Genomic DNA, 115,343 nt, shown 5'->3' with positions numbered 1-115,343 from the left:
CTGGGAGAGGTCGACGCGAGAAGCGCGTCGGGTGAGGGCAAAGGTGTTCGCTGCGCGCCTCGCCCTCACCCAACCCCTCTCCCGGAGGGAGAGGGGCTTCAGAACAGAGCTCGCGTCAGGCGATATCCGGCAATCCGCCGATCACCTTCTCCAGCGTGATCGGGTACTCGCGCACCCGGACGCCGGTCGCGTTGTGGATCGCGTTGGCGATCGCCGCGGGCACACCGCACAAACCGAGCTCACCCACGCCCTTCGCCTTCATCGGCGAGCTGTCGGCATCGGCTTCGTCGAGAAACACCACCTCCTGCACCGGGATGTCCGCGTGCACCGGCACTTCGTAACCGGCGAGGTCGTGATTGACGAAAAAGCCCATGGTCGTATCGACGGCCAGTTCCTCGCTCAGCGCGGCACCCACGCCCATCGTCATCGCGCCGATCATCTGGCTGCGTGCCTGCTTCGGATTGAGGATGCGGCCGGCCGCCGCGACCGACAGCATGCGGCGCACGCGCGTCTCGCCCGTGTGCATGTCGACACCGACTTCAGCGAAGTGCGCGGCGAAAGTGCTGAGCACCTTCTGCTTGTCGAGATCGCCGAATTCGATCGCGTCTTCGACGACGATCTGCCCGTCGCCTGCGGCATCGGCGAGTGAGACCGACTTGCCGCCGGCGCTGACCTTGCCGTCGACGAATTCCGCCGTTGCGGGATCGAGCTCGAGCTTGGTCGCCACGACCTCACGCAGCTTCATGCAGGCCGCATAGACGCCAGCGGTCGCGCTGTTCGCGCCCCACTGGCCACCGGAACCGGCGGACGCGGGGAAGTCGGAATCGCCCAGCTTCACGTCGATCGATTCGATCGGCAGGCCCAGCGTTTCGGCTGCGGTCTGCGCAATGATCGTATAGCTGCCGGTGCCGATGTCGGTCATGTCGGTTTCGACGGTGACGCGGCCATCGCCATCGAGGCGCACGCGGGCGCCGGACTTCATCACCGGCGCGTTGCGGAAGCCCGCGGCCACGCCCATGCCGATCAGCCAGCGGCCGTCACGCACGCTGCCGTGCGCCTTGCGAGCATCCCAGCCGAACTTCTCCGCGCCCTGGCGCAGGCACTCGACCAGCTGACGCTGCGAGAAAGGGCGCTCGGGCTTTTCCGGATCGACCTGGGTGTCGTTGCGAATGCGGAACTCGACCGGATCCATGCCGAGCTTGTCGGCGATTTCGTCGATCGCGATTTCCAGCGCCATCATGCCCGGCGTCTCGCCCGGCGCGCGCATCGCATTGCCTTCCGGCAGATCGAGCGTCGCGAGACGCATCTTGCTCATGCGGTGCTCGCCGGCGTAAAGCAGACGCGTCTGCTGCACGGCGACCTCGGGGCCGCCGCCTTCCAGATCGCCAGACCAGCTTTCGTGGCCCATCGCGGTGATGCGGCCGTCCTTGTTTGCGCCGATGCGGATGCGCTGCAGCGTGGCGGGGCGGTGCGTCGTGTTGTTGGCGATCAGTGGGCGATGCAGCGCGACCTTGACTGCACGCTTGGCGGCCTTCGCGCCCAGCGCGGCGAGTACGGCATCGGCGCGCACGAAGAGCTTGCCGCCGAAGCCGCCGCCGATGTACGGCGACACCAGACGCACCTTGTCCGGTGCAATGCCGAGCGTGCGGGCCACATCGCCCTTGCCCCAGGCGATCATCTGGTTCGATGTCCAGATCGTGACCTTGTCGCCGTCCCACTCAGCGAGCGAGGCCATCGGCTCCATCATTGCGTGCGACTGGTCGGGCGTGGTGTAGGTCTCGTCCAGCGTGACTTCGGCCGATGCGAATGCGGCATCGAAATCGCCGACCGCGGTATCCGCCGGCGTGTCGCCGCCCTGCGGTTTCACCGCGTTGTCCTTTTCGGCTTCCAGCGAAAAACGGCCGCGACCGCGCGTATAGACCACATGCACCAGCGACGCAGCCGCGCGTGCCTGCTCAAAGGTGTCTGCGACCACGAGTGCGATCGCCTGGTGGTAGTGCTGGATCTCCGGCCCGCCGAGCAGCTTCGCGGTGTTCATGCGGCCCTGGCCCAGCTTGCCGGCGTTCTGCGCGGTGACGACCGCGAGCACGCCAGGCGCGCGTTCGGCAGCGCTGGTGTCGATCGAGGCGATGCGCCCCTTCGCGATGCCGGCGCCGATGACGTGGCCATAGGCCGCGCGTTCGGTGACGTCATGCCATTCGTAGGCGTAATGCGCGGTGCCGGTGACCTTGTGCGGGCCGTCGATGCGGTCGAGCGGCTGGCCGACGACGCGCATCGCATCGATCGGGTTCTGGCCTGCGGGTGTGTCGAACTTCATGACGTGGCCTCCTGGGCTTCGGCCAGGGCCGCAGCGATGGTGCGCTCGGCGAGGATCAGCTTGAACCGGTTGTCTTCGGTCGGCGCGGCGCCTTCGAACAGACGCGCCGCGACGGCCTTGGCACCGCGCGGCAGTTCTGCATCGGCCGCATCGCTGCGCCAGGGTTTGTGCGCGACACCGCCGACGACCACGCGTCCGCTGCCGTCGCGCTGCACGATGGCGGCGACCGACACCAGCGCGAACGCATACGACGCGCGATCGCGGACCTTGCGATAGATCTGGCGACCGCCGACCGGCGGCGGCAGCACGACGGCCGTGATCAGCTCGCCGGCTTCGAGCACCGTTTCGCGCTGCGGCGTATTGCCCGGCGCGAGATAGAAATCATCCAGCGGGATGCGACGCGTCTGGCCGTCGGCCTTGACGGTTTCGACGACCGCGTCGAGCGCACGCATCGCCACCGCCATGTCGCTGGGGTGCGTGGCGATGCAGTCCTTGCTGCCACCGATCACCGCGAGTTGGCGGCTGTAGCCTTCGATCGCGCCGCAGCCGCTGCCCGGCAGGCGCTTGTTGCAGGCCTGATCGGTGTCGTAGAAGTAGGGGCAGCGCGTGCGCTGCAGCAGGTTGCCGGCGGTCGTCGCGCGATTGCGCAGCTGGCCAGACGCCCCGGCGAGCAGGGCGCGCGACAGCAGCGGGTAATCCTTGCGCACGCGACGATCCGCGGCGAGATCTGTGTTGCGCACGCCGGCGCCGATGCGCAGGCCACCGTCGTCACTCTTCTCGATCGTATCGAGCGAAAGACCGTTGACGTCGACCAGACGGGCCGGCGTTTCGATCTCGAGCTTCATCAGATCGAGCAGATTGGTGCCGCCGCCGATGAACTTCGTGCCGGGATTGCGCGCAGCCGCCGTGGCCGCAGCCGCGGGCGACGCCGCACGTTCGAACTCGAATGCCTTCATGCGCGTGCTCCCGCAGTACCGGCCACATCTTCAATCGCATCGAGAATGTTGGCGTAAGCGCCGCAGCGACAGAGATTGCCGCTCATGCGTTCGCGGATTTCGCTGCCGCTGATGGCCGGACGCGCGGTGAGATCGGTGGTGACGTGACTCGGAATGCCGTCGCGGATCTCGCCCAGCACCGCGACCGCGGAACAGATCTGACCGGGCGTGCAGTAGCCGCACTGGAAACCGTCGTGCTTCACGAACGCAGCCTGCATCGGATGGAGCTTCTCGGGCGTGCCGAGACCTTCGATCGTCGTGACCTTCGCGCCGGCATTCATCACCGCCAGGCTCAGGCAGGTGTTGATGCGGCGGCCGTCGACGATCGCCGTGCATGCCCCGCACTGGCCGTGATCGCAGCCCTTTTTGGTGCCGGTGAGGTGCAGTTCCTCGCGCAGGAAATCGAGCAGCGTGGTGCGGGTGTCGACCTCGCGCTCGACGGTTTCGCCGTTGACTTCCAGCGAAACTCGCTGACGCACGGGCGGCCGCAAGGGCGTGGGCGTGGTCGCGGCATTGGCGGCCTGCGTGACGGCGGGCATGGCGACTGCGCCGGCCGACGCGGCGCCGGCCTTTAACAGTTCCCGGCGGGTGAGGGGAGACATGGGCATTCCTCTGGCTGGCTCGGATGGCTGGCTGGATGTGGGCACGCGGACGTGCGCGGGTTGAGCATGCGGGGCCGCATGTTGTGGTGCGGTCAATGAATGCGGGTGTCGTCCACCGTTGCGGGCGATCAGCGGGCGCCGCGCCACTGCTGCAGCTGTGTGGCGATGCTCAGGGCGATCGCCTCCGGTCCGCGGCCACAGTGCGGAATGCCGACCGGCGAGCGCAGACGTCCGGACAACGCCTCCCGTTCGGCAGGACGCAGCAGCTTGAACAGGTCATCGCGGCGACGCTGCGGGCCCAGCAGGCCGATGAAGGGAATTCGCGATCCGGCGAGCGCAGCCAGCGCATCGCGATCCGATTCGAAGCCGTGGTGCATGACGAGCGCGACGTCCGCATGCGGATGTGCGGCAACGGCGGCTTCGGGATGCAGGTCGAGCAGATCCGTATGCGGGGCCGCGGCATCTCGCCAGCGCGCACGGCGCTCGGCGACGATCACGCGCCAGCCCAGCGACCGCAGCATCGGGATCAGCGTCGGCGTTTCCGGGCCGGCGCCGAGGATCAGCGCCTCCGGGGCGCGTTGCAGGGTGAGCGTCCAGTCGCTCGATGTGGTCTGCGGCGCTTCGCCGACCGGCAAGGTCCAGGACCACGCGCGGCCATCGAGACGGCAGGCGATGCGGCCTGTGCGTTCGAGGGTGATCGCCAGTGCCTGGCCACCGGCGCGCCAGGCCGCGATCGCATCCGCGACCTGTGGCATCGCGGCCAGCGGCAGCAACGCCAGCACCTGCCGGCCCCGGCAGCCGACCGCGCTGCCCGAGAACAGCGCGTCGTCGTCGGTGGTATCGATGTCCAGCCATTCAAGGCGGCCGGCATCGCCCGCCACCCGGGCCACGCGTTCGATCTCCGGTTCCAGGCAGCCACCGCTGATCCAGCCGACATGCGGCCCATCGCCGAACAATGCGAGCGCGCCGATCGAGGCATAGGTGGAGCCTTCGGTCTCGACGACGAGCGCGAGCACCGGCGCGCGGCCCGCGGACAGCGCGTCGGACGCGGCCTGCAGGACCGCGCCGGGATTGCCTTCCGCAAAGCCTGGCGCCGGGATGTGCCGCTTCCCGGAACAGGCAGCGACGGCGGACGGGGCAGCAGACATCAGGCGGTGTCGCGCGCGGTGGCGCTGTGTGCGACGGGCAGGGACGTGGCTGGCGTGGGGCTGGCCATTGGAGATTCCGGACGGTTCGATGGAAAGAGTGTGTGGTGGATCGTGAGCGTCGCGTGCATTGGATGGAGGGGGGCTCGACATCGACGAGCGTCGCGCCCTGCACGCGGCCAGATCGCAGACACCGCACCCTTCTCTCACTGGGAGCGGGAACGGAGTGCGGGCTGCTCTCCGAGGAACACGCAGCGCATCCGACGTACTCGGCACAGCGCCGTGCATGCACGCCAAACCCATTCCCGGCATCCTTGCAGGATCGCCTGCGTCTCTCATGCGGGCCGACACGACCACCACCGCTTTCCAGGAGTCGCCGATGTCCTTCGCCCCGCGTCGCCACATGACGCTGTCCCGCCTCGTGCTGTCCCTGTCGCTCGCCCTCGGCGTCGCGTCGCCCGTCATCGCGCAGGACACGCCTGCACCGGTGCTCGCGCCGCCGGCGAATGCCGCCGAGACCGCGCTGCGCGATCTCTACACGCGCGAGTGGGAATGGCGCCAGGCGGAATTCGTGCGCGAGAAGGTCGACGGGCGCTGGCAGGGCAGTGACCGGCTACCGTCGGTGACGCCCGACGCATGGGCGCGCCGTGCGGATTACTGGAAGGCAGCGCTCGATGCGCTCGACGCGATTCCGCTCGACCAGCTGGGCCGCGAAGAACGCATCAATGCTGCCGTCTTCCGCACCTCGATCGAAGCCAGCGAAGCGAGTGCACGCTGGCGTACCTACGAGGCACCGTTCAACAGCGACAGCTTCTTCTGGGGCGGCATCAATCCGCGCCAGCCGTTCCAGACCGAGGCCGACTGGCGTCGGTTCATCGGTCGCCTGTCCGACGTGCCGCGCTATTTCGACGAGCAGATCGCGAACATGGAGACCGGTCTGGCGCGTGGCTGGAGCGTGCCGCGTGCGACGCTCGAAGGGCGCGACAAGACGCTCGATTCCTATGTCCTGACGGGCGAGACGAATCCGCTACTGGTCACCTTCGATCGCATTCCCAACACGATTCCCGAGCCCGTGCGCACCCAGCTGCGCGAGGAGGGCCGGCGCGTCGTGCTGGAGCAGACGATTCCCGCGTACGCGAAGCTGCTGACCTTCATCCGCGGCGAGTATCTGCCGCGCACGCGCACGACGATCGCCGCCAGCGATCTGCCCGATGGCCGCGCGTTCTATCAGACCCAGATCCGCGAGTACGTCACCCGCGACATGACCGCGCGCGAGATCCACGACTTCGGCCTCGCCGAGGTCGAACGCATCACTGCGGAGATGCGCGAGGTCATGGGCCGCGCCGGCTTCGAAGGCGACCTGCCGGCCTTCATCGAGTACCTGCGCACCGATCCGAAGTTCTACGCGAAGACGCCGCGCGAGCTGCTGGGCGAGGCCTCGCTGATCGCCAAGAAGATCGACGGCCAGCTGCAGTACTTGGTCGGCACGCTGCCGCGCTACCGCTTCACGATCCTGCCGGTCGCCGACGACATCGCGCCGATCTACACCTCGGGCCGCGGCGGACTGGAGGCCTGCTTCTTCAACACCTACGACCTGCCGTCGCGTCCGCTGTACAACCTGCCGGCGCTGGTGCTGCACGAGTGCGCGCCCGGGCACAGCTTCCAGGCCGCGCTCGCCCTCGAAGCGCCGGCACGTCCGGATTTCCGCCAGCAGACCTACTTCTCCGGCTACGGCGAAGGCTGGGGTCTGTACACCGAATGGCTCGGCACGCGAATGGGCATCTACGAGACGCCGTACGAGGAATTCGGCCGGCTGACGTTCGAGATGTGGCGCGCGGCGCGCCTGGTCATCGACACCGGTCTGCACGAGTACGGCTGGACGCGGGACCAGGCGATCGATTACCTCGCCAGCCACACCGCGCTTGCGCGCCACGATGTGGTAACCGAGATCGATCGTTACATCTCCTGGCCGGGCCAGGCGCTGTCGTACTACATCGGCTACAAGACGATCCTCGATCTGCGCGCAGAAGCCGAGCGCGAACTCGGCCCGGCCTTCGACCAGCGGCCCTTCCACGACACCATCCTCAATCTGGGCTCGGTGCCGTTGCCGGTGCTGGAAGAGGAAGTGCGGCGCTTCATCGCCGAGCAGAAGGCGGCGGGCAGGGCAGCGAACTGACGGTCTGCAGGTCTCGGGACTGGACCGCGTCGATTCCCGCGACACGCGAAGTGCGTTGCGTCCGCAACACACTGTGCATCGTCGTAAAGTGCCGGCGCGACAGGACGTTGCGCTAAGCGCGTAGAGCTCACGCCTCGCGCAGTTTCTTTTCCATGCGTGCGTGGTCGCGGCGGTAACGCTGCGCCGCGCGGGTCTTCTGGGTGTCGGTCAGCAGCTTGCCCGACACCTGGAAGAACTTGCGCTCTTCCTCGCGCAGATGGTGGTGCACCTTCTCCGACAGCTGCTTCGCCTTCGCCATCCAGGCCGCACCTGCATGGTCGTTCGTCTGCAGATCCTCGACCAGTTCGTCCATCTGGTGATGCTCGTGCAGTGCATGGCGCGAGGCGTCGAGGCCGGCGTCGTGCATCAGGATCGGTGCGTAGAGAAAGCGCTCTTCGGCGGCGGCATGGGCCGCCAGCTCGATACGCAGATCGGTGAACAGTTCGATGCGGCGCTCGCTGTGCGCGGACGCGCGCAGCAGCTTGCGGCACAGCGAGCGCTGGCGTTCGTGGCTCTCACGCAGGGCGTCGTAGATGGTCTCGGGCATGGCGGGCTCCATGGTGGGCTGGCTGGCTGTGAGCACGGTATGCACGGGCGGGTGGAGCCGGCGTTGACGCGCCGTTCCACCCATGCGCTTGAGCGCGCCCGCGGCAGCGCCGAGAATCGAGGCATCGGTCGCACAGATGCGACACAAGGAACGCCCCATGCAGAACCTCCGCGTATCCACCGTCCAGGGCGCCACCGTGTGGCACGACCCCGCGGCCAACCGTGACTACTACGGGGATCTGATCGCGCCGCTGCACGGCCTGACCGATCTTGTCGTGCTGCCCGAGACCTTCACCAGCGGCTTCAGTAACGACGCGATCGACCGCGCCGAAGACATGGACGGCCCGACCGTCGCGTGGATCCGCGAGCAGGCGGTCGCGCTCGATGCGGCAGTGACCGGCAGCGTGCAGCTGCGCGATGGCGACGGCGTCTACAACCGCATGCTGTGGGCGACGCCCGACGGCGCGCTGACGCACTACGACAAACGCCATCTGTTCCGTTACGCGAACGAACACAAGCGCTACGCCGCCGGTCGCGATCGGTTGACCGTTGAATGGAAAGGCTGGCGGATCAATCCGCAGGTCTGCTACGACCTGCGCTTCCCGGTGTTCTGCCGCAACCGCTTCGACGTCGAGCGCCCGGACGGACTGGATTTCGACCTGCAGCTGTTCGTCGCCAACTGGCCCGCCGCGCGCGCCTATGCATGGAAGACCCTGCTGCGCGCGCGGGCGATCGAGAACCTCTGCTACGTGGTCGGCGTCAATCGCGTCGGCACGGACGGCAATGGCTTGGCGTATTCCGGTGACAGCGTGGTGTTGGACATGCTGGGCCAGCCGTTGAGCGAATCGACGGACATGGAAGTGGTGTCGACGACGACCTTGTCGGCGGCGCAGTTGCAGGCGCATCGGGAGCACTTCCCGGCGATGCTGGATGCGGACAGGTTCGAGATTCTTTGAGGTCGCGCGTCTCGCGCCGCTGGTGCTTATCGATCACGGATTACTCAAGCCCGTTGCCCCGGCAAAGGCCGGGGCCCAGCGACTTCGCGCGTGCAGCTACGAATCTTTGAGCCCGTCATCCCAGCGCACGCTGGGATCCATTTTGATTTTCGGGGCGCAACGTGCCGATCACGGAAGTTGCCCGTGTCCCACATCGAAAGTCACTGGGCCCCGGCCTACGCCGGAGCGACGGTCGAACTGATCAAACGCCAGCGAACGGCGCAAAAATCAAAATGGCTCCCAGCTTTCGCTGGGACGACGATGCTGTTTCTGACAGCTGATCGCGCGCTTCAGAGTCTCTCGACACGAAGCCGGATCAAAGTCCGAACCTTACCGCTGGCCCTTCACCTTCCCCATCGCATGCGCACCGCGCAGCAGCATGCGGATCATGTGCGACAGCTCGTCCACCAGCGCTTCGTCGCGCTCGGGCGGGGAATCCAGCGCCGTGCCACCCATCGCGAACACCAGGCGGGTGATCGCCCGCGCCACCAGGCCCGGTTCGTGGAACACGATGCCCTGGGCGGCGGCGATGCGCACCAGATCCGCGCGCAGTTCGACTTCGAAGAATTGCAGCTGGCGGTCGACGGCGCGCTTGAAGGCGTCCGAACCAACGGTGCCTTCGCGCAGCAGCACGTGCAGCAGCTTGTCGTCGGCGCGCAGGCGCTCCATGAAGGCTTCGAGCGAGCCGCGCACGATGCTGCGGCCAGCGACGGCGCGCTTGCGGGCGTCGCCGACGATGTTGCGCAGGGATTCGCCGGCCAGCTCGATCAGGGCGACCGCCAGTTCGTCCATGTCATGGAACTGGCGATAGAAGCTGTTCGGCGCGATGCCGGCTTCCCGGGCCACTTCGCGCAGGCTCAGGGTCGAGACGCTGCGGTGCGCGCCGGTCAGGCGCAGAGCGGCGGCGATCAGATCCTCGCGGACGATCACCGGTTTGCGTCCGGCCTGGCTGTCCGGGGGACTCTGGCCGGGGTCGCCGCTGTCTGATGCGAGGGTGCGGGCGGTCACGGTAGGCCGTCGGAAGACTGGGCGGTCAGCATAGCAGCGTCCATTAATGTACAAGTGTATACACGGCTGTGCGGATGGGTGTACATTGCCTCTCATGTCGACCGTCCAACCCATGAAGCCGTCCCGCCGCAGCCGCTTTCGCAGGCTCGCCACGCCGTTCGTCGTGCCGCCCGTGTTCGATTTCTGGGCGCAGCGCCTGCATCCGACCTGGAGCTGGGAGCGTCCGCTGGCCCGCGTGGTCGCGCATGCGCCGGCTGCGTCGAATGCGGTCACTCTGACGCTGAAGCCGAATCGTCACTGGGCGGGCGCGCAGGCCGGTCAGCACGTGAATCTGACGGCCGATATCGACGGCGTGCGGATCACCCGCAGCTACAGCCTCGATGCGCCGGTCGCCGCCGATGGCCGCATCACGGTCACGGTGAAGGGTGTCGACGAAGGCCGCATGAGCCGGCATCTGCTGGCCGCTGCGCGCCGCGGTGACGTGTTCGATATCGGGCCTGCGTTCGGTGATCTGGTGCTGCCGGCCAAGGTCGATGGCAGCTGGCTGTTCCTGGCCGCCGGCAGCGGTGTGACGCCGCTGATGGCGCTGGTCCGTCAGCTGGCCGGGCAGGGTATGCCGGTGCCGCTGACGCTGGTCTACTGGGCGCGCACGCGCGCCGAACTGTGTTTCGTCGACGAGCTGCGCGCACTCGCTGCGCGCCACGCCGGTTTCGATGTGCGTTTCGTACTGACGCGCGAAGCCGCTACCGCGGACGACGAAGCCGCCGGTCGTATCGACGCCGGACTGCTCGACACACTGGTGCCCGACCTCGCCAGGCGCCAAGTGTTCGCCTGCGGCCCGGGCGGCTTCGTCACCACGGCCACCGAACTCGCAGAAGACCGCGTGCCGTTGCTGCGCACCGAAGCTTTTACCCCGCCGCCGCGTCCGCAGACCGACGACAGCGGCATGGTCGAAGTGCGTCTGGCGCGCAGCGGTCGTGTGCTGCAGCTGCCGCGCGGTGTGCCGCTGCTGCAGGCGCTGGAAGCCGAAGGCCTGAAGCCGAAGGCCGGTTGTCGCATGGGCATCTGCAATACCTGCGCCTGCGGCAAGGCGTCCGGTGCCACGCGCGATCTGCGCACCGGCGCTGCGAACACCGAGGCGACGGCCGCGCTGAAGCTGTGCATCAGCAGCGCCGTGTCCGATCTCGTGCTCGATCTCTGAAACACGCCGCGTCGAAACGTTCCGCTCTGCTTTGAAAGATCCTGCTTTGAATTCCGGAGTCGTCATGTCCAAGCTCACTGCCACGCGCCGCCTCTCCACGCAGGAACTCGATGCCTTCGGCGCCGAGCTCGACGCGTTGCACACGCGCACGATGGCCCAGGTCGGCAAGGTCGACGCCGCCTACATCCGCCGCGTCGTGCGCTGGGTGCGCTATTGCGCGGTGCTCGGTCGCGGTCTGCTGTTCGTCGGTGCGATCGGCGGCGCGTTCGTGCCGTGGCTGCTGTGGCCGGCGTGTATCGCTGGTGTCGTGTTCCTGGCGCTGGCCAAGATCCTCGAGAACATGGAAGTCGGCCACAACGTCATGCACGGCCAGTACGACTGGATGCACGATCCCGAACTCGACAGCAAGAAGTACGAGTGGGACATCATGGCGACCGGCGACAACTGGCGTCATTCGCACAACTTCCGCCACCACACCTACACCAACGTCCGCGGCATGGACGACGACATCGGCTACGGCCTGCTGCGCATCTTTCCCGAACAGCGCTGGCGCCCGTTTTACCTGATGCAGCCGGTGATTGCGGTCGTGTTCGCGCTGTACTTCCAGTGGGGCGTCGCGATCCAGGAACTCAAGCTCGGCCGCTTCTTCGCCGGCAAGATGCCCAAGGGCAAGCTGGCGCGCGATTTCGCGCCGGTCGGTCGCAAGATGGGGCGTCAGCTGGTGAAGGACTATGTGATCTTCCCGCTGCTGGCCGGTCCGTTCTTCCTGCCGGTGCTGCTGGGCAACCTGGTCGCCAACGGTATCCGCAACGTGTGGACCTACGTCGTGATCTTCTGCGGGCACTTCACTGCCGATGTCGAAACCTTCCCGAAGGAGAGCATCCGCAACGAGTCGCGTGGTCACTGGTACATGCGCCAGCTGCGCGGGTCGTCGAACATCGGCGGCGGCAAGGTCATGAACCTGCTGACCGGTAACCTGAGCCACCAGATCGAGCACCACTTCTTCCCCGATGTGCCGGCGCATCGCTACGCCACGCTCGCAGTCGAAGTGCGCGAGATCTGCCAGCGTTACGGCCAGCCGTACAACACCGGCTCCCTGCCGCGCCAGTTCGGTGAAGTGTCCTGGCGCATCCTGCGGCATGCGTTCCCGAGTCGTCCGCGTCGCGCGGCAGGCTCGCGCAAGCTGCAGACCGCCTGAGCGAGCGGCGCTTACGCGCTGCACGTGAGGCACCCGAAACGCGTCCGCTCCGGCGGGCGCGTTTTCGTATGTGCGGCTCGGGATTCATGCGGATCCGCGGCGCCTGCCGCGGCGATGGAAATAGACCTGCTCGGCGGCGCGACGCAGCAGCGGTGAATGCAGCAGCAGATTCACCGGCCAGTCCAGCTGCAGATGATCGAAAGCCCAGCGCAGGCAGCGCTTCGCGCGGAAGCGTGGCGAGGCGGTGTCAGCGATCCGCTCTGGTGAGATATCGGCGCCGAGCCGGTGCTGCGCGATCGCGCGGCCGATCGCCTCGCCATGCGCCCACGCCGAATGGATGCCGCCGGCGGTCAGCGGCGACACGATGCCGGCGGCATCACCGGTCAGGATCACGCCGGGTGCGGCGAGGCGTTCGACCGGTCCGCCGCAGGGAATCAGGCCGGCGCGCGTTGAATCAGGCTGCAGGGTCGACGGCAGTCCCAGGCGTGTGCCAACGCGTGTGCGGAAGCTGCCGATATCCGGCACGCCGTGGCGATCCGCGCGATGCCGGAACGCGAGTCCGAGCTGCACGCCGGTCGGCGACTGCGCGGCCCAGCCGATGTAACCGGGCGCGAGCGCGCGGTCGATGAAGCAGTGCAGGGCGTCGGGTTCCGCCAACGTGGCGCCGTGGAATTCGTGTTCGACGCCGTAGAGAAATGCGTCGACCAGACCCAGACCGGCGCGCTGGGCGACGCGTGACTTCGCGCCGTCGGCGCCGATCAGCCAGCGCGTGCTGCCGAGCCCTGCGATCTGCCAGCCATCGCCATCGCGCTGCGCATCGGAGAACGACTGCATCAGCCGCAGATCGACGCCGGCCTTGCGCATCTCGTCAGCAAGCCAGCGCAGCACGTTCGGCGTGTCGGTGGTCAGGAACGCGTAGTCGTCGGCCTGCAGCTGCAGGCTGTCGAGGCTCGGGGCGTACAGCCGCACGCGCGGCACCTTGCGACAGAGCGCCGGCGGCATGCGCCCGAGCCGCGTCTGCGAGAACGCTTCGGCGACGATGATGCCGGTCGTATGCAGGCGGATGCCGGGATCGTGCTTGCGTTCGAGCACGCAGACCCGCAGGCCCGCTTCGCGCGCGGCGAGCGCACACGCGGCGCCGGCGAAACTCGCGCCCACCACGACGACATCGAAATCGAATTGCGCGTATCCATCCAAACCGGCGGTCTCCATCCACGGGGGAGACACGAGTCTCGATCGCGCGGATGGAGCGCCGATGGCGTCGCGGTGAAGCGGCTATGAAGTCTCAGCCGCTGCGCGGCGGCAGGATCTGTTGCGTGGCCTGGCACAGCACGAACACCTTGCCGTCTTCGCCGCGCGCTTCGGCTGCGAGATGCAGCACGTTGCGCGTGCGCGCGACGAGGCGCGCCTCGCAGATGATGTGCGTGGTCTCCGGCGTGACCGGTCGCAGATACTGCGCATTGAGCGTCGCGGTGACGCTCGGTGGCGCGATCAGATACGAGAGCGGCCCCAGTGTGTTGTCGAGCGCGGCGACGATGAAACCGCCCTGCATGTTGCCCATCGGATTGCGATAGCGCGGCAGCACCGGAAAGCGCAGCGACATGCGCACGCCGTCTTCGTACTCGAGAAACTCGCCTTCCATGTCGAGCAGGCACGGTGGCGGCAGCAGGGCGTGCATCGCCGCCGGCGCGTTCGCGCGGATCAGATCGTTGATGGCGTCGCCGGTGATGGTCATGGGCGGACTCTTCGGAAGAAACGTCGAGTCTAGCGAGCGACGCGCACCGGAAAGCAGAGGTCACAAACGAACACGGGGCCCGAAGGCCCCGTGCGTCAACACATCACGATGTGCGTGCGATCAGCGACCGCCGCCACCGCCACTGCGCGGGCCGCGATTGCCGCCGCCCGGCGGACGTCCGCCCGGACCACGATTGCCACCGCCGGGACCACCGGGGCCACGTGCGCCGGGGCCACCCGGACCCTTCGAGCCGCGGTTGCCGCCGCCCGGACGCGGACCGCGCGGGCCGGCGTTCGGATTGAAGCCACCCGGATTGGCATGATCGGACGGGAAGCTCGGCGCGCTGTCGGGGTGACCGTACGGCGCACGCGGGCGACCCGGACCACCACCGCCACCGGCCGGACGCGAGGCCCACGGACCCTGTCCGCCACCACCACCACCGCCGCCCGGACCACGCGGACCGCCGCCGCCCGCACCGCGCGGACCCTGTCCTGCGCCGCCGGGGCCACCGGGACCGCGCTTCTTCGCGCCACCGGGGCCGCCTGCGCCGCCGCCGTAGGGCTTCTTCGGGCCGCGGCCGTCGGCATTGCGGTGACCGGTCGGGCCGGTCTCCACGCCGTCCGGCACGTACCAGGTACGGAACGCGGCGGGATTGCCCTCGGGCAGGGCACGCGCACCCTTGTCGGCGCGCTGCTTGAACGGCTTCTGCGACTGCTTGGCTGCGGCGTCGCCGCTGACCGTCAGGCCGCCGTGCGGCTTGCGCGGACCGCCACGGCCACGGCCGCGGTCTTCGCGCACGTGGTCGAAGCGACGCAACTCGCGACCTTCATCCGCGCCACTGTTCTGGCCGTTGACGTAGGCCTTGCCGGCGCCGCCCTTGCCCAGATGCACGGTCGACTTGGCGGCCTTGCGCTGGCCGATGACCGGCTGCAGCGTCAACGCCGGCGGCGGACCTTCCTCGAGCTTGAGTTCCTTGCGCAGCGATTCGACCTGCACATCCGCCAGTTCCTGCGACTGGCCGCGCAGCAGCGGCTGCGGCAGCGTGACCTGGCCGTAGCGCACGCGCTTGAGGCGGCTGACCTGGCAGCCCTGCGATTCCCACAGGCGGCGCACCTCGCGGTTGCGGCCTTCCTTGAGCAGCACCTGGAACCAGTCGTGCGAATCGGTGCCGCCGATGCGTTCGATCTCGTCGAACTTCGCCGGACCGTCTTCCAGCGCGACGCCGCGCTTGAGGCGATCGACGAGCTTGTCGGACACCGTCTCTTCGCCCTCCGGCGCGCGCACGCGGCACACGTACTCGCGCTCGACTTCGTACGACGGATGCATCATCGCGTTCGCGAGTTCGCCGTCGGTGGTCAGCAGCAGCAGGCCGGTGGTGTTGATGTCGAGGCGGCCGATCGCGATCCAGCGCGCCCCCTTGAGCGCGGGCAAAGCCTCGAAGATCGTCGGACGGCCTTCAGGATCTTCGCGCGTGGTGACTTCGCCTTCGGGCTTGTTGTAGATCAGCACGCGCGCCGGTTCGGTCAGCGCACTGGCGACGAACACCTTGCCGTCGAGCTCGATGCGGTCGCTGCCCTTGATCGACATGCCGGTCTGGGCGACTTCACCGTTGACCTTGACCAGGCCGTCGGCGATGCGCTGTTCGAGCGCGCGGCGCGAGCCGAGGCCGGCCTGGGCCAGCACCTTGTGCAGGCGCTCTTCGAGCTTAGGCGCGGCATCCGCGGCCGGGGCTTCGCCGCGCTTGAGCGACAGCGGGGAACGGGCGGGTTTGTCGGTATTGCGTTGTTGCGTCATGAATGGCTCCGGTCGCTGTCGCCGTCTGCGGCGAGGGCGTCTTGTGCGTTGGGTGTTGCGGTGTCGTCGTCGGACGGAATGTCCGACGGGGTCTGGGTGTCGTCATCGGATGCGTCGCCGGCGCTGTCGCCGTCGTTGTCTCCGGGTGCTGCTCCGGCGTCCTGCACGTCGTGCGGAACGTCGTCGTCGGCGGAGGCGATGTCGCTGCCTTCGTCCGCGTCGTCTGTACTGTCGTCTGCGTCGTCGGTATCGGGATCGGCGTCGTCAGCCGCGGTGTCGTCGTTGGCGGACGCGATGCCGCCGACCGAGCGGTCCGAAGCGTCGGTGCCGGCGAAGCGCATCTGCGGATCGAGCTCGGCGAAATCCTTGAGTTCCGACAGCGGCGGCAGGTCGTCGAGACGACGCAAGCCGAAGTAATCGAGAAAACCCTTCGTTGTACCGAGCAGTTCCGGGCGGCCCGGCATGTCGCGGTGGCCGACGACGCGGATCCACTCGCGCTCTTCGAGCGCCTTGATGATGTTGCTGTTGGTCGCCACACCGCGCACCTGCTCGATCTCGCCGCGGGTGATCGGCTGGCGATAGGCGATCAGTGCCAGGGTTTCCAGCGTGGCGCGCGTGTACTTGGTCTGGCGCTCGGTCCACAGCCGGGACACCCAGCCGTGCACGTCGCCGCGCACCTGGTAGCGCCAGCCCGAAGCCAGCTCCACGAGTTCCACACCGCGATCGGCGCAGGCGGCCTGCAGATCGACGAGCGCCTGCTTGAGGCTGCCCTCGGGCGCGGGTTCGTCGAGCGTGAACAGCGTTTCCAGCTGCGCCACGGTCAGCGGCTGCGACGAGGCGAGCAGGGCCGCTTCGACGATGCGATTGATGACGGTCTGTTCCATCGGGACTGTTCGGAGATCCGGTCGGTGGTCAGGACTGGGCGGGTTCGGGAACGTCATCGTCGAACTCGCTGGAGAAGGTCGTCGGCGGCGCGGCGCCGTCGGCATCGGCGAGCGACTTGATGTAGATCGGCGCCAGCGGCGCCTCCTGCACGATGTCGAGCAGGCGTTCCTTGGTGAGCTCGAGGATCGACAGGAACGTCACCACGACGCCCAGGCGGCCCTCCTCGGGTTCGAACAGCGACTCGAAGCGGTGGAAATGACCGCCGGTGAGCCGGGTCAGCACTTCGCCCATGCGCTGGCGCACGCTCAGGGCATCGCGACGGATCGCATGACCGGTGAACAGCTCGGCGCGCTTGAGCACGTCGTGCAGCGCCAGCAGCATCTCGCGCAGATCGACCGGCGGCGGATCGCGGTTGATCGTGCGCTCCGGCAATGTGGCTTGCGCCGGCGCGGTGTCGCGATCCTGGCGCGGCAGCCGGTCGATGTCTTCGGCCGCCTGCTTGAAACGTTCGTACTCCTGCAGCCGTCGTACCAGCTCCGCGCGCGGGTCGCCTTCGTCGAGTTCGTCGGCCGGCGGGCGCGGCAGCAGCATCCGCGATTTGATCTCGGCCAGGATCGCGGCCATCACCAGATATTCGGCGGCGAGTTCGAACCGCAGCTCCTGCATCACGCCGATGTAGGCGACGTACTGCTTGGTGATGTCGGCGACCGGGATGTCGAGGATGTCGAGGTTCTGGCGGCGGATCAGGTAGAGCAACAGGTCGAGCGGGCCCTCGAACGCGTCGAGGATGACTTCCAGCGCATCCGGCGGGATGTACAGATCCTGCGGGATCTGCAGCACCGGCTGGCCGTGCACCAGCGCCAGCGGGAATTCCTGCTGTTGCGGCTGGACGGCATGGGCGGACGCCTTGGCGTCGGATGCAGGCTGTGTCATTCGATAGGCAACAGCGGCGGGGCGCTCGGGCGCGGAGAATGGATCACGGGCAGTGGATCGCTGGCAGGGCGGGGCGACGGCTCGGCGGGCCGCTCGAAAGCGGATCCGGTCGGTTGCGCGGCTCGGGCCGGCGCGGGGACAACGGTGCTGCGGAACATCTTCGTCTGGGTCGGTCGTCGCCAAGCGCGAAGCGCGTCTGCATGCGGGGCAGGCGCGGAGATCGGAAGGGCGTTGGACCGGGCCGGTGGGGCGACCGCGTGCGGCAGCGTCTGAAGACGTGACGGGCGGCGAACTGGCCGGATGCTGGTGCACAGAGTACGCGGTGCCTGCCGGACCTGTCCAGCGGGTGCGCTCGCTACACTTCGCGCCTCACGAACGGACGGGAATTGCCATGTGGTACGCGATCGAAGGCTATGACGGCGAAGACGTGCTCGCCCGCCGCGGCGAGGCACGCCCGGCGCACCTCGCGCGTCTGGTCGCGCTGCGCGATGCGGGACGGTTGCTGCTGGCTGGTCCGTGCCCGGCGATCGATGCCGAAGATCCAGGTCCGGCGGGCTTCAGCGGCAGCATCGTCATCGCCGAATTCGACTCGCTGGCGGATGCGCGCGCGTGGGCGGATGCCGATCCGTATGTGGATGCCGGCGTCTACGTGCGCGTCGAGGTTCGGCCGTTCCGCCAGGTACTGCCGTGAGCGCGATCGCACGATCGGCGAAATAGGCCGCAGATCGCTGCATTTATAGTGCAGTGCAGCATCGATGTTTCGTTACATCTGGTTTACATGACGTTGTGGAAACGCTTACAGTCCGGCCCATCGCGAGAGCGGGAGGGTGCGGTTTGAGCGTGACGATCAAGGATGTGGCCAAGGCGGCCAGTGTGTCGGTGGCGACGGTGTCGCGCGCCCTCAACGGCCACCAGAACGTCGCCGAAGCGGTGCGCGAGCGTGTCCTCGCCGTCGCCGCCGAACTGCGTTACAGCCCGCACCACGCCGCGCGCAGCCTCAGCAGCCGGCGCACCCAGACCGTCGGGGTGGTGCTGCCCGACATCCACGGCGAGTTCTTCTCCGAACTGATGCGCGGCATCGACCAGGTGGCGCGCACCCGCGGTCAGCACCTGCTGGTGTCGAGCTATCACGGCAATCCCGAAGAGCAGGGCGCGGCGCTGCGTGCGATGCGCGGCCGCGTCGACGGTCTGCTGCTGATGTCGCCCTACGTGCATGACGTCGATTTCCTCGAGCGCAACGTCGACGCCAGCCTGCCGATGGTGCTGATCAACGCCGCGCAGGGCCGGCCGCAGCTGTCGGTCGGCATTGACAACTACGGCGGTGCGCGCGCGATGGTCGCGCATCTGGTCGACGCGGGTTACACGCGTATCGCCTTCATCGACGGACCCGAAGACAACGACGACGCACGCGAACGCAAACGCGGCTATCGCGATGCCTTGGCCGCAGCGGGCGAGACGTATACCCCGTGGGAACTGCCGGGCCAGTTCGACGAAGACTCCGGACATCGTGCGGGGCAGGCCCTGCTCGCATTGGAGTCGCGTCCCGATGCGGTGTTCGCTGCGAACGACATGATGGCGATCGGCTGTCTGTATGCACTCGGCCGCGGCGGCGTACGCACGCCTGCGGACATCGCGGTGGTGGGTTTCGACGATATTCCGCTTGCACGCTACGTTCACCCATCGCTAACGACGATGCGCGTCGACATCGCTGAACTGGGCGCGCGCGCATTGAAGGCGCTGCTGGAGATCGAGGGTGCAGGGGAGACGGAGACCGCGGTACACACCGCGCTGCTCGAACCCGCTCTCGTGATCCGTGATTCGAGTGGCACTGCCACTGCCTCATCGTCCAGTGGAGAGCCGTCGAACCGGTCATGACCGGTCGACGTCGGCGCCTTGGGAGGGGTTGCATGACATCAAGTCCGATACCGACGCATCACCGTGTGTGCAGGGGCACACGCGTGACGTCGCATGTTGGCGAATGTGTCGTGGGTCTTTCCGACGGACGTTCGAGGTGACACCGCCGCTTCGCGGCACACAGGGCGGCGGGAATGCCGTCCGTACAAACATCCCCTGAAGATAGAGACCGACGACATGACACACAGTGACACCTGGCCGCGCGCCTTCTCGCGCTCACTTCTGAGTATCGCGCTGGGCGGTTGCCTGGCGATGGCGGCGCCTGCGCTGCTGGCCCAGTCCACTGCAGCGACGATCCGCGGCCAGGTGATGGTCGACTCCACGCCCGCCACCGATGCACGCGTCACCGCGGTCAACACCGCGACGGGCCTCACGCGCAGCGTGCAGGTGAGCGGCAACGGCAACTACAACGTCGTTGGTCTGCCGCCGGGCACCTATCGCCTGCAGGTCGAAGCGAACGGGCAGAGCACCTCGCAGAACGTCACGGTGGCCGTAGGCCAGACCGCGACGTTGAACCTCGGCGTCGGCGGCGTCGCCGAAACCGCGACGACCGGTGAGACGCAGGATCTCGACACGGTGTCGGTCACGGCGGCGGCCGTGGTGGAGACCAAGACGTCGGAAGTCGCGACCTACGTGTCGCAGAAGCAGATCGATTCGCTGCCGCAGAATTCGCGCAACTTTCTGTCCTTCGCCGACATCGTGCCCGGCGTGACAGTGACCAACTCGCCGACCGGCGCGTCGATCCGCAGCGGCGCGCAGGTGTCGAACGCGGTCAACGTCTTCATCGACGGCGTCGGCCAGAAGGACTACGTGCTCAAGGGCGGCATCTCGGGCCAGGATTCCACGCCCGGCAACCCGTTCCCGCAGCTCGGCATCGCCGAATACAAGGTCGTCAGCTCGAACTACAAGGCGGAATACGACCAGCTGTCGAGCGCCGGCATCAGCGCGGTGACCAAGTCGGGTACCAACGAATTCGAAGGCCAGTTCTTCTGGGACAACACGGCGCAGGATTTCCGCGCCAAGACGGCGGACGAGAATTTCCGTGGCCGCGACAAGGTCCGTTCGGGCACCGAGCATTACGGCGTTGCCATCGGCGGCCCGATCCTGATGGACCGCCTGCACTACTTCGTGACCTACGAGGCGAAGGAGATCGATCGCGTCGCGTCGATCACGCCCGGTCGCAACCTCTCGATCGACTCGCTGCCGTCGCCGTACCGCGAGGAAGCGCTCGCCACCACGGGTTCGCCTTTCAAGGAAGACCTGTTTTTCGGCAAGTTGAGCTGGACGCCTGGTGACGCGCACCTCTTCGAGTTCACCGCGAAGTACCGCGAAGAGGACGATATCGTCGGCGTCGACGGCATCAACACCTTCCAGTACGGCACCTCGCGCGCGGGTGAGGAAACCCGTCTCGATCTGCGTTACCAGTACAGCGCGGAGAACTGGCTCAACGATGCGCACATCACATATGAGGACGCGACCTTCGGGCCGCAGCCGCTGACGATCGCGCCGGGCCGTCGTCTGTTGATTCCGGCCGAAGGGCAGGAGAACGTCAACAATCCGAACATGAGCGCCATCCTCAATATCGGCGGTGGTCCCGACCAGCAGGAGAAGGGCCAGAAGGGTCTGGGCTTCCAGAACGATTTCACCTGGTTCGGTTTCGAAGGCCACACCATCAAGGCCGGCGTCAAGTACAAGCAGGTCGATATCAGCGCGCTGCAGCGCAGCCCGCCCAATGCGCAGTACGCGTTCGATCTGACCCGGAACACCGATGTCCCGTACGAGGTGCAGTTCACTGCCTCCGGTCTGGGCTCCGCGCAGGCGGTACTGTCTGAGAACAAGCAGCTGGGCTTTTATATCCAGGACGACTGGGAAGCCACTGATCGGCTGACCGTGAACCTGGGTGTGCGTTGGGATTACGAAACGACGCCCAGCTACGAGGATCACGTGACGCCGCAGGCCGTACTCGACGCGCTGGCCGCGTCGCCCGGCCTCAATGCGCCCGGCGTGGATTACGACTACCGCCAGTTCGTCAGCACCGGCAACGAGCGCAGCGCGACAAAGGGCAATTTCCAGCCGCGCGTCGGCTTCTCCTACGACTTCAGCGGCGACGAGTCCTTCGTGCTGTTCGGCGGCGCAGGGCGTTCGTACAACCGCAACCAGTTCGATTATCTGGCGCGCGAGCAGTACGGCCTGGCGTTCCAGCGCTACACCTACCAGTTCGACCAGCCCGGTCACGAATGCGGCACATCGTCACCGCAGAGCTGCCTGCCTTGGGACCCAAGCTATTTCGACCAGGCGACGCTGGACCAGCTGGCCGCGGCCGCGCCGAACGTCGGCAGCGAAGTGTTCCTGATCGACAACGATCTGAAGACGCCGTACTCCGACCAGTTCAGTCTCGGCGTGCGCAACGTGTTCGAGATGGGCGGCCAGTCGTGGAACTCCTCGGCGACGCTGCTGCACGTGCTGAGCCATGACGGCATCCTGTTCACAGCAGGCAACCGGCGTGACGACGGCTCGTTCTACGAGCCCGGCCGCACCTTCGGTGGCATCCCGCCGGCGAACCTGCCGGGCTTCGGTCGCATGTTCATTGGCCGCAACGCCGTGGAAACCCGTCTGAACTCGGTGCTGCTGTCGCTCGACAAGCCGTTCACCAACGACTCGGGCTGGGGCACGACCATCGCCTACACCTATAGCGATGCGGTGGAGAACCGCAACAACAGCGACACGTTCTCGTTCGATTACCGCGATCTGGACGATGTCGCGTTCACGCGCGCCATCGGCATTCCGCGCCACCGCCTCGTCACGACCGGCATCTACGACATCGGTTGGGGCATGACCCTATCGGGCAAGTTCGAGATTTCGTCGCCGGCAGCGCGTGAATCGCAGAACTGTATCGCCATCGATACGTTCAACTGCTTCTTCGACTCGTATTACCCGGAGACGAGCGTCGGCTTCAAGCAGTTCGACGTCGCGCTGCAGAAAGAATGGGACACCGGCACCGACATCAAGCTGCGCGTTCGCGCGGACGTGCTCAATGTCTTCAACTGGTACAACTGGACCGATTACATCGATTTCCGCGGTGATGGTCGCGATCCGAGCGTGCCGGGCAGCGTCGCTAGGCCGAACGAAGACTTCGGTCGTCGCAATCCGGACAGCTTCGCGACGGCGTTCCCGCCGCGCACGTTCAAGCTGACCTTCGGTATCAACTGGTAAAAAACCCGCTGCCGGTCCCCTTCGGGCGACCGGCAGTTTTATACTGGCCCCTGTAAACGATTTCAGCGCGAGGTTTCCTTCACGATGCAATCCCGTCTCCGTGCGTTCCAACTCCTGATTCTCGTCGCGCTTGCCGCGTTGTTCCTGGCCGGCTGCGGCAAGCAAGCACCTGCCGAACCCGATGTGCCGCCACCGAAACCGGGGCCCATCGAGCAGGTGCCGGAGGTGGCTGCGCCCGTGGAAGAAGTGAAGGGACCGCCCGAACTGCCGCCGCTGTTCTCAGACATCGAGCGCCGCACGTTCCAGTATTTCTGGGACACGACCAACGAAGTGAACGGCCTGACGCCGGACCGCTTCCCGTCGCGTCCGTTCTCGAGCGTCGCCGCGGTGGGTTACGCATTGACCGCGTATCCGATCGGCATCGAGCGTGGTTGGGTGAGCCGCACGCAGGCCGTGGATCGGACGCTGACGACGCTGAAGTTCCTCAGCAGCGTGAAGATGGGCCCGCAGGCCACCGGCACCGCCGGCCATCAGGGTTTCTTCTATCACTTCATCGACATGCAGGACGGCCACCGCTTCGAGCCGTGGGTCGAACTGTCGAGCGTCGACACCGGCCTGCTGATGATGGGCATCCTGTTCGCGCAGTCGTACTACGACCGCGACGATCCGCGCGAGGCGGACATCCGCAAGCTCGCCGACCAGCTCTATCGCAATGTGCGCTGGCCGTTCCTGCAGCAGCGCAAGCCGCTGATCTCGATGGGCTGGTATCCCGAGAGCGGCTTCATCGAGCACGATTGGACCGGTTACGACGAGGCGATGCTGGTCTATATCCTCGCGCTCGGTTCGCCGACGCATCCGGTCGGCCCCGAAGCCTGGGAAGTCTGGACGCGTACCTACGACAAGCTGTGGGGCGTATTCCGCGGCCAGGAATACCTGAGCTTCGCGCCGCACTTCGGCCACCAGTACACGCACGTGTGGGTCGATTTCCGCGGCATCCGTGACGACTACATGCAGCGCCGCGGTATCGATTACTTCGAGAACAGCCGCCGTGCGACGTATGCGCAGCGCCAGTACGCGATCGACAATCCGATGGGCTGGAAGGACTACGGCGAGAACGTCTGGGGTCTGACCGCCAGTGACGGTCCGCAGCGTACCGACCAGGATTTCAACGGCGAGCAGCGCGAGTTCCGTCACTACAGCGCACGTGGCGCAGGTCTGGACGTCGCGTTCGACGACGGCACGATCGCGCCGACGGCGGCGGTCGCTTCGATCGCGTTCGCGCCCGAGATCGTGATTCCGGCGACCGAGGAGATGCACCGTCGTTACGGCGACTATCTGTACTCGAGCTACGGCTTCCTCGATTCGTTCAATCCGAGCTTCACCTACGAAGGCGTGCCGCTGAAGACCGGTCGCATCGTGCCGGGCAAGGGCTGGGTGGCGAGCGATTACATCGCGATCGACCAGGGCCCGATCCTGGCGATGATCGCGAACTACCGGAACGACTTCGTCTGGAACGTGATGAAGAAGAACCCCTACATCCGTGCCGGTCTGGAACGCGCGGGCTTCACCGGCGGCTGGCTGGCCGGCGAAGACGAGCCCAAGGATTCCGGTCCGCCGGATGCCGACGCGGCGATGGCGCGTTCGATGGGCATTGCCGAGTCGCGCGCTGCAAACCAGACGTCCAACCGCGATGGCCGCACGCCGGCACCGGCGCCGTCGCGCGCGTCCGATCCGGTTCCGGCGGAGTAAGACTTTGCGCGCATTCCGACGCGATCCCGGCGCACGCCGCATCTCCGCGGCGGCGCGTCTCGTCTGTTTGTTGCTCGCGCTCGTGCTGCTCGCAGCCTGCGCGCGGCGCGACGAGCAGACCGTCGTCCGTTTCTGGGCGATGGGCCGCGAGGCCGAGGTCGTGTCGGAACTGGTGCGTGATTTCGAACGCGAACATCCGGACATCCGGGTCGAGATCCAGCAGATTCCGTGGACCTCCGCACACGAAAAACTGTTGACCGCATTCGCTGCCGACGCCTTGCCCGACATCTGTCAGCTCGGCAACACCTGGGTGCCGGAGTTCGCGGTACTCGGTGCGCTGGAACCGTTGCAGTCGCGTGTCGATGCGTCCGATGTCATCGAAGAATCCGACTACTTTCCCGGCATCTGGCGCACCAACGTCGTCGACGAGACGCTGCTCGGCGTGCCGTGGTACGTCGACACGCGCCTGATCTTCTATCGCAAGGACATCCTCGCTGCAGCCGGCGTCGACACCCTGCCGCGCACGTGGCAGGAGTGGGAAACCGCGATGGCGGCAGTCAAGGCGCATGTCGGCCCGGATCGTTACGCAGTGATGCTGCCGCTCAACGAGTTCGAGCAGCTGCTGTCGTTCGGCCTGCAGCAGAGCGATCCGCTGCTGCGCGACGACGACAGCCGCGGCAATTTCACCAGCCCCGGGTTCACCCGCGCGCTGGGTTTCTACACCAACATGTTCGAGAAGGGCTGGGCGCCGCGGATGTCTGAGACTCAGATCTCCAACGTCTGGGACGAATTCGGCCGCGGCTTCTTCTCGTTCTACGTCTCCGGCCCCTGGAACATCCGCGAATTCCGCAACCGTCTGCCGACCGAACTGCAGGACCAGTGGGGCACCGCGCCCTTGCCAGGTCCCGACGGTCCGGGTGCAGGCATCGCCGGTGGCACGTCGCTGGTGATGTTCCGCGATTCGCCGAACAAAGAAGCGAGCTGGCAGTTGATGGAATTCCTGTCGCGCCCGGAGATCCAGCAGCGCTTCCACGCGATGATCGGCAACCTGCCGCCGCGCCGCAGCACCTGGGAATTCCCGCAGCTGCGCGAAGATCCGTACGCACAGGCGTTCCGCGATCAGCTCGAACGCGTCGAGCCGACGCCGAAGGTGCTGGAGTGGGAGCGGATCGTGCAGGAAATGCGTCTGATGAGCGAACGCGTGGTGCGCGGCGGCATGGCGCAGGACGAAGCGCTGCAGGCGCTCGATGCGCGCGTGGACACGCTGCTCGAGAAGCGCCGCTGGGTGCGTGAGCGCGAGGCGGAAGAAGGCAAGGCTGTCGGTGCGCTCGGCGCGTCGCCCACCATCGACCAAGGTGCCGCCCATGCGCGCTAGTACCGCAGGCTGGATTTTCGCCGGGCCGGCGCTGATCGTGCTCGGCATCTTCTTCGGCATTCCGGTCGCCTCCGCGCTGCTGTTGAGCCTGACCGACTTCGATCTGTACGCGTTGTCGGATATGTCGAACCTGCGCTTCGTCGCGCTCGGCAATTATTTCGATCTTCTGCAGACGCCGTTATTCTGGAAGTCGCTCGGCAATACCGCGTACTTCGTCGTGATCGGCGTGCCACTGTCGATCGGCGTCTCGCTCGGTGCCGCGCTGCTGCTCAACGCGAAAGTCGCACGCTTCAAGGGTCTGTTCCGTACCGCGCTGTTCGCGCCGGTGGTGACGACGCTGGTCGCGGTGGCGGTGATCTGGCGCTATCTGTTCCATACCAGCTACGGCCTGGTGAACTGGGCGCTGGGCCATATCGGCATCGCGCCGGTCGACTGGCTGGGCGATCCCGCGTGGGCGATGCCGACGATCATCCTGTTCGCCGTGTGGAAGAACTTCGGCTACAACATGGTGATCTTCATCGCCGGTCTGGCCGCGATTCCCGAAGACCTGTATGAGGCCGCGCGCATCGACGGCGCCTCGCGATGGAAGCAGTTCGTGCACGTCACGCTGCCGATGCTCGGGCCGGTTCTGCTGGTGGTCGCGGTGATCACCGTGTCCGGCTACTTCCAGCTGTTCGCCGAGCCCTACGTGATGACGCGCGGCGATCCGCTGCAGAGCACGGTCAGCGTGCTGTACTTCATGTACGAGGAAGGCTTCATGTGGTGGAACCTCGGCCGCGCATCGGCGGTGGCGTTCCTGCTGTTCCTGATCATCCTCGGCGTCACCACATTGCTGCTGCGCTTCGGGCGCAAGCGGGAGCTGGTATGAGCCGGATCGCGGCGTATCACGAAGTCGGCGCGACGCGCTGGTCGGCCTGGGCGGTCAACGGCGCGCTGGTCGCGCTGGCGGTCGTCGCGCTGGCGCCACTGCTGTGGATGCTGTCGGTGTCGTTCATGCCGACCGGCGAGGCGAGCGGTTTTCCGCCGCCGCTGCTGCCGTCGGCGATCACCTTCGACAACTACCACGAGCTGTTCGCACGCGCCGGCATGGGGCGTTACTTCGCCAACAGCCTGATGATCTCGGCGGCGATCACGGTCGGCGCGCTGCTGATCAACACCATGGCCGGTTACGCCTTCGCCAAGCTGCGCTTCAAGGGCCGCGAGCGCCTGTTCCAGATCCTGCTCGCGGCGCTGGTGATTCCCGCGCAGGTGGCGATGCTGCCGCTGTTTCTGATGATGAAGGGCATGGGCCTGGTCAACAGTTTCGGCGCGGTCATCATTCCGGGCCTGGCGACGGTGTTCGGGATTTTTCTGGTGCGCCAGTACGCGCGCTCGATTCCCGACGAACTGCTCGAGGCCGCGCGCATCGACGGCGCCGGGGAGATGCGGATCTTCTTCCAGATCGTGTTGCCGATGCTCAAGCCGGTGCTGGTGACGCTGACCATCTTCACCTTCATGGCCGCATGGAACGACTTCATGTGGCCGCTGATCGTGCTGACCGACCAGACCAATTACACGTTGCCGGTGGCGCTGGCCGCGTTGTCGCGCGAGCACATCCAGGACGTCGAGATGATGATGGCCGGCGCCGTCGTCACCGTGATTCCGGTGCTGCTGCTGTTCCTCGCGCTGCAGCGCTACTACATCCAGGGCCTGCTGCTCGGAAGCGTGAAAGGGTAAGGGCGAGCGCTTGCGCGGCACTGCCGCGCGCTCGACCGAACGCCCGGCCAGGGATGGCCGGGCAGGGCGTTCCGGGGTCAGACATGTGGCGCCATGGATGGCAGCAGAAGTGTCTCGACCGAGTGCTTTCGAGCCGAAGTCGACGCGAGAATCCGATCTGAATTCGTACCCGTCCGAACCACGGAGCCACCGCACCGCATGAAGACCCTCGACACCCGCGCCACGCGCGCGCCTGCCGACACCGACATGACGCTGGCTGACGTCGCCGTCGCGTCGTCCAACCGTTTCCGCATCGCACGCGTCGCCGGCATCGTCGCGCTGACCACCGCGCTCGCGGCCTGCAACGTTTCTCCCACGCCGACCGGCGACGCCGCCGCGCCTGCAGCGGGCGAGGGCATCCGCATCCTCGACGACTTCGATGATCCGTCGACGTGGACCGTCGTGACCTCGAACCAGGTCACCGGCACGCTGCGCCAGGTCGATGTCGAAGGCGGCAAGGCGTTGTGTCTGGACTACGACTACAACGGCGTGTCCGGCCATGTCGGCATCCAGCGCGATCTGGAGATGACCTACCCGGAGAACTACCGCTTCGCGTTCCGCATGCGCGGCGAATCACCGGCCAACGATCTGCAGTTCAAGGTCATCGATGCCAGCGGCGACAACGTGTGGTGGGTCAACCGGCCGAAGTACGACTTTCCGACCGACTGGACCGACGTCCGCTACCGCAAGCGCCATATCGACAAGGCCTGGGGTCCGGAAGAGGACAAGACCCTGCGCGCGACCGAGAAACTCGAGTTCACGATCTACAACAACGCCGGTGGCAAGGGCACGGTCTGTTTCGACCAGCTCACGTTCGAAACGCTGCCGCCCGACGACACGTCGCCGCTGACCGCCAGCGCCGCGTCGACGACGACACCCGAGGGCGTGGGCAACCTCGTCGACGGCAACGCCGAGAGCGCGTGGATCACCGCGGCGGCGCCGCAGAACGTGGTGCTCGATCTCGGCAAGGTGCGCGAGTTCGGTGGCCTGCGCCTGCAGTGGCAGCCCGGTCGTCATGCGTCGAGCTACGCCGTGTCGCTGTCCGCCGATGGCGAGCAGTGGACACCGGTGCGTGAAGTGACCGAAGGCAATGGCGACGTCGACTGGCTGGCGCTGCCGGAAGCCGAGGCGCGCTACATCGGCCTCGATCTGCGCGCAGGACCGGCCGACGGTTTCGCGCTGGCGGAGATCGCCGTGCAACCGCTGGGGATGTCCGAGCATCCCAACGACGTGCTCGAAGCGGTCGCCAAGGACCGGCCCAAGGGCCAGTTTCCGCGCGGTTTCAGCGGCGAGCAGACCTACTGGACGATCCTCGGCATCGACGGTGGCCTGCAGCAGGGCCTGATCGGCGAAGACGGTGCGATCGAAGTCGCCGCCGGCGGGTTCTCGATCGAACCCTTCGTGCGCGTCGGCGACACGCTGGTGACCTGGGCCGACGCGAAAATCGTGCAGACCTTGCAGGATGATTACCTGCCGATCCCGAGCGTCGACTGGACCCACGATGCGCTGGGCCTGCGCGTGACCGGCTTCGCCCGCGGCACGCCGGAGGATTCGCAGCTGGTCGCGCGTTACCGGCTCAGCAATCCGGGCGGCGAAGCGCGCGATTACCAGCTCGCGCTCGCGGTGCGGCCGATGCAGGTCAATCCGCCGACCCAGTTCCTCAACATCACCGGCGGTGTCAGTCCGCTGCGACAGCTCGCCGTGAGCACCGATGGCGTGCGCGTCGACGGCACGCCGCGCGTGTTCGCGCGCCAGCCGGCGCAGGCCGCGTTCGCGACTACGTTCGATGCCGGCATGGACGTCGAGCATCTGGCGACCGGCGCCTGGCCAACGACCACCGAAGTCGAAGATCCGCAGGCCATGGCCTCCGGCGCACTGGTCTACACCGTGCGTCTGGCGCCGGGCGAATCGCGCGAGTTCGATCTGCTGATTCCGATGACCGGCGAGATGGCAAGCGCCCCGGCGAACTGGAACGCGCAGTCGATGCAGGACGCGATGGCGCGCGAGTGGCACGGCAAGCTCGATGAAGTCGGCTTCGACGTGCCGGCAGCGGGCAAGGATCTGGCCGACACGCTGCGCACGTCGCTGGCGCACATGCTGATCTCGCGCATCGGGCCGCGTCTGCAGCCGGGCACGCGCTCGTACGCGCGCAGCTGGATCCGCGACGGCGCGATGATCTCCGAAGGCCTGCTGCGCATGGGCCGTCCGGAAGTGGTCAAGGACTACGTCGAGTTCTATGCGCCGTACCAGTTCGACAACGGCAAGGTGCCGTGCTGCGTCGACGATCGCGGCAGCGATCCGGTGCCCGAGAACGACAGCCACGGCGAGCTGATTTTCAACATCGCCGAGTACTGGCGCTACACCGGCGACGACGCCTTCCTGCAGAAAATGTGGCCGCACGTGCTGGGCGCGTACACCTACATGGAAGAACTGCGCGCCAGCGAGCGCACCGAGGAGAACCGCAAACTCAACGCGGCCTTCTACGGGATGATGCCGGCCTCGATCAGCCACGAAGGCTATTCGGCCAAGCCGATGCATTCGTACTGGGACAACTTCTGGGCGCTGCGCGGCTACAAGGACGCGGTGGAGATCGCCGAGGCGCTGGGCAAGCCCGACGACGCCAAGCGCATGGCCGTCGCGCGCGACGAGTTCCGCGTCGATCTGGACGCCTCGCTGCGCAAGGCCGCCGAGCAGCACGGCATCGACTTCCTGCCTGGCGCCGCCGAGCTCGGTGATTTCGACGCGACCTCGACGACGATCGCGCTCGCGCCCGGTGGCGAGCAGGGCCGTCTGCCCGAGCCGCTGCTGACCAACACCTTCGAGCGCTACTGGACGCAGTTCTCCGGCCGTCGCGACGGCACGCTGGAATGGAAGAACTACACGCCCTACGAATGGCGTAATGTCGCCGCGTTCGTGCGCCTGGGCTGGCGCGAGCGTGCAACCGAAGTGCGCGAGTGGTTCTTCGGCCATCGCGCGCCCCAGCCGTGGAACCAGTGGGGCGAAGTGGTGACGCCGACGCCGCGCGTGCCGTTCTTCCTCGGCGACCTGCCGCATGCCTGGGTCGGTTCGGATTTCGTGCGCTCCGCACTGGACATGTTCGCCTACGTGCGCGAGGTCGATGACAGCCTCGTGCTCGCCGCCGGCGTGCCCGCCGACTGGTTGAACGAAGGCGTGGCGCTGCGCGGTATGCGCACGCCGCAGGGCACGGTGGGCTACTCGCTGCGCCGCGAAGGTGATGCGCTGCTGCTCGACATCGCCGCCGACAGCGGTCTGCCGGAAGGCGGACTGGTGCTGCAGTGGCCCTACGAGAGCGTGCCGGGCGCGACGACGATCGACGGCCAGGCGGCGCAGTGGGACGGCAACGAACTGCGCATCACGCGCGCCGGCGCGAAGGTGCGGATCGCCGGCGCGGGCTGAGACATGACACCCCGTGGACGCGCCCGAGAACGCGCGTCCGCGGGTCACTGATCTGCAGGCGCGGCCCATGGCCGCGACGGGTCGTCCACGCGAGACCTGTCGCGCGCATGGGCCGCGCCTGCACCACATTCGAGGGGAGGGGAGTTCGATGAAGACCCAGACGTCGACGCGCACGCTGGTGTGCGCGTTGCTGGTGGCCGCGTCCGCGCCCGCGTTCGCGCAGGACGCGACGGACGCGCAGCCGTGGATGGACGCCGGCAAGTCGCCGGACGCGCGCGCCGCACTACTCGTTGCGGCGATGACGCAGGACGAGAAATTCGCGCTGATCCGCAGCCGTTTCGCGATCGGCGAGAAGAAGCCTGACGAGGCGCTCACCGCCGCCGGTTACGTGGCGCCGATTCCGCGCCTGGGTGTTCCGGCGCAGGGTCTGGTGGATGCCGGCCTCGGCGTGACCAATCCCGGCGGCGCGCGCGCAGGCGATCACGCGACGGCGATGCCCTCGGGCCCGATGACCGCGTCGACCTGGAGCCGCGACATCGCCTTCAAGGGCGGCGAGACCATGGGCCGTGAGGCCTGGCGGCAGGGCTTCAACGTCCTGCTGGCCGGCAGCGTCAATCTGCAGCGCGATCCGCGCAACGGCCGCAACTTCGAATACGCCGGTGAGGATCCGTTGCTCGCCGGCACCCTGGTCGGCGAGTCGATCCGCGGCGTGCAGTCGCAGCACGTGCTGTCGACGATGAAGCACTACGCGCTCAACGACATGGAGACCGCGCGCAATTTCCACAGCGCGGAGATCGGCGACCGGGCGATGCACGAATCCGACCTGCTCGCGTTCTACGTCGCGATCGAGATCGGCCAGCCCGGCTCGGTGATGTGCAGCTACAACCGCATCAACGGCACTTACGGCTGCGAGCACGACGAACTGCTCAACAACGTGCTCAAGCGCGACTGGCGCTACCCCGGCTACGTGATGTCGGACTGGGGCGGTGTGCACAGCGCATCGAAGGCCGCGAACGCCGGTCTCGACCAGCAGTCGGCGGGCGAGGTGTTCGACAAGGCCGTGTATTTCGACGTGCCCCTGCGCATGGCGGTCGGCGCCGGCGTGGTGCCGCAGGCGCGGCTCGACGACATGGTCCACCGCATCCTGCGCAGCTTCATCGCCGTCGGTGCGTTCGAACACCCGCCGCACCGCCAGCCGGTCGACGACGCGCTCGATGCAATCGGCTTCGATGTGGCGCAGCGCACGGCCGAAGCCGGTGCGGTGCTGTTGCGCAACGAGAACGGCGTACTGCCGCTCGCACCCGGCGTGCGCCGCATCGCGGTGATCGGCGGACACGCCGATAAGGGCGTGATCGCCGGCGGCGGTTCGTCGATGGTCGGCTGGACGTCGCGCGGCACCAGCGCCGTCAACGGACTGGCGCCGACGACCTGGCCGGGTCCGGTGATGTTCCAGCCCTCGTCGCCGCTGCTCGCGCTGCGCGACGCGCTGCCGGATGCGCGCATCGACTACGCCGACGGTCGCGATCGCGCAGCAGCCGCACGGCTCGCACGCGAGGCCGATGTCGCCATCGTGTTCGCCACCCAGTGGGCCGCCGAATCGGTCGACCTGCCGGACATGCGCCTGCCCGATGACCAGGACGCATTGATCGCCGCCGTCGCCGCGGCCAACCCGCGCAGCGTGGTCGTGCTGCAGACCAACGGGCCGGTCGAACTGCCGTGGCTCGATGCGGTACCCGGCGTGCTGCAGGCCTGGTATCCCGGCATCCGCGGCGGCGAAGCCATCGCGCGTCTGCTGACCGGCGCGGCGAATCCGTCCGGACATCTGCCGGTGACCTGGCCGGTCGATGTCTCGCAGCTGCCACGGCCCACGATTCCCGGGCTCGGCTTCAAGCCTGCGGACAAACCCGAGGACACGATCGATTACGACATCGAAGGCGCCAACGTCGGCTACCGCTGGTTCGCGGCCAAGGGACTGACGCCGCGCTACGCGTTCGGCCACGGTCTGTCGTACACGACGTTCGCGACATCGGGCCTGCAGCTGCGCGCGGACGGGGCGCGCATCCTCGCGCGCTTCAGCGTGCGCAACACAGGCGAACGTGCAGGCGCCGCGGTGCCGCAGCTCTACGTGCATCTGCCGCAGGGCCATGCCACGCCGCTGCGTCTGGCCGGCTGGGACCGCGTCGAACTGCAGCCGGGCGAAACACGCGAGGTCGAAGTCGAGCTGGCGCCGCGACTGTTCGCGGACTACCACCCCGACGACCGCAGCTGGCGGATCGACGCCGGCGACTACACTGTGGTACTCGGACAGTCGGCCACCGATGCAGGTGAGCGCGCCGCACTGACGCTGCCGGCGCGTCGTCTGGACTGACGATGGGCGAAGCGCGCTGGCTTACCAGCGCGCTTCGAGGCTCCGGAACGGCTTCGACAGGCGCACGCCGCGCGCGTCGTAATCGTCCACCGCGCGGCCATCGACCCGCACCGACGTGGGCCGCGTGCGGTTCGGCCAGATCACCTGCACCGGCACCGTGTCCTGCAGGCCATCGCCGAGCGTGATGTCGAGCTGCTCGCCGGACTGTTTCGCCGCCATCGTCAGCGGCCCGAACGCGGTCGGCAGCGCACGCACCGACAGGCCGTCGCCATCGAGCCAGGCCGTGGGCGCACCCGGCAACAGCTGCAGGCCGTCGTCGCCCTCGTGCAGCAGCATGCCGACGAGCGTGCGTGCGTATTCGGCGCCGATCCACGTATGCGGCATGTCGCCGATGTAGCCGGGATAGCGCGGCCGCGAATGCACGACCTCGGGCCACATCTGCCACGCGTGCGGACGGCGGTCGGCGAGCAGGCCCTGCAGCACGGTCTGCGCATCGGCCGGCCGGTCGAGATGCACGAAGGTCAGCACGTTGCGCACTTCGTACGGCGTGTAGGCCCACAGCGCATCCGGGCCGCTGCGCTCGCCGAACTGTTTGGCGAGATAGCGGTCGAAGGTGGTGCGCAGTTCGCGCTCGGGCAGCACGTGGCGCGCGCCGGTGGGATCGAGCGCGATCGATACGCTGGTCGGATCGCTGTCGCCGAGATCCGCCGACGACGGAATGAAGTCGATGCCTTTCCACGCGATCGTCGCGCGCAGCGAGGCGGCGACCGAGTCCGACAGCAGACGCCCCTGTTCGCGCGCCCAGCCTGCGGTCTCCGCGTCGCCGAGCGCATCGGCGAGCCAGGCGCCGTCATGCCAGCCCTTGATGCCGTAGAAGTCGTCCCAGTAGCTGTGGGTCGGCGTGGAATAGCCTTCGTGGCTGATCGACGGCGCGAGGATGCCGTGGAAACGTTCCGGCGCCGGATGCGTGCCCATGTAGCCGGCGACGAGCGTGCGTTCCCGCAGTTCCTGCAGGAAGCGCATCGCGGCGGTCACCGCCGGCAGGTACTCGCGCACCGTGTCGGGGCCGCCGTCGAGTCGCGCGACATCAGCGACGAGCTGGATGTACTGGCCCTGGCTGTCGTATTCGACGTCCGACCCGAAGCCGCGATTGATGCTGCCGTCCTCGTTGAGGATCGGCGAGATCATGCCGTTCGGATTGAGCGCGTGGTCGGTGTACCAGCGCAGGTAATCGCGCGCGATCTGCGGCTGGCCCATGCGCAGCAGCACCGCGGCCGTCGCCGCGCCATCGCGCAGGAACGAGCGGTTGTAATTGCGCGGGCCGGGCTGCATCGCCGGGCCGGTCTGGTTGATCAGCATGTACGCGCCCTGCGCGCGCAGCATGTCGACGAGGTCCTGGTCGGGCAGGCGAATGTCGAAGGTGTCGAAGCGGTCGGTCCAGCCGGCGGCGATGCGCGCGGCGTTCGCATCGAAAGCCTCCGAGGGCGTTGCGGCATCGCCGGTGAGCGCGGCGAGATCGAGCGCCGGGGGTTCGGTCAGTTCGCCCTTTGCAGGATCGAGCGCGGTCGTGCCCAGCGGCAGCGCGATGACGATGTCCTGCGTGGCGCCCGGTGCGATCCGCACCGGATATGTGAGCATGCCGGCGGCGAGTCCGGCGGCGTCCGACGCTTCACGCGCAGCGGGCGGCGTGCCGCGCGCGGCATCGGCGGTGATCTCGGTTTCGCCGTGCGCCCCGAACGGCGCGGCGCCGGCAGCGCCGACCGGCGTCATCGAGGTCAGCAGGGTGCGACCGTCGACGCGCACGCGCGTGTGGCCTGCGACTTCGTCGATCGCGAGCTGCCGGATCGGCGACCAGCCGCCGTGCTGCCACGGCGGATTCACCTGCAGCGGGCGCACCAGCAGCGACAGCGCGCCGTCGATCGACCGGCGTCCGCGGTTGTGCAGGCGGTAGCGCATCAGCGTCACCGGCTGTCCGTTCTGTTCGAGTGCGAAGGCCTCGTTGCGGATCGTCAGATCGCGCTGGCCCTGCCACTCGACCGACGGCATCGGCATCCAGCGCTCGCGCAGGGCGTGGCGGCGCTGCGGATCGTTGTCGGCGACACGCGCCTTGCCGTCACTGCCGCGCCAGACGGCCTGCAGCATCGGGCCGCCCTTGAAGGGTTCGAGGTTGCCGTAGGCGTCGAGCAGCGATTTCTGCCGGCCGGCGGGAATGCCCAGTGCCGTCCAGTAGACCTGCTGCTGGTGCAGCGACGACGGAAACAGCGCGCCATGCGTACGCGAGGCTGCGATCTCGTAACGCCGGGTCGGCGTCAGCAGTTGCTTGGGGCCGAGCAGGCGCAGACGGGCGATCGCGGGCGGACGGCCGTCGACCTCGCCGACGACGAGGCGCAGGGCGGTCGGCGACAGCGGGACGTCGCCTGCGAGCCACGAGCGCGTGCCGTCGTGGCCGGGATCTTCGGCCAGCGCGCGCCACTGGCCATCGGCATCGCGCGCTTCGAGCGTCGCGCCGTTGCGCGGACCGCTCCACCAGACTTCGAGGCCGGCGATCTGGTCTGCACGAGGCAGTGCGAGATCGAGTTGCCGCGTGCCGGGCCTGGGGCCTGCAGCGTCGACGACGCCCGGCTTTGCGTCCGCGGCGAACAGCGTGGCGCCGTCGACGCCGGCTGCCAGGCCGTCGAGCTGCGGTGCCGCATCGCCCGCGATCGGCTCGAACTCGAAGATCGACGTCGCCCAGTCGGACGACTTCGACGGGCTGGCGATGCGCACGTAGCGCGCACTGCGCGCGGGAAACACGATGAGGTCGGTGTCGCCGCGCGAATCGGTGCTGGTGTAGGCGATGTCCCACTGTGTGCCGTCGAGCGAGGTTTCGAGCGTCCAGCGCACCGGGAATCCGCTGTCCCAGAGAATCGCGACGCCACCGACGTCGGACGGTCTTCCCAGATCCACCTGGAACCAGTGGCCGGGCAGGAAGGAACCGCCCCAGCGCGTCCTGGGATCGCCGTCGATGGCGTGCTGCGGTGCCAAGGCGTCGACCTGCGTCGACGAGGCCGAGGCGGTCCATGCGCTGCGGGGCGGCAGGGATGTCGCGGCGGCTGCAGTCGATGCCGAGACGAGCAGGGCGCCGAGCAGGATCGACGCGACATGCCGGCGATGCCGGGCTTGGCCGACGCGCGCTTCAGGACACCCGGATCTGATTGCCATGCATGCGTGGTCCGCGACTGGAAAGCGGACGCTACCACTCGCTGGAAGCGGTTACATGCTGCGTTGCGGTGTGGGTTTGACGCGGTCCTATCAGCACTGGCGGCGACAGGCGGGGAAGGCCGAAGTCGTCAGCCCATCGCTGGCCCGAAACGTCGTTCGACAGACGAATGGTTGGACATCCAACGCGTTGAGGCGTGATCAAGAAGACACGCGATCCATGGTCAGAGTCCGACTGTCTGAGCTGTCGTGACTGCAGCCGGAGTGACTGGATGACCAGCCATTCGGCTGTCGAGAAGCGCCTCCGGCGTGCGCCGGGATGACGCGCGATGCAGTTCCGCTCGAACCCGCCAGTCCTGAGGGGCGCTGAGGACCGCGTCTCCCTCAGCCCCGAACGTCCCGCACGATCTGCGCCGCACGAGACGCGGTCTCGCGGACGCGGGCGTAGTCGCCGACTTCCAGCCAGCCCTTGTCGAGCATCCACGAGCCGCCGATGCACAGCACGTTCGGCTGCGACAGGAACTCGGCGGCGTTGGATTCGGAGATGCCGCCGGTCGGGCAGAAGCGCATGTCGTGCAGCGGACCGGCGAGGCCCTTGAGCATCGCGAGACCGCCGACGGCGCTGGCCGGGAACAGCTTGCAGTTGCGGAAGCCGCGCTCGCGCAGCGCCATGAACTCGGTCGGCGTCGCGGCGCCGGGCACCACCGGAATGTCGGCTTCGGCCAGTGCATCGGCGAGCGCCGGCGGCGTGCCGGGCGTGACCAGGAAGTCCGCGCCGGCGTCGATCGACGCGCGGATGTTGTCGGCGTTGAGGATCGTGCCGGCGCCGATGACGATGTCCGGGCGCTCGCGCTTGAGCATCGCCAGCGCGTCGATCGCGACCGGCGTGCGCAGCGTGAGTTCAAGCGTGTTCAAGCCGCCTTCGAGCAGCGAATCGGCGATCGCACGCGCTTCGTCGAGCGTGTGCACGGTGATCACCGGCAACACGCCGGCCTTGCGCAGGAAATCGGCGGCGCGCTGCTGGCGCTCGGACATGGTGGAAACGTTGGGCATCGTGTCAGGCGTCCTTGGAATCGTGTGGCGCATCGAGCGCTGCTTCGTCAGCGCCCAGGTCGTATTCGGCATCGTAGTGCCACGCGCTGCCGTCGGTGGTGGCCGGGCCGCAGGAGATCGACAGCGCGCCCTGATCGGCGGGCGACACGTTCGCGCGATTGAAGCCGAACAGGTTGCGGCCGTGGTCGGTGGGCGCGGGTGCGGTATCCGGCGCGGCGGTGCGGCGCTGCCATTCGGCCGGATCGACCAGCGCTTCGAGCGTGCCGGCCTCGCCGTCGAGACGGATGATGTCGCCTTCGCGCACGAACGCGAGCGGCCCGCCGCGTGCGGCCTCGGGGGTCATGTGGATCGCGGCCGGAATCTTGCCCGACGCGCCCGACAGACGACCGTCGGTGATCAGCGCGACGCGCCGGCCCTGGTTCTGGAGCATGCCCAGCAGCGGTGCCAGCGAATGCAGTTCCGGCATGCCGTTGGCCTTCGGCCCCTGATAGCGCACGACGGCGACGAAATCGCGCGGCAGCGCACCGGCGGCGTGCAGGCGGTTGAGGGCCTGCGGCGCATCGACGACGACGGCCGGCGCTTCGATGGTGCGGAACTCCGGCTTCACCGCCGACAGCTTGATCAGCGAACGGCCGAGGTTGCCGCGCAGCAGACGCAGGCCGCCGTGCGCTTCGAACGGTGCCGACACCGGACGCAGCACGCCGTCGTCACCGCTGACCGCCGGGCCGGGTTCGTAGCGGATGCGGTCGCCTTCGAGCTTGGGCTCTTCGCCGTAGCGCGCCATGCCGCCGTCGACGATCGTCGGCAGATCGCCGTGCATCAGGCCGGCGTCGAGCAGTTCCCGGAACACGTAGGCGTTGCCGCCGGCTGCGTGATAGCGGTTCACGTCGGCTTCGCCGTTCGGATACACGCGCGCCAGCAGCGGCACGGCCTGCGAGAGCTGGTCCATGTCGTCCCAGGTCAGCACGATGCCGGCCGCGCGCGCGACCGCGATCCAGTGGATGGTGTGGTTGGTCGAGCCGCCGGTGGCCATCAGCATCGCGACCGCGTTGACGATCGCGCGTTCGTCGATCAGCTGGCCCAAGGGGCGGTAGTCGTCGCCGAGTGCGGTGATCGACAGCGCGCGTTCGACCGCTTCGCGGGTAAAGGCTTCGCGCAGCGGCGTGCCCGGATTGATGAATGCCGCGCTCGGCAGCTGCACGCCCATGGCCTCGAGCAGCGTCTGGTTGGAATTCGCGGTGCCGTAGAAGGTGCAGGTGCCGGGGCCGTGATAGGAATCGGATTCGACCTGCAGCAGTTCCTCGCGCGTGGCCTCGCCGGCGGCGAAGCGCTCGCGCACTTCGGCCTTGGTCTTGTTCGGTACGCCCGGTGTCATCGGGCCGCCGGGAATGAAGATCGCCGGCAGATGGCCGTAGGCCAGTGCGCCGATCAGCAGGCCGGGCACGATCTTGTCGCAGATGCCCAGATACACGCTGCTGTCGAACATGTCGTGCGACAGCGCGATCGCGGTGGCCTGGGCAATGACGTCGCGCGAGAACAGCGACAGCTCCATGCCGGCGCGGCCTTGGGTCACGCCGTCGCACATCGCCGGCACGCCGCCCGCGACCTGCGCGGTATGGCCCAGCGCACGTGCGGTTTCGCGGATGAATTCCGGATACGGCTCGTAGGGCTGATGCGCTGACAGCATGTCGTTGTACGCGGTGACGATGCCGAGGTTCGCGGTCGGCCCGTTGCGCAGGCGCGACTTGTCGACCGGCCCGCAGGCGGCGAAGCCGTGCGCGAGATTGGCGCAACTCAGGTGACCGCGCAGCGGCCCCTCGTCGCGCATGCGCGCGATGCCTTCGAGATACGCCTGCCGCGACGGCGCGCTGCGCTTGCGGATGCGTTCGGTGACGGACTGGACGACGGGATGCAGGCTCATGGGCGGCGGCGATGAGAGGGACGGGCGCCCGGGGGATGGGCGGGGGCGCGCGGATCGCACTGCGCGCAACGGTCGAAAAGGGTGCGCATGCGCGCCCGTGCGCGGGTCACGGGCACCAGTGGACGTGGAGCTTCGCGCCCGGGGTGGTAAAGGCGATACGCGCGGGGAATTCGATGGCGTCGTCGCTCTGCAGCAGGCGGTCGAGCAGGGCGCGCTTCTTCTCGCCGCGGATCAGCAGGATGCGCGTGTGCGCGGGCTCGAGACCGGTCGGCGTCAGGCTCACCCGACGCTGCCAGCTGCCCGCACCGGGACTGCCACCGGCATCGACGCCGACATACGGTGACGTGGACGCGAGCGCCGAATCGAGATCGACCATGCCGGGAAACAGCGACGCGGTATGGCCGTCGTCGCCCATGCCCAGCACGACCACACCAGCGGGCTGACGCGCGTGCAGATTGGCGGTGGAAACGGCTTCGTCGAACGGACGGCCTGCGCGGGTGATGGTTTCCAGCCGCGCCTTCTGCGCTTTGTTCTGGATCAACGTCTCGCGCAGCAGGCGCGCATTGCTGTCGGGATCGTCGGGCAGCAGCCAGCGCTCGTCGACCAGCGCGACATCGACGCGATCCCATGCCAGCGGTGACTTCGACAGCGCGGCGTAGACCGGGCCCGGCGTCTTGCCACCGGACAGCAGCAGGCGCGCACGCGGCTTCTGCTCCAGATCGCGGGCAATGGCGGACGAGATCGCAATCGCGGCGCCCCAGGTCCACTGGGTCGCCGATTCGTAGGCGTGCAGCTGCATGCGCCCATCGTCGCCGATTCCGCCGGCGATGCCAAAGGGCGATGCGCCGGTCGGCGTCATGCGGCGGCCCTGCGTGTGGCGATTGCGGCTGCGCCGAGCAGGCCGGCATGCGGATGCAGCACCGCGACGCTGGGCACGCGGCCCATGTTCGGCGAGAAGCGGCCCTTGTGTTCGAAGCGCTGGCGGAAGCCCGAATGACGGATCGAATCGAGCATCTTCGGCACCAGGCCACCGGTCAGAAACACGCCGTCCCAGGCGCCGAGCGTCAGCACGAGGTCGCCTGCGATCGCGCCGAACACCGCGCAGAACACGTCGACCGCACGCGCGCAGCGGGCGTCGCCATCCTGCGCGCGCGCGGTGATGTCGGCCGGCTGCATCGGGCCCGGATCGACACCGGCGATTTCGCTCAGTGCGCGATGGATGTTGACCAGGCCGGGACCGCAGATCAGGCGCTCGTTGGACACGCGGCCGAACTGCGCCGACAGGCGTTCGAGAATCGCAGTCTCCTCAGGCGTGCCCGGCGGAAAGCTCACATGACCGCCTTCGGTTTCCAACGGATAGTGCTTGCCGTCGCGGATCACCAGGCCACCCACGCCCAGCCCCGTGCCGGGACCGATCACCGAGTAGGTGCAGGGACCGCCCGGATCCTTGGGCACCGACCACGGCACGCCGCCGATGGCGCTGAAATCGCCAGGCTGCAGCAGTGGGATGGCCATCGCCTGCGCGGCGAAATCATTGGTCAGCACGACGTCTTCGATACCGAGCCGCTGCTGCGTGCGCGTGCGCGAGATCACCCAGGGATGGTTGGTGATGCGTGCATCGTCGCCGTCGACGCGACCGGCGACCGCGAGCACGGCGCGTGGCAATGCGCCCTTGCCGTCGTGGCCGATCTCCTGCAGGTAATGCAGCGCCGCATCGGCCAGCGACGGGAAGTCGGCGACCGGAAAAATCTTGACCGTGTCGAGCTGCAGCGGCGTCGGGCTGCTGGTGTCGGCCAGCGCGAAGCGCGCATTGGTGCCGCCGATGTCGGCGAGCAGGGCGAGCGCAGCCGTCACGATTTGCGTCCGTTGTGAGTGGTCAGCGTACGCGGCAGGAAGGGCTGCGCCTCGGCCGGGCCCCAGCTGCCGGCCGGGTAATCGCGCACCGGCGTGCCGGCTTCGCGCCACGCGGCGCTGACGCTGTCAATCCAGCGCCATGCGGCCTCGACTTCGTCGTCGCGCACGAACAGCGTCTGGTCGCCCTTGAGTGCATCGATCATCAGACGCTCGTAGGCGATGCGGCGCTTGGGCGGCAGCATCGCCAGATCCAGCGACATGGGCTGCAGTTCGTTCGCGGCCCATTCGGACGCGGCGAGGCTGCCCATCAGGCCAAGTTCGATCGTCTCCTCCGGCTGCAGGCGCACGCGCAACTGGTTGGCCCGCGCGCGTTTGCGCTCGCCCGGCCCAAAGAGCCAGTGCGTGACCGGCTTGAACGTCACGACGACCTCGGTGGTGCGCGAGGGCATGCGCTTGCCAGTGACGAGGCGGAACGGCACGCCGGCCCAACGCCAGTTGTCGATCCACGCACGCAGGCCGACGAAGGTCTCCACATCCTCGTGCCCGCCGTGCTTGAAGCCCTGCACGGCCTGGCCGTCGACGACGCCCGGGCCGTAGCGGCCGCGCACGCTGTCGGCCGCGGCATCGGCGGCGGTCATCGGCCGCAGGGCGCGTAGCACCTTGCGCTTCTCGTCGCGGATGCTGTCGGTGTCCATCGCTGCCGGCGGTTCCATCGCGATCAGCGCCAGCAGCTGCAGCATGTGGTTCTGCACCATGTCGCGCAGCGCGCCGTAGTCGGCGTAGTAGCCCTCGCGACCGTCCACGCCGGCGGTCTCGGCGACGATGATGTCGACCGATTCGATCCAGCGCCGTTCCCACGTGGCTTCCAGCAGGGTGTTGCCCAGACGCAGTGCGAGCAGGTTCTGCACCGGCGCCTTGCCCAGGTAATGGTCGATACGGAAGATCCGCGACTCGTCGAGCGCGGACTTCAACGTCGCGTCGATTTCCTGCGCGCTGGCCAGGTCGTGGCCGATCGGCTTCTCCAGCACCAGCCGCGAAGGCGCTTCCAGCAGACCGGCGGCCTTGAGGCCTCGGCACGCGGAGGCGAACAGGTTCGGCGGCGTCGACAGATAGCTGACCGCCGGACGGTCGGCGAAGCGCGACAGCGACGCTGCCATCGCATCGGCATCGCCGAGGTCCACCGGCACGTACTGGATGCGGCGCAGCAGTTCGTCGACCAGCGACGTGTCGTAGTCGTCACCGAGGCGCTCGCGCAGCCAGTCGCGGAAGCTTGCGTCGTCGTGCTCGCTGCGCGCGATCGCGATCACGCGGAATTCGTCCGGCAGCAGCCGGTCGCGCAGCAGATGCAGCAGGGACGGGAACAGATAGCGTTGCGCCAGGTCGCCGGTGGCGCCGAACAACAGCAGGGAATCGTGCATGGGCGCCGGGACCGTCTCGGGTTCAGGATGGGTAATCACGGAGTGTGTCGCCGGAGGCGTGCAGATCGCAACGTCCACGCCATCGCGGCGTGTCCAGCGCTGTCACCTGGCGCGCGCGAGGCGGCGCGCACGCGGATGGAACCTGTCGTTCGTTGCACTACGCTGTGCCTCCCACACGTGCGCCGGCTGGATTGGAAACGATTACATGCCAGAATAGCGCAATTGCATCGCGGCGCGCGGTTCACGCAGGCAGCCGCACGATGCGATCCACGACGGGTTTGCGACACACGGGAGCGTGCATGGCACAGGTGCGGTTCGACGCGGTACGGAAGGTCTACCCCAACGGTTTCGTCGGTGTGGCCGGTGCGACTTTCGAGGTCGCCGATGGCGAGCTGCTGGTGCTGGTGGGCCCGTCGGGCTGCGGCAAATCCACGCTGCTGCGCATGGTCGCGGGACTGGAGGCGATCAGCGACGGCACGCTGACCATCGGCGAGCGCGTCGTCAACGACGTGGCGCCGAAGGATCGCGACATCGCGATGGTGTTCCAGAGCTACGCGCTGTATCCGCACATGAGCGTGGCCGAGAACCTCGCGTTCGGTCTCAAGCTGCGCGGCCAGTCGAAGACCGAGATCGCCGCGCGCGTCGACGAAGCCGCGCAGGTGCTCGAACTCGACAAGGTGCTGGACCGCAAGCCCGGCCAGCTCTCGGGCGGACAGCGCCAGCGCGTGGCGCTGGGCCGGGCGCTGGTGCGCCAGCCGCAGGTGTTCCTGCTCGACGAACCGCTGTCCAACCTCGACGCCAAACTGCGAAGCGGCATGCGTGTCGAGATCGCCCGGCTGCATCGCAAGCTGGGCACGACGATGATCTACGTCACCCACGACCAGATCGAAGCGATGACGCTGGGCCAGCGCATCGTCGTGCTCAAGGATGGCCACATCCAGCAGATCGACACGCCGATGGCGCTGTACGAACGGCCAGCGAACCTGTTCGTCGCGACCTTCCTAGGCAGTCCGGCCATGAACGTGCTGCGCGGCGCGCTGTCGCAGGGCACGGATGGCTGGACCTTCGACGCGGGCGCGGGCATCACCCTCGCGCTGGGCGATGCCGGTTTTCCTGCCGACTGGAACGGCCGCACGGTCGATCTGGGCATCCGCCCCGAACATCTGCTGCCCGCGACCGAGGCGGACGCATCGCTGTCGCCGGTGGTCGAAGTGGTGGAGCCGGTCGGCAGCGAAGTTTTCGTCAATCTGCGCCTGGGCAGCCACGCCCTGATCGCACGCCTGCCGCCCGATCGCGTGCCGGTGCCGGGCGAAACCCTGTCGCTGATGATTCCGGTCGGCCGCGTGCATGCGTTCGATGTCGAGACCGGCGAGCGGTTGGTGCAGCGGGCGGGTTGAGCCTCGCGACGCAGGAACCACACCTCTCCCTCTGGGAGAGGTCGACGCGCGACGCGCGTCGGGTGAGGGGTGGCGTTCTAGGTGGACGGTCTCAAAGCACCCTCATCCGCCCTTTGGGCACCTTCTCCCAGAGGGAGAAGGGTTGGGAATTCACCTCACCGGAACTCTCGCTATACTGACCGCTTGCGCGCGCGAGCGGCGCTCCGTGCTTGTGGAATCAACCGCTTGCGATGGAAATTTCGCGTATCGCATGACACGCTATCCGTCATCCATCGCGCCCTGACGGGCGCCAAGAGGCCACCAAAGCCCGCATGCGCCTGTCCACGATCAAGCTCGCCGGTTTCAAATCCTTCGTCGATCCGACCACGCTGCACCTGCCGACCAACATGACCGGCGTGGTGGGGCCCAACGGCTGCGGCAAGTCGAACATCATCGACGCGGTGCGCTGGGTCATGGGCGAATCCTCGGCCAGCCGCCTGCGTGGCGACTCGCTGACCGACGTGATCTTCGCCGGGTCCACCGCGCGCAAGCCGGTGTCGCAGGCGATGGTCGAACTGGTGTTCGACAATTCCGATCACACGATCGCCGGGGAGTTCGCCGCGTTCAACGAGATCTCGGTCAAGCGCACCGTCAGCCGCGACGGGCAGAGCGGCTACTACCTCAACGGCACCAAGTGCCGCCGCCGCGACATCACCGATCTGTTCCTCGGCACGGGTCTGGGCCCGCGCAGCTACTCGATCATCGAGCAGGGCATGATCAGCCAGATCATCGACGCCAAGCCCGAAGAGCTGCGTGTCTATCTGGAGGAAGCGGCGGGCATCTCCAAGTACAAGGAGCGCCGCAAGGAAACCGAGACCCGCATCCGCCACACCCGCGAGAACCTGGATCGCCTCAGCGATCTGCGCGAGGAAGTCGGCAAGCAGCTGCAGCACCTCGCGCGGCAGGCCAAGCAGGCCGAGCAGTACACCGCGATCCAGGCCGAGCGGAAGATCCGCGACGCCGAGTGGAAGGCGCTGGAATGGCGCACGCTCGATTCGCGTCTGCGCGCATTGCGCGAAGGACTGTCGCAGGAAGAAACCAAGCTCGAGCAGATCATCGCCGAGCAACGCGAAGCCGAGCGCGAGCTGGAGACGGGTCGCGAGCGTCGCCACGAAGCCAGCGAAAGCCTTAACCGCGCGCAGGCCGAAAGCTACGAAGTCAGCGGTGCGCTGGCCCGTGTCGAGCAGCAGATCCAGCACCAGCGCGAGCTGTCGGCGCGCCTGCTCAAGGCCCGCGACGAAGCGCAGGCGCAGCTGGCCGAGATCGGCGAGCACATCGACCAGGACCAGCTGCGACTCGACACCCTGCACGAGAGCATCGCCGACGCCGAACCGCAGCTCGCGCAGCTGCAGGACGACGACGCCGTACGTCAGGACACGCTGCGCGAGGCCGAAACCGCGCTCGCCGACTGGCAGACGCGCTGGGAAACCCACAACCGCGAGCAGGGCGAGGCAGCGCGCGAAGGTGACGTCGAGCGCACCCGCGTCGATTACCTGGACAAGCAGTCGCTCGAAGCCGACCGCCGCCGCGAGCAGCTGCAGGCCGAACGCGGCGGGCTGGATCTCGAAGCGCTGAGCGAGGCATTCGCCGATCTGCAGATCCGCCACGACGAACAGAAGGCCACGCTCGACTCGCTCGGCGACGATCTGGAAACGCGCAAGGCCGCGGCGGTCGATCTGCAGGACGCGCAGCGCGGCGCGCAGGAAGAGCTGTCCGTCGTGCGCAAGCAGGCGCAGGAAGCGCGCGGCCGGCTGTCATCGCTGGAAACCCTGCAGAACGCAGCGCTGGGCCAGGAGCAGGGCGCGGCGGTCGAATGGCTGCGTCAGCGCGGACTGGATTCGTCGGCGCGCGTCGGCGAGCGGCTGCGGGTCGAGTCGGGCTGGGAATTCGCGGTCGAACGCGCGCTCGGTCAGCTGATCGAAGGCGTGCTTGTCGAAGGCGACGGCGTGCCGGCCGAACTGGTCGACGCGCTCGGTGAACTTGGCGAAAGCCGCCTGGCGCTGGTGTCGGCTGAGACCGGCGACGAAGCCTTCGCGCCGACTTCGCTGGCGGCCAAGGTGCAGGGCCCGCTGGCGATCCGCCGGCTGCTCGCGCGCCTGCACGTGGCCGAGACCCTGGCCGAGGCGCGCGCGCTGCAGGCGAGCCTGGGCGATGGCGATTCGGTCATCACCCGCAGCGGCGAGCGTCTCGGCGCCGGCTGGGTGCGCGTGTCGCGCTCGGGCGCGGCGAAGCAGGGCGCGCTGCTGCGCGAACGCGAGATCCAGTCGCTGCGCGAGACGATCGCGACGCTGCAGGAGCAGGAACAGACGCTGGAGGCGCGCATCGCGCAGGGCCGCGAACAGCTGCTCAGCGTCGAGCAGCAGCGTGAGGAAGCGCAGCGTGCCTTGTACGTCGCGCATCGCGGCGTGTCCGAGCTCGCCGGCCAGGTGCAGAGCCAGCAGGGTCGGGTGGAAGCGGCGCGCAACCGCATCGAGCGCATCGACACCGATCTCGCCCAGCTGCACGAAACCCTCGATACCGCCGCCCAGCAGGCGCGCGACGCGCGGGGCCGGCTGGAAGATGCGGTCGAACGCATGGGCGAGTTCGAAGCCGCCCGCGGTGCACTCGAAGCCGAGCGCCGCGGACTGGTCGAGGCCCGCGACCAGCTGCGATCGGCCGCGCGCGAATCGCGCGATACCGCGCACGCACTCGCACTGACCATCGAATCCCAGCGCGCCCAGATCACCTCGCTGACCCAGGCGCTCGCGCGCATGGGCGGCCAGCGCGGCCAGATCGACAATCGCCTCGGCGAACTGTCGGCGCAGCTGGCGACGGGCGATTCGCCGGTCGACACGCTGGAACAACAGCGCCAGGTTGCACTCGAAGAGCGCGTGCGCACCGAGCGCGCGCTGGCCGAAGCACGTTCCGCGCTGGAAGGCGTGGACAACGAACTGCGCACGTACGAGCAGGTCCGCCAGCAGCGTGATGCGCAGTCGCTGACCCAGCGCGAAGCGATCTCGCAGCGCCGCCTCGACCAGCAGGCGCTGGTGATCGCGGCCGACCAGTTGTCGGCGCAGGTCGTCGAGGGCGGGTTCGTGGTCGACGAGGTGTTGAATGGTCTCGAAGATTCCGCGAATGCGAAGGACTGGGAGAAGATCGTCACCGACTTCGACGCGCGCCTGCGCCGTCTGGAGCCGGTGAATCTCGCCGCGATCGCCGAACACGCCGAAGCCGCGCAGCGCAAGGAATACCTCGACGCGCAGGACGCCGACCTCAACTCGGCCTTGGACACGCTGGAAGAGGCGATCCGCAAGATCGACCGCGAGACCCGCGGCCGCTTCAAGGACACTTTCGACAAGGTCAATGCTGGCGTGCAGGCGCTGTATCCGCGCCTGTTCGGTGGCGGCCATGCGTATCTGGAACTGACCGGCGAGGACCTGCTCGATACCGGCGTCGCGATCATGGCGCGCCCACCCGGCAAGCGCGTGTCCAACATCTCGCTGCTGTCCGGCGGCGAGAAAGCGATGACCGCGGTCGCATTGGTGTTCTCGATCTTCCAGCTCAATCCCGCGCCGTTCTGCCTGCTCGACGAGGTGGACGCACCGCTGGACGAGGCCAATGTCGGCCGCTTCACCGCGATGGTCCGCGAGATGAGCGAGCAGGTGCAGTTCCTGTTCGTGAGCCACAACAAGGCGACGATGGAAGCGGCGTCCCAGCTCAGCGGCGTGACCATGCGTGAGCCGGGCGTGAGCCGACTGGTCTCGGTCGATCTGGCCGAAGCGGCGCGACTGGCCGGCGCCGCCTAGAGACTGTCATCATGTGGCGCGACCGTCGCACGGCCTGGCCGGTGGCGGTCCTCATGCCCGACAGGCCCGGCGCCTGCGCATAATGAACGACCCCGAAGGAGAACACCGCGAATGACCGACGACTGGATGATGCGTATCGGAATCCTGGTCGCAGGCCTGCTGCTGATGGGTGCCATGTGGTATTTCGGCACCCGCCCGCGCAACGGGCAGGGTCGCCGCGTCGCCAGCACCGACGATCGCGAGCAGCGCCTGGAGCCCACGCTCGGCGCGCAGCTGGAACAGGATCTCGGCGAAGCCGGCGTGCCGCGTGCCGAAGGCGACACAGACGCCGTGCAGGCGGAAATGGACCTGCTCGACCAGACCGTTGGCGCCGTCTCGCCGAACAGCGAACTTGGCAAGCGCACCAGCGACGATTTCGACAAGATCGTGACCCTCTACATCGCCGCGCGCGCCGGTAACGTGCTACGCGGCCCGGACATCGTGGTTGCCGCCGAGAAGACCGGCCTGACCTACGGCCACATGAATGTGTTCCACCGTCTGGTCGACGGCCATCCCGAGCGCGGCCCGATCTTCAGCGTCGCCAACATCCGCAGTCCCGGCAGCTTCGACATGAGCGAGATCCAGGGCCTCGAAACCCCGGCGATCGCGTTCTTCCTGACCCTGCCGGCACCGGTCCGCGCGCTCGATGCCTGGGACGCGATGCTGCCGACCGCCGAACGCATGGCCGAACTGCTCGACGGCGTGCTCCTCGACGAACAGCGCAACGCCCTCGGCCGCCAGCGCATCGCCGGCCTTCGCGACGAACTGCGCAGCTGGGACCGCGAGCACGACGTCCCCGCGGTGACCCGCAGCCCGCGCTGGTGAGTTGGGCGCGGTGTCGATTTCCGGCATCAGCCATCTGACCTTCGTCGTCCACGACCTCGACCGCACGGCCCGCCTGCTGGTCGAGGGTCTGGGCGCGCGCGAGGTCTACGACAGCGGCGACCGCCCGCATTCGCTGTCGCGCGAGAAGTTCTTCGAACTCGGTGGCGTGTGGATCGCGGTGATGGAAGGCGAACCGTTGCCGCAACGCTCGTACCGCCATGTTGCCTTCGCGGTCGAGGCCGGCGACCTGCCGATCTATCGCGCGCGACTGGACGCGCTGGGTGTGGACATCCTTCCGCCGCGACCGCGGATCCAAGGCGAGGGCGAGTCGTTGTATTTCCACGACTTCGACAACCATCTGTTCGAACTGCATGCCGGGACACTGGGCGCGCGATTGCAGGCATATCGCGCGGCCCTCACCCCAACCCCCGCTGCGCGCCCCAGCCCTCGCGTTGCCGCGAGGGCGTTCGAAGACATGCGAGCCAGTGGCTCGCAAACATGTCTCCTGACCCCAATGGGAGAGGGGCCTGAATCGCAACGCTCGATTGATCGAGCCCCTCGCCCTCCGGGAGAGGGGTTGGGGTGAGAGGAGACGCCCGCAGGAACGCCACCGTCCTACAATTCCCCCATGCCAAAGCCATCTCCCGCCGGGCGCGTCGCCGAGCTGCGCGCGCTGATCGAAGACGCCAATCATCGCTACTACGTGCTCGACGATCCGTCGATCCCGGATGCCGATTACGACGCGCTGTTGCGTGAACTCGAAGCACTGGAAACTGCGCATCCCGAACTCGCGAGCGACGACTCGCCGACCCGCACCGTCGGCGCGCGACCCGATGGCGGTTTCCCGGAAGTCACCCACGCGATCCCGATGTTGTCGCTCGCCAACGCGTTCGAGACCGCCGGTGTCGAGGACGATGCCGATGACCGCGCGCGCTACGCCGAAGTCGCCGATTTCGAGCGTCGTATCGAACAGAAGCTCGACATCGAAGCGCCGGTGTTCTCGGTCGAACCCAAGCTCGACGGCCTCGCGATCAGCCTGCGCTACGAGGATGGCGTGTTCGTGCAGGGCGCCACGCGTGGCGACGGCAGCACCGGCGAGAACGTCACCGCGAACCTGCGACAGGTGCGCGCGGTGCCGCTGAAGCTGCGCGAGACCGCAACGCCGCCGCCGGCGGTGCTGGAAGTGCGCGGCGAAATCTACATGCCGCGCAAGGCCTTCGAGGCCTGGAACGCGAAGGCGCTCGACCACAACGAGAAGCTGCTGGCCAATCCGCGCAACGGCGCAGCGGGCTCCCTGCGTCAGCTCGATCCCGCGGTCACGCGCCGGCGTCCGCTGGCATTCTTCGCGTATTCGATCGGCGAGGTGCGCGGACTCGAACTGCCGGAAACGCATTCCGAGACGCTCGCGCTGCTGCGTGACTTCGGCTTTCCCGTCGCGCCCGAAGCCGACACCGCGACCGGTTTCGACGGCCTGATCGCGTACTTCCGCCGCATCGGCGAAGCGCGCGACACGCTGCCCTACGACATCGACGGCGTGGTCTACAAGCTGGACGACTACGACCAGCAGGCGACGATGGGTTTTGTCTCGCGCGCGCCGCGCTGGGCGCTGGCACACAAATTTCCCGCGCAGGAGCAGTCGACCGTGCTGCGTGCGATCGAGGTGCAGGTCGGTCGCACCGGTGCGATCACGCCGGTCGCGCGGCTGGAGCCGGTGCAGGTCGCCGGTGTCACCGTCACCAACGCAACCCTGCACAACGAAGACCAGATCCGCCGCCTGGACGCGCGCGAAGGCGACACGGTGATCGTGCGCCGCGCCGGCGACGTGATTCCCGAGATCGTGCGCGTGATCGAAGCGCAGCGTCCCGCAGATACGGTCGAATGGACGATGCCGGCAACATGCCCGGTCTGCGGCTCCGAGCTCGTGCGCGAGGAGGGTGCGTCGGCCTGGCGCTGTACCGGTGGCCTGACCTGCTCGGCGCAGCGCAAGGAAGCCGTGCGCCACTTCGCGTCGCGGCGCGCGATGGACATCGAAGGCCTCGGCGACAAGCAGGCCGAAGCGCTGGTCGAGTTCGGTTTCGTGCATTCGCCGGCCGATCTGTTCTCGCTGACGGTCGAGGATCTGGTGCGGATGAAGACCGCGCTCGATGCGGTGACCGCGGCGGATCTCGCGCAGGCGATCGCCGACAGCAAGGGCGCACTCGCGCTCGACGGCGAGGGCGAAGCGGTGCTGGCGCAGGAGTCGCCGGTGTGGAAGGACGCGGCGTTCCTGCGTGCGCATCTGACGGTCGAGACCGGTGGCAAGCTCGCGACGAAGTGGGCGGAGAATCTCGTCGCCGGCATCGACGCCAGCCGCAGCACCACGCTGCCGCGCTTCCTGTTCGCGCTGGGCATTCCGCATCTGGGCGAGACGACGGCCAAGTCGCTCACGCAGTGGCTGGGCACGCTCGACTTCGTGCGTACGACGCCCGCCGTGCTGCTGCAGGCCCTGCCCGACATCGGCGGCGAGGTCGCGCGTTCGATCGCGACGTTCTTCGAGCAGCCGGGCAACATCGAGGTCGTCGATGCGCTGCTCGCCGCGGGCATCACCTTCAACGACGAAACCGCACCGTCGGCCGCGCTGCGCGAGCGTCTGGGGCTCGCCCATCTGCTGTCGACGCTGCCTGTCGACAAGCTGGGCGGCAAGAGCGCCGAGCGTCTCGCGGACACCTACGGCACGCTCGATGCGCTGCTGCGTGCGAATGCGAGCGGCTGGACCGGCGCCGGGCTTTCGTCGGCGGGCGCGGACAACCTGTCGGCGTTCCTGGCCAATGCGGATGCACTGGCTGCGCTCCGCGCGAGCGATGCCGCGATGCGGCGCCTGCTCGATGCGGCGCCGGCCAAAACGGTGAAGACCAGCGGTCCGCTCGACGGCAAGACCGTCGTGCTGACCGGCAGTCTCGAGGCGATGACCCGCGACGAGGCCGGCGAACGACTTGAAGCGCTGGGCGCGAAGATCGCGGGCAGCGTGTCGAAGAAAACCTCGCTGGTCGTGGCCGGTGAAGCTGCCGGTTCGAAGCTGACGAAGGCGCAGGAACTCGGGATCGAGATCTGGGACGAAGCCGCACTGCTCGCATTTCTCGAATCGCAGGCGTGAACGTGTCGATGCAACCGTCGGCGAGCTTCGACACCCTGCGCCTGCGCGCACGCCTCAACGCGACATTGCGCACGTTCTTCGCGGAGCGTGGCGTGCCCGAAGTCGAGACGCCGATGCTGTCGCAGGCCGGCAACACCGACCCGAACGTCGCCAGCTTCCGTACGGAGTTCGGTGGGCATGTGTCGGCCGGCCCACGCACGCGCTGGCTGCGCACGTCGCCCGAGTTCCCACTCAAGCGCCTGCTCGCCGCCGGCTTCGGCGACTGCTACGAACTCGGCCGCGTGTTCCGCGACGGCGAGGCGGGCGGCCGCCACAATCCCGAGTTCACGATGCTCGAGTGGTATCGCGTTGGGTGGGATCAACATCAACTCGCCGACGAAACTGTTGTGCTGGTACAGGACGCGCTGGAGATCGTCGGTCGGCGCGTCGAGGTGATGCAGACCACATATCGCGCCCTGTACCTCGACACCCTGGGTCTCGACCCGATTACCGCCGCCGACACCGAACTGCAGGCCGCGCTCGGCGATGTCCAGATCGGCCCCGAAGGCCTGACTCGCGACGACTGGCTGGACCTGTTGATGACGCATCGCATCCAGCCTGCGAACCCGGCCGACCGGATCCTCGTCGTCCACGACTACCCGGCCTCGCAATGCATGCTCGCGCGCATCGCCGAGCGGGACGGCGTGCAGGTGGCCGAACGTTTCGAGCTGTATCTCGGTGCGTTGGAACTCGCGAACGGGTATTACGAGTTGGCCGATGGCGCGGAGCAACGCGCGCGCTTCGAGCGGGATCATGCGGTGCGCGGGTCGCGCGGTGATGCATTGCCGGTGATCGATGAAGCCCTGCTGGATGCGCTGGATGCCGGATTTCCGGATTGCGCCGGCGTGGCCTTGGGGGTCGATCGCCTGATGATGGCGATGCTCGGGACGGGGCGCATCGCTGATGTGATCGCGTTCGATTTCGTGCGGGCGTAATCGCTCGCGCGGTTCCGGAACTTCACCAGAACGCATCGTCGTCATGCCCGCGAACGCAGGCATCCATCTTGATCTGGGTTCTGGGTTGGCCCTTGTTCTGGCTTTGGTTTTAGCTTTGGCTCTGCTCTGGCTTGTCTTGGCTCCAGGCTTTTGATTTGAATCGAGCCGTAAAGCGAGCCGAGCATCGCAGGGCGGCGGGGTCGTAGAGCAGCCCGTGTCTGAGCGCAGCGAGTTTGGGCTGCGTGCCCCGACGTCCGAGAAGCGCAGGGGACCGCCGCGGCTGTATCGCGGCGGATCGCGTCCGGCGAAGGGACCTTTTGGTTCCTTTTGGGTCCGTCCAAAAGGGACTCGCACGCGCAGCGGGCGAGAGCCGTGCACTTGCTTAAGATTCTTCGCGCGTCGCTTCGCGAACTAATTGTTCGAAGCAAAAGATCAATCGTAAGAGCGAAGATCAAGGACAGGGCTTCCGCGCTGTCGCGCGGCTTACTTTTGTCTTGGCAAAAGTAAGCAAAACCGTCTTCGCCGGACGCGAGCCGATGCGATGAAGCCGCATCGGTGCCCTGTGCTCCTCTCCAGACGCGGCACGCAGCCCAAACTCGCTGCGCTCAGACATGGGCTGCTCTACGGCCACGTCAGGCTCCGGTGCTCGGCTCGCTCTACGGCTCGATTCGGATCAAGAGCTGGAAGCCACAGCCAAAGCCAATGCCAATGCCAATGCCAAAGCGGACGCCAACATCAAAATGGATGACCGGCGCTACGCGCCGTTGAAGAAGCGTTTCCCGCTTTCGCGGGAATGACGGGTCTCGCTAACTCGTCGCACTCTCTGCTGAACGTGCTGGCGGGCAGGGCGGGAGAGCGGCGATCGCAGCGAGAACTCGGCACCCACTTCCGCCAACAGCAATCCAGCATCCCCGATTTACAATGGCCCCATGAACACATCTCCCCTCGATTTCGACCGCTACGACCACATCCGCCCCATCCTCTGGACCGGCGACACGCTCGATCTGCTCGACCAGCGCAAGCTGCCATTCGTCGTCGAGCACGTGTCCTGCACCACCAGCGACGAGGTCGCGCAGGCGATCCATGACCTCACCGTGCGCGGGGCGCCGGCGATCGGGATCGCGGCGGCGTGGGGCGCGGTGCTGGGTGCGCGCGATATCGAGGCCGAGGACGGGACGGCTGCACTGGCGAAACTCGAACCTGCGTTGCAGCGGCTCAATGCCGCGCGTCCGACCGCGGTGAATCTGGCTTGGGCGCTGGCGCGGATGCGGCGTGTGCTGGTGACCTCGGGCGCCGACTGGCGCGAAGTGCTGGCGCGTGAGGCGCAGGCGATCGCGGAAGAAGACCTCGCGGCGAACCGGCACATGGGCGCGCTCGGCGCCGAACTGATCGCGCCTGGAAGTGGCGTCATGACCCACTGCAACACCGGCTCGCTGGCGACGGCAGGCTTCGGTACCGCGCTGGGTGTGATCCGCGCCGGCATGGCGCAGGGGCGCATCGGCAAGGTGTTCGCGGGCGAGACGCGGCCGTGGCTGCAGGGCGCGCGCCTGACGGTGTGGGAGCTGCAGCAGGACGGCATCGACGCGACGCTGATCGCCGACTCGGCAGCCGCGCATCTGATGAAGACCGGCGCGGTGCAGTGGATCGTCGTCGGCGCGGATCGCATCTGCGCCAACGGTGATACCGCGAACAAGATCGGCACCTACCAGCTGGCGATCGCCGCGCGCCACCATGGCGTCAGGTTCATGGTCGTCGCGCCGTCGTCGACCGTCGACATGGACACCGCGTCGGGCGATCTGATCGAGATCGAGCAGCGCGATCCGGGCGAGCTGTTCGGCATCGGCGGCACGCGCACCGTGGCGGAAGGCATCCAGGCCTGGAACCCGGTGTTCGACGTGACGCCGGGGGAGCTGATCGATGCGATCGTGACCGAGCAGGGCGTCGTCGAGCGGCCGTCCACGGCGTCGATGCAGGCGCTGTTCAAGGCCTGATGCCCGCTGCCGGTGGAGCACGCGTGTGCGCATCGCTCGCTGCCTACGCGGGATTCGGTGGGAATCCCCGGCCGAAAACTGCATAAGTGATTGTTTTTGCGTCGGAAAGGCGGCCTGCGAGGACCGCTTTTGTGCTAAGATTTCCTGTCGTTTTGATCGCGTTGCCGGCGGCCGGTACGCGCCGCGTTGGTGCCTTGCGCCCAGCGCCGGAAATCCGGACCGCGTAGACAGGATGCAAACCCTCTAGATGGTCGATTCCGCGCAAGAAATCATCCCCGTCAACCTCGAAGACGAGATGCGCCGCAGCTACCTCGATTACGCGATGAGCGTGATCGTGGGGCGCGCGCTCCCCGACGTCCGCGATGGCCTCAAGCCGGTCCACCGTCGCGTACTGTTCGCGATGCACGAACTCGGCGCGCACAGCAACAAGGCGTACTTCAAGTCGGCGCGTATCGTCGGTGACGTCATCGGTAAGTACCACCCGCACGGCGACCAGTCGGTGTACGACACGCTGGTGCGCATGGCCCAGCCGTTCTCGCTGCGCTACATGCTGGTCGACGGCCAGGGCAACTTCGGTTCGGTCGACGGCGACTCCGCGGCGGCGATGCGTTACACCGAGTCGCGCATGGCGCGCCTCAGCCACGAGCTGATGGCCGACATCGACAAGGAAACGGTCAATTTCCAGCCCAATTACGACGAGAAGGAAAGCGAACCGACGGTCATGCCGACCCGGTTCCCAAACCTGCTGGTCAACGGTTCCGCCGGTATCGCGGTCGGCATGGCGACCAATATTCCGCCGCACAATCTCAGTGAAGTGATCGATGCGCTGATCGCGCTGATCGACAATCCCGAGATCGATATCGATGGCCTGATGGAATTCATTCCAGGCCCCGATTTCCCCACTGCGGGCATCATCAATGGCGTCGGTGGCATCCACATCGCCTACCGCACCGGTCGCGGTCGCGTGCGCATGCGCGCCCGCGCCGAGATCGAAGTGGCCGACAACGGCCGCGAGGCGATCGCGGTCACCGAGATTCCCTACCAGGTCAACAAGGCCCGGCTGATCGAGAAGATCGCCGAACTGGTCAAGGAAAAGAAGCTCGAAGGCATCAGCGAACTGCGCGACGAGTCCGACAAGGACGGCATGCGCATCTACATCGAAATCAAGCGCGGCGATTCCGCGGATGTGGTGCTTAACAACCTCTACTCGCAGACGCAAATGGAGTCGGTGTTCGGCATCAACATGGTGGCGATCGTCGAAGGTCGTCCGCAGCTGCTGAACCTCAAGCAGATCCTCGAAGCCTTCGTTCGTCACCGCCGCGAAGTGGTCACGCGCCGGACGATCTTCGAACTGCGCAAGGCGCGCAACCGTGCGCACATCCTCGAAGGCCTGACGGTCGCGCTCGCGAACATCGACGAGATGATCGAGCTGATCAAGACGTCCGAGAATCCGCAGGTCGCCAAGGAGCGGATGCTCGCCCAGCGCTGGGAAGCGGGCCTGGTGGGCGCGCTGCTCGGCGCGGCCGGTGCCGAGGCCTCGCGTCCGGAAGATCTGCCCGATGGTGTGGGCCTGATCGACGGTCACTACCAGCTGACCGACGTCCAGGCGCAGCAGATCCTCGAGATGCGCCTGCACCGCCTGACCGGGCTGGAGCAGGACCGTCTCACCGACGAGTACAAGCTGCTGCTGGAAACGATCCGCGGCCTCATCGAAATTCTCGAGAACCCGGACGTGCTGCTGGACGTGATCCGCACCGAACTGCGCAACGTCAAGGAAGAATTCGGCGACGCGCGTCGCAGCGAGATCCGCGCCAGCGAAGAGGATCTCGACATCCTCGACCTCATCGCGCCCGAAGATGTGGTGGTCACGCTGTCGCATTCGGGCTACGCCAAGCGCCAGCCGGTCAGCGCCTATCGCGCGCAGAAGCGCGGTGGTCGCGGTCGTAATGCGGCAGCGACGAAGGACGAGGATTTCATCGAGCAGCTGTGGCTGGTCAACACGCATGACACGCTGCTGACGTTCACCAGCGCCGGCCGTGTGTTCTGGCTGCCGGTGCACCAGTTGCCCGACGCCGGCCCGAATGCGCGCGGCCGTCCGATCATCAACTGGATTCCGCTGGAAGCGAACGAGAAAGTGCAGGCCGTCGTGCCGGTGCGCGAGTACCTGGAAAGCCAGTACGTGTTCTTCGCCACGCGCGCGGGCACGGTCAAGAAGACGCCGCTCACCGAGTTCGCCTATCGCCTGGCGCGCGGCAAGATCGCGATCCGCCTCGATGAGGGTGACGCGCTGATCGGCGTGGCCCTGACCGACGGCGACAAGGACGTGCTGCTGTTCGCGTCGAACGGCAAGACGGTGCGCTTCGGCGAAGACCGCGTGCGTTCGATGGGCCGCACCGCCGGTGGCGTGCGCGGTATCCGCCTGACCAAGGGCGAGCAGGTGGTGAGCCTGATCGTGTCCGAGAGCGCGGGCGGCATCGAGGACGAGTCCGAGGACACCGTCGAAGACACGACGATCGAAGCGACGGCCGGCGACGTCGCGGTCGAGACCGGTGCGGGCGACGATATTCCGTACATCCTCACCGCGACCGAGAACGGCTACGGCAAGCGCACGCCGCTGTCGGAATACCCGCGCAAGGGTCGCGGCACGCAGGGCGTCATCGGCATCCAGACCACCGAACGCAATGGTCCGCTGGTCGGTGCGGTGCTGCTGCACAACCACGACGAGGTGCTGTTGATCTCCAACGGCGGCACGCTCGTGCGCACCCGCGCCTCGGAGATCGCACGCGTCGGCCGCAACACGCAGGGCGTGACCCTGATGCGCGTGTCCAAGGACGAGCGCCTACAAGGCATCGAGCGCGTGGACGGCTCGATCGTTGACAGCAGTGAAGACGACATCGATGCACTGCCACCGGGCGAGACGCCGACGTTGGACGTACCGACGGCAACGCCTGACGCCTGATGCGTTTCGAGTGATGGAAAAGGACCGGCATTGCCGGCCCTTTTTCGTTTTCAGTACCGCCTGCGAACCCCGACCCGACGCCGCGCCGAAACGCCGCGCAATCCGCCCATCGACCGCCCCCGGAACGCCGCAGCCGCAGCCTATACTCGCGGCCAACGCCCAGCGGAGCACAGCGGATGTCCTTCGGAACCGAACGCGCATCGCTGCGCATGCGTCATCTGCTGGCAGGCCTGACGGTCCTGCTCCTCGCCTTCGGACTGGCGGCCTGCAAACGCGACACGGCCGGTCAGACGCCCGGCGTCAGCGGCGAGGCGATCCAGACCGATCGCGAAACGATCGAAGGGTTCGGTCTGGTGCGCGCATTTCCCGACCAGCGCGACGGGTCGCTCGCGCTGGCGCTCGAGTTCTCCGAACCCCTGGTCGGCACCCAGGACTTCGATGCGCTGGTGACCTTTACCGATGGCGCCGCCCGCGAAGGCAGCTGGACGCTCGACGACGACGGCAAAGTGTTGCGTTTCCCGCACGTCGAGGCGAACCGCGACTACACCGTGCGCCTGTCCGGCAAGCTGGCCTCGGCCAGCGGCGACACGCTCGGCGCCAATGTTGAACGCAAGGTGTTCACCGGAGAGCTCGACCCGGTCGTCGGTTTTGCTTCGCAGGGCAGCGTGCTGCCGGCGAAGGAGTCGCGCGGCCTGCCGATCGTGTCGATCAACGTCGCCGAGGTCGATGTCGAGTTCCTGCGCGTCGATGACGAATCGCTGCCCGCATTCCTGACCCAGTACCAGCGCGGCGGCCGCCGCGGCAGCTGGGAACTCGATAACCGCTGGGGCGAGAACACCCCGCTGTCGAAGCTGGCCAAGCCGGTCTACGTGAACCGCTTCGCGATCGATGGTGCGCGCAACGAACGCGTGCTGACCTATCTGCCGCTGCAGGAGATTCGTGAGCTGCAACAGCCGGGTCTGTACTTCGCGGTGATGAAGCGCGCGGGCGCGTTCGAGGACCAGTACGAAACCGCGTTCTTCACCGTCAGCGACATCGGCCTGCACGCGCGCGCCTATAGCGAAAAGCTGTTCGTGCACACCGCATCGCTGCAGAACGGCGCGCCGATCGGCAGCGCCGAGCTGAAGGTGCTCGACGCCAAGGGCGCCACCGTCTACCGCGCGAGCACCGATGCCAAGGGCAATGCGATGCTCGATTACACGCTGGACGCCGGCCATGTGCTGGTCGCCAGTCGTGCCAGCGATGTGTCGCTGCTGCCGTTCAACCAGCCGGCGCTAGACCTGTCGGAGTTCGCGGTCAGCGGCCGCGAGCAGGCCTGGTTCGACGTGTTCGCGTGGTCGGGTCGCGACCTGTATCGCCCGGGCGAAACCGTGCGCGTGTCGGCGCTGTTGCGCGATCAGGATGGACGACCGGTCGCGGCCAAGGACAGTCGCTCACAGTCGCTGTTCGCGCGTCTGCGCCAGCCTGATGGCAAGACCTTCTTCGAAACGCGCGTCGAGCCGGGCGAGAGCGGCTACTTCCGTTTCGAGCGCGAGATTCCGGTCGATGCGCCCACTGGCAGCTGGCGCGTCGAATTCCGCACCGATCCTGCCGCGCGCGAAGCGGTGCAGGGCATGACGCTGCGCATCGAGGAATTCCTGCCCGAGCGCATGAAGCTTGACCTCGACGCGCAGGCGGTGCTGCGTCCCGGTGAGCCGCTGAAGCTGCAGGCGACCGGCGCGTATCTCTATGGCGCGCCGGCAAGCGGCAACCGGTTCACTGCGCGACTGGCGCTCGCGGTGGAGCGATCGCCGGTCGAAGGCCTGCCCGGTTTCGTGTTCGGTGATGCGACCGTCGACCTGCCGCGCGAGGCCAAGGATGTCGTCGAGGGCACGTTCGATGCGCAGGGACGACTGACCGCGGACATCCCGTTGCCGGAAGAAGCCAAGCCCACCACGCCGATCGCCGCGATCGTGTCCGGCAGCCTGTACGAGACCGGCGGCCGCAGCGTCAATCGCACGCTCAAGCGCGTGCTGTGGCCGGCCGATGCGCTGGTCGGCGTGCGTCCGCTGTTCGAACCCGACGACGGCGCGGACCCCAACACCAAGGCGCGCTTCGAACTGACGCGCGTCGGTTCGGATGGCAAGCCGCGTCCGCAGGCCGGGCTCAAGGTCTCGCTGATCCGCGAGCATCGCGACTACCACTGGCGCAACGACGATGCCGGCTGGCGCTATGAATTCACCCGTCGCTTCGAGACGGTGGAGACGCGCACGCTCGAAGCCGGCAGCGATGCCACGCGCTTCGATTTTCCGGTGGAGTGGGGCGAGTACCGCATCGATGTCGAGGATCCGGCGACGAAACTGGTGTCGCGCTATCCGTTCCGCGCAGGCTGGAGCTGGGACGACGGCAACCGCGGTCTCGATGCACGCCCCGACAAGGTCAAGGTCGCACTCGACAAGGCCGGCTATCGCGCCGGCGACACGATGCGCGTGACGGTGACGCCGCCGCATCCGGGCAAGGGTCTGCTGATGGTCGAAAGCGACCGCATGCTCTATCTGCAGGAGATCGACGCCACGCCAGGCAGCACCTTTGACATCCCGGTCACCGAGGACTGGGAGCGTCACGATGTCTACGTGACCGCGCTGGTGTTCCGCGGCGGCAGCGCGACCAGCACGGTCACGCCGGCACGCGCGGTCGGCGTGGCGCACGTGCCGATGGAACGGCGCGAGCGACGTGTCGCCGTCGGCCTCAAGGCACCTGCGCTCATCCGGCCCGAAGGCCCGATGCAGGTCACGGTCAGCGCGCCGCAGCTGGCCGGGCAGGAGGCCTGGGTCACGGTGTCGGCGGTCGATGTCGGCATCCTCAACATCACCCGCTTCCCGGTGCCCGATGCGTGGAAGCATTTCTTCGCGCAGCGCCGGTTCGGCGTGGATGCCTACGATCTCTACGGCCGCGTGATCGAGAGTTTCGAAGGCGGCACCGCGCGCCTGCGCTTCGGTGGCGATGCGCCGCTGGCCGCGTTGCCGCAGGCGCGGCGTCCGACCGCGCGCGTGCAGACGGTCGATCTGTTCGCAGGACCGGTGAAGCTCGATGCGCGCGGCAATGCGCGTGTATCGCTGCAGTTGCCCGACTTCAACGGCACGCTGCGGGTGTCCGCGCTGGTGTGGTCGGCGGACCGCTACGGCAGTCGTGATGTGGAGACGGTCGTGCGCGCGCCACTGGTCGCCGAGGCCAGCATGCCGCGGGTCATGGCACCGGGCGACACCAGCACGGTGACACTGGATCTGAGCAATTTCAGCGGACGTGCCGGCAGCTTCGATGTTCGCGTCGACGGTGTCGGCCCGCTGGCGATCGGCGAGGGCAGCCGCAAGGTGGAACTGGGCGTCGACGGCAAGACCACGCTGAGCTTTCCGCTGACCGCGCAGGAGGGCTATACCGTCGCCAAGGTGCGGGTGCGGGTGAACGGCACAGGCGTGCGCGTCGACCGCAGTTACGACCTGCCGGTGCGGCCCGCCTGGCCGGCGGTGCTGCGTTCGAACACACGTGTGCTCGACGGCGCCACGCCGTTGACGCTCGATACCGGCCTGATGGACGGGTTGATGGCCGGGTCGGTCAATGCGCGTTTCACCGTCAGCGCCCTGCCGCCGATTCCGTTCGCGGCGGCGATCACCGGCGCGCTGTCGTATCCCTACGGCTGCGCCGAACAGACGACGAGCCGCGGCTACGCGGCGTTGCAGCTCGACGACGCCACGGTGTCGATGCTCGGCATCCAGGGCGTCGACGCGGCCAAGCGCCGGCAGTTCGTCGAGGCCGCGTTCGGGCGACTCGCATCGATGCAGGTCGGCACCGGCCACTTCTCGATGTGGGGCAGCGACGGCTACGTCAATCCGATGCTGACCCCGTACATCGTCGAATTCCTGCTCGACGCGCGCGATGCCGGCTTCGCCGTGCCGGACGCGGTGTTGCAGAAATCGCTGGAGCGTCTCGGCGAGGATCTGCTGTCAGGCGGCAACGAGTTCTATGGTCAGGACCATCGCGAGCATCTGCGCTTCGCGTATCGCGCCTACGCCGGCTACGTACTGGCACGCGTGAACCGCGCGCCGCTGGGCACGCTGCGCGCGCTCTACGACAACGACCGCGGCCGCACGCTCAGCGGCCTGCCGCTGGTGCATCTGGGCCTCGCGCTGTCGCTGCAGGGCGACAAGGCGCGCGGTGAGCGGGCTATCCAGGCCGGGTTCGATTTCCAGGGCGACCGACCGGGTTATCTGTGGGATTACGGCACGCCACTGCGCGACGCCTCGCTGATGATCGCGCTGACCCACGAACGCGGCGTCGCGAAGCCTGCGTTCGACGCGCGCGCGGTCGACATCGGTCGCGAGGTCGATGTGCGTCGCAACCGTGGCTGGATGTACCTCAGCACGCAGGAACAGATCGCACTCGTGCGACTCGGCCGTGCGCTCTCGTCCGATCAGCGCAAGCGGGTCGGCGGCACGCTGCGCGAAGGCGATGTCGACGAAGCCGTGGCGGCCGCGACGATCGTCGGCCGCGCCTACGACGAGGCCGGCCTGCGTCGTGGCGTGCGCTTCAACCCGCAGGGCGAACCGCCGATGTACGCGAACATCGACGTCGCCGGCGTGCCGCGTCAGGCGCCGGCCGCCGATTCCAGCGTCCTCAAGGTCGAGCGTCGGCTCTACGGCACCGACGGCAAGCCGTGGAGCCCGGGACCGCTGAAGGAGGGCGAGGCGCTGATCGTCGCGCTCTCGGTGGTCGCCGACCGCGACATGCCCGATGCGCTGCTGACGGATCTGCTGCCGGCGGGCCTGGAAGTCGAGAACTTCAATCTGGGCGATGCGAAGCAGTGGGCGGATGTCGTCGTCGAAGGCATCCAGATCACCGAGCGCGGCAGCGCGGCGACGGTGCAGCACGAGGAGTACCGCGACGACCGCTACGTCGCCGCGCTCAAGCTCGACAGCGGCCGCACCGCGCGCGTGTTCTACCTCGTGCGCGCCGTCAGCCCCGGCACCTACACCGCGCCGCCGCCGCTGGTCGAGGACATGTACCGGCCGCAGTTGCGTGGCGTCGGTACGTCGGTGCCGGCGCGGATCACGGTGGTGCAGCCTTGAGCGGCGGGTTCGATGACCGCTGCGCGCCGGAGTTGTCCGGGTCGATGACGGTGGAGATGCAGGTCGTCTCCGCCTTCGTGACCCGACAATCGTTGGTTGGGAACCCCGCGTAGGCGGGATCCAGCGCCTTGGCCGATCCACGCGTGAACCGGCGCAGCCGGGCAGGGCAGGTGTGGCAGCGCATCGCGCCGTGGCTGCGCTGGGGCACGGCGGCTGTGCTGTCGACGTTGTTGTTGCTCGATCTCGCATTCCCACCGCAACTGCCGACACGCGCCGACACCAGCGTCGTCGTCGTCGCGCGCGACGGCACGCCGCTGCGCGCGTTTGCCGATGCCGACGGCGTGTGGCGGCACCCGGCCACGCCGGACACTGTGTCGCCGCTGTATCTGCAGGCGCTGCTCGGTTACGAGGACCGCTGGTTCCGCCGGCATCCGGGCATCAATCCCTGGGCGCTCGCACGCGCGGCGGGGCAGTGGACGCGGGGCGGGCGCATCGTCTCTGGCGGTTCGACGCTGACGATGCAGGTCGCACGCATCCTCGATCCGACGCCACGCGGTCGCACCGTGGGTGGCAAGCTCGTGCAGATGCTGCGCGCGGTGCAGCTGGAAGTGCATCTGTCCAAGGACGAAATCCTCGCGCTGTATCTGACGCGCGCACCGTTCGGCGGCACCATCGAAGGCGTCGAGGCCGCGAGCTGGGCCTATCTCGGCAAGCCGGCCTCGCAGCTCTCGCACGCCGAGGCCGCACTGCTCGCGGTATTACCGCAGGCGCCGAGCCGACTGCGTCCGGACCGCGAACCCGAAGCCGCACGTGCGGCACGCGACAAGGTGCTCGAGCGCATGGTGACGCTCGGCGTGTGGTCGCGCGGCGAGGTCGACGATGGCAAGGTCGAAGCGGTCGTCGCGCGCAGCCTGCGTCAGCCGATGCATGCCGCGTTGCTCGCGCAGCGCCTGCGCGAATCCGCGCCGCGACAGGCGCGCATCGTGTCGACGATCGACATCGGCCTGCAGCGCGTGCTGGAGCAGCGCGTGTCGAGCTATTTCTCGCAACTGCCCGAGCGCACCTCGGCCGCGCTGCTCGTCGTCGACAACCGCACACTGGAGGCGCAGGCCTATGTCGGCTCGGTCGCGTTCGGCGATCGCGCGCGGCTCGGGCATGTGGACATGGTCCGCGCGTGGCGCTCGCCGGGTTCCACGCTAAACCGTTCCTCTACGGCATGGCCCTCGATGACGGCCTGATCCATTCCGGCAGCCTGATGAGCGATGCGCCGCAGTCGTTCGACGGTTACCGGCCCGGCAACTTCGACGCCGCGTTCAATGGACCGGTCGCGGCGGACGACGCGTTGCGACTGTCGCTCAACGTGCCCGCGGTCGATCTGCTCGATCGTGTCGGCCCTGCGCGTTTCGCGGCGCGGCTGGAGAATCCCGGCGTGACCCTGCGCTTTCCGCGTGGCGCGGCGCCGAACCTGTCGCTGATCCTCGGCGGCACGGGCGCGACGCTGGAACAGCTGGTCGGGGCGCATGCCGCGTTGCATCGCGAAGGCATCGCCGGCCGTGTGCGCCTGACGCCCGAGGCGCCGCTGGTCGAACGTCTGCTGATGTCGCCGGGCGCGGCGTGGATCGTGCGCGAGATCCTCGAATCGAATCCGCGGCCCGGCGAGCGCATCGAGACCTTCGACACAGGCGGTCGTCCACGCGTGTCGTGGAAAACCGGTACCAGCTACGGCTACCGCGATGCCTGGGCGATCGGCGGTACGCATCACTACACCGTTGGCGTTTGGGTCGGACGGCCGGACGGCACGCCGCTGCCGGGCCAGTACGGCGCAGTGACCGCACTGCCGTTGCTGTTCGAAACCGTCGACAGCCTGCCGCGCGATCGCGCCGACGCGGTGCGCACGCCGCCGCCGCGCAACGTGCGCGAAGTCGAAATCTGCTGGCCGCTCGGCACAGCTGCGGATGCGCAGACCGGTGCGCTGTGTCAGCGCCGCCGCGATGCCTGGACGCTGGACGGCAATGTGCCGCAGACGCTGCCGGAGCGCGATGCGAGTCGCTGGGGCGCGGGCGTCGTGCGTTTCGATGTCGATGTGACCAGCGGCTTGCGTCTGTCCGCCGAGTGCAGCGCGACGCACGTGCGTCGCAGCGCTGAGGTCGCCCGCTGGCCTGCACTCGTCGCGCCGTGGTTGCCGGCGACGGCGCGCCAGGCATCGAGACTGCCCGCGCTGTCGCCGGACTGCGCGCCCGACGGCCGCGACGCGTCCGAAGCGCTGCACATCGAAGGCCTGACGCCCGGCACCCTGCTGGCGCGGCCACCGAACAGCACGCATGGCGTGCGCCTGCAGTTGCGCGCGCTCGGCAGCGAGGGACGCGTGCAATGGCTGCTCGACGGCCGCTGGATCGGCGAGACCCGCGGCACGCAGTGGCTGCGGCACGAGTTCGACACGCCCGGCGCGCATACGCTGACCGCGCTCGCGGATGACGGGGCGTGGCGGAGTGTGGAGTTTCGGGTGGCGGAGTGAGGCTTCGAATCGAAAGCCTTGAGAGCGTATTGACCGTCATCCCAGCGAAGGCTGGGATCCATTCTGATCTTGATTTCCGGCTTTAAAACCGAAATCAAAATGGGCCCCAGCTTGACCAGACGTTCGTCTGTTGAGGGCCGCTGGGGCGACGATTTCTGGCGTCAAACAGCCAACTGCGCCAGCACGTGCTCGGCCGACGAGACCTTGAACTCGCCCGGCGCTTCGACGAACAACTGCTTCACCACGCCATCGTCGGCATACAGCGCGAAGCGCTTCGCGCGCAGGCCCATGCCGTAGGCGCTGGCGTCCATTTCCAGGCCCATCGCCTTGACCAGATCGCCGTTGCCGTCAGAAACCATCTGCAGGCCGTCCGGCACGCCAACGCTTTCGCCCCAAGCCTGCATCACGAAGGGATCGTTGACGGCGATGCAGATCACGTCGATGCCGCGCTTGCGGAAGGTCCCGAAGTGTTCGACGAAGCCGGGCAGGTGATGTTCCGAGCAGGTCGGCGTGAACGCGCCGGGCACTGCGAACAGCACAACCTGCTTGCCGGTGAACAGCGTCGGGGTGTCGATGACGCGGACGCCGTCGTGGATGTGCTTGAGCGCGACTTCGGGAATCGTGTCGCCGATCTGGATCGTCATGGGGGGCGTTCCGGGGAGGGTGAACGGAAGTCTAGCCGCTCATGGCGTGAGCTCGCGGCGATGCTTGAAAGCCCCGCGGCGGTACCCAGATCGGGGACATCGCGGCCACCGGTGCCGCCCCAAGTCCGGAGTCATTCCATGCGCCATGAAGCGTTCCGCGCCGTCGCCCGTCAGTCGGCCCGCGACACCTCGCCGCGTCTGCACGACGAGATGCGCCAGTTCCTGCAGCAGTTCGTCCACGGTGATGCCGATGCATCGTCGGTCGTCACCAGCGAGTGGACGCCGCGCGTCGACATCCGCGAGGAGCGCTCGCGTTTCGTGATCCTCGCCGACCTGCCGGGCATCGATCCGGCACAGGTCGAGATCTGGATGGACAAGGGTGTGCTGAGCCTCAAGGGCGAACGTGCGCCTGCGAGCCAGGACGCCACCGACGGCGACGCCAACGAAGTGCGGTTCTCGCGCGTCGAGCGCAACACCGGCCGCTTCCATCGTCGCTTCACGCTGCCCGACAGCGCCGACGCCGATGCGATCACCGCCAGCGGCCACCACGGCGTGCTCGAGATCAGCATTCCCAAGCGCGCCGAATCGACGCCCCGACGCATCCAGGTCGGCGCAGTTGCGGAGGCGGGCACGCGCCAGTAAGGGCTGATCGACCGCGGCTGCGCCTCATGCAACTGCGGTATCCACGACGTGGCGACGGCCTGCAGGTATCCTGCGGGCCGTCGCCGATCGTGGCGTTCCATTCCTGACGGGCACGCGCCCGCACCGGACGCAAAACAGATGCAGTTCAAGGATTACTACGAGATTCTCGGCGTCGAGCCGAACGCAGGCGATGCTGAGATCAAGACCGCGTACCGCCGGCTCGCGCGCAAGTACCACCCGGACGTCAGCAAGGAGCCTGGCGCGGAAGACACTTTCAAGTCGGTCAACGAGGCCTACGAGGCGCTGCGCGACCCGGAGAAGCGCAAGGCCTACGACGGTCTGCGTGCGCGCGGCTATCGGCCGGGCGACGACGTGCAGCCGCCACCGGGCGGATTCGGTGGTGGGCCCGGCGGTGTGGATTTCGACGAGATCTTCGCCGGCGGTGGCGCCGGCGGGGGGTTCAGCGACTTCTTCGAACAGATGTTCGGCCGGCGCGCGGGCGGCTATGCCGGTCCGCAACAGCCGGGTCGCGGCGGCCCGCAGCCGCGCGGCGACACGCGCGCGCGCCTGGCGGTGACGCTGGAGACGATCCACCGCGGCGACAGCGTACGCGTGCCGGTGATGGGCAAGACCTTCGAAGTGAAGATTCCCCGCGGCATCCGGCCGGGTCAGGTCGTGCGCCTGCCGCGACAGGGCCAGCAAGGCGGCGACCTGCTGCTGGAAATCGAATACGCCGCGCATCCGGATTTCGAAGTCGACGGCCGCAACATCATCCACACCTTGCCGATCGCGCCATGGGATGCGGCGCTGGGCGCGACGATCAGCGTGGCGACACTCGGCGGGCATGTGGATCTGAAGATTCCGGCGAGTTCGGAAGCCGGACGCAAACTGCGTCTGCGCGGGCGTGGTCTACCGGGCGCCGGCGGTGCGCCGGATGGCGACCAGATCGTCGAACTCGAGATCCAGGCGCCGGTCGCGAACGATATGCAGCAGGTCGCGGCCTACGAGGCCCTGCGCGATTCGTTTGCGGTCGGGAAGAAGTAGACGGCGACTGCCCCGCTTGTGCTGAGGCGGAAGTTGGACAATCAGAGACTGCCGGCTCTAGTTCGTCATCCCAGCGGCTTTCAACAGACGCATGTCTGGTCGCGCTGGAACGCTTTTCAACAGTCGAATGGCTGGTCATCCATTTTGATTCTCGGGGCTGAGCGACGTCGCGCGAAGCACAACATGGGCGTCAGCTCGACCGGACATACGTCTGTGAGATGCCGCCGGGACAACGGCGATACGCTGCGAAGCGGCGTCGCATCAGCGCAGACTCAAGCAACCGGCGCCGCACCGCCTCCGATTGTCTTGAGAATGGCGTCCGATAGCTCGACTTCGCTGAAGGGCTTGGTGAGGTAGGCCTTTGCGCCCTGGCGCATGCCCCAGACGCGATCGGTGTCCTGGTCCTTCGTCGTCACCAGGATCACCGGGATGTGCGCGGTCGTCGGCTCGCGCGTGATCGAACGCGTTGCCTGGAACCCGTTGAGGTTCGGCATCACCACATCCATCAGGATGAGGTCCGGCAGCTCACGCTTGGCTGCGTCGACACCGGCCTGGCCGTCCTCCGCGGTCAGTGCCTCATGGCCGAGCTTTTCGACGATGCGCCGGATGCCCATCAACTGGGACGGCGAGTCGTCCACGATCAGAATGCGTGCCATCGATTCCCCCTCGATATGACGACTGCGATTCTATCCGCGCATTCATTGCTCGCGCGCGCAGCTGACATCAAAGCGTGACGAGCGTCCGACCGAATGAACCACCGTCGAGCATCGTTTCGAACACGTCCGGCAGTTCCGAGAGACCCACTTCACGTGTGCAGATCGCATCGAGATGGCGCGGCTTCCAGTCGCTGGCGAGATGCTGCCAGACCTCATCTCGCACATCGCGCGCGGTTCCTGCCGATGCGACGCCGAGCAGCGAAACACCGCGGATAATGAAGGGCATAACGGTCGCACCGAGGTCCGCGCTTGCAGCGAGACCGGCGCTGGCGACGTTGCCGTAAGGCTCCGTTTGCGCAAGCAGACTGACCAGCATCGGACCACCGACATTGTCGAGTCCGCCACCGAAACGCGCGGACTCCATCGGCCGTGTCGTGCCCAGCGCATCGCGTCCGAGCACCTCGGATGCGCCGATCATTTTCAGATAATTCGCATGCTCGGCCTTGCCGCTGACGGCATGCACTTCGAAGCCTGCGCTGCTGAAGATGTCGACCGCGAGCGAGCCGACGCCGCCGGTCGCACCGGTGACGGCGAGCGGGCCAAGTGCGGGCGTCTGCCGGTTCTCGTGCATGCGCAGCAGCGCCAGCGCGGCGGTGAAACCGGCGGTGCCGAGGATCATGCTTTCGCGCAGGCTCAACCCGGCGGGCAAGGGCACGGCCCACTTCGCCTCGATGCGCGCGTACTGCGTGTAGCCGCCGTCGCGTGTTTCCGAGAGGCCGCTGCCGGTGACGAGCACCGCATCGCCTTCCTTGAAGGCGGGGTCGCGTGATGCGACGACGTGACCGGCAACGTCGATGCCGCCGACCAGCGGAAAGCGGCGCAGGATCTTGCCCTTGCCGGTGCCCGCCAGCGCGTCCTTGAAGTTCACCGACGAGTGCGCGACCGCGATGTCGATCTCGCCGTCGGCGAGATCATCGATGGCGATCTGCTCGATGCCGCTGCGATAACCGGCATCGTCGTTGTGGATACGGAAAGCGTCGAAACGGGCGGGAATGGGCATCCGGAAACCTCGGGCTGTCAGATAAGTTGAGGATACAGGTCGTGCCATTCCGGATTCGTCGACTCGACGAGCTGGATCTTCCGCAGCCGTTGCCAGGCTTTGAGCCGCTTCTCGCGCGTGATCGCAGCGTCCATCGTGTCGTGCGTTTCGAACCAGACGAGGTGGTGGACGCGATGCTGCGAGGTGAAGCCGCGTGTCTGATCGTTGCTGTGTTGCCAGATGCGCTGCAGAAGATTCGAGGTCACGCCGGTGTACAGCGTGCCGCGTGGGGCGCTGGCGAGGATGTAGGTGCAGGGGAGGCGGTCGCGCATGGGGACGGCTGCAAGGTCGGAGTTCCGATCGTTGCAGGCGATTGAATGGCGGGTTGTCGGACTAGGCCGCGAGCCGATGTCGCATGAAGATCAAAATGGGCCCCAGCTTTCGCTGGGGCGACGGACGAAGACTGTGGGCCTTCAAGGAAAGCGCCGGATCCCAACACCGTCGTCCCAGCGAAAGCTGGGACCCATCTTCGCGACGGAAATGATCGAGGCGACGAAACAACGCGGTCGCAAAGCGATCAATGATTCAAACCATGGAGCAACGCGGTCGCGAAACAGGCGATGCCACACACCGCACGCGCTCACTCCACCGCGCAACCCCTCACTTCAAAACACTGCGCCGCTTCTCGTCGATCCACTTGCTTGCCTGCGCCGGCTCATACGCCCGCATCCACGCCAGCATCTCGTCGATGTCGCTGCCGTACCAGAGGTCGGCGCGCTGGTCCGGGTGCAGGAAGCGCTCTTCGACCATGCGGTCGATCATGCCGATCAGTGGCGCATAGAAGCCGTCGATGTCGAGGAAGGCGCAGGGCTTGTTGCCGATGCCGAGCTGGCGCCAGGTCAGCATCTCGAAGATCTCTTCCATCGTGCCGAAGCCGCCGGGCAGGGCGACGAAGCCGTCGGAGAGTTCGAACATGCGCATCTTGCGCGCGTGCATCGAGTCGACGATCTCGAGTTCGGTCAGGCCGCGGTGCGCGACTTCCCAGTCGGCGAGCTGCTGCGGGATCACACCGGTGACCTGGCCGCCCGCTTCGAGCACCGCGTTGGCCACGGTGCCCATCAGGCCGACATTGCCACCGCCGTAGACGAGGCGCAGACCGTCTTGTGCGAGCCGATCGCCCAGCGCCATTGCACGTTCGGCGTAGACAGGCTTGTTGCCGGCGTTGGAACCGCAATAGACGCAGATGCTCTTCATCGGGATTCGGAACTCGGGATTGGGGATTTGAAAAAGAGAACGCCGGGCGATGCCCGGCGTCCCTTGTCAGGATTGGTCAGATCGAGAGACCGGGCTCTTGCGAATCCCCAATCCCGCATCCCCAATCCCATCGTTCGATCAATTGGCCTTGTGGATCGACCGCTTGTCGACCGCCATGGCCGCGTCGTGCACCACTTCCGACAGCGACGGATGCGCGTGGCAGATGCGGGCGAGGTCGTCGGCCGAGCCGCTGAACTCCATCGTCAGCACGCCTTCGTGCACGAGCTCGGAGACGTTGGCGCCGACGAGGTGCATGCCGAGCACGCGATCGGTTTCGGCGTGCGCGAGCACCTTGACGAAGCCCGTGGCCTCGATCATCGCGACCGCGCGCCCGTTGGCGGCGAACGGGAAGCTGCCCGCCTTGTACGGGATGCCTTCGTCCTTGAGCTGCTGCTCGGTCTTGCCGACCCAGGCCAGCTCCGGCTCGGTGTAGATGACCCACGGAATCGTGTCGAAGTTGACGTGGCCCGGCAGGCCGGCGATGAGTTCGGCGACCGCGATGCCTTCCTCGAAGCCCTTGTGCGCCAGCATCGGGCCGCGCACGCAGTCGCCGACCGCCCACACGCCATCGACGCCGGTGTGGCAGTGGTCGTCGACTTCGATCTGGCCACGATCGGTCAGCTTCACACCGCTGTCGTCGGCCAGCAGGCCCTTGCTCGCGGCCTTGCGGCCCACGGACACCAGCAGCTTGTCGACGGTGATCGTCTGTTCGCCGCTGCCGTCGGTATAGCTGACGACGACTTCCTTCTTCTTGCCCTTGCCGGTGATCTCGGTCTTGGAGACCTTGGCGCCCAGCTTGATGTCGAGACCCTGCTTCTTGAATTCCTTCAGCGCGGTCTTCGCCACTTCGGCGTCGGCCAGTGCGAGGAAGTCGGGCAGGGCTTCGAGGATCGTGACCTCGGCGCCGAGACGCTTCCACACGCTGCCGAGCTCCAGACCGATCACGCCGGCGCCGATGACGGCCAGGCGCTTCGGCACTTCGGTGAAGTCCAGACCGCCGACGTTGTCGACGATGGTGTCGCCGTCGAACTTCGCAAACGGCAGTTCGATCGAATCCGAACCGGCGGCGATGATGACGTTGGCACCGGTCAGCTCAACCTCGGTACCGTCGTGCTGCGCGACCTTGACCAGGCGGTCGGCGTGCAGCGTGGCGAAGCCGTAATACGGCGTCACCTTGTTCGCCTTGAACAGCATCGCGATGCCGCCGGTGAACTGCTTCACGATCTTGTCCTTGCGACCGATCATCGCTTCGACGTCGATCTTCGGATCCTTGAAGCTGATGCCGTGGTCGCCAAAGATGTGGCCCATGTTCCAGAACTGGCGCGAGGAATCGAGCAGCGCCTTCGACGGAATGCAGCCCACGCGCAGGCAGGTGCCACCGAGGGCCGGCTTGCCGTCCTTGCCCAGCGCGGCGTCGATGCAGGCGACGGTCTTGCCGAGCTGCGCGGCGCGGATGGCAGCGTGGTAACCGGCCGGACCGGCACCGATGACGACGACGTCGAATTGTTCAGCCATGGGGGAAATCCTTCTTTCGATGCCTGCCCGAAAGAGCAGGGTGCCGATGCGGCGAATTTGGGGGTGCGGCGCGGGCGCCACAAGTGCGAACCCCCTCCGTGGAGGGGGTCGCGGCGCATCACATGCCGAGCAGCATGCGGTGCGGGTTTTCCAGCTGGTTCTTGATGTCGACAAGGAACAGCACCGCGTCCTTGCCGTCGATGATGCGGTGGTCGTACGACAGCGCCAGATACATCATCGGCGCAGCGATCACCTGGCCGTTCTCGACGATGGCGCGCTCCTTGATCGAGTGCATGCCCAGGATCGCCGACTGCGGCGGGTTGACGATCGGCGTCGACATCAGCGAGCCGAAGGTGCCGCCGTTGGTGATCGTGAACGTGCCGCCCTGCAGATCGTCCAGGCCCAGCTTGCCGTCGCGCGCCTTCTTCGCGTAATCGGCGATGCCCTGCTCGATTTCGGCGAAGCCCTGGCGCTCGACGTTGCGCAGCACCGGCGTCACCAGACCACGATCGGTCGAGATGGCAACCGAGATGTCGGCGTAGCCGTGATAGATGATCTCCGTGCCGTCGACCGAGGCGTTGACCACCGGGTACTTGGCCAGCGCGTTGGCAGCAGCCTTGGCGAAGAAGCTCATGAAGCCGAGCTTGATGCCGTTGTCCTTCTGGAACTGTTCGCCCAGCTCCTTGCGCAGCGCCATCACCTTGCCGAGATTCACCTCGTTGAACGAGGTCAGCATCGCGATCGATTCCTTCGACTGCATCAGGCGTGCCGCGATGGTCTTGCGGATGCGGGTCATCGGCACACGCTCTTCCGGACGCGCGCCACCCGACACGCCCGGGGTCTTGCCCGAGGCGTAGTTCAGCAGGTCTTCCTTGGTCACCGCGCCGCGGCGGCCGGTGCCTTCGACCTGCGAGGCATCGATGCCCTTGGTCTCGGCGGTGAAGCGTGCGCCCGGCGGCAGGCCGTCGTTCTTGCCCGACGACGTCTGCGGCTTGGTCGAGGCCGGCGCCTTGTCGTCGGCCTTCTTGGCCTCCGACTTCGGCTGCACTTCCTCGGCACCGGCGGCCGGTGCTTCCTTGTCCTTGGCGCCCGATTCGGCGGCCGGCGCTTCGGCGGCGGCGCCTTCTTCGATGATCGCGATGACCTGCGCGCTGTTGACCGTCGCGCCTTCTTCGAACTTGATTTCCTTCAGCACGCCGTCGACGGTCGACGGCACTTCGAGGACGACCTTGTCGGTCTCCAGGTCGACGAGGTTCTCGTCGCGCTTGACCGCATCGCCGGCCTTCTTGTGCCAGGTGGCGATGGTCGCGTCGGAGACGGATTCGGGCAGGACCGGGACTTTGATTTCAGTGGCCATGTGGCTTCCTGGAAAAGCGTTGAATGTGGGGAATGGATGAGCGGAGTGCGCGCCGGATTACTCGGCGAGCACCTTGCCGGCGAGATCGTTCACCAGCGCATCGGCGATCAGCTGCTGCTGCTCGGCGACGTGGTCGTTGAAATGACCGACGGCGGGCGAGGGCGAGCGTGCGCGACCGGCGTAATGCACCGACTGCTTGGCACCCGAGCAGAACTCGAGGTGGTGCTTGATCTGGTACCAGGCACCCTGGTTCTGCGGTTCTTCCTGACACCAGACCACTTCGGTGGCCTTCGGGAAGCGCTTGAGCTCGGCAGCCAGCAGTTCGCGCGGGAACGGATACAGCTGTTCCACGCGCAGCAGTGCGACGTTGTCGAGGCCCTGCTTGCGCGATTCTTCCAGCAGGTCGTAATAGACCTTGCCCGAACACGCGACCACACGCGTGACCTTCTTCGGGTCGGCGTCGGCATCGGGAATCAGGTGCTGGAACTCGCCGTTGGCCAGTTCCTCGAGCGAGGACACGGCCAGCTTGTGGCGCAGCAGCGACTTCGGCGTCATCACCACCAGCGGCTTGCGCGTGGTCATGCACAGCTGGCGACGGATCATGTGGAAGGCCTGCGCCGGCGTGGTCGGCACGCAGACCATCATGTTCTCCAGCGCGCACAGCTGCAGGAAGCGCTCGAGGCGCGCCGAGCTGTGCTCGGGGCCCTGGCCTTCGTAGCCGTGCGGCAGGAACAGCGCCAGACCGCAGAGGCGATCCCACTTGGCTTCACCCGACGACAGGAACTGGTCGATGACCACCTGGGCGCCGTTGGCGAAATCGCCGAACTGGCCTTCCCAGATGCACAGCGTGCCCGGCTCGGACGACGCGTATCCGTACTCGAACGCCATGACCGCTTCTTCGCTGAGCAGCGAGTCGATGATCGTGGCGTCTTCCGGGTTCTGCACGAGTTCGCGCAGCGGCATGTAGTTGTTGCCGGACGTCTGGTCGTGCAGCACCGCGTGGCGGTGGAAGAACGTGCCGCGGCCGCTGTCCTGACCCACCAGGCGCAGGCGGTGGCCGGCGTCGAGCAGGGTGGCGTAGGCGAGGTTCTCGGCGAAGCCCCAGTCGCCGGCCTGTTCGCCGGCGGCCATCTTGCGGCGGTCGTCGTAGATCTTGGCGACGCGCGCCTGCAACGTGACGGACTCGGGCAGCGTGGTGATCTGCGTCGCCAGCGCCTTCAGCTTGTCGACCGACACCGTGGTGTCGAGCGTGTCGGTCAGGCGGCCTGCGAGATAGGGATCCCAGTCGATCGTCAGCTCGTAGTCGCTCGGCTTGGCATCGGCCAGCTCGACCGTGACTTCGCCCGCGTCGAGCTTGTTGCGGTAGCCGTCGACGATCGCCTTCGCATCGGCCTCGGCCATCACGCCTTCGGCGACCAGCTTCGCGGTGTAGAGCTCGCGCGGGGTCTGGTGCTTGCGGATGACCTGGTACATCAGCGGCTGCGTCGCCGCCGGCTCGTCGGCTTCGTTGTGGCCGTGACGGCGGTAGCAGACGAGGTCGATGACCACGTCCTTGCCGAACTGCTGGCGGAAGTCGTAGGCGAGCTCGGCGCAGTAGACAACCGCTTCCGGATCGTCGGCATTCACGTGCAGGATCGGCGCGCCGACCATCTTGGCGACGTCGGTGCAGTACAGCGTGGAACGTGCGTCCTGCAGATCGCTGGTGGTGAAGCCGACCTGGTTGTTGATGACCACGTGCACCGTGCCGCCAACCGCGAAACCGCGGGCCTGCGACATCTGGAACAGTTCCATGTTGACGCCCTGGCCGGCGAAGGCCGCGTCGCCATGCAACAGCACCGGCAGCACGAGCTTGCGCTCGGTATCACGACGACGGTGCTGGCGCGAACGCACGCTGCCGGCGACCACCGGGTTGACGATTTCCAGGTGCGACGGATTGAACGCCAGCGCCAGATGGACCGGACCGCCGGGCGTGGCCAGATCGGCCGAGAAGCCCATGTGGTACTTCACGTCGCCGGTGTGGGCGCGATCGGTGTCGTGGTGGTCGAACTTGCCCTCGAACTCGTCGAACAGCTTGCGCGGGTTCTTGCCGAGCGTATTGACCAGTACGTTGAGACGGCCGCGATGGGCCATGCCGATCACGATGTCCTTGACGCCTTCCTTGCCGGCGCGCTGGATCACGCTGTCGAGCAGCGGAATCAGTGCATCGCCGCCTTCGAGCGAAAAGCGCTTCTGGCCGACGTACTTGGTGTGCAGATAGCGCTCGAGGCCCTCGGCCGCGGTCAGGCGTTCGAGGATGCGCTTCTTTTCCGTTTCGCTGCGCGCGAACCGGCCACCCGCGGCTTCGAGGCGCTGGTAGAGCCAGCTGCGCTGTTCGAAGTCGGGAATGTGCATGAACTCCGCGCCGATCTGGCTGGAGTAGGTGGTCTTGAGCAGCGCGAGCAGGTCGCGCAGCTTCATCCGCGGCTGGCCGGCCACGCCGCCGGTGCTGAACTCGTCATCGAGGTCGGCATCGGTCAGCTGGTGGAAGGGCAGGCCCAGATCCGGCGGATTGAGCGGCGGCGCCAGATCCAGCGGATCGAGCTTCGCGCCCAGATGGCCGCGCGAGCGGTACGCCGTGATCAGGCGACCGACATGGCGCTCGCGCTCGTCGCCGGCGCCGCCAGGCGTCGCCTCGACGATGCCGCGAGCGGCCTTGCGGCCTGCTTCGGCCACGGCCGAGAGCACTGCGGAATGGGGAACATCGCCGGCTTCACGACCCTTGAAAGCGTCGAACCACCGCTTCCAGTCCGAACCGACACTGTCGGGATCGACGAGGTACTGCTCGTACAGGTCTTCGATAAAGGCGGCATTGGCGCCGAACTGGGAGGACTGCGCAAACTGCTTCAGGAGACTGTCCACGTCGGGGAATTCGGGCTCGTTTGGAGGGGGGCAGGGCCGGACCCGGAGCGATCTCCGGAAAACAGGCGGGATCTGGCGCGAAACGACGCCGCACAGTATACGCGCGTCGTTCGCCGCGATGCACCATCGGGACGCCCCGAACCGCGCGCAACGACGCTTCCGGAACGCGTTTCCGGCACGTCGAAACGACACAAACGGCTCAGATGCCCAGTGCGCGGAACTCGCTGCAGGCGCGTGAACGTTCCCACACCGGCGCGAACTGCTGCGCCAGCTGACGGGCGCGGCCGGGCAGATCCGTCGCGGCTTCACCGTCGACGCGATGTCCGAGCGAACGTATATGGAAGCCGCCGGCGTCGTTGACCAGAAACGCACCGGCGTACTCGCGGTCCACCGGATCGTCGACCGCGCGGAAGGCGAACGCGCTGCTCAGCCGTTGCGACAACGCCAGCAATGCCGAGCCGCGTCGCTGCACGGTGGCGGGATCGTGCAGCAGCACCTGGATCTGCACGCCGCGGCCGCCGGTCGCGAAGCGACGCAGGGCGGCGAGCACGTCCGGATGATCGTAGAGGCCGGGGTCGAGATCGCGGGTGCGCAGCCACAGCGAACGGCGCGCGGCGGATACAAGGGTGACGGCCGCATCGACTGCGGCTGCCAGATCGTCGACCGGGAACGTCGCACCGGCGATGCGGCGCATCGTGCGGTGCGCGATGCCGGCTTCCTCGTAGCGCGCCCCTTCGGCGACGAAACCGGCGCGTGCATAGAGCGCCATCGCCTGCAGTTGCGCATGCAGATAGGTCTCGCGCAGGCCGGCATCGCGTGCGGCGTCGAGCAGTGCACGCAGCATCGCATCGCCGACGCCGCGACCGCGCCAGGCGCTGCGCACCGCGAGCCGGCCGATGCGGCCGTCGGGTGCGATGCGACCGGCACCGATCGGGGTGCCATCGGCAGCGACTGCGAGGACATGCCGGCTCAAGGCATCGAGCGCATCGCGTTCGAGGTCCGCAGGCACGCCCTGTTCGTCGACGAAGACCGCAGTGCGCACCTTGTGCGCCGCTGCCAGGTCACCGGCACCGGTGACGATGGCGACCCGGAACGGCGCCACCGCGCTCATTCGGAATCCGCGTCCAGCAGGGTGTAGTGCCCCTCGGCCAGCAGCTCGAGCACCGTCTCGCGCCCCGCGCCCGACAGCGCCACATACGCGCGGCCGTCGATCTGCGCTTCAGCGGCCAGGGTGCGCGCATCGCGCAGCGCCAACGGCCATGCGGTGCCCGACACGAACAGGCGTGCGCCATCTCCGGCCCGACGCCAGGCCATCCGGCTGAAAGGATTGCGGTGCAGCACGGCCTGGCCCTGCGACAGCAGCCATTCGAGTTCGATCCGCGGCGGCGCTGCGCCGCCCGCGACCACCTGCTGTGCATTGCGGTAGCCGGTGATGAAGCTGCCGAACCAGTCGCCGAGGCGATCGGGGTCCCGCATGCGCATCACGTTGAGCGCTTCGACGACGCGCGTCATCGCGTCGGCATCGATCTCGTTCGGATCGGCCGGCGGTTGCAGCGTCTCGTCGTGGTAACGGATCGATTCGTCGGCGTCCGCGGCCAGCGTGTCGATGTAGTCGCCCATCAGTTCGCTGACCGACGGCGCGCGCATGCCGACCGAGAACGTCAGGCACGGATCTTCGGCCACGCCGTGGTGCGGCACCATCGGCGGCAGATACAGCATGTCGCCGGGGCCGAGTACCCATTCGTGGGTCGGCGTGAATTCACGCAGCAGCCGCAGTTCGACATCGTCGCGGAACTCCTGCGGCGGCACGCCGCGGCCCATCGCATCGGACGCGTCGATCTGCCAGCGCCGATGGCCCTGGCCCTGCAGCAGGAACACGTCGTACTGGTCGACGTGCGCGCCGACCGAGCCACCGGTCGCGGCGAAGCTGACCATGATGTCGTCGATGCGCCAGCGTGGCAGGAACGCGAAATGCGGCAGCAGCGCGGCGACATCGGCGTCCCATTTGTCGACGTCCTGCACCAGCAGCGTCCAGTCGCGATCACCGAGACCGGGGAACAGGTCCTCGTCGAACGGTCCGGTTTCGACCTGCCAGCCATCGCGCGCCCGGTCGTGGCGGATCAGCCGGGACAGCGCCACTTCCTCGCAGGCCAGACCGGCGAGATCCTCGGGCTGCAGCGGGCTTTCGAGGTCCGGAAACGCGTTGCGGATCAAGAGCGGACGCTTCTGCCAGTAGTTGCGCAGGAACTGCTCGGCAGGCATGCCGAGCGGGCCATGGCCGGCGAAGCTGCGGGCGTCGATTTCGAACGGGAGGGGGGCTCTGCTCATGGGCGGGGAGCCTACGCGAAAACGGGATCGGGCTCGACGGGTTCAGCGGTACGCGCAGTGCTTCTTCAAGCACTTCTCTCCCGTTTCCCTGACGAGGTTGGATTCGTCAGAAGCCTGAATCTCCGTCATTCCGGTGCAGGCCGGAATCCAGTGACTTCGGCACGTTGATAGAGACAAGTCACTGGATCCCGGCCTTCGCCGGGATGACGACCAGAGCGTAGCCAGCTATCTCGCATCCCATCGCGTCATGTCGCAATCGCGTCATACCCGCGCGCACTGAATGCCAGCAGACACCATCCATGCCCGAACGGATCGGCCAGTTGCACGATCCGCCCATACGCCTCGTCGCGGATGGCGCCTTCCTGCACCGCGCCTGCGGCAAGCGCCTGGGCCAAGGCGACATCCAGATCGTCGACGACCACATCGATGTGCAACGGCATCCAGTGCCGAGTGTACGCGCGCGGCGTCGTGCCTGCGCCGGTGCTGCCGGCCACCTTGCGCAGCAGATACAGCGGTGCATCGGCGCCGAGCAGTTCGACCACGTCGTCGCCGAAGCGCCGTGCCGGTGTCAGCCCGAACGCGGCGATGTAGAACGCCAGCGCGCGGTCGAGGTCGTCGACATCGAGGTTGAGCAGGATCCGCATGGGCCGGCGTGCCGCGTCACATCACGCGATTGCCGGTGCCCGTGTCTTCGAGCGCTGGCGTGTTGTCGGGATTGACGACGTTCGATGCGCCGCTGAAGGTCACCCGGTCGATCCGCCGCGCGAGCACCGTGTTGCGATCGCCGGAGATCTCCAGCGCGTCGACCTCGGTCAGGTTCAAGGTGTTGTCGGCGCCGCGGACCTCGACGTCACCGACGCGGCTGTTGAGCACGGTGACCTGGCTGCCTTCGACCCGCACCGAGGCCGCATGATCGACGTTGACCGCGCCATCGGACGCGGAAATGACCACGGCGCCGCAGTCGCCGTTCAACACCAGATCGAAGCCGTCGCGGGTGATCGCGACATCCTGTCCGCTGCACTGCGCGCCGCTGGCCGGATCGGTCAGCACGCCGGACACTGCCGCGGACGCGACCCGCGATGCCGCCTCCGTCGGCGACGCGCCGGTCGAGGCATCGGCGGGCGACGCCTGTCGATCGCAGGCGGTCAACGACAAGGCGGTGAGGCAGAGCAGCAGTGGCAGGTGTCGCATGGCGGCCTCGTCGGCGAGTGAAGTCGCCGCGAGCCTAGCGACGCGAATGTTCAGTCCGCGTCGCGCCTGGCGACACCTCAGATGTCGCGGGCGAGCTGTTCTGCCAGGCCGGTGTAGCCGCCCGGCACCAGGTCGCGCAGGCGTGTCTTGTCCTCGACCGGCAGGTCCAGCCCGTCGACGAAACTGCGCATCGACTCGGCGGTGATGCCCTGGCCGCGGGTCAGTGCCTTGAGCTGCTCGTATGGATTGGGCAGGCCGTGGCGGCGCATCACCGTCTGCACGGCTTCGGCCAGCACCTCCCACGAGGCGTCGAGATCGGCAGCGAGGCGCTCGGGGTTGACGCTGAGCTTGCCCAGGCCGCGCTGCAGCGCATCGAGCGCGATCAGCGTGTGGCCGAATGCGGTGCCCAGCGCGCGCAGCACGGTGGAGTCGGTCAGGTCGCGTTGCCAGCGGCTGATCGGCAGCTTGGCGGCAAAATGTTCGAACAGCGCATTGGCGATGCCGAAGTTGCCTTCGGCGTTTTCGAAGTCGATCGGGTTGACCTTGTGCGGCATCGTCGAGCTGCCGACTTCGCCTTCCTTCAATGCCTGCTTGAAGTAGCCCAGCGAGATGTAGCCCCAGATGTCGCGGCACAGATCGACGCCGATCGTATTGATGCGCTTGTGCACGTCGCTGATCTCGGCCACGCAGTCGTGCGGTTCGATCTGGGTGGTGTAGGGATTGAACTCGATGCCCAGCGATTCGACGAAGCGCTGTGCGAACGCCGGCCAGTCGACATCGGGGTACGACACGACGTGCGCGTTGTAGTTGCCGACCGCGCCATTGATCTTGCCGGTCAGTGCGACGTCCCACAGCAGCTCGCTCTGGCGCTGCAGACGTGCGACGACGTTGGCCAGTTCCTTTCCGACCGTTGACGGTGATGCCGTCTGGCCGTGGGTACGCGACAGCAGCGGCAGCGCCGCGTGGTCGTGGGACATCGTGCGCAGCGTCTGGATCAGTGTGTCGAGCGTCGGCAGCAGCACATCCCGGCGCGCTTCGGCCAGCATCAGGGCGTAGGACAGATTGTTGATGTCCTCGCTGGTGCAGGCGAAATGCACGAACTCGAGCGACGGCGCCAGCGAGGCATTGTCCTTCAGCTGTTCTTTGATGAAGTATTCGACCGCCTTGACGTCGTGGTTGGTGGTGCGTTCGATCGCCTTGACGCGCGCGGCATCACTGACCGAGAAATCCTCCGCCAGCGACTTCAAGCGCGCGCGTTGCGCGTCGTCGAACGCGGGCAACTCCACGATGCCCGGCTCGTCGCCCAGTGCCAGCAGCCATTCGATCTCCACCCGCACGCGGGCGCGGATCAGGCCGTATTCCGAGAAGATCGGACGCAGCGCATCGACCTTGGTGGCGTAGCGGCCGTCGAGCGGCGACAGGGCGAGCAGGGCGGCTTCGGTCTTCTGGGTGTCGGACATGGGAGGCGTGGGGCGCAGCGGGCGAAGCCGTCATTTTAGCCTGTACGGCCCTCGCGTATCCTGCGGACACGACGCCAGCGACCGTGCCAGCCGAGTCATTCCCCCTCCTGGAGCCGAATCGATGCGCAAGACCCAAGACGCGACTGAGTTCCGTACCGAACACGACAGCATGGGCGAACTGCAGGTGCCTGCCGACGCCCTGTGGGGCGCGCAGACTCAGCGCGCGGTGCAGAACTTCCCGATTTCCGGCCGGCCGATGCCGCGCGGTTTCATCCGTGCGCTGGGCCTGGTCAAGGCCGCGGCCGCCGAGGTCAACGCAGGCCTGGGCCTGTTGCCGGAAAAATCCGGCAAGGCGATCCGCGCCGCGGCGCTCGAAGTCGCCGAAGGCAAGCACGACGCCCATTTTCCGGTCGACATCTACCAGACCGGTTCGGGCACCTCATCGAACATGAATGCCAACGAGGTCATCGCGACGCTGGCCTCGACCGCCACGCGCAAGGTGCATCCCAACGATCACGTCAATCTGGGCCAGAGTTCGAACGACGTGGTGCCCACCGCGATCCGGGTATCGGCGCAGCTCGCCGTCGTTGAAGACCTGCTGCCGGCGCTCAAGCACCTGCGCCGCACGATCGACAAGCGCGGCCGGTCGCTCGGCAAGGTGGTCAAGACCGGCCGCACGCATCTGATGGACGCGATGCCGCTGACCTTCGCGCAGGAATTCGGCGCGTGGTCGTCGCAACTGACGTCCGCCGAAGCGCGCCTGAGCGATGCGCTCAAGCGTCTGCGCCGCCTGCCGATCGGCGGCACCGCGATCGGCACTGGCATCAACGCGCATCCGCAGTTCGGCAAGAAGGTCGCGCGTGTGCTGTCGACGCTGACCCGCACCAGCTTCGATTCGGCCGAGGACAAGTTCGAAGGCATCGCCACCCAGGACGACGCGGTCGAACTGTCGGGCCAGCTCAATGCGCTCGCGGTCGCGCTGATCAAGATCGCCAACGATCTGCGCTGGATGAACTCCGGACCGCTCGGCGGCCTCGGCGAGATCGAACTGCCGGCGCTGCAGCCGGGCAGCTCGATCATGCCGGGCAAGGTCAATCCGGTGATTCCCGAGGCCACGGTCATGGTGGCCGCGCAGGTCATCGGCCACCACGCCGCGATCACCGTCGCCGGGCAGACCGGCAACTTCCAGCTCAATGTCGCGCTGCCGCTGATCGCGGCGAATCTGCTCGAATCGATCCAGCTGCTGTCGAACGTGAGCCGGCTGCTGGCCGACGACGCGATCGCCGGCCTCAAGGTGCGCCGCGAGAACGTCGACGCCGCGCTCGCCCGCAACCCGATCCTGGTCACCGCGCTCAACCCGATCATCGGCTACGAGAAGGCCGCGGCGATAGCCAAGCGCGCCTACAAGGAACAACGTCCCGTGCTCGACATCGCGCGCGAGGACAGCGGCCTGTCGGATGCCGAACTCGACACCCTGCTCGATCCGGCCGAACTGACCAAGGGCGGCATCCACGAAGGCGCCAGCGGCGGCGGCTGAGTCGTTGCGCACTCCCCAAAAAAAAGACCGGCCGATGGCCGGTCTTTTCTGTTTCGATGCAGCGAGCGCCGGGCGCCAGCGTCAGTTCGAGGCCGGCGCCGCCGCGGCATCCACTTCCGCGGCTGCATCGTCGCGGTGGACCACGGTGTCCTTGCGGCAGTCCTCGACGTCGGTCGCGTTCATCGTGGCGTAGGGCTCGAAGGCGGGCAGCGCAGCCGCCAGTGCCTGCTGCGAGGCGAGCAGCGGCGGCAGGTTGTCGCACAGCTTGTCGGCTTCGGCTTCGATCTTCGCGCCCTCGGCTTCCATGCGCTTCTCGAAGTCGGCGGACTGGCCCGACAGCGCGCTGGCGATCGCGCCCTTCGCTGCTTCGGCGCCGAGCTGGGCGCCCTGGATGCCGATCGTGATGCCGGCCTCGGCGATCGAGATGATGTTGGCGCGATGTGCCAGCAACAGCTCGCGTTGCGCGGCGTCGATCTCGACCGTCTTGCCATCGACCAGAAAGTCGCCGGCCGGGCTGATCTCGGCCTTCGGCAGGCTGGACGTGCGGGTGTCGTCGCCGCCGAAACGGAAGCCGTTGATGTTCAGCCCGCCACCGCCGCTGCCGCCGACGCTGATGTTCTTCTCGACCAGATCCTTGCGCGCCGTTTCCAGCGCGCGGCGGGTGGTGCGCGCGACGAAGCCTTCCTCGGCCGGCGCCGTGGTGGCGTCGCCGCTCGCGGGTGCGGGTGCTTCGTCACGCCCGCACGCGGTCAGCGTGCCCGCGCAGGCGAGCAGCAGGGCCAGAAGCAGGGCGCGGGACGGGACGTTCTTCATGTTCGGACTCCGGATCTGTAAAAAGGTCAACGTTTGCGCGGCACGCTGACAGTGCCGCGCACGTCGCGGTGCGAGACCTCGCCGCTGCCCTTGGCAGCGATTTCGAGATCGCCGCCGATCCCGCGGGCATCCACGTCGCCCGAGCCGATCGAACCGACATGCACGTTGCCCTGCACGTCGCGCAGGTCGATGTCGCCCGAGCCGAGACTGGCGATACGGACATTGCCGCCTGCGCCTTCAAGCTTGAAGTCGCCAGAGCCGACGCTGCCGACTTCGACCGCGCCGCGGATGCCGCGTGCTTCGACATCGCCCGAACCGATCGACAGCACCTTGAGTTCGCCGGCCTCGTCGACGGTGATGTCGCCCGAGCCGACCTTTGCGGTCGCGCGGCCCTCGATGCGGCGCAGTTCGGCATCGCCGGATCCGACATCGGCGCTCGCGGCCGACACGCCGGTCACCCAGACATCGCCGGAGCCGACAACGGTCTGCACCAGCACGTTCGCCGGCACCTGGCCTGAAAGATCCATGTAGGCGTACTGGTTGCCCATCCAGCCGGTCGAATTCGACGTGCGGCGCGCGGTGACGGTCAGCGTGTCGCCTGAGCGCTGCTGCTCGAGCACCAGCGAGGCCAGCATCGCTTCACTCGATGCGCAGGCGCGGCCGCGCAGGGTTGCGTCCGGACGCGCAGTGCCTTCGACGCGCAGCTTGCTGTTGCCGATCTCGAACCGCACTGTGCGCACGCCGTCGAGCTGCAGCGCCAGATCGCGCGGCTGGCTGTGCCGGCACTGCGGGGTGTCTTCGGCCTGCGCGGCGAACGGCAATGCGAGCGATGCGGCGATGAGCGTGGCGAGCAGCGGGCGAGCGGTGTGGGCTGGCGTCATGTCGTGAACTCCTTGGCGAGGTGACCGGCCTGCGTCAGTGCAGGGCGGCGTGCGTGGTGGCTGACGCTAACCTGAATCGATGCGGTCGCGCGAGTGGCGCCGCCGCCTCCCCTCAGCGCCCTGCGAACTCGCGGCGGACTTCGTTGCGGCAGCTTTCCGCATCCCGGGCTTCCAGTCGCGCATACGGACGGAAGGCCGGCAGGTCGCCGGCGAGCTGTTGCTGCGCCTCGCGCAGCGCGGGCATGCGGTCGCAGATCAGCAGCACGCCGGGGCCGACGGTGTTGCGCACGGTCCGCTCGATGCGCCGCTCCAGACTGCCGGTCATCGCACCGACCATCAGCGAGAACACGCCGCGGTCGACGGAGTCCACCGCGGCCAGTGCACTGACCTCGCCGATGTCGATACCGGCCTTGGCGACCTCGATGACCATGCCGCGATAGCCGAGCAACTGGCGGCGCTGCGCCGCATCGATGGCGACGGCCTCGCCCTCGATCAGGAAGTCGCCCTGCGGTGTGATCTCTGCCTTCGGCAGCGCCGGTTCCGTCTTCGCCTTGCGGTTGCGGCGCGCATCGCCATTCGCCTGCAGGCTGTTGGTCACGTCGAGATTCTCGGTGTCGAGTTCGGCGCGGGCCTTGGCGAGATCGGTGCGGATGTCACGCCGGGCGTCTTCCAGATCCCGACGGATCTCCTCGCGCACGCCGCCGGTTTCGGGCGGCGCCGACCAGGCGGCCAGCGGCAGACACAGGGCAAGGGCGAATGCGGTGACGGCTGCAGCTTTCATGGGTGGTCTCCGGAATCAGGCGATGGCGAGGAGAAACGGGGTGGCTCAGCCTTCCTCGCGCCAGCGGCGCAGGCGGATGGAGATCGCGATCATTACGGCGCCGGCGATGAGGCCGATCCACATCGAGGGCTCGAGAAAGTTGCTGTACATGCCGGGGAGCGAGAACATTTCATTGGCCGGTCCGGCGCCTGACTGGATGTAAGCCAGATCGCGATGCGTCACCGGCACGGTGCCCAGCAGCATCCGCGAAATCACGTTGCCCCAGAGCCAGTGGCGCTCCAGTCCGATCAGCTGCAGCAGGCCGGTCATCGACGTCGCGACGCCCAGGGCCAGCGGGATCAGCAGCGCCCACAGGAAAGGCTTGCTCTTGGCCCAGGCCGAGCACAGCAACAGCCAGCCGACGGTCGGGAACATCCAGGCCGCGTACACCGGAATCGCCGCCAGGAACTGTCCCGACAACAGGAAAACCGAGCCGTTGCCCCAGAGCAGCGGGAACGGATTGGCGCCGTGCGCCGCCGCGGCGATGCTCAGGGCGATCAGGAACGCGAACATGATGACGATCGCGAATAGCGTGGCGAACAGGGGAATCACCAGCGTCACCGTCGCCACCTTGGACAGCACGGTGGCAGTGTCGGACACCGGCAGCGACTTCCAGAACAGGACGCTACGGTCGCGGCGATCGTCGTAGAGCGCGCCCAGGCAATAGAAGAACGCGACGAAGATCATCACCAGGAACGGCCAGGTTGCCGACAGCGCCAGCGTGATCGTGATGCCTTCCGACAGCTGGTAGAGATCATCGCTGGTCAGCTGCTGGGCCAATGTGCCCAGATCCAGACCGTTGATGGTCACGCCGTTGTGCTGGACGAGGTTGCCCTCCGCGACCGCCTTGTGGGCGAACACGATGCCGGCGACCAGCAGGCCGAGCGAGAGCAGCAGCGACACGCCGCCGGCGATCATCGGCGCCCAGAAGATGCCGCCACGGTGTTCCCAGTACTCGCGCCGCAGCAGCAGACGGAAGCGGTGAGTCGGATGGGTCGATGCGAATGTGCGGGACGGAACCGGGGCGTCCACGTGTTCGGCGGCGGCGTTCATGCGTAGGCTCCTTTCATCGTGGCCACGAACAGGTCGGCCAGGCCCGGGGTGCGGGTTTCGCCGTACGTCGACAGGGTGGAAACGGGCACGCTGTCGAACAGCATCACGGTCTTGCCGAAGGGCAGGGCGCGTTCGTCGATCGGGCGGTGAGCGCGGGCGGCGTCGAGGTGTTCGGCGTTGACCAGCACTTCGACGAATCGTTCGCCGACATCGTCCATCGGCGCGTCGAGCACGATCTTGCCGTTCTGGATGAAGAGCACGTCAGTGAGGATGTGTTCGATCTCCTCGACCTGGTGCGTGGTGACGATGATCGTCTTCTGCTCGTCGAAGTAGTCTTCCAGCAGGCGCTGGTAGAACTGCTTGCGATACAGGATGTCGAGGCCGAGCGTCGGCTCGTCGAGCACCAGCAGCTTCGCGTCGATCGCCATCACCAGCGCCAGATGCAGCTGCACGATCATGCCCTTGGACATTTCGCGCACGCGCTGCTTCGGGCCGAGCTTGGTGTTGGCGAGGAAGCGTTCGCAGCGGGCGCGGTCGAAACGGGGATGCACGCCCTCGACGAAATCGATCGCGTCACGCACCCGCATCCAGCGCGGCAGCACCGCGACGTCGGCGATGAAGCAGACATCGTTCATCAGTGCGTCGCGTTCGGTGCGCGGGTCGCGGCCCAGCACCGACATCTCGCCGTCGAACCGGATCAGGCCCAGCAGCGCCTTCAGCGCGGTGGTCTTGCCGGCGCCGTTGGGGCCGATCAGACCGACGATGCGTCCGGCCGGAATCTGGAAGCTGGTGCCGTCGAGCGCACGAGCGCCCTTGTAGGTCTTGGTGAGGTTGCGCGCGGTGATCACCGGGGTCTCGATGACGGCGTTCATTCGTTGGCTCCATTGCCGATGGACTGCAGCAGGTCCCGGGTCGACAGTCCCAGGCGTTCGATCCGTTCCACCACCTGCGGCCATTCGTCGGTCAGGAACCGTTCGCGTTCGCTGCTGCGCAGCTTCTTCGAGGCTTCCTCGGTGACGAACATGCCCAGGCCGCGGCGCTTCTCCACCAGCGCCTCGTCGGCGAGTTCCTGGTAGGCGCGGGAGACGGTGATCGGGTTGAGCTGGTAGTCGGCGGCCACCTGGCGCACCGAGGGCAGCGCATCGCCGGGCTTCAGGACGCCGTCGAGCATCATGGCGATGACGCGTTCCTTCAGCTGGCGGTAGATGGGAGCGCCGTCGCTCCATTCGATATTGGCCATGGCCTCAGCTCCTTCCACCAGCGCCCCGCGCGAACGAGAAGTACGGCAGGGCGAAGCCGCTGCGAGCACGGCGGGCGCGGGGACGCGGGGTCTCCGCTTCGATGTCGGTCGTCGTCGCAGCACGCTCGGCCTGGGCACGGGCCGTCACAGCAACCGCAACGGCGACGGGCGGGGGTGCGAGCTCGCCGGCCGACAGCGCCGGGCCGGCGAACAGCAGGCCGGCCGAGAGCACCAGGGCGAAGGCGGTGCATGCGATGATCGGGGTGTGGAGCCTGCGGTTCATGAGGACCGTCCTGCTCTAGTGGGTAGGTGTTGTAGGTGACTATAACACCACCGCAGCAGGTGTCAACGCGCCTTACAGAAATTTCTACCCAACTGATGGCACGGTGCGCCGGCCATCCAGGAGATCGCGACATGCGTGGCAATCGGTGGTTCCGGCGCGTGGCGCTGGTAGTGGGTGTGACCCTGGTGGCCGGTGCGGCATTCGCGCAGGGCCCGGCTGCGCCGCGCGGCGTGCTCGATCACCAGTTCCGCCAGCTCGCGGTCCGCGAGACCGTGGATCTGCGTAGCGCCTACGGCGGTGATGTCGTGCTGATCGTCAACACCGCCAGCAAATGCGGGTTTACCCCGCAATACGAAGCACTCGAATCCATGCATGCGCGCCTGCGTCCGCGCGGATTCGCGGTGCTGGGCTTTCCGTCCGGCGACTTCAAGGAACAGGAATTCGAGGACGAGGCGGCGATCCAGGAGTTCTGCACGCTGACCTATGGCGTGAAGTTCCCGATGTTCCAGAAGGTGCACGTGATCGGTCCCGACGCGACGCCCCTGTTCAAGCAGCTCACCGAGGCCACCGGCCAGGCGCCGCAGTGGAACTTCCACAAGTATCTGGTGGGTCGCGACGGGCGGGTGCTGGGTCAGTGGGGCAGTCGCACCAAGCCGGATGATCCGGAGATCCTCGCGGCGATCGAGCGCGCGCTGGCCGCGCCCAGGCCCGCCGCCCGCTGAAGCCCGCGGCGGGCCTGATTGCTCCGCCGCCGCGCGCCCGCGACAATAGCCGGCTGCATCGCCCCGCATCCGGGGCAGGAGAACCATGCGGATGTTGAATCAGATGCGTGCCGCAGCCCTTGCGTTGCTGCTGGCACCGGTCGCCACGCTGGCCGTGGCCGCCGAAGGCACCGATCGCGACAAGAGCAGCTACGTGGTCGGCATGGACATGGCCGCGCAGCTGGCCCAGGTGACGCCCGATCTCGATCTGGCCGCGTTCGAAGCCGCGGTGACGGCCGCGCTCGCAGGCAAGCCGCCGACGCTCGACCAGGCGGAAACCCAGCGTATCGGCCAGGCGCTGGCGCAGCGCGTGGCCTCGCGCAGCGGTCGCCCGGTACCGGGCCTGCCGCCGGGCAGCGAACCGCCTGCGGTGGATCGCGCCAAGGTCGGCCAGATGCTCGGCGCCGATGTCGGCCGTTCGCTGACGCCGATGCGCGAGGAGATCGCCATCGCGCCGTTGATGCGCGGCGTCCGCGACACGGTCGACGGCAAGCCGCCGACGCTGTCCGCCGACGAGATCACCCGCGTGCGCCAGACCATGATCACCCGTGGCCAGATGCGCACTGCGCGCGCGGCCGACGACAACCGCCAGGCCGGCATCGCCTTCATGACCGCCAATCGCGGCAAGCCGGGTGTGTTCGCGACTGCATCGGGCATCCAGTACAGCGTCGAGAAGCAGGGCCAGGGCCCGCGTCCGCGCGCCAGCGATCGCGTGCGTGTGCATTACAAGGGCACGCTGCTCGACGGCACCGAGTTCGACAGTTCCTACAGCCGCGGCGAACCGGCCGTGTTCGGCCTCGACCAGGTCATCGCCGGCTGGACCGAAGGTCTGCAGCTGATGCCGATCGGCGGCAAGTACCGCTTCTGGATTCCCGGCGAGCTGGCCTACGGTGTGCGCGGCAGTCCGCCGAACATTCCCGCGAACTCGACGCTCATCTTCGATGTCGAACTGATCGACATTCTTTGACCTTTCGTTCTTTGATTCATTGTCCACCTCCCGTCGTCCGCCATCTGCGGCCGTCCGTTCCAGATCCCTCATCCCGGAGTTTTGACCGCATGAAGAACACCAAGCGCCTCGCCATCGCCGGCCTCGCCGCCGTCCTGCCGCTGGCGATGATCGCCTGCAAGCCGATCGACAAGGAAACCGGCAAGCCGGTCGAAGGCGCCGCTGCCGAAACGCCGGCCGAAGGCGGCGAGATCGCTGGCCTCAAGGGCGAGCGCGAGCAGATCAGCTACATCATCGGCAACCAGATGGGCGAGCAGCTCAAGCAGATCAAGGACGAGGTCGACGTCAAGACGCTGCAGCGCGCGATCAGCGAAACGCTCGACGACAAGGCCATCGAGATCACCGACGAGCAGGCCATGGGCATCATGCAGAAGTTCGGTGAGCGCATGCAGGCCAAGCAGGTCGCGGAAATGGAAGAGAAGTCGAAGACCAACGCCGCCGAGGCCGAGAAGTTCCTCGCCGAGAACGGCAAGCGCGAAGGCGTGCAGACCACCGCATCGGGCCTGCAGTACCGCGTGATCACCGAAGGCACCGGCGCCAAGCCGGGCCCGAACGACACCGTGCGCGTGCACTACAAGGGCACGCTGCTCAACGGCGAAACCTTCGACAGCTCGATCGATCGCGGCGAGCCGGCGCAGTTCGCGCTCAACCAGGTCGTTCCGGGCTGGCAGGAAGGCCTGCAGCTGATGCCGGTCGGCAGCAAGTACGAGCTGTGGATCCCGGCGGCGCTGGGCTACGGCGAAATGGGCTCGGGTCCGATCGGTCCGAACCAGGCGCTGGTGTTCGAAGTCGAGCTGCAGGACATCGTCAAGTAAGACCCTGGCCGGTGCGCCGCCCCGTGCGGCGCGCCGGTCCATCGAGAATGCAATGAACGACACCGGACACGACGCGCTGGAATCGCGCGTCACCGAACTGGAAATGCGCCTCTCCTTCCAGGAACAGACCATCGGCGAGCTCAATGACGCGCTGAGCCAGGCGCGACTCGAGCTCAGCGCCCAGACCGGGCTGCTGCGCCGGATGATGGATGACCTGCGCCAGGCGCGCACCGTGCAGTTCCCCGATGCGTCGGAAGAACCGCCACCCCCGCATTACTGAGTACGACAGCGATGACCGATTCCCTCCGCGACCAGCTGCTCGGCCTCGGATTCAAGGCGCCGGCCCCGGCCGCGCCCAAGCCCCGTCGCGACGAGCGACGCCCGCGGCCCGATGACCGTCGCGGCCCAAGGCCTGCCGGTCGTAGCGCCGATGGCAAGCCTGGCGCGCCGCGTGGCGACAATGCCGCGCGTCCGCAGGCCCGCAACAGCGGCGCACCGCGCAGCGACGGCAAGCCGCGCCCGAACACCGATCGCCGCGGCGCGCCGCAGGGCAAGCGCCCGCCGCGCGAGGACATCGATCTGGCCAAGGCCTTCGCGATCCGCGCCCAGCGCGAGAAGGACGAGCGCATCGAGGCCGAGCGCGTGAAGCAGGAAGAGGCCCGGCTGCGCCGCGAGGCGCGTGCCAAGCTCGAAGTGTTCCTGGCCGACAAGTCGCTCAACATCAAAGAGGCCGAGATCGCCCGCCACTTCGAGTACGGCGGCAAGATCAAGCGCATCCACGTCGACGAGGCCCAGCTCAAGGCGCTCAACGTCGGCGAGCTCGGTGTCGTGCAGCTCAATGGCCGCTATCTGCTGGTGACCGCTGCAGTGCTGGAAGAGGCCGGTGCGATCTTCGCGCCGTCGGTGGCGCTGCGGATCGATCCGGACGCACCAGCCGGGGATGACCCCTACAGCGATCCGAAGTACCAGGTCCCGGACGATCTCGTCTGGTGATCACGGCCGCGCCGGTGCGTGTCGCGATGCGTGCAGGTGTGATCGGCCTGCTGGCTTTCGCCTGCGCGGCCGTGCAGGCCCAGGACGCGTCGGAGGTCGAATTCGACCGGCCCGGCATCGGCTTCTCGCCGTCAGTGCTGGCACCCGGGCAGATCGCCTGGGAGCAGGGCCTGCCCGACCTCAGCCATGACGACAGCGACGGCGTGCGCACCACGCGCTACGCCGCCGCGAGTCTGTTGCGCGTGGGTCTTGCCGAAGATCTTGAGCTGCAGCTCGGCAGCGATAGCCGGGTGTGGGAGCGCACACGCAGCGTCAATGGGCGCGATCGCGTGCACGGCGGTGGCGACAGCAGCTTCGCATTGAAGTGGGTGTTGCCGGGTTCGAACGACGACACGCAGTGGGCGCTGCTCGCGCGGCAGGGCGTGCTGACCGGCGCGTCCGACATCCGCGCCGAGCGTGCGCAGCAGGATCTCGGCGTCAGCGTCGCCACCGGCGATCTTGCGTTCTATGTCAACGGCACCCGCGACGAGAACGGCACCGGCTGGACCGTCTCACCGAGTTACACGTTCCTGTCGACCGAAACCGTCGGTGCGTACGTGGAAGCCGGTCTCGGTACCGGCGCACAGCGTTCGCGCGCGCTGGGCACCGGCATCACCTGGCGCGTCGCGCCTGCGGTGCAAGTGGATCTGTCGGTGCTGCGCGGCTTCGCCGATGACGAGGACGATTGGACTGGTGGCTTCGGCGTGTCCTTCCTGTTGCCCTGACGTTCCTCGACGAATCGCGACCCGCGCCGAAGCGCGGATCGCGACAGCGTTTCGATCAGTCCCGCGCCTGCGCGTCGTATTCGGCGATCGGCCCGGCGACCTTGCGACCGGCCTGCCACACCGCTTCGATACTGCGCGTATTGCGGATGTCGGTCAGCGGATCGGCCGACAGCACGACGAAATCGGCGCGCTTGCCCGGCTGCAGCACGCCGCGATCGTCGAAGCGCAGCAGCTGCGCAGCCGCGCTCGTGGCGACGACCAGCGCCTGTTCGGGGCTGAAGCCGGCCTGGTCGACCATCAGTTCCAGTTCGCGATGCTCGGCGAAGCCCGGCACGCGGTGCGGCAGTGCGCCGGCGTCGGTGCCGAAGCCGATGCGCACGCCGGCCTCGCGCAGCGTCGACAGGTTGGCGAGATTCACCGCCAGCGCGTCGCGATGGCTCTGCGTCGCCGGATCGGCGAGTTTCTTTTCGCGCCATGCCGCATCCGACCACTGCGCGCGCACCGAGGCGGGCAGGGCGTTGCGTAGGAACGGCGTGTCCAGCCAGTCCGGCTGCTCGGCGTAGATGTAGTTCGCCTCGTCGATCTGCAGCGTGGCGATGTAGCCGGTGCCCGCTGCCTTCATCGCGTCGACGAGCGGCGCACCGATGGCCTGGTCGCGGATGCCATGCGCGATGATGTCGACGCCACTGGCGACGAGATCGGCGGCCGGCGCCAGATCATGGATGTGCGCGGCGACCAGCAGGTTATGGCGATGCGCTTCCTCGATCGCGGCCTTGTAGACCTCGGGCGTCATCTGCGGCGACTTGCCGCCGAGATCGTCGACCCAGAGCTTGATCAGATCGACGCCGGATTCGGCCTGCGCGCGCACGGCCGCGCGGGCGCTCGCTGCGTCAGCAGGGCGGGCGACGGGATCGTCCGCCAGCCCCATGTTGGCGGCCGGCGGCGCGCCATCGGGCGTGCCGACGCCGCCGCCTGCGCCGTAAAGCTGTGCGCCGAGCATCGGGTCTGCATTGATCGCGCTGCGGATGTCGCCGAACGCACCGCCGTTCATGCCCAGCGAGGCCACCGTGGTGATGCCGTAGGCCTGGAACTGGCGCAGGTCGGCCGAAACCTGATCCTGCGTGTAGAAACGGTCGCCGTGCTCGGTGCCGCGGGTATTGCCGACATGCGCGTGATCGTTGACCAGGCCCGGCATGACGAAGCGGCCGCGATGGTCGATGCGTTCGGCATCTTCGGGCAGGTCGCTTGCGCCGGACTCGGCGATGCGTTCGATCAGGCCATCGCGGATCACCAGCGAGACTTCGCCCAGATCGCGTGTGCCGTCGAACACGCGCGCGTTGTCGATGACGATCACGCCGCTGTCGGCTTCGGGAGCACCGGCGGATGCGGCGGTGTTCGATGCGTCCTGTGCGGGGCCGCTGCACGCGGCGAGGCAGGCAGTGGCGGCGGCGAGCGCGACGAGCGCGCCGGGGCGTCGGGACATGCGGGCGTCCTTGTTCGATGAAAGGACGGACCAGCCTAACGACCGCCGGGTGGCGGTCGTGTGTCCATGCCCGCGCGCGGCGCTATTCCGGGTCGTAATCGAGGTTCGACGCGAGCCAGCGTTCGACCTGTGCGAGCGTCGCGTGCTTGCGCTTGGCGTAGTCCTGCGCCTGTTCCTTGGAGACGCGGCCGACGACGAAATACTGGCTCTTCGGATGGCTGAAGTAGTAGCCCGAGACCGCCGCGGTCGGCAGCATCGCGAAGCTTTCGGTCAGCGTCATGCTGGTGTGCGCGGTCGCATCGAGCAGTTCGAACAACCGGCCTTTCTCGCTGTGTTCCGGGCACGCCGGATAGCCGGGCGCCGGGCGGATGCCGCGGTACTTCTCGGCGATCAGCGCATCGTTGTCGAGGCTTTCGTCGGTCGCATAGCCCCAGTAATCGGTGCGCACGCGCTGGTGCAGCCGCTCGGCCAGTGCTTCGGCCAGACGATCGGCCAGCGCCTTGAGCAGGATCGCGTTGTAGTCGTCGTGCGCGGCCTCGAAGCGGGCGACGTGCGGATCGATGCCGATGCCGGCGGTGACCGCGAATGCGCCGATCCAGTCGTCGACGCCGCTGTCTTTGGGCGCGATGAAATCGGCGAGGCAGAAGTCCGGACGCTCGACCGGCTTGTCGACCTGCTGGCGCAGAAAGTGCAGGGTGGCCTCGCCGTCCGCGTGCTGCAGCACCACGTCGTCGCCGACGCTGTTGGCCGGCCACAGGCCGAACACGGCCTTTGCGGTCAGCCACTTCTCGTCGACGATCCTGCGCAGCATCGCTTTCGCGTCGTTGAACAACTCGGTCGCCTGCGGGCCGACGACGTCGTCGCTGAGAATCGCCGGGTACTTCCCGAACAGTTCCCAGGCGTTGAAGAACGGCGTCCAGTCGATGATCTGGACCAGATCGTCGAGCGGATAGTCGTCGAACACATGCACGCCCGGCTTGTTGGGCGTGGGTGGCGTGTACTGGCCCCAGTCGCCGTCGAAGCGCTGCGCGCGCGCCTTGGTCAGCGACACCAGCCGCTTCGCGTCGCCGCGATTGGCATGGCGCTGGCGGATCTCGGCGTAGTCGGCGTCGTTGGCGGCGACGAACGCGCCGCGCAATTCCGGGCTGATCAGCGACTGCACCACACCGACCGCGCGCGAGGCGTCCTTGACCCAGACCGTCGGCGACGCGTAATGCGGCGCGATCTTCAACGCGGTGTGCGCGCGTGAGGTCGTCGCGCCACCAATCAGCAGCGGCGTTTCGAAGCCCTGGCGCTTCATCTCGCGGGCGACGTGGCTCATTTCCTCGAGCGACGGTGTGATCAGGCCCGACAGGCCGATCACGTCCGCCTGCACCTCGCGCGCCTTGTCGAGGATGGTCTGGGTGGCGACCATGACGCCGAGATCGACCACTTCGAAGTTGTTGCAGGCGAGCACCACGCCGACGATGTTCTTGCCGATGTCGTGCACGTCGCCCTTGACCGTCGCCATCAGCACGCGGCCGTTGTTCTTGCCGGCGTCGCCGGTGCGCAGCTTCTCGGCTTCGATGTAGGGCAGCAGATAGGCGACCGCTTTCTTCATCACGCGCGCCGACTTGACCACCTGCGGCAGGAACATCTTGCCGGCGCCGAACAGATCGCCGACGACATTCATGCCGGCCATCAGCGGGCCTTCAATGACATCCAGCGGACGCGTGAACGACTGCCGTGCTTCCTCGGTGTCCTCGACCACGTACTGGTCGATGCCGTGCACCAGCGCATGCGTGAGCCGCTGCTGCACCGGCGCCTCGCGCCAGGCGGTGTTCTCGACGCGCGCCGCGCCCTTCTTGCCCTTGTAGCGTTCGGCGAGATCCAGCAGGCGCTCAGTCGAATCGCTGCGGCGGTTGAGCACCACGTCCTCGACGCAGTCGCGCAGCTCCGGATCCAGATCGTCGACGATCGGCATCGCGCCGGCGTTGACGATGCCGAAATCCATGCCGGCCTTGATCGCGTGGAACAGGAACACGGCGTGGATCGCCTGGCGCACGACCTCGTTGCCGCGGAACGAGAACGACACGTTGGAAACGCCGCCCGAGACGTGGCAGTGCGGCAGCGTCGCCTTGATCTCGCGGGTGGCTTCGATGAAATCGACCGCGTAGTTGTCGTGCTCGGCGATGCCGGTGGCGATCGCGAAGATGTTGGGGTCGAAAATGATGTCCTCGGGCGGAAACCCGACGACTTCGGTCAGCAACGTGTAGGCGCGGGTGCAGATCTCGACCTTGCGGTCCTTCGTATCGGCCTGGCCGACCTCGTCGAAGGCCATGACCACGACCGCCGCGCCGTAGCGCAGCACCTTGCGCGCCTGTTCGAGGAATGCGGCTTCGCCTTCCTTGAGCGAGATCGAATTGACCACGCCCTTGCCCTGCAGGCATTTCAGGCCGGCCTCGATGACGGTCCACTTCGAGGAATCGACCATCACCGGGATGCGCGCGATGTCGGGCTCGGCGGCGATCAGGTTGAGGAACGTCGTCATCGCATGCTCGGAGTCGAGCATGCCTTCGTCCATGTTGACGTCGAGAATCTGCGCGCCGCCTTCGACCTGCTGGCGCGCGACCTCGACGGCCTCGGGGTAGCGGTTTTCCTTGATCAGCTTGCGGAACGCCGCCGAGCCGGTGACGTTGGTGCGCTCGCCGACATTGATGAAGAGCAGTTCCGGCGTGACGATCAGCGGCTCGAGGCCGGACAGACGGGTATGGCGGGGACGCGTCATGCGGCGACGTCCAGCGTCGCAGGCGGTCGGCGCGGTGCCACGTCGGCGACGGCCTCGGCGATTGCGCGGATGTGGTCCGGCGACGTGCCACAACAGCCGCCGACGATGTTCAACAGGCCGGCGGTCGCGAACTCGTGCAGCACCTCGGCCATGTCCTCGGGCGTTTCGTCATAGCCGCCGAATGCATTCGGCAGGCCGGCGTTCGGGTGACACGACACGTACGTCTGCGCGATCTGCGACAGCGTTTCGACGTGCGGACGCAGGTCCTTGGCGCCGAGCGCGCAGTTGAGGCCCACCGCATGCGGACGCGCGTGCTGCAGCGAATACCAGAACGCCTCGGCGGTCTGGCCCGAGAGCGTGCGGCCGGAAGCATCGGTGATCGTGCCGGAGATCATCACCGGCAGGCGCCCGCCGCGATCGTCGAACACGGTCTCGATCGCGTACAGCGCGGCTTTGGCGTTGAGCGTGTCGAACACGGTCTCGACCATGAGGATGTCGGCGCCGCCGTCGATCAGCCCGTGGGCCGCGTCGCGGTAGATCGACACCAGTTCGTCGAAGGTCACCGCGCGGTAGCCGGGATCGTTGACATCGGGACTGATCGACGCGGTGCGGCTGGTCGGCCCGAGAATGCCGGCAACGAAGCGCGGGCGATCCGGCGTCTGTGCCTGCGCGGCGTCGCAGGCCGCGCGCGCCAATGCCGCGCCGGTTGCGTTGAGTTCGTGGACCAGGTGCTGCAGGCGGTAGTCGGCCAGCGAGACGGCGGTCGAGTTGAAGGTGTTGGTCTCGACGATGTCCGCACCGGCGGCGAGGTAGTCGGCGTGGATGCCCTGGATGATGTCGGGCCGCGTGAGCGTGAGCAGGTCGTTGTTGCCGCGCTGGTCATGGCTTTCGCAGCCGCAGCCGGCACCGTGCGCGTGGCCTTGCGCCGCATGCAGTGCGTCGTAGCCTTGCGCGAAGCGCTCACCGCGATAGTCGGCCTCGGTCAGTTCGAAGCGCTGGATCATCGTGCCCATCGCGCCATCGAGCACGAGGATGCGCCGGGCCAGTGCGGCATCGAGCGCCGCGACGCGTTCGGGGTGCAGCCAGGTCGTCATGGCTTTCTCGCGATGATCGAGATCACCTGGAAATGCGGCGGACGCTTTTCGCGGGTGACGGTTTCGGCGCTGTGGATCTCCAGCCCGGCCTTGGTGACGAAGCGGCGCAGTTCCTTGTCCGGGAAGCCGAGGTTTGCATGGCCGTAGGCCTGCACTGCGGTTTCGTGACCGTGCCGGTCCAGGCTCGACAGCAGCAGGCGACCGCCGGGCCGCAGCACGCGCGCGGCTTCGGTGACGGCCTGCGCGGGCTTGGTCGCATAGGTCAGCGCGTGCATCAGCACGACGAGATCGAAGCTGCCGGCCTCGAAGGGCAGGGCATGCATGTCGCCCTCGCGCACTTCGACGTTGGTGAACCTCTTGAGCCGCTCGGTCGACGCCGCGACCACGCGCCGGCTGGCGTCCAGGCACACGTAGCGGTGCGCATGCGGCGCCAGCAGTTCGGCGAGCACGCCGTCGCCCGAGGCGATGTCGAGCACGTCGCCGGTTTCCAGCAGCGGCAACGCGGAGCGCGCCAGCGCTTCCCAGGTGCGTCCGGGCGAGTAGTGACGTTCCATGTCGCCGGCCACGGTGTCGGCCCAACTCTGGTCGGCGGCGCGCGTCGCCAGCACCGCGGGCGTGCGCTCGGCGTCCTGGCGCAGCAGCGGATCGTCGCTGCCGGTCGACAGCGCTTGCCACAGGGCGCGCTGCGCGGGATCGAGCGCCGCATCGTCGAAGCGGTAATAGGCGGACACACCGGCGCGGCGGTCGCGCACGAGGTTGGCTTCCTTCAGGCGCGCCAGGTGCGTGGACACGCGTGGCTGGGCGAGGCGGGTGATCGAGGACAGCTCGGCCACCGTGAGCTCTTCGACTTCGAGCAGGGCGAGCAGGCGGACACGCGTAGGGTCGGCGAGCACTTTCAGGCGCGCGGACCAGGCCTCCAGATCCATCAATATCTCCATATCGCGATATAGAGATATTGTCGGGGCGTGCGGCAGTGGGGTCAAGGTTCGCGAGCGTCGGCGTCACGCCGCGGTCACACGATAAGCCGGCCGTCATACAACGTTTGCATGATGCGAAGCGGTGCGTCCGGCGCGCTGTTTCCGGTCGATTCATGCTGCACTGCGGAACCGGTTTCGCGGGTGTTTTACCGGGTTGGAACGTTACAATCGCCGGATCGTTTTCGAGCAGGAGTTGCACGCCGTGGAGTTCGGTTTCAGCGAAGAGCAGTTGATGATCCAGGACATCGCGCGACGGATCGCCCAGGAACGGATCGCGCCTAGCGCCGAGCATCACGACCGGACCGGTGACTTCCCCGTCGAGAACATGAAGGTGCTCGGCGAGAACGGTCTGATGGGCATCGAAGTGCCCGACGAGTACGGCGGCGCGGGCATGGACCCCATCTCCTACGTGCTGGCGATGGTCGAGGTGGCCGCGGCTGATGCCGCGCACTCGACGATCATGTCGGTCAACAACTCGCTGTTCTGCAACGGCATCCTGACCCACGGCAACGAAGCGCAGAAGCAGGAATACGTGCGCGCGATCGCCGAAGGTCGCGAGATCGGTGCGTTCGCGCTGACCGAGCCGCAGTCGGGCTCCGACGCCACGGCGATGAAGTGCCGTGCGGTCAAGCAGGCTGATGGCACCTACGTCATCAACGGCAAGAAGAGCTGGATCACTTCCGGTCCGGTCGCCAAGTACTTCGTGCTGTTCGCGGTCACCGAGCCCGACAAGGGCGCGCGCGGCATCACCGCGTTCCTGATCGATGGCAGTCGCGACGGCTTCCACCGCGGCAAGACCGAGCCCAAGCTCGGCATCCGCGCGTCGGCGACCTGCGAGATCGAGTTCCAGGATTACGTGGCCCAGGCCGGCGACGTGCTCGGCGAAGAAGGCCAGGGCTTCAAGATCGCCATGGGCGTGCTCGATGCCGGTCGTATCGGTATCGCCTCGCAGGCGATCGGTATCGCCCGCGCCGCGTACGAGGCGACCATCGCCTATGTCAAGGAGCGCAAGGCCTTCGGCCAGCCGATCGGCACGTTCCAGATGACCCAGGCGAAGATCGCCGACATGAAGTGCAAGCTCGACGCGTCGCTGCTGCTGACGCTGCGCGCAGCCTGGCTCAAGGGCGAGGGCAAGCGCTTCAGCAACGAGGCCGCGATCGCCAAGCTCACCGCATCGGAAGCCGCGATGTGGATCACCCACCAGGCTTTGCAGATCCACGGTGGCATGGGCTATTCGAAGGAGATGCCGATCGAACGGTATTTCCGCGACGCCAAGATCACCGAGATCTACGAAGGCACCAGCGAGATCCAGCGTCTGGTGATCGCCCGCAACGAGACCGGCCTGCGCTGATCCGCATGCCGCCACTCCACGCCAGCATCGTGCGTGTCTGCCGTCCGCGCCGCCCCCGCGGTCGTGCGGCATCTGCCGTCCCCGACCCGGTCGCGCTCCGCGCGTCCGCGTCGTTCCCGTGTGTTTCCTTTCCCGTCGGCCCGCGTGAGAACGCGGGCCTCATTGCATCGGACCGTTTGTCGTCATGACCTCATCCCGCAAGACAGGTAAATCCACCGCGGCCGCTACGCCCGCGAAATCCACCCAGCGCGCCGCTTCCGCGAAGGCCGCGCCTGCGAAGCGCACGCCCGCAAAGAGCGCGCCCGCGAAGAAGACGGCCGCCGGCGTGCTGCCCGCGCCGCCGCGCCGCGCCGGCCTCGGCCTGCTCGACCCGATCTTCGACGCCGTGCGCCGCCGCGCCGGCAAGGCCGCGCATGCGGACGCCAGCGCGTTCGCGCAGGCCTTCTACCGGCGCATGACCGAAGACGAGCTGCCGTTGCACAGCGCCGAGGGCTGGGCCGCGCTTGCCGCGGACCTGTTCGACTTCGCCGGCAAGCGCAAGCCGGGCACCGCGAACGTGCGTCTGTTCAATCCGGTGATGAAGACCCATGGCTGGGAGTCGCCGCACACGGTGCTGCAGGTCGTCAACGACGACATGCCGTTCCTGGTGGACTCGGTGACGATGGCGCTGGCCGAGCAGGGCATCGGCGTGCACGTGCTGGGCCATCCGGTGCTTGCGATCGCACGCGACCGTGCCGGCCGCCTGACCGGTGTGGGCGAGGGCGATTCGGAATCGGTGATGCATCTGGAGATCGACCGGCAGACGCCGGAAGAGAATGCGCGCATCGAAGCGCTGGTGCGCGGTGTGCTCGACGATGTGCGGGTGATCGTCGCCGACTGGCCGGCGATGCGCGACAAGATGCTGCAGATGGCGACGGACCTGGACTCGCAGAAGATTCCGGTCTCCGAGTCTGGCCGCGAGGAAGCCCAGGAATTCCTGCGCTGGGCCGCGAGCGACCACTTCACGTTCTTCGGCTATCGCGCCTACAAGGTCCGCCGCAAGGGCGACGACGCGCGTCTCGAAGCCGTGCCCGACAGCGGCATGGGCCTGCTGCGCACGCCCGGCGCGGTGAAGTCGCGTCCGATCAGCGAGCTGGGCGCCGATGCATTGCGCCGCGAAGGCCTGATCGACGCGCTGATCCTGACCAAGACCAGTGCGCGTTCCACCGTGCACCGTCCCGGCTATATGGATTACATCGGCATCCTCGGTTACGACGATGCCGGCAATGTCGTCAGCGAGCAGCGCTTCCTCGGCCTGTACACGTCGAGCGCGTACACGCGCCGCCCGTGGGACATCCCGCTGGTGCGCGAGCGCTTCGAGCATGTGATGACCGAATCCGGCCTCAAGCCGACCGGCCACAGCGGCAAGGCGCTCAAGCATCTGCTCGAGACACTGCCGCGCGACGAGCTGTTCCAGTCGACGCCCGACGAACTGTTCCGCCTCGGCACCGGCATCCTCGGCCTGCAGGAGCGCGTGCGCAGCCGACTGTTCCTGCGCAAGGACCGCTACGGCCGCTTCTATTCGGTCCTGGTCTACATTCCGCGCGACCGTTTCAACACCGACGTGCGTCGCCGCATCGAGCAGCTGCTGCGTGAAGTCATGCAGGCCGATCACGTGGACGCGAGCGTCGTGCTCGGCGAATCGCCGCTGGCGCAGCTGCATCTGATCGTGCGTCCGCGCGCCGGCGTCGCCGCGGATATCGACCAGGGCGCGCTGGAGCAGGCGCTGCAGGCCATCGTGCGCAACTGGCAGGACGATCTGCGCGATGAACTCGTGCGTCGTCACGGCGAGGCTGAGGGCCTGCGCCTCGCAGGCCGATTCGGTCGTGCGCTTTCACCGGCCTACATCGAGTTCGCATCGCCCGCTGCGGCCGCGACCGACGTCGAGAAGCTGGCCGCGACCGCCGAGTCCGAATCGCTGCAGCTGAGCTTCTACACCCAGCCGCTGCCGACCACCGGCGAGTCGGTGCTGCACTTCAAGCTCTATCGCCGTGATGCGCACATCCCGCTGTCGGACGTGCTGCCGGTGATGGAAAACCTCGGCCTGCGCGTGATCGCCGAGCATCCCAACCGCATCGAGGTCGACGGCACCACGCTGTTCCTGCAGGACTTCTACGTCGAGGCCACCACCGGCGCGATCGACGTCGACGCCCGCGCGCAGGCCTTCACCGAGGCCTTCGACCGCGTGTGGCGCGGCGATGCCGAGAACGACGGCTTCAACCGTCTCGTGCTGGGCGCCGATCTCGACTGGCGCCAGATCGCGATGCTGCGCGGCTACTGCAAGTACCTGCTGCAGGTCGGCGTGCCGTTCTCGCAGGCCTATGTCGAAGACACGCTCGCCCGCTATCCGCTGCTCGCGCGTCTGCTGGTCGAAGTCTTCGAATCGCGCTTCGATCCGGCAACCGGCACCGAGAGCCGTGCGCAGATCGATGCCGGCCGCGAGGCCTTCGCCGCCCAGCTGCAGGCGTTGACCGGCAACGACGAGGCGACACTCACGACGCTGCAGCCGCTGCTCGATGCCCGTGGCAGCGACCGCGACACGCAGTACGAAGCATCGCGTGCCGCGCTGAAGGGCCTGCTCGATCGCGTGTCCAGCCTCGACGAGGACCGCATCCTGCGCAGCTATCTCGCCGTCGTCGACGCGACGCTGCGCACCAGCTACTACCAGAAGAACCGCGACGGCGGCCTGCTCGACACGATCAGCTTCAAGTTCGATTCGGCGCGCGTGCCCGAGCTGCCGAAGCCGCGCCCGTATCGCGAGATCTTCGTTTACGGCCCGCGCGTGGAAGGTATCCACCTGCGCTTCGGCCCTGTCGCGCGTGGCGGCCTGCGCTGGTCGGACCGCCGCGAGGACTTCCGCACCGAAGTGCTGGGTCTGGTCAAGGCGCAGATGGTCAAGAACACGGTCATCGTGCCGGTCGGCTCGAAGGGCGGCTTCATCGTCAAGCGTCCGCCGGTCGGCGGCGACCGCGACGCGCAGTTCGCCGAAGGCGTTGCCTGCTACACGCTGTTCATCAACGGCCTGCTGCAGATCACCGACAACATCGTGGAAGGCGAGATCGTGCCGCCGAACGACGTAGTGCGTCACGACGAGAACGATCCCTATCTCGTCGTCGCCGCCGACAAGGGCACCGCGACGTTCTCCGACACCGCCAACGGCATCGCCCGCGAGCACGGCTTCTGGCTCGACGACGCGTTCGCGTCCGGCGGCTCGGTCGGCTACGACCACAAGGGCATGGGCATCACCGCGCGCGGCGCCTGGGAGTCGGTCAAACGCCACTTCCGCGCGATGAACCGCAATTCGCAGACCGAAGACTTCACCACCGTGGGTGTCGGCGACATGTCCGGCGACGTGTTCGGCAACGGCATGCTGCTGAGCGAGCACATCCGCCTGGTCGCTGCGTTCGATCACCGCCACATCTTCATCGATCCCAATCCGGACGCTGCGCGCTCCTTCGTCGAGCGCCAGCGCATGTTCGCCATTCCGCGTTCGAGCTGGGAGGACTACGACAAGAGCCTGATCGCCAAGGGTGGCGGCGTGTGGCCGCGCAGCGCGAAGTCGATTCCGCTGTCGGCCGAAGCGCGCGAAGCGCTGGGCATCGAGGGCGATGCGACGTCGATCAGCCCGAACGAACTGATGTCGGCGATCCTGCGTGCGCCGGTCGATCTGCTGTGGAACGGCGGCATCGGCACCTACGTGAAGTCCTCCAGCGAGACGCATGCCGACGTCGGCGACCGCGCCAACAATCCGTTGCGCGTCGACGGCCGCGACCTGCGCTGCAAGGTGGTGGGCGAGGGCGGCAACCTGGGCCTGACCCAGCTCGGCCGCATCGAGGCCGCCCTCCACGGCGTGCTGCTCAACACCGACTTCATCGACAACTCGGCCGGCGTGGACACGTCCGACCACGAGGTCAACATCAAGATCCTGCTCAATGCACTGGTGCAGGACGGCAGCATGAAGCTGCCGGCGCGCAATAAGCTGCTGGCGTCGATGACCGACGAGGTCGCGGGTCTGGTGCTGTGGGACAACTACCGTCAGAACCAGGCGCTGAGCCTGATGGAGCGCATGAGCGTGTCGCGCTTGGGCTCCAAGCGCCACTTCATCCGCACGCTGGAAGCGCAGGGTCTGCTCGATCGCCAGATCGAATTCCTGCCGTCGGATGCCGAGATTTCCGAGCGCAAAACCAAGGGCCTGGGCCTGACGCGTCCGGAACTGTCGGTGCTGCTGTCGTACTCGAAGCTGGTCGCGTTCGACCAGATGCTCGACTCCGATATTCCGGAAGATCCGTACCTCTCGCGCGAGCTGCAGCGCTACTTCCCGCAGCCGCTGCAGAAGAAGTACGCCGAGCTGATGGAAGGCCATCGCCTGAAGCGCGAGATCATCGCGACTGCGGTGACCAACACCATGATCAACCGCATGGGCGCGACCTTCCTGCTGCGCATGCAGGAAGACAGCGGCCGCGGTCCGGGCGAAGTCGCCAAGGCGTTCACGATCACCCGCGAAACGATCGAGGCGCGTGCGCTGTGGGGTCAGATCGATGCGCTCGACGGCCAGGTGCCGGAGTCGGTGCAGGTCGATGCGCTGCAGGTGATCTGGAATCTGCAGCGTGCGTTCACCCGCTGGCTGCTGGCGCGTCCTGGTGCACTGCCGGACATCACCACGGCGGTCGACCGCTACCACGACGGGTTCCACGCGATCCGCGACGGCAGCAAGATCATCGCCGAAGGCCAGCGCGCCGAACACGATGCCAGCCTGCAGGCGTGGATCGAGAAGGGCGTGCCGAAGTCGCTCGCGATCGAGCTGGCGGCGCTGCCGTATCTCGAAGCGGCCTGGGACATCATCGAAGTCGCGAGCGAGCGCAAGCAGAAGCCGGTCGACGTGGCGCGTCTGCATTTCCGTCTCGGCGAGGCCTTGAACCTGCCGTGGCTCACCGCGCAGATCGATGCGCTGGAAGTCGACGGTCGTTGGCATGCGGTCGCACGTGGCGTGCTGCGCGAGGAACTCGGCCAGCAGCACCGCGCCCTCGTGTCGCAGGTGCTGTCGATGCCGGGCGCGACGCCGGAGGCCAAGGTGCAGGCGTGGCTGGAGCGCGACGATTCTGCGTTGCGCTTCACGTTGGCGATGCTCGGCGAACTCGCCGTTCAGAAGTCGCTGGACTATCCGACCGCCTCTGTCGCCGTGCAGCGCGTGTCGCAGCTGGTGCAGCGCAGCTGACGCTGCGTTCCGCAGGCGGGCATCCGCCACGCCGATCCCGCTCGCATGCCGAGTGGGATCGGATGGGGGTTGCCGGATACGCGACATCCCGATACAGCGCCTGCGCTAAGCTGCGCGCCGACGTTCACGCACCGGCCCGCCGATGACCGCAACGCCCCGTATCGCTTTCATTGCCAGCCAGGCCGACGAGGCGCAACGCGCCCTGTCGGTGCTGACGGGCCTGCACGGGCAGTGCGAACCCGAAGCTGCCGACGTGCTGGTCCCGCTCGGCGGGGACGGCTTCATGCTGCAAACGCTGCATCGCCATGGACAGCTCGGCAAACCGGTCTACGGCATGAAGCTGGGGACCGTCGGTTTTCTGATGAATCACTACCGGCAGGACGATCCCGCGTCGGGCTCCGATCTGTTGGCGCGCATCGCGGCGGCCGAGCCCGCCGTGCTGCGTCCGCTGGAAATGCGCACCGAGACCGAGTCGGGCGCGACGGTCACCTCGCTCGCCTACAACGAGGTCGCACTGCTGCGGCAGACGCGCCAGGCCGCGCATCTGCAGATCGATCTCAACGGCGTGACCCGCCTCGAGGAACTCGTCGCCGATGGCGTGATCCTGTCGACCGCGGCCGGCAGTACCGCCTACAACTTCTCCGCGCACGGACCGATCCTGCCGCTCGGCGCAGGCGTCGTCGCATTGACGCCGATCGCACCGTTCCGCCCGCGTCGCTGGCGTGGCGCGATCCTGCGCGCGGAGACCGAAGTGCGCTTCCGCGTGCTCGATCCCTACAAGCGCCCGGTCAGCGTGACCGCCGATTCGCACGAAGTGCGCGATGTCGTCGAGGTCACGATCCGTGAATCCCGTGAGCGCACCGTGACCCTGCTGTTCGACGCCGAACACAATCTCGAAGAACGCATCCTCAGCGAGCAGTTCGTGGTCTGAGCGGCGTCAGTCGACCAGCGCTTTGCCGTCGCCTGCAGCCACCGCGAGCGGGCGCACGCGTTGCACCAGCGTCATCAGGGTGCGACCCGGCTCCTCGATCGGTGCGAAATGCGCCGAGTGTTCGAACCACGTCGCATGCTTGAACGGTGCATCCACGGCGGCGATCCAGTCGGCGACCGGCTGCGAGGGCGTGGTGAAGTCGTGTCGGCCGAGCAGCATCACCACCGGCGCCTGCACGCGGCGCAGGCCGCGGAAATCGACGCTGCGCCATTGGCCGAGAATGCGGTCGAGTGTGAGCGCGCTGCCGGCAGCAATCGCGCGGCGGTCGTCGGGCGTGTAATCGGGCGACAGCCGCTGCGCGCGGAAGTAGTAGTCGGAATTGTCGCGGTATGCGCTGTGGCCGCCGTAATGGATGACCCATTTGCGCTGGGCGTCGATGCGACCGTTGCGTAGATCGGTGCCGGGGTAGGGCGCCAGCGCTTCGAGTTCGCGCACCGCGGTGTCGTTGTCCTCGCGGCGCGCGGCGTCGAGCGCATGCGCGTAGCCGATGGTCTCGTCGGTCCAGGGATGGATGATCTGGCCGATGCCGACATAGGCGTGCAGCCATTCGGGTTTTTCCGCCAGCACGCGCATGCCGATCACGCTGCCCCAGCTGTGGCCGACCAGGATCACCTTGCGCTTGCCGTATGTGGTGCGCAGCCAGTCGATGAGTTCGATCGCGTCACCGACGTAGCGGTCGATCGCGATCGTCGGCGCGACCGCATCCGCATCATTCGCCCGCAGCGTGCGCCCGGCAGCGCGCTGGTCCCACTGCACGACAGTGAAGTAGTCCTCCCACGGCTTCTGGAAGGTCCACGAAGCCGGCATCATCGGCGCAGCGGGTCCACCGTGGACGTAGAGCAGGATCGGATTCGTGCGATCCATGCCGCGCACCGTGATCACCTGGTCGATGCCGCCGATCCGCACGGTGTGCGTTTCCTGCACGCCGGTCGGCGCGACGATGCGCTGCAGCTCGCCGACGATGCCGCGTGCTTCCGCGTTGGGATCATCATCCGGCGGAACGGCGCCCGCATACAGCGGCAACGCAATCAGGGCGAGGGCACACAGGCGGACCAGGGACATGGCGTATTCCTCGTGGCGCGGACTGCGACCCACGCTGCGCCTGCGCGTGGATGCGGCCCAGTGCCGTTGGTCAGGGGCCCGTATGCCGGGATCGCGCATAATTCGCGCAGGCCGTTCCGGTCGCTTCACGGTCTACGCGCCGTCGATGCCTCGCCGGACGCCGCCGCCCTCATCGACCTGCGATCCGCCATGCCCGATCTGTCCGTTCCCACGCTCACCGTCGCGATCACCACGCGCGCCCTGTTCGATCTCGAGGACAGCCATGCGGTGTTCGAGTCCGAAGGCATCGAGGCCTATGCCGAGCACCAGCGTGCCCACGAGGACGATGTCCTCGAGCCCGGCATCGCGTTCCCGCTGGTGCGCAAGCTGCTGGCCTTGAACATCGACGCGCCGCCCGATGCGCCGCACGTCGAGGTGATCCTGCTGTCGCGCAACTCCGCCGACAGTGGACTGCGCATCTTCAACTCGATCCAGCATCACAACCTGGGCATCACCCGCGCGACCTTCACCTCCGGCGAGCCGACCTGGCCCTACATCAAGCCATTCGGCACCCAGCTGTTCCTGTCGGCGAATCCGGACTCGGTGCGGCGCGCACTGGAGAACGGCATCGCTGCCGCGACGATCATCCCGGCGCGCGCACCGGCGCATCGCAACGACCAGTTGCGGATCGCGTTTGACGGCGACGCAGTGATCTTCGGCGACGAGGGTGAGCGCCTGTCGCAGGAGAGCGGGCTCGACGCATTCCACAAGCACGAGCGTGACCGCGCGCGCGAGGAGATGACCGGCGGCCCGTTTCGCGGTTTCCTGGCCGCGCTGCACGACCTGCAGGCCGCGTATCCGGCCGGCAAGGACGCACCGATCCGTACCGCGCTGGTCACTGCACGCTCGGCGCCCGCGCACGAACGCGTGATCCGTACGCTGCGCGCCTGGGGCGTGCGTCTGGACGAAGCGCTGTTCCTCGGCGGACGGCCGAAGGGCCCGTTCCTCGACGCATTCGGCGCCGACATCTTCTTCGACGATTCGCAGCACAACATCGATTCCGCGCGCCCGCACGTCGCCGCCGGCCATGTGCCGCACGGCTGGTCGAACCGCTGAGCACGATGACGGACACGAAGGAACGCGGCCTGCTGGGTCGCTGGATGGACCGTTTGCGCGGCGGCGGCTCCGGCCCACGCAAGCCCTACGTGCGCGAGCACGAGGGATTCGTGTCGTTGCAATTCGTGCGCCGGCAGACGCAGAGCCGCATGGTCGGCAACGATCCCGACCGTCTGCTGATCGACTACACCCGCACGATGTTTGCCGCACTGCTGTGGCAACCGGCGCCTGCGGTGCTCGGCATGGTCGGCCTCGGTGGCGGCTCGCAGGCGAAGTTCGCGTACCGGCAGCTGGCGGGCACACGTATCGAAGCGGTCGAGAACAATCCGCATGTGGTCGCCTTGCGCGGCGCGTTCGGTATTCCGGACGACGATGCGCGGCTGTCGGTGGTCGTCGATGACGGCGTGCGTTTCGTTATGGAGCGCCGCGGCCAGTTCGATGTGCTGCTGGTCGACGGCTACGACGAACACGGCATTCCTGCGGAATTGTCCACGCAGGCGTTCTACGACGCCTGTCGCGATGCGCTGACTGCATCCGGCGTCATGGCCTGCAACCTCTACGTGCGCGATCCTGAAACGCACCTGGAGAAACTGCGCGCTGCGTTCGGTGCCGATCACGTGCTGGTCGTCGACGAACCGAAGATGAGCAATCGCGTCGCATTCGCGTGGCGGGGTGCGTTGCCGGCGCTCGACGCCGAAGCACTGACGACGCGCGTGCCGATTTCGGTGCGGTCGTTGTTGCCAGAAGTGTTCCCGCGGATCGCGGTGCGGATGGTGCGGCATCGGACGGTGAGGGGGCGGTAGACCATACCCGGAGCAAAAAAACCGTCGTCCCGGCGAAAGCCGGGATCCAGCGACGTGCCGCGTACCCGGCACCGTGCGGTACCGCTCCAGGTCAGTAACCCTCGGCTACATCGCCTCGAAGTCACTGGATCCCGGCTTTCGCCGGGATGACGGGATGCGGACACCAACGTCAGGCGCGGCTGACACTGGCGGGTGCCCGCCGCGACATTGCACCCCGGTCCATTCCCCTGCAAAGTCGCCGGTCGACTGCAACCGTTCACGGGGAACACCGAATGCAACGATGGATCTGGACTCTAGCCTGCGCGCTCGTGCTGGCAACCGGCGCGCCGCTCGCGGGCGCGGCCACGAAGACGGGCGGGATGACGCTCGAACAGGTCGCGCAGACGCGCGCCGTCACCCAGGCGCAGATCAGCCCCGATGGTCAGGAAGTCGCGTACATCCTGTCGATGCCGCGCACGCTCGGCGTCGATCCCGATGGTCCGGCGCGGACCGAGTTGCACGTCGTCGACCGCAACAACAATAGTCGCGGCTTCATCACCGGCAAGGTCGATGTGGCATCGCCGCGCTGGCTGCCCGATGGCCAGCGCGTGGCGTATCTGTCCAAGCGCGAAGGTGACGAGACCCGCGGCCTGTACACGATTCCGCTGCGCGGCGGCGAGTCAACCCGCGTGGCGAAGCTCGCTGGCGACATCTCCAGCTACGACCTGTCGCCGGATGGCCAACGCGCCGCGGTGCTGTCGGCGCAGCGCGAGAGCGACGCGCGCAAGGCGCTGCGCGACAAGGGCTTCTCGCAGAAGGTCTACGAGGAAGACTGGCGCCCGGTCGAACTGTGGATCGCCGAGCTCGGCAGCGAGGCCGAGCCGCGTCGTATCGCCATCGAAGGCAGCGTGCAGGCGGTGCGGTGGAGCCCTGCCGGCGATCGTCTGGCCGTTGTGGTCACACCGCGCCAGCTGACCGACGACACCATGGTCGAGGCGCGCGTGCGCATCTATTCGGTCGAAGGCCGCGAACTCGGCCGCGTCGACAATCCCGGCAAGCTCGGCGACCTGGCCTGGAGCCCGGACGGCGCGCATCTGGCGATCATTTCCGCCGAAGACAAGAACGATCCCAGCGAAGGCCGCCTTACCGTGGTCGGTCGCGACGGCGGTTCGCAGCGCGACCTGCTGCCCGGCCTCGAAGGCCACGTGCGCGGTGTCGCCTGGCGCGACGCGACGACCCTGGTGTTCCTCAGCCATGAAGGCGTGCAGAGCCGGATCGGCGAGATCCAGGTCGATGGCGGCAATCCGCGCACGGTGCTGGCTGCAGGCGGCCCGGTGCACATGGGCCTGAGCCTGTCGCCGCGCGGCGACATCGCCCTGGTCGGCAGCGATCCCACGCATCCGTCCGAAGTGTTCCATCTGGCTTCGGGCGCGAGCGAAGCGCGCCGGCTGACCGACAGCAATCCGTGGCTCAAGGATGTGCGTCTCGCGCGTCAGGAAGTCGTGCGCTACACCGCGCGTGACGGGCTCGAACTCGAAGGCCTGCTGGTGCATCCGCTGGAGCGCCGCGGCAACGCGCGCGTGCCGTTGATCCTGGTCGTGCACGGCGGTCCGGAGTCGCATTTCTCCAACGCGTGGCTCAACGCGTATTCGCAGCCGGCGCAGGTCGCGGCCGCGCAGGGCTTCGCGTCGTTCTTCCCGAACTACCGCTCGAGCACCGGCCGTGGTGTCGCGTTTTCCAAGCTCGGTCATGGCCGTCCGGGCATGGAAGAGTTCGACGACGTCGTCGATGGTGTCAATCATCTGGTCGAGACCGGTCTTGTGGACCGTGACAAGGTCGGCATCACCGGCGGTTCCTACGGTGGCTACGCCAGTGCCTGGGGCGCCACCTACTACAGCGAGCGCTTCGCGGCCTCGGTGATGTTCGTCGGCATTTCCGACCAGGCGAGTCTGGTCACGACCGGCGACATCCCGTACGAGCAGTACAACGTGCACATGCAGACCTGGCCGTGGGAAAGCCCGGAGATGTACCGTCAGACCAGCCCGATCACGCATGCGCAGAAGTCGCGCACGCCGACGCTGATCCTGCACGGCGAAGCCGATCCGCGCGTGCCGGTGATGCAGTCCTACATGATGTACCGCTACCTGCAGCTGGCCGGGCAGGCGCCGGTGCGGCTGGTGCTGTATCCCGGCGAAGGCCACGGCAACAGCCGCGGCGCGTCGCGCTACGACTATTCGCTGCGTCTGATGCAGTGGATGACGCATTATCTCAAAGGCCCGGGCGGCGAGCCGCCCGAGTACGAGATCGACTACGCATTGCCGGAGCAGGGCGCCAAGCGCTGAGTTCCAATCGCATCGAAGGTCACGAAGCCGCGCCGGTCTCCGGCGCGGCTTTTTTGTTCGCCAGCTTGGTAGCCCGCGAACGCCAGACCTGTCATCCCAACGGCTTTCAACAGACGCACGTCTGGTCAAGTCGCGACCCATTCTGATCTTCAGATCCCGGGGCCTGTAGAACGGATAGAGCGCATCGAAAAAATCGTCATCGATCGAGAACTTGTATGCGAATGCATCGGCCGAGCTTTCCCGCGAAAGCGCCTGATGGCTGTCATCTCACGCGACGTGGAGCATTCAGCATCAGCGGCTTGAGCGCGCTGAACACGCCCTGCATTCACGCCACCGTCGCCCGCGCGTCACGCCTCTTTCCCCGTTCGATCGATACCTTGCGTCCCATCGATCCGCGCCACGGCACTCCCGGTTATGCACCGTGACACCGGCTTTGTCCGGCAGGCGCACGGACGATGCGGCAGCGATACGCCGTCCCCTGATTCCCCCGAATGGAGAACCTCAATGTCCAACAAGACCGCGCACACCCTCAACGACCTGATCGCCATTGCCCGTGACGGCAAGGACTTCTACGAAGAAGCCGCGCAGAAGGTCGACGACGCCGAGCTGAAGACGCTGTTCGCACGCATCGCGACCACCAAGTCGCAGATCGTCAGCGAGCTCAGCGCCGCCGTGCAGGCCGCGGGTGGCAAGCCGGAAGATTCCGGCACCTTCGTCGGCAGCATGCAGCAGATGTACGGCAAGGTCCGTGCGACGCTGGGCGACAAGGAATACGGCTACGTTGCCGAACTCGAAGAGTCCGAAGACCGTCTGCTCGAAGCGTTCGATGAAGCGTCTCGCGACGCCGACACACCGCCGGCCGCCCGCGACGTCGTCGTCCGTCTGCTGCCGGAAGTGCGTGCCTGTCACGACGTGATGCGCACCCGCAAGCTCGCGATGAAGAACGCGCACTGATCCAGCTGCACGTTCTGGTGTGACTCGAAGGGCCGGTCGATGACCGGCCCTTTTTTCGTCTTTTCTCTTGCCAGCGGGTCGGGCCTGCCCGCGCTATGGCGCTGGAATTCGCGCGCCTCAAAGATTGGGCGACAGTTGGTAAATCCGACAGGTTGCGCACGCAACGGTCGAGGAACCGCTGCCCGACTGGCAGAATCGAAGTTCCCCCGTTTCGCGCATTCCGATGACCGCACCTGCCGCCACCGCGCCCGCCAAGGGCCGTGTGCTGTTCGCCAGCCTGATCGGCACGACGATCGAATTCTTCGATTTCTACATCTACGCGACCGCCGCGGTGCTGGTGTTCCCGAAGCTGTTCTTCCCGTCGGCCGATCCCGCATCGGCCACGCTCCAGTCACTGGCGACATTCGCGCTTGCGTTCTTCGCACGTCCCATCGGCTCGGCGGTGTTCGGCCATTACGGCGATCGCGTCGGCCGCAAGGCGACGCTGGTTGCGGCGCTGCTGACGATGGGCATCTCGACGGTCGTCATCGGCCTGCTGCCGACCTATGCGCAGATCGGTGTCGCCGCGCCGCTGCTGCTCGCGCTGTGCCGGTTCGGACAGGGCCTGGGCCTGGGCGGCGAGTGGGGCGGGGCAGTGCTGCTGGCCACCGAGAACGCGCCGCCCGGCAAACGGGCCTGGTACGGCATGTTTCCGCAGCTCGGTGCGCCGCTCGGGTTCTTCCTGTCGACGGCGATCTTCCTCGTGCTGACCGAGGTGATGAGCGACGACGCGTTCTTCGCCTGGGGCTGGCGCATTCCGTTCCTGGCCAGCGCGGTGCTGGTGCTCGTTGGCCTCTGGGTGCGCCTGCGCATCACCGAAACACCGGATTTCCAGAAGGTGCTCGACAAGGGCGCGCGCGTGCGCCTGCCGATGCAGGAAGTACTGGTCAACCAGTGGCGCGGCGTCGTCGCCGGCACGATGCTCGCATTGGCGACCTTCGTGCTGTTCTATCTGATGACGGTGTTCGCGCTGAGCTGGGGCACCTCGCAGCTCGGCTATTCCCGCGAGCATTTCCTGATGCTGCAACTCGCCGGCGTGGTCTGTTTCGCGGCGACGATCCCGATCTCCGCGCTGTATGCCGACCGCTTCGGCCGCCGCCGCGCGATGCTGATCGCCAGCGCCGGCATCGTGGTGTTCGGCCTGTGCTTCGCGCCGCTGTTCGTCGCCGACAGCCACATTGCGACGCTTGCCTTCCTGATGATCGGGCTTGGACTCATGGGCCTGACCTACGGCCCGGTCGGCACGCTGCTGGCCGAGCAATTCCCGACTGCGGTGCGCTATACCGGCGCGTCGCTGGCGTTCAATCTGGCTGGCATCTTCGGTGCATCGCTGGCGCCGTACATCGCGACCTGGCTGGGCGAGCGGCATGGGCTCGCATCAGTGGGTTGGTATCTCGCCGGCGCGGCGGTGCTGAGTTTCATCGCGCTGTGGACGCTGCCGCGCGATGACGCGCCGGGTGATGTGCCGGCCGGGCGCTAGACTGGCGCGTCTTTCGCCGCGGAGTCGCGCATGCATCACTGGCTGCTGCTGAGCATCGTCGTCGCCGTTCTGGTGGGCATGCTGCTGCCGTTGCAGGCGCTGCTCAACGCGCGCGTCGGTGCTTTGACCGAGGGCGCGCTGTTCGCGTCGTTCCTTTCGTTTGCGGTCGGCACATTCGCACTCGGCCTCGTGTTGCTGGTCACGCGCACGCAGTTGCCGTCGATGCGCACGCTGGCCACGTTGCCGCCCTGGCTCTGGTGCGGTGGACTGATCGGTGCGGTGTTCGTGTTCTGCGGCACGCTGCTGGTGCCGCGGCTCGGCGCGGCCGGCATGATCTGCCTGATCGTCGCCGGACAACTGGTCGGCTCGCTGCTGCTCGATCATTACGGCGTGCTGTCGCAGCCGCGACCCGTCGATGCGGTGCGACTGGCTGGCGCCGTGCTGGTCGGCATCGGCGCGCTGCTGGTCGTGCGTCCCTGGCAGGCGGGGTAAGTCATGTCGAATCCAGAAAGCACTGTGTTTCCGCTGCCGCCAGAGATGCAGGCCGCGCTCGAATCCGCCTACGCTACGCCGCCGCGGGCGTATCACAACCTCGGTCACGTCGAGACCCTGCTGCGGCATTTCGACGAGGTCGCGGCGCGCGACGGCTGGGCGCAGCCGGTCGAAGTGCGGCTGGCGATCCTCTATCACGATGCGATCTACGACGCGCGCGCGGGCGACAACGAAGCGCGTTCGGCGGAACTCGCGGTCGAGTCCATTGCCTGCTGGCTGCCCGATGCCGGCATCGACGCCGGGCGCGTCGCCGACCTCATCCGTCTGACCGCGCGTCATGGCCAACTGTCGGCGGACGATTTCGCCGACGATCCGCATGCCGATGACGCACGCCGTTTTCTCGATTGCGACATGGCGATCCTCGCTGCCGACGATGTCGCGTTCGATGCCTACGACCGCGGCATCGCCGCCGAATACCGCCACGTGCCACGGTGGCTGTATGCGGTGAACCGGCGGCGTTTCCTGAAATCCCTGCTGGCCCGGCCGCGCATCTATCTCGACGA

81 protein-coding genes and 3 pseudogenes (1 of these 84 running past the window's edge) are annotated in these 115,343 nt (G+C 67.4%); 42 read left to right on the top strand and 42 right to left on the bottom strand.

Annotated elements, in window-relative coordinates; translation table 11 throughout:
* Positions 1–115: 115 nt before the first annotated feature.
* From paoC to LU699_RS01200, 4 genes are all read right to left on the bottom strand, one after another.
* On the bottom strand, positions 116–2,317 hold the full coding sequence (gene paoC / locus LU699_RS01215; RefSeq protein ID WP_232138111.1) for an aldehyde oxidoreductase molybdenum-binding subunit PaoC: 2,202 nt from the start codon (positions 2,315–2,317) through the stop codon (positions 116–118).
* Positions 2,314–3,273 carry an FAD binding domain-containing protein gene (locus tag LU699_RS01210; protein ID WP_232138110.1) on the bottom strand — a complete coding sequence of 320 codons (960 nt, stop codon included), beginning with the start codon at positions 3,271–3,273 and terminating at the stop codon, positions 2,314–2,316. Before LU699_RS01210 ends, paoC begins: the two co-directional genes overlap by 4 nt.
* Positions 3,270–3,920, bottom strand: coding sequence for an aldehyde dehydrogenase iron-sulfur subunit PaoA (gene paoA, locus LU699_RS01205; RefSeq protein WP_425491090.1), 651 nt, complete (start codon positions 3,918–3,920; stop codon positions 3,270–3,272). Before paoA ends, LU699_RS01210 begins: the two co-directional genes overlap by 4 nt.
* 122 nt (positions 3,921–4,042) lie before the next feature.
* Positions 4,043–5,062, bottom strand: a complete 1,020-nt coding sequence (locus LU699_RS01200) for an XdhC family protein (protein ID WP_232138104.1) — start codon at positions 5,060–5,062, stop codon at positions 4,043–4,045.
* A 376-nt stretch (positions 5,063–5,438) separates the two neighbouring features.
* Here LU699_RS01200 and LU699_RS01195 point away from each other — a divergent pair, with 376 nt between their 5' ends.
* Positions 5,439–7,235 carry a DUF885 domain-containing protein gene (locus LU699_RS01195; RefSeq protein WP_425491237.1) on the top strand — a complete coding sequence of 599 codons (1,797 nt, stop codon included), beginning with the start codon at positions 5,439–5,441 and terminating at the stop codon, positions 7,233–7,235.
* Positions 7,236–7,362: 127 nt separating this feature from the next.
* Here LU699_RS01195 and LU699_RS01190 read toward each other — a convergent pair whose 3' ends face one another.
* Positions 7,363–7,821, bottom strand: coding sequence for a hemerythrin domain-containing protein (locus LU699_RS01190; protein ID WP_232138102.1), 459 nt, complete (start codon positions 7,819–7,821; stop codon positions 7,363–7,365).
* Positions 7,822–7,978: 157 nt separating this feature from the next.
* Here LU699_RS01190 and LU699_RS01185 point away from each other — a divergent pair, with 157 nt between their 5' ends.
* Complete coding sequence (locus LU699_RS01185) at positions 7,979–8,776, top strand: amidohydrolase (protein WP_232138101.1); 798 nt, start codon at positions 7,979–7,981, stop codon at positions 8,774–8,776.
* Between the two features lie 369 nt (positions 8,777–9,145).
* Here LU699_RS01185 and fabR read toward each other — a convergent pair whose 3' ends face one another.
* Entirely contained in the window at positions 9,146–9,823 is a 678-nt protein-coding gene (fabR, locus tag LU699_RS01180; RefSeq protein ID WP_425491080.1) for an HTH-type transcriptional repressor FabR, read from the bottom strand.
* Positions 9,824–9,935: 112 nt separating this feature from the next.
* On the opposite strand from fabR, the gene LU699_RS01175 reads away from it, so the two are divergent.
* Together LU699_RS01175 and LU699_RS01170 are read left to right on the top strand one after the other, a co-directional pair.
* Positions 9,936–11,024 carry a ferredoxin reductase gene (locus LU699_RS01175; RefSeq protein WP_232138099.1) on the top strand — a complete coding sequence of 363 codons (1,089 nt, stop codon included), beginning with the start codon at positions 9,936–9,938 and terminating at the stop codon, positions 11,022–11,024.
* A gap of 64 nt (positions 11,025–11,088) precedes the next feature.
* The gene (locus tag LU699_RS01170) at positions 11,089–12,222 is read left to right on the top strand and encodes a fatty acid desaturase family protein (RefSeq protein WP_232138098.1); all 1,134 of its coding nucleotides are present in this window, start codon (positions 11,089–11,091) and stop codon (positions 12,220–12,222) included.
* An 84-nt stretch (positions 12,223–12,306) separates the two neighbouring features.
* Here the strand turns inward: LU699_RS01170 and LU699_RS01165 are convergent, their stop codons facing one another.
* The 5 genes and pseudogenes from LU699_RS01165 to LU699_RS01145 all read right to left on the bottom strand — a co-directional run bounded on the left by LU699_RS01165 (position 12,307) and on the right by LU699_RS01145 (position 17,569).
* Positions 12,307–13,419, bottom strand: coding sequence for an NAD(P)/FAD-dependent oxidoreductase (locus LU699_RS01165; protein ID WP_232138097.1), 1,113 nt, complete (start codon positions 13,417–13,419; stop codon positions 12,307–12,309).
* Between the two features lie 88 nt (positions 13,420–13,507).
* Complete coding sequence (locus LU699_RS01160; RefSeq protein WP_232138096.1) at positions 13,508–13,957, bottom strand: PaaI family thioesterase; 450 nt, start codon at positions 13,955–13,957, stop codon at positions 13,508–13,510.
* A gap of 120 nt (positions 13,958–14,077) precedes the next feature.
* Positions 14,078–15,751: a pseudouridine synthase gene (locus LU699_RS01155; RefSeq protein WP_232138095.1), complete on the bottom strand. Its 1,674-nt coding sequence runs from the start codon at positions 15,749–15,751 to the stop codon at positions 14,078–14,080.
* Between the two features lie 23 nt (positions 15,752–15,774).
* Positions 15,775–16,635, bottom strand: a pseudogene (gene scpB / locus LU699_RS01150) (SMC-Scp complex subunit ScpB); the annotation flags it as partial.
* Positions 16,636–16,663: 28 nt separating this feature from the next.
* Positions 16,664–17,569 carry a segregation and condensation protein A gene (locus LU699_RS01145; RefSeq protein WP_232138094.1) on the bottom strand — a complete coding sequence of 302 codons (906 nt, stop codon included), beginning with the start codon at positions 17,567–17,569 and terminating at the stop codon, positions 16,664–16,666.
* Positions 17,570–17,960: 391 nt separating this feature from the next.
* On the opposite strand from LU699_RS01145, the gene LU699_RS01140 reads away from it, so the two are divergent.
* The 9 genes from LU699_RS01140 (at position 17,961) to LU699_RS01100 (ending at position 33,360) form a co-directional block, all read left to right on the top strand.
* Complete coding sequence (locus LU699_RS01140; protein ID WP_232138093.1) at positions 17,961–18,260, top strand: YciI family protein; 300 nt, start codon at positions 17,961–17,963, stop codon at positions 18,258–18,260.
* A gap of 143 nt (positions 18,261–18,403) precedes the next feature.
* Positions 18,404–19,444 (top strand): LacI family DNA-binding transcriptional regulator, encoded by a 1,041-nt coding sequence (locus tag LU699_RS01135; RefSeq protein ID WP_232138092.1) that lies wholly within the window; start codon positions 18,404–18,406, stop codon positions 19,442–19,444.
* A 216-nt stretch (positions 19,445–19,660) separates the two neighbouring features.
* Positions 19,661–22,696, top strand: a complete 3,036-nt coding sequence (locus tag LU699_RS01130) for a TonB-dependent receptor domain-containing protein (RefSeq protein ID WP_232138091.1) — start codon at positions 19,661–19,663, stop codon at positions 22,694–22,696.
* An 84-nt stretch (positions 22,697–22,780) separates the two neighbouring features.
* Positions 22,781–24,445: a glucoamylase family protein gene (locus tag LU699_RS01125; protein WP_232138089.1), complete on the top strand. Its 1,665-nt coding sequence runs from the start codon at positions 22,781–22,783 to the stop codon at positions 24,443–24,445.
* A gap of 40 nt (positions 24,446–24,485) precedes the next feature.
* Positions 24,486–25,820: a sugar ABC transporter substrate-binding protein gene (locus LU699_RS01120; RefSeq protein WP_232138216.1), complete on the top strand. Its 1,335-nt coding sequence runs from the start codon at positions 24,486–24,488 to the stop codon at positions 25,818–25,820.
* Positions 25,810–26,688: a carbohydrate ABC transporter permease gene (locus tag LU699_RS01115; RefSeq protein ID WP_232138087.1), complete on the top strand. Its 879-nt coding sequence runs from the start codon at positions 25,810–25,812 to the stop codon at positions 26,686–26,688. Before LU699_RS01120 ends, LU699_RS01115 begins: the two co-directional genes overlap by 11 nt.
* The gene (locus tag LU699_RS01110; protein ID WP_232138086.1) at positions 26,685–27,536 is read left to right on the top strand and encodes a carbohydrate ABC transporter permease; all 852 of its coding nucleotides are present in this window, start codon (positions 26,685–26,687) and stop codon (positions 27,534–27,536) included. Before LU699_RS01115 ends, LU699_RS01110 begins: the two co-directional genes overlap by 4 nt.
* A 198-nt stretch (positions 27,537–27,734) precedes the next feature.
* On the top strand, positions 27,735–30,992 hold the full coding sequence (locus tag LU699_RS01105) for a discoidin domain-containing protein (protein ID WP_232138085.1): 3,258 nt from the start codon (positions 27,735–27,737) through the stop codon (positions 30,990–30,992).
* 148 nt (positions 30,993–31,140) lie between these two features.
* Complete coding sequence (locus tag LU699_RS01100; protein ID WP_232138084.1) at positions 31,141–33,360, top strand: beta-glucosidase family protein; 2,220 nt, start codon at positions 31,141–31,143, stop codon at positions 33,358–33,360.
* A 21-nt stretch (positions 33,361–33,381) separates the two neighbouring features.
* Here LU699_RS01100 and LU699_RS01095 read toward each other — a convergent pair whose 3' ends face one another.
* The 6 genes from LU699_RS01095 to zwf form a co-directional block, all read right to left on the bottom strand.
* Positions 33,382–36,561, bottom strand: a complete 3,180-nt coding sequence (locus LU699_RS01095; protein ID WP_232580454.1) for a discoidin domain-containing protein — start codon at positions 36,559–36,561, stop codon at positions 33,382–33,384.
* Positions 36,562–36,942: 381 nt separating this feature from the next.
* Positions 36,943–37,593, bottom strand: a complete 651-nt coding sequence (locus LU699_RS01090) for a bifunctional 4-hydroxy-2-oxoglutarate aldolase/2-dehydro-3-deoxy-phosphogluconate aldolase (RefSeq protein ID WP_232138215.1) — start codon at positions 37,591–37,593, stop codon at positions 36,943–36,945.
* A 22-nt stretch (positions 37,594–37,615) separates the two neighbouring features.
* Positions 37,616–39,532: a phosphogluconate dehydratase gene (gene edd, locus LU699_RS01085; protein ID WP_232138082.1), complete on the bottom strand. Its 1,917-nt coding sequence runs from the start codon at positions 39,530–39,532 to the stop codon at positions 37,616–37,618.
* Positions 39,533–39,638: 106 nt separating this feature from the next.
* Entirely contained in the window at positions 39,639–40,391 is a 753-nt protein-coding gene (pgl, locus tag LU699_RS01080; RefSeq protein WP_232138081.1) for a 6-phosphogluconolactonase, read from the bottom strand.
* Positions 40,388–41,386, bottom strand: a complete 999-nt coding sequence (gene glk / locus LU699_RS01075; RefSeq protein WP_232580453.1) for a glucokinase — start codon at positions 41,384–41,386, stop codon at positions 40,388–40,390. Before glk ends, pgl begins: the two co-directional genes overlap by 4 nt.
* Positions 41,383–42,804, bottom strand: a complete 1,422-nt coding sequence (zwf, locus tag LU699_RS01070) for a glucose-6-phosphate dehydrogenase (protein ID WP_232138079.1) — start codon at positions 42,802–42,804, stop codon at positions 41,383–41,385. Before zwf ends, glk begins: the two co-directional genes overlap by 4 nt.
* Positions 42,805–43,103: 299 nt before the next feature.
* On the opposite strand from zwf, the gene LU699_RS01065 reads away from it, so the two are divergent.
* The 10 genes and pseudogenes from LU699_RS01065 to pbpC all read left to right on the top strand — a co-directional run bounded on the left by LU699_RS01065 (position 43,104) and on the right by pbpC (position 65,563).
* Complete coding sequence (locus tag LU699_RS01065) at positions 43,104–44,201, top strand: ABC transporter ATP-binding protein (RefSeq protein WP_232138078.1); 1,098 nt, start codon at positions 43,104–43,106, stop codon at positions 44,199–44,201.
* A gap of 311 nt (positions 44,202–44,512) precedes the next feature.
* On the top strand, positions 44,513–48,025 hold the full coding sequence (gene smc / locus LU699_RS01060) for a chromosome segregation protein SMC (protein ID WP_232138076.1): 3,513 nt from the start codon (positions 44,513–44,515) through the stop codon (positions 48,023–48,025).
* A 111-nt stretch (positions 48,026–48,136) separates the two neighbouring features.
* On the top strand, positions 48,137–48,889 hold the full coding sequence (zipA, locus tag LU699_RS01055; protein ID WP_232138074.1) for a cell division protein ZipA: 753 nt from the start codon (positions 48,137–48,139) through the stop codon (positions 48,887–48,889).
* 16 nt (positions 48,890–48,905) lie between these two features.
* Positions 48,906–49,331, top strand: a pseudogene (gene fosX / locus LU699_RS01050) (FosX/FosE/FosI family fosfomycin resistance hydrolase); the annotation flags it as partial.
* Between the two features lie 186 nt (positions 49,332–49,517).
* Positions 49,518–52,022, top strand: coding sequence for an NAD-dependent DNA ligase LigA (gene ligA, locus LU699_RS01045; RefSeq protein WP_232149188.1), 2,505 nt, complete (start codon positions 49,518–49,520; stop codon positions 52,020–52,022).
* Positions 52,023–52,030: 8 nt separating this feature from the next.
* Positions 52,031–52,996: an EF-P lysine aminoacylase EpmA gene (epmA, locus tag LU699_RS01040; protein ID WP_232138214.1), complete on the top strand. Its 966-nt coding sequence runs from the start codon at positions 52,031–52,033 to the stop codon at positions 52,994–52,996.
* Between the two features lie 929 nt (positions 52,997–53,925).
* Positions 53,926–54,987: an S-methyl-5-thioribose-1-phosphate isomerase gene (mtnA, locus tag LU699_RS01035; protein ID WP_232134788.1), complete on the top strand. Its 1,062-nt coding sequence runs from the start codon at positions 53,926–53,928 to the stop codon at positions 54,985–54,987.
* 247 nt (positions 54,988–55,234) lie between these two features.
* Entirely contained in the window at positions 55,235–57,946 is a 2,712-nt protein-coding gene (gyrA, locus tag LU699_RS01030) for a DNA gyrase subunit A (RefSeq protein WP_232134789.1), read from the top strand.
* Between the two features lie 209 nt (positions 57,947–58,155).
* The gene (locus LU699_RS01025; protein ID WP_425491092.1) at positions 58,156–63,048 is read left to right on the top strand and encodes an alpha-2-macroglobulin family protein; all 4,893 of its coding nucleotides are present in this window, start codon (positions 58,156–58,158) and stop codon (positions 63,046–63,048) included.
* A 128-nt stretch (positions 63,049–63,176) separates the two neighbouring features.
* Positions 63,177–65,563 (top strand): annotated as a pseudogene (pbpC, locus tag LU699_RS01020) (penicillin-binding protein 1C).
* 161 nt (positions 65,564–65,724) lie between these two features.
* Here pbpC and LU699_RS01015 read toward each other — a convergent pair.
* A complete protein-coding gene (locus tag LU699_RS01015; protein ID WP_232134792.1) occupies positions 65,725–66,207 on the bottom strand; it encodes a peroxiredoxin in 483 nt (160 codons plus the stop codon).
* Positions 66,208–66,345: 138 nt separating this feature from the next.
* Between LU699_RS01015 and LU699_RS01010 the strand changes: the two genes are divergently transcribed.
* Both LU699_RS01010 and LU699_RS01005 read left to right on the top strand, forming a co-directional pair.
* Entirely contained in the window at positions 66,346–66,849 is a 504-nt protein-coding gene (locus LU699_RS01010) for an Hsp20/alpha crystallin family protein (RefSeq protein WP_425491081.1), read from the top strand.
* Between the two features lie 138 nt (positions 66,850–66,987).
* Positions 66,988–67,893, top strand: coding sequence for a DnaJ C-terminal domain-containing protein (locus LU699_RS01005; RefSeq protein ID WP_232134793.1), 906 nt, complete (start codon positions 66,988–66,990; stop codon positions 67,891–67,893).
* A 272-nt stretch (positions 67,894–68,165) separates the two neighbouring features.
* Here LU699_RS01005 and pilH read toward each other — a convergent pair whose 3' ends face one another.
* From pilH to purB, 12 genes are all read right to left on the bottom strand, one after another.
* Positions 68,166–68,549 (bottom strand): twitching motility response regulator PilH, encoded by a 384-nt coding sequence (gene pilH, locus LU699_RS01000; protein WP_232134794.1) that lies wholly within the window; start codon positions 68,547–68,549, stop codon positions 68,166–68,168.
* A 67-nt stretch (positions 68,550–68,616) separates the two neighbouring features.
* On the bottom strand, positions 68,617–69,609 hold the full coding sequence (locus LU699_RS00995) for an acrylyl-CoA reductase family protein (protein ID WP_232134795.1): 993 nt from the start codon (positions 69,607–69,609) through the stop codon (positions 68,617–68,619).
* A 17-nt stretch (positions 69,610–69,626) separates the two neighbouring features.
* Positions 69,627–69,920 (bottom strand): GIY-YIG nuclease family protein, encoded by a 294-nt coding sequence (locus tag LU699_RS00990; RefSeq protein ID WP_232134796.1) that lies wholly within the window; start codon positions 69,918–69,920, stop codon positions 69,627–69,629.
* Positions 69,921–70,248: 328 nt separating this feature from the next.
* Positions 70,249–70,842, bottom strand: coding sequence for an LOG family protein (locus LU699_RS00985; protein WP_232134797.1), 594 nt, complete (start codon positions 70,840–70,842; stop codon positions 70,249–70,251).
* A gap of 138 nt (positions 70,843–70,980) precedes the next feature.
* Positions 70,981–72,417 (bottom strand): dihydrolipoyl dehydrogenase, encoded by a 1,437-nt coding sequence (gene lpdA / locus LU699_RS00980; RefSeq protein ID WP_232134798.1) that lies wholly within the window; start codon positions 72,415–72,417, stop codon positions 70,981–70,983.
* Between the two features lie 118 nt (positions 72,418–72,535).
* Positions 72,536–73,774: a dihydrolipoyllysine-residue succinyltransferase gene (gene sucB, locus LU699_RS00975; protein WP_232580452.1), complete on the bottom strand. Its 1,239-nt coding sequence runs from the start codon at positions 73,772–73,774 to the stop codon at positions 72,536–72,538.
* A 57-nt stretch (positions 73,775–73,831) separates the two neighbouring features.
* Positions 73,832–76,672, bottom strand: coding sequence for a 2-oxoglutarate dehydrogenase E1 component (locus LU699_RS00970; RefSeq protein WP_232134800.1), 2,841 nt, complete (start codon positions 76,670–76,672; stop codon positions 73,832–73,834).
* A 199-nt stretch (positions 76,673–76,871) separates the two neighbouring features.
* Complete coding sequence (locus tag LU699_RS00965; protein ID WP_232134801.1) at positions 76,872–77,783, bottom strand: GNAT family N-acetyltransferase; 912 nt, start codon at positions 77,781–77,783, stop codon at positions 76,872–76,874.
* A complete protein-coding gene (locus tag LU699_RS00960) occupies positions 77,780–79,000 on the bottom strand; it encodes a cupin domain-containing protein (protein ID WP_232134802.1) in 1,221 nt (406 codons plus the stop codon). The genes LU699_RS00965 and LU699_RS00960 overlap by 4 nt, the downstream gene beginning before the upstream one ends.
* Positions 79,001–79,245: 245 nt before the next feature.
* Positions 79,246–79,644: a VOC family protein gene (locus LU699_RS00955; RefSeq protein WP_232134803.1), complete on the bottom strand. Its 399-nt coding sequence runs from the start codon at positions 79,642–79,644 to the stop codon at positions 79,246–79,248.
* A gap of 16 nt (positions 79,645–79,660) precedes the next feature.
* Positions 79,661–80,191, bottom strand: coding sequence for a DUF3060 domain-containing protein (locus tag LU699_RS00950; protein WP_232134804.1), 531 nt, complete (start codon positions 80,189–80,191; stop codon positions 79,661–79,663).
* Between the two features lie 77 nt (positions 80,192–80,268).
* Positions 80,269–81,651, bottom strand: a complete 1,383-nt coding sequence (gene purB, locus LU699_RS00945) for an adenylosuccinate lyase (RefSeq protein WP_232134805.1) — start codon at positions 81,649–81,651, stop codon at positions 80,269–80,271.
* 121 nt (positions 81,652–81,772) lie between these two features.
* On the opposite strand from purB, the gene LU699_RS00940 reads away from it, so the two are divergent.
* Positions 81,773–83,188, top strand: coding sequence for a class II fumarate hydratase (locus LU699_RS00940; protein WP_232134806.1), 1,416 nt, complete (start codon positions 81,773–81,775; stop codon positions 83,186–83,188).
* An 81-nt stretch (positions 83,189–83,269) separates the two neighbouring features.
* Here the strand turns inward: LU699_RS00940 and LU699_RS00935 are convergent, their stop codons facing one another.
* The 7 genes from LU699_RS00935 to LU699_RS00905 form a co-directional block, all read right to left on the bottom strand.
* Entirely contained in the window at positions 83,270–84,001 is a 732-nt protein-coding gene (locus tag LU699_RS00935) for a hypothetical protein (RefSeq protein ID WP_232134807.1), read from the bottom strand.
* Between the two features lie 26 nt (positions 84,002–84,027).
* On the bottom strand, positions 84,028–84,882 hold the full coding sequence (locus tag LU699_RS00930; RefSeq protein WP_232134808.1) for a GIN domain-containing protein: 855 nt from the start codon (positions 84,880–84,882) through the stop codon (positions 84,028–84,030).
* Positions 84,883–84,994: 112 nt separating this feature from the next.
* On the bottom strand, positions 84,995–85,663 hold the full coding sequence (locus LU699_RS00925; RefSeq protein WP_232134809.1) for a hypothetical protein: 669 nt from the start codon (positions 85,661–85,663) through the stop codon (positions 84,995–84,997).
* A gap of 45 nt (positions 85,664–85,708) precedes the next feature.
* Entirely contained in the window at positions 85,709–86,755 is a 1,047-nt protein-coding gene (locus LU699_RS00920; RefSeq protein ID WP_232134810.1) for a hypothetical protein, read from the bottom strand.
* Positions 86,752–87,627 carry an ABC transporter ATP-binding protein gene (locus LU699_RS00915; RefSeq protein WP_232134811.1) on the bottom strand — a complete coding sequence of 292 codons (876 nt, stop codon included), beginning with the start codon at positions 87,625–87,627 and terminating at the stop codon, positions 86,752–86,754. The genes LU699_RS00920 and LU699_RS00915 overlap by 4 nt, the downstream gene beginning before the upstream one ends.
* Positions 87,624–87,995, bottom strand: coding sequence for a GntR family transcriptional regulator (locus LU699_RS00910; protein WP_159678859.1), 372 nt, complete (start codon positions 87,993–87,995; stop codon positions 87,624–87,626). The genes LU699_RS00915 and LU699_RS00910 overlap by 4 nt, the downstream gene beginning before the upstream one ends.
* A gap of 4 nt (positions 87,996–87,999) precedes the next feature.
* Positions 88,000–88,278: a hypothetical protein gene (locus LU699_RS00905; RefSeq protein WP_232580451.1), complete on the bottom strand. Its 279-nt coding sequence runs from the start codon at positions 88,276–88,278 to the stop codon at positions 88,000–88,002.
* 131 nt (positions 88,279–88,409) lie between these two features.
* Between LU699_RS00905 and LU699_RS00900 the strand changes: the two genes are divergently transcribed.
* The 6 genes from LU699_RS00900 (at position 88,410) to LU699_RS00875 (ending at position 92,617) form a co-directional block, all read left to right on the top strand.
* Complete coding sequence (locus LU699_RS00900) at positions 88,410–89,000, top strand: glutathione peroxidase (RefSeq protein WP_232134813.1); 591 nt, start codon at positions 88,410–88,412, stop codon at positions 88,998–89,000.
* A gap of 103 nt (positions 89,001–89,103) precedes the next feature.
* Positions 89,104–90,006 (top strand): FKBP-type peptidyl-prolyl cis-trans isomerase, encoded by a 903-nt coding sequence (locus tag LU699_RS00895; protein ID WP_232580450.1) that lies wholly within the window; start codon positions 89,104–89,106, stop codon positions 90,004–90,006.
* Positions 90,007–90,095: 89 nt separating this feature from the next.
* Positions 90,096–90,860, top strand: a complete 765-nt coding sequence (gene bamJ, locus LU699_RS00890) for a BamJ family beta-barrel-assembly machinery protein (protein WP_232134815.1) — start codon at positions 90,096–90,098, stop codon at positions 90,858–90,860.
* 52 nt (positions 90,861–90,912) lie between these two features.
* Entirely contained in the window at positions 90,913–91,140 is a 228-nt protein-coding gene (locus LU699_RS00885; protein ID WP_232134816.1) for a SlyX family protein, read from the top strand.
* Positions 91,141–91,151: 11 nt separating this feature from the next.
* A complete protein-coding gene (locus LU699_RS00880; RefSeq protein WP_232134817.1) occupies positions 91,152–91,853 on the top strand; it encodes a DUF2058 domain-containing protein in 702 nt (233 codons plus the stop codon).
* Positions 91,850–92,617, top strand: coding sequence for a transporter (locus LU699_RS00875; protein ID WP_232134818.1), 768 nt, complete (start codon positions 91,850–91,852; stop codon positions 92,615–92,617). Before LU699_RS00880 ends, LU699_RS00875 begins: the two co-directional genes overlap by 4 nt.
* A gap of 55 nt (positions 92,618–92,672) precedes the next feature.
* On the opposite strand, the gene LU699_RS00870 is transcribed toward LU699_RS00875, so the two are convergent.
* From LU699_RS00870 to LU699_RS00855, 4 genes are all read right to left on the bottom strand, one after another.
* Positions 92,673–94,100, bottom strand: a complete 1,428-nt coding sequence (locus tag LU699_RS00870; protein WP_232149202.1) for an amidohydrolase family protein — start codon at positions 94,098–94,100, stop codon at positions 92,673–92,675.
* Between the two features lie 82 nt (positions 94,101–94,182).
* Positions 94,183–96,867, bottom strand: a complete 2,685-nt coding sequence (gene metH / locus LU699_RS00865) for a methionine synthase (protein ID WP_232134820.1) — start codon at positions 96,865–96,867, stop codon at positions 94,183–94,185.
* Complete coding sequence (locus tag LU699_RS00860) at positions 96,864–97,961, bottom strand: homocysteine S-methyltransferase family protein (protein WP_232134821.1); 1,098 nt, start codon at positions 97,959–97,961, stop codon at positions 96,864–96,866. Before LU699_RS00860 ends, metH begins: the two co-directional genes overlap by 4 nt.
* Positions 97,958–98,887, bottom strand: coding sequence for an ArsR/SmtB family transcription factor (locus tag LU699_RS00855; RefSeq protein ID WP_232134822.1), 930 nt, complete (start codon positions 98,885–98,887; stop codon positions 97,958–97,960). Before LU699_RS00855 ends, LU699_RS00860 begins: the two co-directional genes overlap by 4 nt.
* A gap of 253 nt (positions 98,888–99,140) precedes the next feature.
* Here LU699_RS00855 and LU699_RS00850 point away from each other — a divergent pair, with 253 nt between their 5' ends.
* The 3 genes from LU699_RS00850 to LU699_RS00840 all read left to right on the top strand — a co-directional run bounded on the left by LU699_RS00850 (position 99,141) and on the right by LU699_RS00840 (position 106,474).
* Positions 99,141–100,289, top strand: coding sequence for an acyl-CoA dehydrogenase family protein (locus LU699_RS00850; protein WP_232134823.1), 1,149 nt, complete (start codon positions 99,141–99,143; stop codon positions 100,287–100,289).
* Positions 100,290–100,473: 184 nt separating this feature from the next.
* Positions 100,474–105,543, top strand: coding sequence for an NAD-glutamate dehydrogenase (locus tag LU699_RS00845; protein ID WP_232134824.1), 5,070 nt, complete (start codon positions 100,474–100,476; stop codon positions 105,541–105,543).
* A 142-nt stretch (positions 105,544–105,685) separates the two neighbouring features.
* Positions 105,686–106,474, top strand: coding sequence for an NAD kinase (locus tag LU699_RS00840; protein ID WP_232134825.1), 789 nt, complete (start codon positions 105,686–105,688; stop codon positions 106,472–106,474).
* A gap of 6 nt (positions 106,475–106,480) precedes the next feature.
* Here LU699_RS00840 and LU699_RS00835 read toward each other — a convergent pair whose 3' ends face one another.
* Positions 106,481–107,596 (bottom strand): alpha/beta fold hydrolase, encoded by a 1,116-nt coding sequence (locus tag LU699_RS00835; RefSeq protein WP_232134826.1) that lies wholly within the window; start codon positions 107,594–107,596, stop codon positions 106,481–106,483.
* A 189-nt stretch (positions 107,597–107,785) separates the two neighbouring features.
* On the opposite strand from LU699_RS00835, the gene LU699_RS00830 reads away from it, so the two are divergent.
* The 7 genes from LU699_RS00830 to LU699_RS00800 all read left to right on the top strand — a co-directional run.
* Complete coding sequence (locus LU699_RS00830) at positions 107,786–108,691, top strand: 5'-nucleotidase (RefSeq protein WP_232134827.1); 906 nt, start codon at positions 107,786–107,788, stop codon at positions 108,689–108,691.
* A gap of 5 nt (positions 108,692–108,696) precedes the next feature.
* A complete protein-coding gene (locus LU699_RS00825) occupies positions 108,697–109,494 on the top strand; it encodes a spermine/spermidine synthase domain-containing protein (RefSeq protein WP_232149203.1) in 798 nt (265 codons plus the stop codon).
* 272 nt (positions 109,495–109,766) lie between these two features.
* Complete coding sequence (locus LU699_RS00820; RefSeq protein WP_232134829.1) at positions 109,767–111,815, top strand: S9 family peptidase; 2,049 nt, start codon at positions 109,767–109,769, stop codon at positions 111,813–111,815.
* A 504-nt stretch (positions 111,816–112,319) separates the two neighbouring features.
* Positions 112,320–112,769 carry a PA2169 family four-helix-bundle protein gene (locus LU699_RS00815; protein ID WP_232134830.1) on the top strand — a complete coding sequence of 150 codons (450 nt, stop codon included), beginning with the start codon at positions 112,320–112,322 and terminating at the stop codon, positions 112,767–112,769.
* A 223-nt stretch (positions 112,770–112,992) separates the two neighbouring features.
* On the top strand, positions 112,993–114,288 hold the full coding sequence (locus LU699_RS00810; RefSeq protein ID WP_232134831.1) for an MFS transporter: 1,296 nt from the start codon (positions 112,993–112,995) through the stop codon (positions 114,286–114,288).
* 30 nt (positions 114,289–114,318) lie between these two features.
* Positions 114,319–114,780 carry a DMT family transporter gene (locus LU699_RS00805; RefSeq protein ID WP_232134832.1) on the top strand — a complete coding sequence of 154 codons (462 nt, stop codon included), beginning with the start codon at positions 114,319–114,321 and terminating at the stop codon, positions 114,778–114,780.
* 3 nt (positions 114,781–114,783) lie between these two features.
* Positions 114,784–115,343 carry the 5' portion of an HD domain-containing protein gene (locus LU699_RS00800; protein WP_232134833.1) on the top strand. It continues 70 nt past the right edge of the window, so only the first 560 of its 630 coding nucleotides appear in the window; it begins with the start codon at positions 114,784–114,786; its stop codon lies off the right edge, out of view.

Source organism: Luteimonas fraxinea (genome assembly GCF_021233355.1).
Classification (GTDB): domain Bacteria; phylum Pseudomonadota; class Gammaproteobacteria; order Xanthomonadales; family Xanthomonadaceae; genus Luteimonas; species Luteimonas fraxinea.
This window is presented reverse-complemented; position numbering and strand designations above follow the sequence as displayed.

Coding starts and splice junctions, on each gene's coding strand:
- LU699_RS01185 (WP_232138101.1), top strand. CDS start 7,979: ATGCAGAACCTCCGCGTATCCACCGTCCAGGGCGCCACCGTGTGGCAC.
- LU699_RS00930 (WP_232134808.1), bottom strand. CDS start 84,882: ATGACGCCAGCCCACACCGCTCGCCCGCTGCTCGCCACGCTCATCGCC.
- LU699_RS01160 (WP_232138096.1), bottom strand. CDS start 13,957: ATGACCATCACCGGCGACGCCATCAACGATCTGATCCGCGCGAACGCG.
- LU699_RS01105 (WP_232138085.1), top strand. CDS start 27,735: ATGAAGACCCTCGACACCCGCGCCACGCGCGCGCCTGCCGACACCGAC.
- LU699_RS00835 (WP_232134826.1), bottom strand. CDS start 107,596: ATGTCCCTGGTCCGCCTGTGTGCCCTCGCCCTGATTGCGTTGCCGCTG.
- edd (WP_232138082.1), bottom strand. CDS start 39,532: ATGAGCCTGCATCCCGTCGTCCAGTCCGTCACCGAACGCATCCGCAAG.
- LU699_RS01140 (WP_232138093.1), top strand. CDS start 17,961: ATGTGGTACGCGATCGAAGGCTATGACGGCGAAGACGTGCTCGCCCGC.
- metH (WP_232134820.1), bottom strand. CDS start 96,867: ATGACGCGTCCCCGCCATACCCGTCTGTCCGGCCTCGAGCCGCTGATC.
- paoA (WP_425491090.1), bottom strand. CDS start 3,920: ATGCCCATGTCTCCCCTCACCCGCCGGGAACTGTTAAAGGCCGGCGCC.
- LU699_RS00960 (WP_232134802.1), bottom strand. CDS start 79,000: ATGAGCAGAGCCCCCCTCCCGTTCGAAATCGACGCCCGCAGCTTCGCC.
- zipA (WP_232138074.1), top strand. CDS start 48,137: ATGACCGACGACTGGATGATGCGTATCGGAATCCTGGTCGCAGGCCTG.
- LU699_RS00905 (WP_232580451.1), bottom strand. CDS start 88,278: ATGAACCGCAGGCTCCACACCCCGATCATCGCATGCACCGCCTTCGCC.
- LU699_RS00995 (WP_232134795.1), bottom strand. CDS start 69,609: ATGCCCATTCCCGCCCGTTTCGACGCTTTCCGTATCCACAACGACGAT.
- LU699_RS01170 (WP_232138098.1), top strand. CDS start 11,089: ATGTCCAAGCTCACTGCCACGCGCCGCCTCTCCACGCAGGAACTCGAT.
- LU699_RS01095 (WP_232580454.1), bottom strand. CDS start 36,561: ATGGCAATCAGATCCGGGTGTCCTGAAGCGCGCGTCGGCCAAGCCCGG.
- LU699_RS01025 (WP_425491092.1), top strand. CDS start 58,156: ATGCGTCATCTGCTGGCAGGCCTGACGGTCCTGCTCCTCGCCTTCGGA.
- lpdA (WP_232134798.1), bottom strand. CDS start 72,417: ATGGCTGAACAATTCGACGTCGTCGTCATCGGTGCCGGTCCGGCCGGT.
- LU699_RS00965 (WP_232134801.1), bottom strand. CDS start 77,783: ATGAGCGCGGTGGCGCCGTTCCGGGTCGCCATCGTCACCGGTGCCGGT.
- LU699_RS01090 (WP_232138215.1), bottom strand. CDS start 37,593: ATGTCCGAGCGCCAGCAGCGCGCCGCCGATTTCCTGCGCAAGGCCGGC.
- LU699_RS00830 (WP_232134827.1), top strand. CDS start 107,786: ATGCCCGATCTGTCCGTTCCCACGCTCACCGTCGCGATCACCACGCGC.
- LU699_RS00810 (WP_232134831.1), top strand. CDS start 112,993: ATGACCGCACCTGCCGCCACCGCGCCCGCCAAGGGCCGTGTGCTGTTC.
- LU699_RS00955 (WP_232134803.1), bottom strand. CDS start 79,644: ATGCGGATCCTGCTCAACCTCGATGTCGACGACCTCGACCGCGCGCTG.
- LU699_RS00920 (WP_232134810.1), bottom strand. CDS start 86,755: ATGAACGCCGCCGCCGAACACGTGGACGCCCCGGTTCCGTCCCGCACA.
- LU699_RS00840 (WP_232134825.1), top strand. CDS start 105,686: ATGACCGCAACGCCCCGTATCGCTTTCATTGCCAGCCAGGCCGACGAG.
- LU699_RS01125 (WP_232138089.1), top strand. CDS start 22,781: ATGCAATCCCGTCTCCGTGCGTTCCAACTCCTGATTCTCGTCGCGCTT.
- LU699_RS00845 (WP_232134824.1), top strand. CDS start 100,474: ATGACCTCATCCCGCAAGACAGGTAAATCCACCGCGGCCGCTACGCCC.
- LU699_RS00915 (WP_232134811.1), bottom strand. CDS start 87,627: ATGAACGCCGTCATCGAGACCCCGGTGATCACCGCGCGCAACCTCACC.
- sucB (WP_232580452.1), bottom strand. CDS start 73,774: ATGGCCACTGAAATCAAAGTCCCGGTCCTGCCCGAATCCGTCTCCGAC.
- LU699_RS00870 (WP_232149202.1), bottom strand. CDS start 94,100: ATGTCCCGACGCCCCGGCGCGCTCGTCGCGCTCGCCGCCGCCACTGCC.
- smc (WP_232138076.1), top strand. CDS start 44,513: ATGCGCCTGTCCACGATCAAGCTCGCCGGTTTCAAATCCTTCGTCGAT.
- LU699_RS00880 (WP_232134817.1), top strand. CDS start 91,152: ATGACCGATTCCCTCCGCGACCAGCTGCTCGGCCTCGGATTCAAGGCG.
- LU699_RS00855 (WP_232134822.1), bottom strand. CDS start 98,887: ATGGATCTGGAGGCCTGGTCCGCGCGCCTGAAAGTGCTCGCCGACCCT.
- LU699_RS00825 (WP_232149203.1), top strand. CDS start 108,697: ATGACGGACACGAAGGAACGCGGCCTGCTGGGTCGCTGGATGGACCGT.
- LU699_RS01145 (WP_232138094.1), bottom strand. CDS start 17,569: ATGACACAGCCTGCATCCGACGCCAAGGCGTCCGCCCATGCCGTCCAG.
- LU699_RS00860 (WP_232134821.1), bottom strand. CDS start 97,961: ATGACGACCTGGCTGCACCCCGAACGCGTCGCGGCGCTCGATGCCGCA.
- LU699_RS01110 (WP_232138086.1), top strand. CDS start 26,685: ATGAGCCGGATCGCGGCGTATCACGAAGTCGGCGCGACGCGCTGGTCG.
- LU699_RS01015 (WP_232134792.1), bottom strand. CDS start 66,207: ATGACGATCCAGATCGGCGACACGATTCCCGAAGTCGCGCTCAAGCAC.
- LU699_RS01200 (WP_232138104.1), bottom strand. CDS start 5,062: ATGTCTGCTGCCCCGTCCGCCGTCGCTGCCTGTTCCGGGAAGCGGCAC.
- LU699_RS01155 (WP_232138095.1), bottom strand. CDS start 15,751: ATGACGCAACAACGCAATACCGACAAACCCGCCCGTTCCCCGCTGTCG.
- LU699_RS01100 (WP_232138084.1), top strand. CDS start 31,141: ATGAAGACCCAGACGTCGACGCGCACGCTGGTGTGCGCGTTGCTGGTG.
- LU699_RS01210 (WP_232138110.1), bottom strand. CDS start 3,273: ATGAAGGCATTCGAGTTCGAACGTGCGGCGTCGCCCGCGGCTGCGGCC.
- LU699_RS00935 (WP_232134807.1), bottom strand. CDS start 84,001: ATGAAGAACGTCCCGTCCCGCGCCCTGCTTCTGGCCCTGCTGCTCGCC.
- LU699_RS00815 (WP_232134830.1), top strand. CDS start 112,320: ATGTCCAACAAGACCGCGCACACCCTCAACGACCTGATCGCCATTGCC.
- LU699_RS00985 (WP_232134797.1), bottom strand. CDS start 70,842: ATGAAGAGCATCTGCGTCTATTGCGGTTCCAACGCCGGCAACAAGCCT.
- LU699_RS01175 (WP_232138099.1), top strand. CDS start 9,936: ATGAAGCCGTCCCGCCGCAGCCGCTTTCGCAGGCTCGCCACGCCGTTC.
- gyrA (WP_232134789.1), top strand. CDS start 55,235: ATGGTCGATTCCGCGCAAGAAATCATCCCCGTCAACCTCGAAGACGAG.
- LU699_RS00940 (WP_232134806.1), top strand. CDS start 81,773: ATGCGCAAGACCCAAGACGCGACTGAGTTCCGTACCGAACACGACAGC.
- LU699_RS00885 (WP_232134816.1), top strand. CDS start 90,913: ATGAACGACACCGGACACGACGCGCTGGAATCGCGCGTCACCGAACTG.
- LU699_RS01010 (WP_425491081.1), top strand. CDS start 66,346: ATGCGCCATGAAGCGTTCCGCGCCGTCGCCCGTCAGTCGGCCCGCGAC.
- LU699_RS00950 (WP_232134804.1), bottom strand. CDS start 80,191: ATGCGACACCTGCCACTGCTGCTCTGCCTCACCGCCTTGTCGTTGACC.
- epmA (WP_232138214.1), top strand. CDS start 52,031: ATGCAACCGTCGGCGAGCTTCGACACCCTGCGCCTGCGCGCACGCCTC.
- LU699_RS00895 (WP_232580450.1), top strand. CDS start 89,104: ATGCGTGCCGCAGCCCTTGCGTTGCTGCTGGCACCGGTCGCCACGCTG.
- LU699_RS01115 (WP_232138087.1), top strand. CDS start 25,810: ATGCGCGCTAGTACCGCAGGCTGGATTTTCGCCGGGCCGGCGCTGATC.
- LU699_RS00925 (WP_232134809.1), bottom strand. CDS start 85,663: ATGAAAGCTGCAGCCGTCACCGCATTCGCCCTTGCCCTGTGTCTGCCG.
- paoC (WP_232138111.1), bottom strand. CDS start 2,317: ATGAAGTTCGACACACCCGCAGGCCAGAACCCGATCGATGCGATGCGC.
- purB (WP_232134805.1), bottom strand. CDS start 81,651: ATGTCCGACACCCAGAAGACCGAAGCCGCCCTGCTCGCCCTGTCGCCG.
- LU699_RS01195 (WP_425491237.1), top strand. CDS start 5,439: ATGTCCTTCGCCCCGCGTCGCCACATGACGCTGTCCCGCCTCGTGCTG.
- LU699_RS00910 (WP_159678859.1), bottom strand. CDS start 87,995: ATGGCCAATATCGAATGGAGCGACGGCGCTCCCATCTACCGCCAGCTG.
- LU699_RS01005 (WP_232134793.1), top strand. CDS start 66,988: ATGCAGTTCAAGGATTACTACGAGATTCTCGGCGTCGAGCCGAACGCA.
- pilH (WP_232134794.1), bottom strand. CDS start 68,549: ATGGCACGCATTCTGATCGTGGACGACTCGCCGTCCCAGTTGATGGGC.
- LU699_RS01065 (WP_232138078.1), top strand. CDS start 43,104: ATGGCACAGGTGCGGTTCGACGCGGTACGGAAGGTCTACCCCAACGGT.
- LU699_RS00805 (WP_232134832.1), top strand. CDS start 114,319: ATGCATCACTGGCTGCTGCTGAGCATCGTCGTCGCCGTTCTGGTGGGC.
- LU699_RS00820 (WP_232134829.1), top strand. CDS start 109,767: ATGCAACGATGGATCTGGACTCTAGCCTGCGCGCTCGTGCTGGCAACC.
- zwf (WP_232138079.1), bottom strand. CDS start 42,804: ATGCACGATTCCCTGCTGTTGTTCGGCGCCACCGGCGACCTGGCGCAA.
- LU699_RS01190 (WP_232138102.1), bottom strand. CDS start 7,821: ATGCCCGAGACCATCTACGACGCCCTGCGTGAGAGCCACGAACGCCAG.
- bamJ (WP_232134815.1), top strand. CDS start 90,096: ATGAAGAACACCAAGCGCCTCGCCATCGCCGGCCTCGCCGCCGTCCTG.
- LU699_RS00900 (WP_232134813.1), top strand. CDS start 88,410: ATGCGTGGCAATCGGTGGTTCCGGCGCGTGGCGCTGGTAGTGGGTGTG.
- LU699_RS00990 (WP_232134796.1), bottom strand. CDS start 69,920: ATGCGCGACCGCCTCCCCTGCACCTACATCCTCGCCAGCGCCCCACGC.
- LU699_RS01130 (WP_232138091.1), top strand. CDS start 19,661: ATGACACACAGTGACACCTGGCCGCGCGCCTTCTCGCGCTCACTTCTG.
- mtnA (WP_232134788.1), top strand. CDS start 53,926: ATGAACACATCTCCCCTCGATTTCGACCGCTACGACCACATCCGCCCC.
- ligA (WP_232149188.1), top strand. CDS start 49,518: ATGCCAAAGCCATCTCCCGCCGGGCGCGTCGCCGAGCTGCGCGCGCTG.
- pgl (WP_232138081.1), bottom strand. CDS start 40,391: ATGACGCCGACCGGCGCATCGCCCTTTGGCATCGCCGGCGGAATCGGC.